90 protein-coding genes, 6 tRNA genes and 1 CRISPR repeat array (2 of these 97 only partly in view) are annotated in these 89,524 nt (G+C 55.4%); of the genes, 19 read left to right on the top strand and 77 right to left on the bottom strand.

Annotated features, from left to right (window positions below; translation table 11 throughout):
* Together BCS37_RS04740 and BCS37_RS04735 are read left to right on the top strand one after the other, a co-directional pair.
* On the top strand, positions 1 to 402 hold the 3' portion of the coding sequence (locus BCS37_RS04740) for a thiamine diphosphokinase (protein ID WP_069180392.1). Its footprint begins 336 nt before the window's first position; the window shows 402 of its 738 coding nt (coding positions 337–738); the start codon falls outside the window, past its left edge; the stop codon is at positions 400 to 402.
* A 12-nt stretch (positions 403 to 414) separates the two neighbouring features.
* Positions 415 to 1,197 carry a tRNA 2-thiocytidine biosynthesis TtcA family protein gene (locus BCS37_RS04735; RefSeq protein WP_069180391.1) on the top strand — a complete coding sequence of 261 codons (783 nt, stop codon included), beginning with the start codon at positions 415 to 417 and terminating at the stop codon, positions 1,195 to 1,197.
* A 71-nt stretch (positions 1,198 to 1,268) separates the two neighbouring features.
* On the opposite strand, the gene BCS37_RS04730 is transcribed toward BCS37_RS04735, so the two are convergent.
* The 7 genes from BCS37_RS04730 to BCS37_RS04700 all read right to left on the bottom strand — a co-directional run bounded on the left by BCS37_RS04730 (position 1,269) and on the right by BCS37_RS04700 (position 6,217).
* On the bottom strand, positions 1,269 to 2,774 hold the full coding sequence (locus BCS37_RS04730) for an IMP dehydrogenase (protein ID WP_069180390.1): 1,506 nt from the start codon (positions 2,772 to 2,774) through the stop codon (positions 1,269 to 1,271).
* A 190-nt stretch (positions 2,775 to 2,964) separates the two neighbouring features.
* Positions 2,965 to 3,051 (bottom strand) — tRNA-Leu (locus BCS37_RS04725).
* A gap of 51 nt (positions 3,052 to 3,102) precedes the next feature.
* Positions 3,103 to 3,501, bottom strand: coding sequence for a (deoxy)nucleoside triphosphate pyrophosphohydrolase (locus tag BCS37_RS04720; RefSeq protein WP_069180389.1), 399 nt, complete (start codon positions 3,499 to 3,501; stop codon positions 3,103 to 3,105).
* Between the two features lie 3 nt (positions 3,502 to 3,504).
* Positions 3,505 to 4,485 carry an NAD(P)H-dependent glycerol-3-phosphate dehydrogenase gene (locus BCS37_RS04715; RefSeq protein ID WP_069180388.1) on the bottom strand — a complete coding sequence of 327 codons (981 nt, stop codon included), beginning with the start codon at positions 4,483 to 4,485 and terminating at the stop codon, positions 3,505 to 3,507.
* Positions 4,482 to 5,216, bottom strand: coding sequence for a tRNA threonylcarbamoyladenosine dehydratase (locus BCS37_RS04710; RefSeq protein WP_069180387.1), 735 nt, complete (start codon positions 5,214 to 5,216; stop codon positions 4,482 to 4,484). The genes BCS37_RS04715 and BCS37_RS04710 overlap by 4 nt, the downstream gene beginning before the upstream one ends.
* Positions 5,217 to 5,306: 90 nt before the next feature.
* Positions 5,307 to 5,723, bottom strand: a complete 417-nt coding sequence (locus BCS37_RS04705) for a universal stress protein (protein WP_069180386.1) — start codon at positions 5,721 to 5,723, stop codon at positions 5,307 to 5,309.
* Positions 5,724 to 5,743: 20 nt separating this feature from the next.
* Positions 5,744 to 6,217, bottom strand: coding sequence for a universal stress protein (locus tag BCS37_RS04700; protein ID WP_069180385.1), 474 nt, complete (start codon positions 6,215 to 6,217; stop codon positions 5,744 to 5,746).
* 158 nt (positions 6,218 to 6,375) lie between these two features.
* Between BCS37_RS04700 and ilvA the strand changes: the two genes are divergently transcribed.
* The 5 genes from ilvA to BCS37_RS04675 all read left to right on the top strand — a co-directional run bounded on the left by ilvA (position 6,376) and on the right by BCS37_RS04675 (position 8,915).
* Positions 6,376 to 7,623: a threonine ammonia-lyase gene (ilvA, locus tag BCS37_RS04695; RefSeq protein ID WP_069180384.1), complete on the top strand. Its 1,248-nt coding sequence runs from the start codon at positions 6,376 to 6,378 to the stop codon at positions 7,621 to 7,623.
* Positions 7,624 to 7,647: 24 nt separating this feature from the next.
* Positions 7,648 to 7,959: an ArsR/SmtB family transcription factor gene (locus BCS37_RS04690; RefSeq protein ID WP_069180383.1), complete on the top strand. Its 312-nt coding sequence runs from the start codon at positions 7,648 to 7,650 to the stop codon at positions 7,957 to 7,959.
* A 24-nt stretch (positions 7,960 to 7,983) separates the two neighbouring features.
* Complete coding sequence (locus tag BCS37_RS04685) at positions 7,984 to 8,718, top strand: C40 family peptidase (RefSeq protein WP_069180382.1); 735 nt, start codon at positions 7,984 to 7,986, stop codon at positions 8,716 to 8,718.
* Between the two features lie 42 nt (positions 8,719 to 8,760).
* A tRNA-Pro gene (locus tag BCS37_RS04680) sits at positions 8,761 to 8,837 on the top strand.
* A gap of 2 nt (positions 8,838 to 8,839) precedes the next feature.
* Positions 8,840 to 8,915 (top strand) — tRNA-Arg (locus tag BCS37_RS04675).
* A 105-nt stretch (positions 8,916 to 9,020) separates the two neighbouring features.
* Here the strand turns inward: BCS37_RS04675 and BCS37_RS04670 are convergent.
* Together BCS37_RS04670 and rfbB are read right to left on the bottom strand one after the other, a co-directional pair.
* A tRNA-Ala gene (locus BCS37_RS04670) sits at positions 9,021 to 9,096 on the bottom strand.
* A 93-nt stretch (positions 9,097 to 9,189) separates the two neighbouring features.
* Complete coding sequence (gene rfbB, locus BCS37_RS04665; protein ID WP_069180381.1) at positions 9,190 to 10,197, bottom strand: dTDP-glucose 4,6-dehydratase; 1,008 nt, start codon at positions 10,195 to 10,197, stop codon at positions 9,190 to 9,192.
* 114 nt (positions 10,198 to 10,311) lie between these two features.
* On the opposite strand from rfbB, the gene BCS37_RS04660 reads away from it, so the two are divergent.
* From BCS37_RS04660 to BCS37_RS04635, 6 genes are all read left to right on the top strand, one after another.
* Entirely contained in the window at positions 10,312 to 11,829 is a 1,518-nt protein-coding gene (locus BCS37_RS04660; protein ID WP_069180380.1) for a Y-family DNA polymerase, read from the top strand.
* Positions 11,830 to 11,844: 15 nt separating this feature from the next.
* Positions 11,845 to 12,051, top strand: coding sequence for a hypothetical protein (locus tag BCS37_RS04655; protein WP_069180379.1), 207 nt, complete (start codon positions 11,845 to 11,847; stop codon positions 12,049 to 12,051).
* A 36-nt stretch (positions 12,052 to 12,087) separates the two neighbouring features.
* A tRNA-Pro gene (locus tag BCS37_RS04650) sits at positions 12,088 to 12,164 on the top strand.
* Positions 12,165 to 12,230: 66 nt separating this feature from the next.
* Positions 12,231 to 12,788 (top strand): DNA-3-methyladenine glycosylase I, encoded by a 558-nt coding sequence (locus tag BCS37_RS04645; protein WP_069180378.1) that lies wholly within the window; start codon positions 12,231 to 12,233, stop codon positions 12,786 to 12,788.
* Positions 12,785 to 13,492, top strand: coding sequence for an AzlC family ABC transporter permease (locus tag BCS37_RS04640; protein ID WP_069180377.1), 708 nt, complete (start codon positions 12,785 to 12,787; stop codon positions 13,490 to 13,492). The genes BCS37_RS04645 and BCS37_RS04640 overlap by 4 nt, the downstream gene beginning before the upstream one ends.
* Positions 13,489 to 13,821: a branched-chain amino acid transporter permease gene (locus BCS37_RS04635; RefSeq protein ID WP_069180376.1), complete on the top strand. Its 333-nt coding sequence runs from the start codon at positions 13,489 to 13,491 to the stop codon at positions 13,819 to 13,821. Before BCS37_RS04640 ends, BCS37_RS04635 begins: the two co-directional genes overlap by 4 nt.
* 32 nt (positions 13,822 to 13,853) lie before the next feature.
* On the opposite strand, the gene BCS37_RS04630 is transcribed toward BCS37_RS04635, so the two are convergent.
* From BCS37_RS04630 to BCS37_RS04545, 18 genes are all read right to left on the bottom strand, one after another.
* Positions 13,854 to 17,045, bottom strand: coding sequence for an efflux RND transporter permease subunit (locus tag BCS37_RS04630; RefSeq protein ID WP_069180375.1), 3,192 nt, complete (start codon positions 17,043 to 17,045; stop codon positions 13,854 to 13,856).
* 12 nt (positions 17,046 to 17,057) lie between these two features.
* Positions 17,058 to 18,248, bottom strand: a complete 1,191-nt coding sequence (locus tag BCS37_RS04625; protein WP_069180374.1) for an efflux RND transporter periplasmic adaptor subunit — start codon at positions 18,246 to 18,248, stop codon at positions 17,058 to 17,060.
* A gap of 336 nt (positions 18,249 to 18,584) precedes the next feature.
* Positions 18,585 to 20,557: direct repeats of the CRISPR family, unit length 33 nt; unit sequence GTTTCAATCCACGCGCCCCATGCGGGGCGCGAC.
* A gap of 173 nt (positions 20,558 to 20,730) precedes the next feature.
* Positions 20,731 to 21,021 carry a CRISPR-associated endonuclease Cas2 gene (gene cas2, locus BCS37_RS04620; RefSeq protein ID WP_006695535.1) on the bottom strand — a complete coding sequence of 97 codons (291 nt, stop codon included), beginning with the start codon at positions 21,019 to 21,021 and terminating at the stop codon, positions 20,731 to 20,733.
* A 9-nt stretch (positions 21,022 to 21,030) separates the two neighbouring features.
* Positions 21,031 to 22,059: a type I-C CRISPR-associated endonuclease Cas1c gene (gene cas1c, locus BCS37_RS04615; RefSeq protein WP_069180373.1), complete on the bottom strand. Its 1,029-nt coding sequence runs from the start codon at positions 22,057 to 22,059 to the stop codon at positions 21,031 to 21,033.
* A complete protein-coding gene (cas4, locus tag BCS37_RS04610; RefSeq protein WP_069180372.1) occupies positions 22,056 to 22,715 on the bottom strand; it encodes a CRISPR-associated protein Cas4 in 660 nt (219 codons plus the stop codon). The genes cas1c and cas4 overlap by 4 nt, the downstream gene beginning before the upstream one ends.
* 1 nt (position 22,716) lies before the next feature.
* Entirely contained in the window at positions 22,717 to 23,682 is a 966-nt protein-coding gene (gene cas7c / locus BCS37_RS04605) for a type I-C CRISPR-associated protein Cas7/Csd2 (RefSeq protein WP_069180371.1), read from the bottom strand.
* Positions 23,682 to 25,532, bottom strand: a complete 1,851-nt coding sequence (gene cas8c, locus BCS37_RS04600) for a type I-C CRISPR-associated protein Cas8c/Csd1 (RefSeq protein WP_069180370.1) — start codon at positions 25,530 to 25,532, stop codon at positions 23,682 to 23,684. Before cas8c ends, cas7c begins: the two co-directional genes overlap by 1 nt.
* The gene (gene cas5c, locus BCS37_RS04595) at positions 25,529 to 26,248 is read right to left on the bottom strand and encodes a type I-C CRISPR-associated protein Cas5c (protein ID WP_069180369.1); all 720 of its coding nucleotides are present in this window, start codon (positions 26,246 to 26,248) and stop codon (positions 25,529 to 25,531) included. The genes cas8c and cas5c overlap by 4 nt, the downstream gene beginning before the upstream one ends.
* Before the next feature lie 12 nt (positions 26,249 to 26,260).
* Entirely contained in the window at positions 26,261 to 28,699 is a 2,439-nt protein-coding gene (locus tag BCS37_RS04590) for a CRISPR-associated helicase/endonuclease Cas3 (RefSeq protein ID WP_069181547.1), read from the bottom strand.
* Positions 28,700 to 28,845: 146 nt separating this feature from the next.
* Positions 28,846 to 29,529, bottom strand: coding sequence for a fructose-6-phosphate aldolase (locus BCS37_RS04585; protein ID WP_069180368.1), 684 nt, complete (start codon positions 29,527 to 29,529; stop codon positions 28,846 to 28,848).
* A gap of 68 nt (positions 29,530 to 29,597) precedes the next feature.
* On the bottom strand, positions 29,598 to 30,383 hold the full coding sequence (gene trpA / locus BCS37_RS04580; RefSeq protein WP_069180367.1) for a tryptophan synthase subunit alpha: 786 nt from the start codon (positions 30,381 to 30,383) through the stop codon (positions 29,598 to 29,600).
* Positions 30,380 to 31,567, bottom strand: a complete 1,188-nt coding sequence (gene trpB, locus BCS37_RS04575; protein ID WP_069180366.1) for a tryptophan synthase subunit beta — start codon at positions 31,565 to 31,567, stop codon at positions 30,380 to 30,382. The genes trpA and trpB overlap by 4 nt, the downstream gene beginning before the upstream one ends.
* A 3-nt stretch (positions 31,568 to 31,570) precedes the next feature.
* Positions 31,571 to 32,356, bottom strand: a complete 786-nt coding sequence (trpC, locus tag BCS37_RS04570; RefSeq protein WP_069180365.1) for an indole-3-glycerol phosphate synthase TrpC — start codon at positions 32,354 to 32,356, stop codon at positions 31,571 to 31,573.
* Positions 32,357 to 32,433: 77 nt separating this feature from the next.
* Entirely contained in the window at positions 32,434 to 33,048 is a 615-nt protein-coding gene (locus tag BCS37_RS04565; protein WP_069180364.1) for a phosphoribosylanthranilate isomerase, read from the bottom strand.
* A gap of 307 nt (positions 33,049 to 33,355) precedes the next feature.
* Positions 33,356 to 35,407 (bottom strand): glycine--tRNA ligase subunit beta, encoded by a 2,052-nt coding sequence (gene glyS / locus BCS37_RS04560; protein ID WP_069180363.1) that lies wholly within the window; start codon positions 35,405 to 35,407, stop codon positions 33,356 to 33,358.
* Complete coding sequence (glyQ, locus tag BCS37_RS04555; RefSeq protein ID WP_069180362.1) at positions 35,404 to 36,285, bottom strand: glycine--tRNA ligase subunit alpha; 882 nt, start codon at positions 36,283 to 36,285, stop codon at positions 35,404 to 35,406. The genes glyS and glyQ overlap by 4 nt, the downstream gene beginning before the upstream one ends.
* 72 nt (positions 36,286 to 36,357) lie before the next feature.
* Positions 36,358 to 36,639: a hypothetical protein gene (locus tag BCS37_RS04550; RefSeq protein WP_069180361.1), complete on the bottom strand. Its 282-nt coding sequence runs from the start codon at positions 36,637 to 36,639 to the stop codon at positions 36,358 to 36,360.
* Between the two features lie 35 nt (positions 36,640 to 36,674).
* Positions 36,675 to 37,214 (bottom strand): 3'-5' exonuclease, encoded by a 540-nt coding sequence (locus BCS37_RS04545; protein WP_069180360.1) that lies wholly within the window; start codon positions 37,212 to 37,214, stop codon positions 36,675 to 36,677.
* A 248-nt stretch (positions 37,215 to 37,462) separates the two neighbouring features.
* On the opposite strand from BCS37_RS04545, the gene BCS37_RS04540 reads away from it, so the two are divergent.
* The gene (locus BCS37_RS04540; protein WP_069180359.1) at positions 37,463 to 38,623 is read left to right on the top strand and encodes an FprA family A-type flavoprotein; all 1,161 of its coding nucleotides are present in this window, start codon (positions 37,463 to 37,465) and stop codon (positions 38,621 to 38,623) included.
* 63 nt (positions 38,624 to 38,686) lie between these two features.
* Here the strand turns inward: BCS37_RS04540 and ahbB are convergent, their stop codons facing one another.
* From ahbB to BCS37_RS04470, 14 genes are all read right to left on the bottom strand, one after another.
* Positions 38,687 to 39,175, bottom strand: coding sequence for a siroheme decarboxylase subunit beta (gene ahbB, locus BCS37_RS04535; protein WP_069180358.1), 489 nt, complete (start codon positions 39,173 to 39,175; stop codon positions 38,687 to 38,689).
* A 23-nt stretch (positions 39,176 to 39,198) separates the two neighbouring features.
* Positions 39,199 to 39,657, bottom strand: coding sequence for a siroheme decarboxylase subunit alpha (gene ahbA / locus BCS37_RS04530; RefSeq protein ID WP_237142738.1), 459 nt, complete (start codon positions 39,655 to 39,657; stop codon positions 39,199 to 39,201).
* Between the two features lie 119 nt (positions 39,658 to 39,776).
* On the bottom strand, positions 39,777 to 40,400 hold the full coding sequence (gene yihA / locus BCS37_RS04525) for a ribosome biogenesis GTP-binding protein YihA/YsxC (protein ID WP_069180357.1): 624 nt from the start codon (positions 40,398 to 40,400) through the stop codon (positions 39,777 to 39,779).
* An 11-nt stretch (positions 40,401 to 40,411) separates the two neighbouring features.
* The gene (gene lon, locus BCS37_RS04520; protein WP_069180356.1) at positions 40,412 to 42,727 is read right to left on the bottom strand and encodes an endopeptidase La; all 2,316 of its coding nucleotides are present in this window, start codon (positions 42,725 to 42,727) and stop codon (positions 40,412 to 40,414) included.
* A 68-nt stretch (positions 42,728 to 42,795) separates the two neighbouring features.
* Positions 42,796 to 44,061, bottom strand: a complete 1,266-nt coding sequence (gene clpX / locus BCS37_RS04515; RefSeq protein ID WP_069180355.1) for an ATP-dependent Clp protease ATP-binding subunit ClpX — start codon at positions 44,059 to 44,061, stop codon at positions 42,796 to 42,798.
* Positions 44,062 to 44,075: 14 nt separating this feature from the next.
* Positions 44,076 to 44,687, bottom strand: a complete 612-nt coding sequence (gene clpP, locus BCS37_RS04510; protein WP_037347045.1) for an ATP-dependent Clp endopeptidase proteolytic subunit ClpP — start codon at positions 44,685 to 44,687, stop codon at positions 44,076 to 44,078.
* 24 nt (positions 44,688 to 44,711) lie between these two features.
* Positions 44,712 to 46,001, bottom strand: coding sequence for a trigger factor (tig, locus tag BCS37_RS04505; protein WP_069180354.1), 1,290 nt, complete (start codon positions 45,999 to 46,001; stop codon positions 44,712 to 44,714).
* A 135-nt stretch (positions 46,002 to 46,136) separates the two neighbouring features.
* Positions 46,137 to 46,700 (bottom strand): GerMN domain-containing protein, encoded by a 564-nt coding sequence (locus tag BCS37_RS04500; protein ID WP_442984024.1) that lies wholly within the window; start codon positions 46,698 to 46,700, stop codon positions 46,137 to 46,139.
* A gap of 20 nt (positions 46,701 to 46,720) precedes the next feature.
* Complete coding sequence (locus BCS37_RS04495; RefSeq protein ID WP_069180352.1) at positions 46,721 to 47,764, bottom strand: N-acetylmuramoyl-L-alanine amidase family protein; 1,044 nt, start codon at positions 47,762 to 47,764, stop codon at positions 46,721 to 46,723.
* 43 nt (positions 47,765 to 47,807) lie between these two features.
* On the bottom strand, positions 47,808 to 48,008 hold the full coding sequence (locus BCS37_RS04490) for a DUF3006 domain-containing protein (RefSeq protein WP_069180351.1): 201 nt from the start codon (positions 48,006 to 48,008) through the stop codon (positions 47,808 to 47,810).
* Complete coding sequence (locus BCS37_RS04485; RefSeq protein ID WP_069180350.1) at positions 48,005 to 48,919, bottom strand: ComEC/Rec2 family competence protein; 915 nt, start codon at positions 48,917 to 48,919, stop codon at positions 48,005 to 48,007. Before BCS37_RS04485 ends, BCS37_RS04490 begins: the two co-directional genes overlap by 4 nt.
* 19 nt (positions 48,920 to 48,938) lie before the next feature.
* Entirely contained in the window at positions 48,939 to 50,273 is a 1,335-nt protein-coding gene (locus BCS37_RS04480) for an NCS2 family permease (RefSeq protein ID WP_069180349.1), read from the bottom strand.
* 50 nt (positions 50,274 to 50,323) lie between these two features.
* Positions 50,324 to 50,414 (bottom strand) — tRNA-Ser (locus tag BCS37_RS04475).
* Positions 50,415 to 50,560: 146 nt separating this feature from the next.
* Positions 50,561 to 51,127, bottom strand: a complete 567-nt coding sequence (locus BCS37_RS04470; RefSeq protein WP_069180348.1) for a hypothetical protein — start codon at positions 51,125 to 51,127, stop codon at positions 50,561 to 50,563.
* A 234-nt stretch (positions 51,128 to 51,361) separates the two neighbouring features.
* Between BCS37_RS04470 and BCS37_RS04465 the strand changes: the two genes are divergently transcribed.
* Positions 51,362 to 52,264: a LysR family transcriptional regulator gene (locus BCS37_RS04465; RefSeq protein WP_069180347.1), complete on the top strand. Its 903-nt coding sequence runs from the start codon at positions 51,362 to 51,364 to the stop codon at positions 52,262 to 52,264.
* 55 nt (positions 52,265 to 52,319) lie between these two features.
* Here BCS37_RS04465 and BCS37_RS04460 read toward each other — a convergent pair whose 3' ends face one another.
* The 9 genes from BCS37_RS04460 to BCS37_RS04425 all read right to left on the bottom strand — a co-directional run bounded on the left by BCS37_RS04460 (position 52,320) and on the right by BCS37_RS04425 (position 61,295).
* Positions 52,320 to 52,733: a hypothetical protein gene (locus BCS37_RS04460; protein ID WP_237142737.1), complete on the bottom strand. Its 414-nt coding sequence runs from the start codon at positions 52,731 to 52,733 to the stop codon at positions 52,320 to 52,322.
* A 138-nt stretch (positions 52,734 to 52,871) separates the two neighbouring features.
* Positions 52,872 to 53,417 (bottom strand): flagellar hook assembly protein FlgD, encoded by a 546-nt coding sequence (locus BCS37_RS04455; RefSeq protein ID WP_069180345.1) that lies wholly within the window; start codon positions 53,415 to 53,417, stop codon positions 52,872 to 52,874.
* Between the two features lie 20 nt (positions 53,418 to 53,437).
* Positions 53,438 to 55,072: a flagellar hook-length control protein FliK gene (locus BCS37_RS04450; RefSeq protein ID WP_069180344.1), complete on the bottom strand. Its 1,635-nt coding sequence runs from the start codon at positions 55,070 to 55,072 to the stop codon at positions 53,438 to 53,440.
* Positions 55,073 to 55,125: 53 nt separating this feature from the next.
* The gene (radA, locus tag BCS37_RS04445; RefSeq protein WP_069180343.1) at positions 55,126 to 56,502 is read right to left on the bottom strand and encodes a DNA repair protein RadA; all 1,377 of its coding nucleotides are present in this window, start codon (positions 56,500 to 56,502) and stop codon (positions 55,126 to 55,128) included.
* A 32-nt stretch (positions 56,503 to 56,534) separates the two neighbouring features.
* A complete protein-coding gene (locus tag BCS37_RS12100) occupies positions 56,535 to 56,684 on the bottom strand; it encodes a hypothetical protein (protein ID WP_173862588.1) in 150 nt (49 codons plus the stop codon).
* Complete coding sequence (locus BCS37_RS04440; RefSeq protein WP_069180342.1) at positions 56,674 to 59,178, bottom strand: ATP-dependent Clp protease ATP-binding subunit; 2,505 nt, start codon at positions 59,176 to 59,178, stop codon at positions 56,674 to 56,676. The genes BCS37_RS12100 and BCS37_RS04440 overlap by 11 nt, the downstream gene beginning before the upstream one ends.
* A gap of 13 nt (positions 59,179 to 59,191) precedes the next feature.
* Positions 59,192 to 60,262: an ATP--guanido phosphotransferase gene (locus BCS37_RS04435; RefSeq protein WP_069180341.1), complete on the bottom strand. Its 1,071-nt coding sequence runs from the start codon at positions 60,260 to 60,262 to the stop codon at positions 59,192 to 59,194.
* The gene (locus tag BCS37_RS04430; protein WP_069180340.1) at positions 60,252 to 60,782 is read right to left on the bottom strand and encodes a UvrB/UvrC motif-containing protein; all 531 of its coding nucleotides are present in this window, start codon (positions 60,780 to 60,782) and stop codon (positions 60,252 to 60,254) included. The genes BCS37_RS04435 and BCS37_RS04430 overlap by 11 nt, the downstream gene beginning before the upstream one ends.
* A 60-nt stretch (positions 60,783 to 60,842) precedes the next feature.
* Positions 60,843 to 61,295, bottom strand: coding sequence for a CtsR family transcriptional regulator (locus BCS37_RS04425; RefSeq protein WP_069180339.1), 453 nt, complete (start codon positions 61,293 to 61,295; stop codon positions 60,843 to 60,845).
* A 268-nt stretch (positions 61,296 to 61,563) separates the two neighbouring features.
* Here BCS37_RS04425 and BCS37_RS04420 point away from each other — a divergent pair, with 268 nt between their 5' ends.
* Both BCS37_RS04420 and BCS37_RS04415 read left to right on the top strand, forming a co-directional pair.
* Positions 61,564 to 61,785 carry an Ada metal-binding domain-containing protein gene (locus BCS37_RS04420; RefSeq protein WP_069180338.1) on the top strand — a complete coding sequence of 74 codons (222 nt, stop codon included), beginning with the start codon at positions 61,564 to 61,566 and terminating at the stop codon, positions 61,783 to 61,785.
* On the top strand, positions 61,751 to 62,401 hold the full coding sequence (locus tag BCS37_RS04415; protein ID WP_237142736.1) for a hypothetical protein: 651 nt from the start codon (positions 61,751 to 61,753) through the stop codon (positions 62,399 to 62,401). The genes BCS37_RS04420 and BCS37_RS04415 overlap by 35 nt, the downstream gene beginning before the upstream one ends.
* Positions 62,402 to 62,456: 55 nt before the next feature.
* Here BCS37_RS04415 and BCS37_RS04410 read toward each other — a convergent pair whose 3' ends face one another.
* The 17 genes from BCS37_RS04410 to BCS37_RS04330 all read right to left on the bottom strand — a co-directional run bounded on the left by BCS37_RS04410 (position 62,457) and on the right by BCS37_RS04330 (position 78,493).
* Positions 62,457 to 63,437, bottom strand: coding sequence for a lysylphosphatidylglycerol synthase transmembrane domain-containing protein (locus tag BCS37_RS04410; RefSeq protein WP_069180337.1), 981 nt, complete (start codon positions 63,435 to 63,437; stop codon positions 62,457 to 62,459).
* Positions 63,438 to 63,460: 23 nt separating this feature from the next.
* Positions 63,461 to 64,252, bottom strand: coding sequence for a GTP cyclohydrolase FolE2 (gene folE2, locus BCS37_RS04405; RefSeq protein ID WP_069180336.1), 792 nt, complete (start codon positions 64,250 to 64,252; stop codon positions 63,461 to 63,463).
* Positions 64,252 to 64,938: a 7-cyano-7-deazaguanine synthase QueC gene (gene queC / locus BCS37_RS04400; RefSeq protein ID WP_069180335.1), complete on the bottom strand. Its 687-nt coding sequence runs from the start codon at positions 64,936 to 64,938 to the stop codon at positions 64,252 to 64,254. Before queC ends, folE2 begins: the two co-directional genes overlap by 1 nt.
* Positions 64,939 to 64,949: 11 nt before the next feature.
* Positions 64,950 to 65,660, bottom strand: a complete 711-nt coding sequence (gene rpe, locus BCS37_RS04395) for a ribulose-phosphate 3-epimerase (RefSeq protein WP_069180334.1) — start codon at positions 65,658 to 65,660, stop codon at positions 64,950 to 64,952.
* 9 nt (positions 65,661 to 65,669) lie between these two features.
* Complete coding sequence (gene rsgA / locus BCS37_RS04390) at positions 65,670 to 66,545, bottom strand: ribosome small subunit-dependent GTPase A (protein WP_173862587.1); 876 nt, start codon at positions 66,543 to 66,545, stop codon at positions 65,670 to 65,672.
* A 7-nt stretch (positions 66,546 to 66,552) separates the two neighbouring features.
* Positions 66,553 to 68,304: a Stk1 family PASTA domain-containing Ser/Thr kinase gene (pknB, locus tag BCS37_RS04385; protein ID WP_069180333.1), complete on the bottom strand. Its 1,752-nt coding sequence runs from the start codon at positions 68,302 to 68,304 to the stop codon at positions 66,553 to 66,555.
* 68 nt (positions 68,305 to 68,372) lie between these two features.
* Positions 68,373 to 69,782 carry a peptidoglycan D,D-transpeptidase FtsI family protein gene (locus BCS37_RS04380; RefSeq protein WP_069180332.1) on the bottom strand — a complete coding sequence of 470 codons (1,410 nt, stop codon included), beginning with the start codon at positions 69,780 to 69,782 and terminating at the stop codon, positions 68,373 to 68,375.
* Entirely contained in the window at positions 69,775 to 71,046 is a 1,272-nt protein-coding gene (locus BCS37_RS04375) for an FtsW/RodA/SpoVE family cell cycle protein (RefSeq protein ID WP_069180331.1), read from the bottom strand. The genes BCS37_RS04380 and BCS37_RS04375 overlap by 8 nt, the downstream gene beginning before the upstream one ends.
* The gene (locus BCS37_RS04370) at positions 71,043 to 71,756 is read right to left on the bottom strand and encodes a Stp1/IreP family PP2C-type Ser/Thr phosphatase (RefSeq protein WP_069180330.1); all 714 of its coding nucleotides are present in this window, start codon (positions 71,754 to 71,756) and stop codon (positions 71,043 to 71,045) included. The genes BCS37_RS04375 and BCS37_RS04370 overlap by 4 nt, the downstream gene beginning before the upstream one ends.
* A gap of 4 nt (positions 71,757 to 71,760) precedes the next feature.
* The gene (locus tag BCS37_RS04365; protein WP_069180329.1) at positions 71,761 to 72,204 is read right to left on the bottom strand and encodes an FHA domain-containing protein; all 444 of its coding nucleotides are present in this window, start codon (positions 72,202 to 72,204) and stop codon (positions 71,761 to 71,763) included.
* Complete coding sequence (locus BCS37_RS04360; protein WP_069180328.1) at positions 72,204 to 72,950, bottom strand: FhaA domain-containing protein; 747 nt, start codon at positions 72,948 to 72,950, stop codon at positions 72,204 to 72,206. Before BCS37_RS04360 ends, BCS37_RS04365 begins: the two co-directional genes overlap by 1 nt.
* A gap of 71 nt (positions 72,951 to 73,021) precedes the next feature.
* A complete protein-coding gene (rlmN, locus tag BCS37_RS04355) occupies positions 73,022 to 74,062 on the bottom strand; it encodes a 23S rRNA (adenine(2503)-C(2))-methyltransferase RlmN (protein WP_069180327.1) in 1,041 nt (346 codons plus the stop codon).
* Positions 74,059 to 75,405, bottom strand: coding sequence for a 16S rRNA (cytosine(967)-C(5))-methyltransferase RsmB (gene rsmB, locus BCS37_RS04350; protein WP_083205811.1), 1,347 nt, complete (start codon positions 75,403 to 75,405; stop codon positions 74,059 to 74,061). Before rsmB ends, rlmN begins: the two co-directional genes overlap by 4 nt.
* The gene (locus BCS37_RS04345) at positions 75,405 to 76,247 is read right to left on the bottom strand and encodes a DUF116 domain-containing protein (protein ID WP_069180325.1); all 843 of its coding nucleotides are present in this window, start codon (positions 76,245 to 76,247) and stop codon (positions 75,405 to 75,407) included. Before BCS37_RS04345 ends, rsmB begins: the two co-directional genes overlap by 1 nt.
* The gene (gene fmt, locus BCS37_RS04340) at positions 76,244 to 77,182 is read right to left on the bottom strand and encodes a methionyl-tRNA formyltransferase (protein ID WP_069180324.1); all 939 of its coding nucleotides are present in this window, start codon (positions 77,180 to 77,182) and stop codon (positions 76,244 to 76,246) included. The genes BCS37_RS04345 and fmt overlap by 4 nt, the downstream gene beginning before the upstream one ends.
* A 5-nt stretch (positions 77,183 to 77,187) precedes the next feature.
* Positions 77,188 to 77,658 (bottom strand): peptide deformylase, encoded by a 471-nt coding sequence (def, locus tag BCS37_RS04335; protein WP_006693529.1) that lies wholly within the window; start codon positions 77,656 to 77,658, stop codon positions 77,188 to 77,190.
* Positions 77,659 to 77,671: 13 nt separating this feature from the next.
* On the bottom strand, positions 77,672 to 78,493 hold the full coding sequence (locus BCS37_RS04330) for an amidohydrolase family protein (RefSeq protein WP_069180323.1): 822 nt from the start codon (positions 78,491 to 78,493) through the stop codon (positions 77,672 to 77,674).
* Positions 78,494 to 78,705: 212 nt separating this feature from the next.
* On the opposite strand from BCS37_RS04330, the gene BCS37_RS04325 reads away from it, so the two are divergent.
* Positions 78,706 to 79,179 (top strand): hypothetical protein, encoded by a 474-nt coding sequence (locus BCS37_RS04325; protein WP_069180322.1) that lies wholly within the window; start codon positions 78,706 to 78,708, stop codon positions 79,177 to 79,179.
* A gap of 131 nt (positions 79,180 to 79,310) precedes the next feature.
* Complete coding sequence (locus tag BCS37_RS04320) at positions 79,311 to 79,874, top strand: hypothetical protein (RefSeq protein ID WP_069180321.1); 564 nt, start codon at positions 79,311 to 79,313, stop codon at positions 79,872 to 79,874.
* Positions 79,875 to 79,919: 45 nt separating this feature from the next.
* On the opposite strand, the gene BCS37_RS04315 is transcribed toward BCS37_RS04320, so the two are convergent.
* From BCS37_RS04315 to BCS37_RS04270, 10 genes are all read right to left on the bottom strand, one after another.
* Positions 79,920 to 80,651, bottom strand: coding sequence for a 7-carboxy-7-deazaguanine synthase QueE (locus BCS37_RS04315; RefSeq protein ID WP_069180320.1), 732 nt, complete (start codon positions 80,649 to 80,651; stop codon positions 79,920 to 79,922).
* 1 nt (position 80,652) lies between these two features.
* Positions 80,653 to 81,033, bottom strand: a complete 381-nt coding sequence (gene queD, locus BCS37_RS04310) for a 6-carboxytetrahydropterin synthase QueD (protein ID WP_069180319.1) — start codon at positions 81,031 to 81,033, stop codon at positions 80,653 to 80,655.
* A 54-nt stretch (positions 81,034 to 81,087) separates the two neighbouring features.
* On the bottom strand, positions 81,088 to 82,362 hold the full coding sequence (locus tag BCS37_RS04305; RefSeq protein ID WP_069180318.1) for a glycosyltransferase family 2 protein: 1,275 nt from the start codon (positions 82,360 to 82,362) through the stop codon (positions 81,088 to 81,090).
* 6 nt (positions 82,363 to 82,368) lie between these two features.
* Positions 82,369 to 83,082 (bottom strand): CDP-diacylglycerol--serine O-phosphatidyltransferase, encoded by a 714-nt coding sequence (gene pssA, locus BCS37_RS04300; protein WP_069180317.1) that lies wholly within the window; start codon positions 83,080 to 83,082, stop codon positions 82,369 to 82,371.
* Positions 83,079 to 83,711: a phosphatidylserine decarboxylase gene (locus BCS37_RS04295; RefSeq protein WP_069180316.1), complete on the bottom strand. Its 633-nt coding sequence runs from the start codon at positions 83,709 to 83,711 to the stop codon at positions 83,079 to 83,081. Before BCS37_RS04295 ends, pssA begins: the two co-directional genes overlap by 4 nt.
* Before the next feature lie 80 nt (positions 83,712 to 83,791).
* Complete coding sequence (locus tag BCS37_RS04290; RefSeq protein ID WP_069181543.1) at positions 83,792 to 84,517, bottom strand: WecB/TagA/CpsF family glycosyltransferase; 726 nt, start codon at positions 84,515 to 84,517, stop codon at positions 83,792 to 83,794.
* 66 nt (positions 84,518 to 84,583) lie between these two features.
* Positions 84,584 to 86,392, bottom strand: a complete 1,809-nt coding sequence (gene aspS, locus BCS37_RS04285; protein WP_069180315.1) for an aspartate--tRNA ligase — start codon at positions 86,390 to 86,392, stop codon at positions 84,584 to 84,586.
* Between the two features lies 1 nt (position 86,393).
* Positions 86,394 to 87,659, bottom strand: a complete 1,266-nt coding sequence (gene hisS / locus BCS37_RS04280) for a histidine--tRNA ligase (protein ID WP_069180314.1) — start codon at positions 87,657 to 87,659, stop codon at positions 86,394 to 86,396.
* Positions 87,659 to 89,164, bottom strand: a complete 1,506-nt coding sequence (hemZ, locus tag BCS37_RS04275) for a coproporphyrinogen dehydrogenase HemZ (RefSeq protein ID WP_069180313.1) — start codon at positions 89,162 to 89,164, stop codon at positions 87,659 to 87,661. The genes hisS and hemZ overlap by 1 nt, the downstream gene beginning before the upstream one ends.
* Positions 89,161 to 89,524: the 3' portion of a Fur family transcriptional regulator gene (locus BCS37_RS04270; protein ID WP_083205767.1), read on the bottom strand. The gene runs 119 nt beyond the window's last position; 364 of the gene's 483 nt are visible here — the last part of the coding sequence; its start codon lies off the right edge, out of view — the gene reads right to left on this strand; it ends in the stop codon at positions 89,161 to 89,163. The genes hemZ and BCS37_RS04270 overlap by 4 nt, the downstream gene beginning before the upstream one ends.

Below are 89,524 nucleotides of genomic sequence, written 5' to 3'. Positions count from 1 at the left end.
CTCCATATTGCTGCGGAACGTTTTGCTCGGCCGCTCATCATCCTAACGGGAGCATTTGGCGGGCGGCTTGACCATCTCATGAGCACTGCCGCCGTCGCCGCGCACGCCGACATCTCCTGCGTACTTGCGGACGAGTGCGAAACACTTTTCTATCTCCATGCAGGTGAATCGCTCACCGTGACCTGCGACACGCCCCCGCGTGCCATCTCCCTCCTCCCCTTTACGGAGGAATGTACGGGCGTAACAACGCATGGTCTGTATTGGGAACTGCGGGATGCGTGCATCACAAATCGTGCATCACTTGCAATCAGCAACGTCCTCGCACGCGAAAACACAAAAAAAACGTTTGCCGTCTCCATCAAGAGCGGCGTTCTCGGTGTCTATCTCTGCCATAAAGAATAAAGGAAGTTTTCATTGAACATCAACATCCCACAGTCCTATTTCAGCAAGCTCATGCGAGCTGTCGTGGAGTTCGAACTGATTGAGCAGGGCGACCGCATTCTCATCGGCGTATCAGGCGGCAAGGACAGCATCTTTCTCACCTACGCCCTCGCCATCCTGCGTGAACGTCTCAAAAAGGACTTTACCATCGCAGCATTCACTGTCAACCCACAGTTTGACACGCCCCTCAATACCGATGCAATTGCATCATTCTGCAAAAGTCTCGATGTCCCCTACGGTGTTGTGGATGTCGATATCGCAGGCGCGATTGCGGAGCAGGACGACAAAAGCCCCTGCTTCACCTGCGCGTTTTTCCGGCGCGGCGCAGTCAATCGCTATGCCGTGGAGCACAAAATGAATAAGGTCGCCTACGCGCATCATCATGACGATGCTGTGGAGACCTTCCTCATGAGTTTATTCTACTCGGGGCAGCTGAACACGTTCCGTCCCAAAACCTATCTCGATAAGACGGACATCACCGTCATCCGCCCCCTCGTCTACTTCCGCGAGCAGGAAATCACCGACGCGATCCAATACCACGGCTTCACGCCGATCCCCTCCCCCTGCCCCCACAACGGCAACACCACGCGTCAGACTGTCAAGGAGCTGATCGAAACGCTCGGCAGGGATAATCCGAACCTCTACAACCACCTCGCTGCGGGGATGCGTGAGGGCGCACTTGGCGAGCTTTGGCCCGCAAGCAAGACTCGCAAAGAGATGGAGCGCACCTACCGCGCATTTATGGCGAAGGGGTAGCACTTCTCGCGCTCAGACAACATCAAAAGAGCCGAACGATGAAGTTGTTTCACTTCGCCGTTCGGCTTTTTTCAATCACGTCCAAGCTTGTCGCGCAGGATGACATCGTGTGCGCCGCCCTCGACGATGCTGGTCGAGGAGACGAGGGTGAGCTTCGCCTTGTCGCGGAACTCGGGCAGGTTGAGTGCGCCGCAGTTGCACATGGTGGAGCGAATCTTGGAGAGGGTCGTCTCGACATTTTCCTTCAGAGGACCCGCATAGGGAACATAGGAATCTACGCCCTCCTCGAAGGACAGTTTCTTATTGCCGCCGAGGTCATAACGCTGCCAGTTGCGCGCACGATTTGAACCCTCGCCCCAATACTCCTTGTAGTATGTGCCGTTCACCATGACGCGATCCGTCGGGCTCTCATCGAAACGCGAGAAGTAGCGTCCGAGCATAAGGAAATCCGCCCCCATCGCAAGTGCGAGCGTCATGTGGTAGTCGTAGACAATGCCGCCATCGGAGCAGATGGGGATGTAGATGCCCGTTTCCTTGAAGTATTTATCACGCTCAGCGCACACGTCGATGAGTGCAGTCGCCTGTCCGCGCCCAATGCCTTTCGTCTCACGCGTGATGCAGATCGAACCGCCGCCGATGCCGACTTTGATGAAGTCCGCCCCCGCATTCGCAAGGAAGCGGAACCCCTCGCCGTCGACAACATTGCCCGCACCAACCTTTACACTGTCGCCGAACTCCTCACGGATGTGCTGAATTGTCAGGCGCTGCCACTCGGAGAACCCCTCAGAAGAGTCAATGCAGAGGACATCCACGCCCGCCGCAATCAACGCCGGAACACGCTCGGCATAGTCGCGCGTGTTGATGCCGGCACCAACAATATAACTCTTATTGCTGTCGGTCAACTCGAGCTCATTCTCCTTGTTGTCGGTGTAATCCTTGCGGAATACCATGTAGCGTAAGCGCTGATTCTTGTCGATGAGCGGCAGCATATTCAGCTTGCGCTCCCAGATGAGATCGTTCGCCTGTGTGAGTGTTGTCGCATCCGCATCCGCCCAGACAAGTTTTTCAAACGGAGTCATGAACGTAGCGACCTCCGTATCAAGGGACATCCGCGATACACGATAGTCACGACTCGTCACGATGCCGACGAGTTTCCCATTTGCGGAACCATCCTCCGTAACCGCCATCGTAGAGTGCCCCGTCTTGGCAAGAAGGTCAAGCACACCGCCAAGAGTCGTGTTGGGACTGATGTTGGAATCGCTGCTGACAAACCCGGACTTGTAGTTTTTTACGCGGGAGACCATCGCAGCCTCCTCCTCGATGGACTGCGAACCATAGATGAAGGATACTCCGCCCTGCTTAGCGAGGGCAATCGCCATCGTATCATTGGATACTGCCTGCATAATCGCGGAGGTCAGCGGTATGTTCATCGTGAGCGCCGACTCCTCATCGCGATGAAATTTGACCAGCGGCGTACGCAATGAGACATTTGCAGGGAAGCACTCCGTCGAGGAGTAGCCCGGAACGAGCAGATACTCTCCAAATGTGTGTGATGGCTCGGTGTAATAATGCGCCAAGAGAATCCTTCCTTTCTCGTAGTTCAGTCCGAAATATTGTTGTTTAATATACGCGCTTCCATCCGCCGTGTCAAGGCATCGGAAAACAATATATGCCGCTGTTGTGAAATTTCCCGGTTTTGTCAAAAAATCCCTAAGAGTATCACGTTCACTCTTAGGGAAATCAATGCCCTTACGGGATCATATACGGTGGTGCCGAAGGCCGGGGTCGAACCGGCACGTTGTCGCCAACGGCAGATTTTGAGTCTGCTGCGTCTGCCAATTCCGCCACTTCGGCATGGGTCAATTCGTTTCGTATTATAGCACTCTGGCAGTAGACTTGTCAACGTCAGCACAGATCGCGCTCAAGCTTACGGATAAGTTCCATATCTGCCTCGAACCACGGCACGGAGTAGAGTTCTGCTCGCCCAAGCCAACGCCCCGCTGAGTGCACGCTTAGCTGCGGCTCTCCCGCAACGTGGCGGCATACATAGAGACGCATATTCATATGGTACTCCGGATAGTCGTGATCGACGATGCCAAGCAGTCGCTCCACGGCGATATCGACCCCAAGTTCCTCATGGATTTCACGCACAAGCGCCTCCTCGTCTGTCTCGCCCTGCTCAACCTTGCCGCCCGCAAATTCCCATGTTCCCGCGTAGGCGCCGTATCCGCGGCACGCGCCGAACACTTTGCCGTCACGAAGGATTGCGCCCGCAACGACATCAATATGTTTTCGTTCACTCATACCTTATTCCTTCTCGCTCTTCGCTCTGCGCATAAAAAGCTGTGTCAGCTGCGCATGCGGGTCTTTTCCCTGTGTGACAATTTCATAAACGGTTGCGGAGATTGGCAGGTCGACACCATGCTCCTCTGAGAGCGCCATCAATGCTTCTGCCGTATAGACGCCCTCAGCGATCTTGTGAAAGTCTCCCGCTGTGCCGCGTACAACTGCCTCACCATAACGTCGATTGTTGCTGTATGGAGAAAAGAGGGTTGCCTCGTAGTCACCTAGGTGCGAGAGCCCATAGATCGTCTCCCCATCTCCCCCCATTGCACGCACGAGGCGTACGAGTTCCCGTGTGCCGCGCGCCATAAGAGCCCCCTTTAGACTGCCGTAGCCGAGGCCATCGAGCATCCCTGCGGCAAGCCCAACGACGTTCTTTGCCGCCGCTCCGACCTCTGTTCCGAGCAGATCCTCTCCATAGTAAAAGCGGATGAGCGGGCTGCCGAGCTCCCCTACAAGATGATGCAGAGCCTCCCTGTCCTCGCCCGCAAGCACCATGCAGTTCGGAATCCCACGTACGAAGTCCTGTACATGCCCGGGACCGACCCAGACGACGGGTTTCACATCCGCCCCCAATTCCTTGTGCACAACGGTTGTAAGCCTCGTTCCAGTGCCAATCTCCAGCCCCTTCATACAGAGAATGATCTGCCGCTGTGCAAGTTCCTTCCCCAATCCCTGCGCACAGAGATCGCGGAGAAAGGAACGCAGTGCCTGTGCATGAATGGAGATAATGACAACCTCTGCTGTTCGAACTGCGACACCCAAATCATCGGTCAGATGAATCGCATCGGGCAGCGTCAAAAATTCATTTGTTCGTGACGTACGCAGTTCTGCCAGATGCACAGACCCCGCACGCCCCCAGAGAGTAACCGTATGACCCACGCGCGCAGCATACCACGCATGAAAGGAACCCCAGCGTCCGCACCCCAATACAGATATGTTCATGAAGATACCTCCACTCGTAGGTTCAAGAGATCACGAATCACAGCTCCTGCCATAATGAGTCCTGCGACAGATGGGACAAAGGACACACTTGCAGGCACCGCATTCCGCCCTGCAATGGGCATCTCGCTTACTGCCTCCGGTGTGCGTGGGCGCTCGCGCGAACAGACGACCCTCAAATGCGGAATGCCCAGCTCCTTTAGCTTCTTCCGCAGAATGCGCGCGATTGGGTCCCCCTTCGTACGATAGATATCCATGACCGCAAAGAGTGTCGGGTCGAGTTTATTCGCCGCGCCCATACTTGCAATCAGTGGAATCCCGTGCCGATGGCACTGTACGGCGAGATCAATTTTTGCCGTCACCGTATCTACAGCGTCCAATACATAGTCATAATGCTCTGGAAAGAACGTATTCGCATCCTCTGGCGAATAGAAGGCGCGAATCTCACGAACCTCGCAGGCGGGATTGATGGAGTGAATACGCCGCGCCATTGTCTCCGTCTTGAACGCACCGACCGTCTCTGTCAGCGCATGGATCTGACGATTGATATTCGTTGCATCGATCACGTCATGATCGACAAGCGTCAGTCTTCCAACGCCCGCGCGTGCCAGTGCCTCTGCTGCATACGAACCGACACCGCCAATGCCGAACACTGCTATGGAGCACCTGCCAAGATGTTCCACGCCCGCACTGCCCAACAGCATCTCCGTCCGCGCGAAACGCCGATCGCTCATTTTACTGCCTTTCCACATCCATGCACGTCAAAGAGCTGCTGCATATATTCGCAGCAGCTCCTTTCCAACAAAATTATACTGATATGCCCCTTATTTGACCACGAGCACAGGGCACTTCGACTGCTCTACAACATACTGACTGACGCTGCCGAGCAGTACCCCCTTCACGACGCCGAGACCGCGGCTGCCCATGACAATGAGGTCAATGTCGTTCGACTCCGCAAAGTCAAGGATGACCACCGCCGGCGAGCCCGTATCCGAGAATGACTCCTTCTCAACGCCTGCCGGAACCATTTCAAGCGCGCGGTCAAGGATGACATTCCCCGCCTTCGTCACGGAGTCGAGAATCGCATCCGAGAGCACGGCATTGATCGCGAGCTGATTGATGTTTGCAACATAGAGGAAATTCAGCTTCGCTCCACATGTTTCGGCAAGCATGACTGCCTTTTCAATCGCGCGGTCGGCCCCCTCAGAGCCATCCACCGGTACTAAAATATTCTTCATCATGGCAGTTCCTCCTCACTTCTCTAAAGAACGTGAACATTATTACTTGATTTGGCGCGCCCTGCGACCATAACGCTGGAATGCGCGTACTCCAAGACGGTCTGCGTGACACTCCCAAGAAAGATTCCACTCATGCGGGATAATTTGCGCCCGCCTATGACGACAAGATCTACATCCATCTCATCGATGAAGTGCAAAATCTCATCCGCTGGTACGCCTGCACGATGGTGACGCTCATATGCGACATCCGCAGGCAGAAGTTCCTCCGCTACGGAAAAAATCTCCTGTGCCTCCTCTGCCGCAGGACGTACAATGCTCTCTGGCAGCCACGGCACATCGCCCTCATCCGTACTCTCATCGAACGGTGACACATAGATGAAGTACACCGTCGCATGCATAATGCGAGCAAATTCTCCCGCCAGACGGACGGCGCACAGTGACTCCTGCGAGCCATCGACAGGGATAAGGACACGCGCATATTTAGCACCGTAAGCCATCGCACACCTCCCGTCCCGCCTCGTTTGTTGTATTTATTCGCTAAATTCTGTCAAACTCCTTCTTTATTCCGACGATTATTCCGGAAAATAAATTGACGCGCCCCATCGAAAATGATAGACTGACTCTACATATAAAGGAATTTGGGAGGCAATGAATTATGGGAGAAGAGCAGACGGGGCAAACGGATGAGGAAGTTGTCGCTGCAACCGGTATTTCAGACATCTATGCCGCAGCTAAACGCCTCGAGGGCATTGTACGAAAGACGCCGCTGGTCTACAGTGAGTTTTTCTCTGAGCTCTCTGGCAACGCGACCTATCTGAAACTCGAAAATCTCCAGACAACTGGTGCATTCAAACTGCGCGGCGCATACAATCGCATCTCCATGCTCACAGAGGAGGAGAAGGCGCGCGGCGTTATCACCGCCTCGGCAGGTAATCACGCGCAGGGCGTCGCCTACGCCTCACAGAAACTCGGTGTAAACGCCGTGATCTGCATGCCCGCAACAACGCCGATTCTCAAGGTCGAGGCGACGCGTGCACTCGGTGCAACGGTCATACTCCACGGCAACGGCTTTGACGATGCCTATGCACACAGCCTCGAACTGCAGGAAGAAAAGGGGTACGTCTACATTCATCCGTTCAATGACCGCGATGTCCTCGTCGGACAGGGCACCATCGCCCTCGAAGTCATCGACGCGCTCAAGGATGTGGATGCAATCCTCGTTCCCGTCGGCGGTGGCGGACTTGCCTCGGGCATTGCGCTCGCGGTGAAGCTCGTCAACCCGCAGGTGAAGGTCATCGGCGTCGAGCCGGAAAATGCTGCCTGCATGAAGGCGGCACTCTCTTGCGGGCGCACGATCACACTCCCCTCTGCCGATACCGTTGCCGACGGCTGTGCCGTTCGCACGGCGGGAAAACTCACGCTCGAATTCTGCCGCCGCTACCTGGATGAGATCATCACCGTCTCTGAGATGGAGATCATGAGCGCTCTGCTCTCACTGATCGAGAAGCACAAACTCATCGCCGAGGGAGCGGGCGTCCTCTCACTCGCCGCGCTGCAAAAACTGCACATGAAGGACAAAAAAATTGCCGTGCTTGTCAGCGGCGGCAACATCGATATCTCCACCATTTCGGCGCTCATCTCAAAGGCGCTCATCTCGCGCGGCAGGGTGTTCCGCTTCTCCGTGCAGCTCCCTGACAAACCAGGACAGCTGCTCACCGTTGCGCAGATCCTCACCGAGCAGGACGCAAATGTCATTCGCCTCGATCACGACCAGACAATGGTAACAGACAGCTTCCAGAAGGTGCAGCTCACCGTTACCGTTGAGGCACATGGGCAAGAGCACATCGACCGCATCGTCGCCGCACTTGCTTCGAACGGATTTGAAATCAACAAGATTTACTGACCAGCAGAAAGGATATTCCAGCGTATGACTGCCGCCCCACTGAAATGTATCGATCAGGATACGGCACAACACCTTGCCGACCTCTTTAAGACCCTCGGCGATCCCACCCGCATCAAGATTCTCTCCCTGCTCGCAGCAGCAGAGGAGCTGCGCGTCTATGACATTGCGGACGGTCTGGATATGGGCCAGTCCGCCATCTCCCATCAGCTGCGCGTCCTCCGCAGTGCCCGTCTCGTCAAGTTTCGCCGTGACGGCAAGGAGGTACTCTACTCGATTGATGACGATCATGTGCTGAAACTGCTCAGTCAGGGTCTCGAGCACGTACAGCACGCATAAAATGAACTGAAAGGATGTTGTTTTATGAAACGCCGCATCTTCCTTTGCACCAGCATCGCCCTGCTCCTCGCTGCGGGCACGGCCTTCGCCTCGCCCACCCTGCGCGAGGGTTCGCAGGGGAATGAGGTGCGTGTCCTCCAGCAGGCACTCCAAAACGCAGGTTATAAGATCAAGAGTGCGGACGGCATCTTTGGCAAGGATACAGAACGCGCTGTTGCCGAGTTCCAGCGCGACCACAAGATCAAGATCACGGGCATAGTCACAAACGCCACGTGGCGTGCACTCAAAAACCTTCCTGCCAAGAGCACGTGGGGTATTAACGTGCCGCCGCCTGCCAATAACGGGAAACAACCGCTTGCGCCGAACGGCAAGCCCATTCTGCCCGCGAGCAAGGTCTCCGATGTCATCAAGACGGCGAAGTCATACATAGGCACGCCCTATGTTTTTGGCGGAACAACGCCGAAGGGCTTTGACTGCTCCGGTTACCTCCAATACGTGTTCCAGAAACATGGAATCACGATCCCTCGCACAGCCGATGAGCAATATAAGCTTGGTCTCAGGACAAAGAGCACAAAAGAGCTTGTGCCCGGTGATCTCGTCTTTTTCGAAACATATGAAAAGGGTGCGTCCCACTGCGGTATCTACCTCGGCAAGGGCGAATTCATCCACGCCTCCACGAGCAAGGGCGTGCGTGTCGATGCGCTCGCAAACGACTACTGGAAGCCGCGTTTCCTCGGCGGTAAGCACATCGTGAAATAAAAATTGACTTTTCCCCAGCCGCTCATTATAATAGGGCGATATCGGGATGTAGCGCAGTTTGGTAGCGCATCTGGTTTGGGACCAGAGGGTCGCAGGTTCGAATCCTGTCATCCCGACCATTGCACCTGTAGCTCAGTTGGATAGAGCAACGGCCTTCTAAGCCGTGGGTCGAGGGTTCGAATCCCCCAGGCGCACCATCGGAAATTACCGTATCGCGGGAAGCGATACGGTTTTTTGTTGCTTTGCCGCATTTGGGGCAAAAAAAAGATGTGAGATCTGACTCTCACATCTGCGTTTCGATATGGTGGAGACAAGGGGGATCGAACCCCTGACCTCTTGCATGCCATGCAAGCGCTCTCCCAGCTGAGCTATGCCCCCGCGCGTTTCGCGCTGACAAAGGGTAGTATAGCGAAAAGCACATGCCTTGTCAAGACTGAATTTTCAGTGCACAGATCAGATAATATGGTGCTCTCACCCCTCTTCGTTGCGCTTCTCGTAAGCGCCGCTCAGGATGTCCGCCCACCATGATTCATGTGTCTGATACCACGCAATTGTACGTTGAATGCCGTCGTCAAATTTCGTTGAGGGCTTCCAGCCAAGTTCGCGCCCGATCTTCGTCGGATCGATTGCATAGCGGCGGTCGTGTCCTTTGCGGTCGGTGACGTAGGAAATCTGATCCTCCCCCTTGCCAAGTGCCGCAAGAATCGTACGGACAACTTCGATGTTCGAGCGTTCGTTGTGACCGCCGACGTTATAAACCTCCCCATTTGTACCATACCGTATAATCGCATCAATCGCGGCACAGTGATCGTCAACGTGCAGCCAGTCACGGACATTCAGCCCATCGCCGTAGACGGGCAGCTTCTCCCCCTGCATCGCACGGATCACCATAAGAGGAATGAGCTTCTCAGGGAACTGGAACGCACCGTAGTTGTTCGAGCAGCGCGAGATAGTGACAGGCACGTCGTAGGTGCGCGCATACGCCTGTACGATGAGATCGGCAGATGCCTTCGACGAGGAGTAAGGACTCGACGCATGGAGCGGCGTCTCCTCGGTAAAGAGAAGATCGGGGCGGTCGAGCGGCAGATCGCCGTAAACCTCGTCCGTCGATACCTGATGATAGCGCCGAGTTCCATACTTGCGACAAGCATCAAGCAGCACACTCGTCCCAATGACATTCGTCTGCAGAAAAATCTCCGGATTTTCGATGGAGCGATCCACATGGGACTCCGCCGCAAAGTTGACAACGATGTCCGGCTGTTCGCGTTCAAAGAGTGCATAAACCGCCGCACGGTCTGCGATATCACCGCGCACAAACGAGAACTGCGGATGCTTCCGCGCCGCGTCGAGCGTCGCCAGATTCCCCGCATAGGTCAACACATCATAACAAACGATGGTATCCTCTGGATGTTCGCGCAGTTCATAGTAGACAAAATTTGCACCGATAAAGCCCGCGCCGCCCGTGACAATAATCTTCATATATTCCGCTCCTTTTCTTTTTCTTTAAAAATGATTCGACATCGCTTCTATTTTTCCTTTTTCGTTTACAAATAACAAACATTCGTGCTATACTGTTGGGCGGGAGGGATGGAAATGAAGGCGCGGACATATATTGCGATTGATCTCAAAGCGTTCTATGCCTCGGTTGAATGTATGGAGCGCGGGCTGAATCCGCTGACCGCACACCTTGTTGTTGCAGATGAGAGCCGCACAAGCAAAACCATCTGTCTCGCAGTCTCCCCTGCACTCAAAGCACATGGCATCGGCGGGCGCCCGCGCCTCTTCGAAGTCATCCGCGCTGTGGAGCAGGCGAATGCACGGCGAACATACCGCGCCCCCCAACGCATACTCACAGGAGAGACGCGGGATGCGGCGGAGCTTGCGGCACATCCGGAACTCGCCATTGCCTATCATATTGCTCCCCCGCGCATGGCGCTCTACATGGACTACAGTATGCGCATCTACGAGATTTATCTGCGCCACGTTGCACCCGCGGACATCCATATCTACTCCATCGACGAGGTCTTCATTGACGCGACGAGTTATCTTGATACAGAGGACATCTCTGCGCATGACTTTGCCATGCGTCTCATCCGCGAAGTACTGCGGGAAACGGGGGTCACAGCGACGGCAGGGATTGGAACAAACCTCTACCTTGCAAAGGTCGCGATGGACATTGTGGCAAAGCGCATGCCGCCCGACGCAGACGGCGTACGCATTGCACAGCTGGACGAGATGAGCTATCGGCAGAGGCTCTGGACGCATCGCCCGCTCACGGACTTTTGGCGCATTGGCAAGGGCTACGCCAAGAGACTCGAGGAGCACGGACTCTATACAATGGGCGATATCGCACGCTGCTCGCTCGGCGGAGCAAATGCACGGCACAGTGAGGATCTCCTCTATCGCCTCTTCGGTGTGCAGGCGGAGCTGCTGATCGATCACGCGTGGGGCTTTGAGTCCGTGTGCATGGCCGACATCAAAGGCTACCGCCCGAAGTCGCGCAGCACGCATATGGGGCAGGTGCTGCAAAATCCCTACACCGCACAAAAAGCCCGCCTGGTTGTCTGGGAGATGGCAGACACACTCTCTATCGATCTCGCCGAGAAGCGGCTCACAAGCGACCGGCTGGAACTAACCGTCGGTTATGACGTCGAGTGCCTGAGCCGCCCCGAAATACGCGAACGCTATCACGGACGCATTCGCACGGATCGCTATGGGCGCCGTGTCCCGTGGCCGGCGCACGGCAGGGTTCTCATCGAACGCGGAGCGACAACACGGTGGATCATGAACGCATTGACGGGACTCTATGATGAGATCGTAAATCCCACGCTTCTCATCCGCCGGCTCACCGTCTCCGCACATCATCTGATGACACAGGAGCAGTGCGCCTCCGCTTCTGAGCAGATGAGCCTCTTCGGAGAGGCGGAAGCGGCACAGAGCATTCTATCCTCTGCCGAAAAAGCTGCGCAGACAAAGGAACAGGCCCTGCAGGAGGCAATCATCGCCATCAAGAAAATGTATGGAAAGAACGCCATCCTGCGCGGATCAAATTTCATCGACGGCGCAACGGCACGTCTGCGCAATACACAGATCGGCGGACACAAAGCATAACGAAGGGAGAAGATCATGCAGCGAAAAATTGAGGACTACGCGGATATCATTCATCTGCCGCGCCCCATCTCAAAGACACATCCTCCCATGTCCCTGCGTGACCGCGCAGGTCAGTTCGCCCCCTTCTCTGCGCTCACCGGACTCCATGCCGCCGCAGACCGCACAGAGGGTGAAAAAGCGGCACAACACGAAGAATACGGTCCACCCGAGCACACTGCTTGACAAAAGGCCCGCAGGTCGTTACAATACTCTCAATATCGGGATGTAGCTCAGCTTGGTAGAGCGCATCGTTCGGGACGATGAGGCCGCAGGTTCGAATCCTGTCATCCCGACCATTTTATTGACGATGAGCCGGAGCCCTTCGGGGATGCCGGCATTTTTATATTGGGGAGGCCTTTGGTATGGAAAATGAATGCAGGCGGTGCAGCTGGGTCAAGCTAAACGACCCCATCTATGTGAAATACCATGATGAGGAGTGGGGCGTTCCGCTCCACGATGACCGTGCACTCTACGAGCTCTTTATTCTCGAAACCTTTCAAGCGGGTCTCTCATGGGCAACGATCCTGCACAAGCGCGAAAACTTCCGCCGCGCCTACGAGGGATTTATTCCTGAGCGTGTCGCGGCATTTGATGACGCAAAGGTCGAGGAACTGATGCAGGATGCAGGGATTGTTCGCAACCGCCGCAAGATCGAAGCGAGCATTGTGAACAGCCGCATCTTCCTTGAGATTGTAAAAGAATACGGCTCGTTCGACTGCTATATCTGGGGCTTTACGGACGGAAAGCCCGTACGAGAGAGCTGTGAGCTGCGCACAACCTCGCCGCTCTCGGACAAGGTGTCAAAGGATCTCAAAAAACGCGGCATGGCGTTTGTTGGCTCAACCTGCATCTACTCAACACTCCAAGCCATCGGTGTCCTTGCCGCGCATACGGATGAATGCGATTGGAGCAAGGCATGAGGTGTACCGATCCACGCCTCGCCGCGCTGCGTGCGGCCTTCCCCTTCACCGTCCCCATTCTCGCAGGCTTTCTCTTTCTTGGGCTTACCTACGGCATCTATACAAATGTCTCGGGCTTCTCGTTCTGGTACCCGATGGCGATGAGTGCGATCATCTTCGGCGGCTCACTTGAGTTCATCGCGACGGCACTTCTGCTGAGTCCGTTTGCTCCTCTTCAGACCTTCCTGCTCGCGCTGATGGTGCAGGGGCGACACATCTTCTACGGCATCTCCATGTTCGAGAAATATCGCGGCATGGGCTGGAAAAAGCCCTACCTCATCTACGGTATGTGTGATGAGTCGTTCTCCATCAATTACACGACAAAGATTCCTCATGGGATTGATTCAGGCTGGTTCATGTTCTTTGTTACCCTGCTGAACCAGCTTTACTGGGTCGCAGGTGCAACCATCGGCGGACTGGTCGGCACAAGTCTCCCGATCAATACAACAGGTATTGAGTTCGCAATGACAGCACTTTTCGTCGTCATCTTTATCGAGCAATGGCTTAACGATCCGCAGCACTATACAGGAATCCTTGGACTTGCAGCTGCAGGCATTGCACTTGCCGTCTTTGGGCGTGACGCTTTTATGCTCCCGACCATGTTCATCATTCTCGCGGGATGCCTTGGACTGCGGCCCTTCATCAAAGGGAGAGAGACGGCATGACGTTCACTGAGCAATGTATCACCATCGGGCTCTGTGCACTTGCGAGTGTACTCACGCGCGCCCTCCCCTTTCTTCTCCTCTCGGAGAAGAAGCCGACACCGCCCATTGTCCGCTATCTCGGCAACGTACTCCCCGCCGCCGTCTTTGGGATGCTCGTCGTCTACTGCCTCAAAGATACGTCCTTTCTCAGCGGAAATCACGGACTGCCGGAGATCACAGGAGTCATCGTGACTGCCGCACTCCATCTGCGGTTTCGTCAGATGCTGCTCTCCATCGGGGGAGGAACAATGATTTACATGATTTTGATCCAATACATATTCATCCCATAAAAAAACTCCCCTCCTGGGGAGTTTTTTTACGATTACATGTAGTCATCCGCCGTGCGGGTCTTTGCCTTCTTGCCGAGCCCAAGCATACGCGAGATACGGTCAACGATGACATAGAACACAGGAATGAGGAAAATCCCAAGAATGGTAGCAAAGAGCATGCCGCCGACAACGGCGACGCCCATGCCGTTACGCGCCGCAGCACCTGCACCGGATGCCATGCAGAGAGGCAGACAGCCGATGATGAACGCGAACGATGTCATGAGGATCGGACGGAGACGCAGCCCCGCCGCCTGAATCGCCGCTTTCAAGGGATCCATGCCGCGATCGACGCGTATCTTTGCGAACTCGACAATCAGAATTGCATTCTTTGCCGCAAGACCGATGACCATGATGACACCGATCTGCATATAGACGCTGTTCTGATAGCCCGCTGCCGGAATGCCGATCATGCCGAAGATCGTCGCTAGGATGTACTCGGAGAAGAGTGCTCCGAAGATGCCCGTCGGCACGGTAAAGAGAACGGCGAACGGTACGCTCCAGCTCTCATAGAGTGCCGCAAGACAGAGGAAGACGAAGACAAGGCAGAGTGCAAGCACCTGCATGGTCGAATCCGCCGACTTCTGCTCCTCCCGGCTCTGCCCCGACCACTCGATGCTGAATCCGGAGCCTGTGTGCTTCTGGACAATCTCGGTGATGGCTTTCATCGCATCGCCCGAGCTATATCCTGTCCCCGCACTGCCTTGGATCTGGATGGAGCGCGCACCGTTGAAACGGCTGATCTGCGTCGGTCCCGTTGTGAGTTTCGGCTTGAGGAGGGTATCAAGCGGCACCATGCCGCCCTGCGAGTTCTTGACAAAGACAAACTTCGCTGCCTCTGCCTCGGTGCGATAGGTCACGTCGGACTGCAGCACAACCTTGTAGGTGCGCCCAAACTGGTTGAAGTCATTGACCTCATAGCCGCCGAAGTTGACCTGCAGTGCCGTAAATACATCCGAGAGCTGAACGCCGAGGTTCTTGACCTTTTCGCGGTCGATCTCATACTGATAGCTCGGTGCGTTGATCTTAAACGTCGTCCGCACGCCCTGCAGCTCGGGACGCGTGCGTGCCTCGGCAAGAATCGCATTCACGATGTCGTTGAGCTCCGTGTCGGAGTGCCCGCTCATGTCCTGCAGCTGGAGCGACCAGCCGCCGACATTGCCAAGACCCGGCAGTGCGGGCGGATTGATGGCGATAACGAGAGCCTCGGGAGCCTCCATCGCACCCACACGGAACATCGTGCCGACTGCGGCGGCAACGGACTCAGCCAGCCCGGCACGCTGCGACCAGTCCTTCATACCGACAAAGACGACCGCGCCGTTGGAGTTCGCACCACCCGCAAGAATGTCGAAGCCATTGATGGACATGACGGCGCTCTGTCCCTTGATCTCACGCTGTGCCGCCTGCTGGATCTTGTCCACGGTCTTCTGTGTCTGATTCGTAGACGTTCCCGGCGGCAGCTGAATCGCGATCATCAGATAGCCCTGATCTTCCTCGGGGACAAATGTGGTCGGCAGATTCCGATAGATGATCACCGTGAGACCGCAGACGATGAGCAGGAAGATAACGGCAACCCTCGCCTTGCGGATAAACTTGCTGACAATGCCGACATAGCCCTTGCGTGTTGCGTCGAACCAGTTGTTGAAGCGATCAAAGAATCGATCGAGAACACTCTTTGTCCCATTCTCCTTCTTCGGCTTCAGCATGAGCGCACAGAGCGCAGGTGTCAGCGTCAGCGCAACGAAGGCAGAAATGGCCATCGAGATTGCAATTGTGAGAGCGAACTGCTTATAGAGCACCCCCATCATGCCGCCAAGGAAGGCAACGGGGACAAAGACTGCCGCAAGCACGAAGGCAATTGCGACAACAGGCCCCTGCACCTCCGACATCGCCCGTTCCGTTGCATCAATCGGAGTGAGCCCGCTCTCCATGTGATGCTCGACATTCTCGATGACGACAATCGCATCATCGACAACAAGACCGATCGCAAGCACCATCGCAAAGAGCGTCAGTGTATTGATGGAGAAATCCAGCAGAACGAACGCGCCGAATGTTCCGATGAGGGACACCGGCACGGCAAGCAGAGGGATGAGCGTTGCACGCCAGCTCTGCAGAAAGAGGAAGATGACGAGCACGACGAGCAGCAGCGCTTCAACGAAGGTATGCACAACCTCCTTGATGGATGCGTTGATGTAGTCCGTACTGTCAAAGACCGACTTCATCTTGAGTCCGGGCGGGAATGTCTTCTCCGCCTCCTCGAGGATCTTGCGCACCTCAGCAAGGGTAATCATCGCGTTCGCGTCGGAGGTCAGCTGAATGCCGAAACCAACGGCGGGGTAGCCGTTAAATTTCGCAACAATATTATTTTGACGCTGACCCGTCTCAATGCGTGCGACATCCTTCAGGCGAACAAAAGTGCCATCTTTACCCGAGGCAATGATGACGTTGCCAAATTCCTCAGGCGTTATGAGACGCCCCTGCACCTTGCCTGTGTACTGCTTCTCCTGTCCGTTCTCTGTCGGCATACCACCGACCGTTCCCGCAGGTGCCTGCACGTTCTGCTCGTTGATTGCCTTTGTAATGTCCGAAACAGTAAGACCAAGCTCCGCAAGACGATCCGGATTCATCCAGACGCGCATCGCGTAGTCCGCACCGAATACCTGCACCTCGCCCACGCCGCTGACACGCTTGATCGCATCGAGGAAGTAGAGCGTTGCATAGTTCTTCATGAAGGCGCGGTCGTATGTGCCATCCTCGGAGTAGAGTGAGACGAAGTACGCCATCTGTCCCGAGGATTTGCGCGTTGTAACACCTGCCGACTGCACGGACGACGGCAGACTCGCATTTGCCCCCGCTGCATTGTTCTGCACCTTGACAGCATCCATATCGCCGTCCGTACCAACCTCAAATGTAACAGAGAGACTGTAACGCCCCGTATCATCAGAGGTGGAGCTCATGTAGTCCATCCCCTGTGTGCCGTTGATCTGCTCCTCGATGACCTGCGCCACCGTCTCATTGACAACGGCAGCACTTGCTCCTGTATAGTTCGCCGAAACAGCAACCGTCGGCGGTGAGATCTGCGGATACTGTGCAATTGGCAGCGAGAGCCCCGCAATCGTTCCGATAATGACGATCATCACCGCAATGACAATCGCGAAAATCGGCCGATGGATGAAAAATTTTGCCAAAGGATCTCCTCCTTACTGCGCGGGCGTGAGCTCACGCGTGTTGAAAGTGGAGGAATCCCCCTCGATGGAGAAACCCATCTCGTCCGCCGTCACCATCGTCACGGCGAGATCACCGCCCTCCTGAAGTGTGGTCAGCCCTTCGACCACAACGATGTCGGAGGTATCGAGACCGTCCTTGACGACGTAGTAGCTGCCGATCTTTTCACCGAGCGTGACCGTGCGTGCAACCGCCTTGTTGTCTTCTCCAACGAGCATGACAAATGACTTGCCGAGGAGCTGCTGAACGGCACGCTCTGGAACGAGTACGGCGTTCGGAATAATGTCGCCGATAAGGCTGACACGTGCGAACATCCCCGGCAGGAGCAGCCCATCCGGATTGTCAAAGAGCGCCTTGACCGTGAGCGTTCCTGTCTGCGCCGCAAGTGCGCGGTCAGAGGTCACGATGTGCCCGATGATCGGATACTTCGAACCGTTCGAGAGCGTCAGCTCCACAACAACCGCACCGATGCCGCCCGTCTTTGCCGCCTGCTCGACAAAGTTCAGATACTCGTTCTCCGAGAGGCTGAACTGGGCAAAGATCGGGTTTGACGATCCCATCGAAACGAGGGTCGTCGTTCCCGCCGAAACGAACGTGCCCATTGCCACATCATCCACAGAGAGCTGTCCAGACATGGGGGCATAGATGACCGTATCATCGAGGTTTTCCTGCGCCTGACGAACGAGTGCCGTATTGGCCGCAACCGCCGCCTCATAGGCATTTACCTGTGCCTGCTGCGTGGAGAGCGTCTGCTCGGAGACTGCGGCACTCGCATAAAGCTGCTGATAGCGTGCGAGATCCGTGCGTGCATTATTCAGCGTTGCCTCGGACTGCGCAAGGACTGCCTGTGCTTGAAGGAGCGCGCTCTCATATTGGCGGGCATCGATACGGTAGAGCGGCTGCCCAGCCGAGACGAACTGTCCGCCCACAATGTATTTTTCCACGATATTGCCAGAGACACGGGATCGGATCTGCACCTCATCCGTACCCATGATCTGTCCCGCGTAGACATGTGTCAGCGGCGTATCCTGACGCAGAACATTCATCGCTTTGACCGCCGTTGGGCGCGCGCCTCCCGCCTGCTTATCACCGCAGCCGGACAGAAGCGTTCCGAGTGCAAAAATCGCAGCAACCAAAATGCCAAGACCTTTTCGGTTCTCAAACAAATAAAAGACCTCCTCTTTCCCATTCCCCACAAATGCTTGCTAACACCTTTATGAAGAAGGGCAGGTATCCACGCGGGAGTCCCTGCCATATCATGTTCATATTATCGGAGCAGGCAAAAAATGTCAAGAAATGATGCGTACTCCAATACAAAGTTTAATTAGAGTTTAAGGTGTTACGAATTCGTCTCCCCTCTGCTTCATTCCTCTAAACACAGAGGCGGCTGCTTGCCCCACCGTTTCGTTTTTGCTGCGTCCGTACTCCTCTTCAACAGCAAAAGGCTCGCTGCATAATTTTGCAGCGAGTAACTTGTCCCTCAAAAGTAAGACTTAGGAAAACTAACTTTTCACGCGCCCCATGCGGGGCGCGACCAACGATGCGCCTCGGATTCCTGCCAGTCAAGGAGTTTCAATCCACGCACCCCGTGTGGGGCGCGACCTCTGTCACAACGTCCTGCGCGTTGTACGCCTTGTTTCAATCCACGCGCCCCGTGTGGGGCGCGACTGTCCGGGGTTGCGCGAGACCACCTTGTCAAAACGTTTCAATCCACGCGCCCCATGCGGGGCGCGACCGGTTGCGCCGTTGGCTTTGATGTACCCGTCTCTGTTTCAATCCACGCGCCCCATGCGGGGCGCGACGGTCAATCCCATGCGCGAGCATCTTTGCTCGGAAGTTTCAATCCACGCGCCCCATGCGGGGCGCGACCTGCCTTCTTGGCGCTTTCGGCTGCTTGTCGTGTGTTTCAATCCACGCGCCCCATGCGGGGCGCGACCCATGGCGATGTCCCCGTAGATGCTCCGCACCTTGTTTCAATCCACGCGCCCCATGCGGGGCGCGACAATCCGCCTAAAAGCCGTAACAACTGGGTCAATGTTTCAATCCACGCGCCCCATGCGGGGCGCGACCGTGCAGCATATTCGCAACTTGTCGATGCGCTCGTTTCAATCCACGCGCCCCATGCGGGGCGCGACGATTTTGGGTATTGGTGAGCCCCATTCCAACAGAGTTTCAATCCACGCGCCCCATGCGGGGCGCGACTGCGGTTCTTCTTGCCAATGCCCGCGCCGATGCAGTTTCAATCCACGCGCCCCATGCGGGGCGCGACTTCATCTTTTGCAAGCTCTGCATCAATCGCCGAAAGTTTCAATCCACGCGCCCCATGCGGGGCGCGACCGACATCTCACGCGCCAACGCACAGGCACTGCAGTTTCAATCCACGCGCCCCATGCGGGGCGCGACCACGCATTTTTCCGAGCAGGTCTGGCACAACCACGTTTCAATCCACGCGCCCCATGCGGGGCGCGACCCGCCCGCGATTTCTTGTAGGCGGCATAGGACGGGTTTCAATCCACGCGCCCCATGCGGGGCGCGACTACAGGCAATGACCCTCTCAAAGCGTATCGCAAAGTTTCAATCCACGCGCCCCATGCGGGGCGCGACCAACATCATCAAGTACACCGCTCGTTTGGGCAAGTTTCAATCCACGCGCCCCATGCGGGGCGCGACTGCTCTTTGACTACGGCGGCGGATGTGTCGTCGGGTTTCAATCCACGCGCCCCATGCGGGGCGCGACGCGTGCTTTGCGGAGCTTATCCTCATCCGTCATGTTTCAATCCACGCGCCCCATGCGGGGCGCGACCATAGCTTTAACTCCTCTCCCTGTGCGGTCTGGTGTTTCAATCCACGCGCCCCATGCGGGGCGCGACTTGGGTCTATGTCTCCATCCTCTGCGGCCCACTGGTTTCAATCCACGCGCCCCATGCGGGGCGCGACGCGCGATGCAGATCGATACAAGCACGGGGCAGCTGTTTCAATCCACGCGCCCCATGCGGGGCGCGACGATGATGGCAGGTCACGTCCCGCCGATATGAGGCGTTTCAATCCACGCGCCCCATGCGGGGCGCGACATGGATTTGATGATGACAAAGTCCTATGAGCCGCAGTTTCAATCCACGCGCCCCATGCGGGGCGCGACCGCCGTCTCCATCGTCTTTTCGTTGCACTGCTTGTTTCAATCCACGCGCCCCATGCGGGGCGCGACAGGCATCAATATCGTTGTTATCCTTGTACTGCGCGTTTCAATCCACGCGCCCCATGCGGGGCGCGACTATGACAAGACGACACCAATCCAAGAGCGTATCGTGTTTCAATCCACGCGCCCCATGCGGGGCGCGACAACGATGCCGCAATAGATTTGCCCCCAGCAGCGGGTTTCAATCCACGCGCCCCATGCGGGGCGCGACTTCAGACAACAAGTGACCGTGCTTTTCGCCCAAATGTTTCAATCCACGCGCCCCATGCGGGGCGCGACGGCAACTGGAGTCACGACTTCCCCCTTTTGCCACGTATTTATGGGTATTCCTCTCCACAAATACGATTTTCTCGGCACCTAAGACCCACGCCCCTCCTGCGGCATGATTCTCGCACCTATATTTTTACATTCTGTTTTCTGTTCACTTCACCTTCGCACTCAGTAATGAATGTTCAGATGATGATGGCCGCCTCCAAGTCATAGGACTCTTTAACACCATAATGCGTTACTTTCGGTCCTTTGTCCTTTCCGAGGTAGTAAAATCGCAGGCTGTCTTCCTGCAAGTCAATGATATCCAGCAGCGCAAGTTCCAATTGCTTGCATTGGGTTGGATCCACCTTACACTCAAAGACAGAGTTCTGCACGCGCTGACCATAGGCTCTGCATTTTCGTGCGACCTGGCGCAACCTCCTGCGCCCATCAGCGTCAACTGTACTGATATCATAGGTGATCAAAACATACATAGCAAGTACCTACTTCCACAAAAATGGCGGGTAGGCATCAAGATCCCCACGCAGATGGCGTGCAAGCAGCATTGCCTGCACATGAGGAACAAGCCCCCATTTGATTTTTTCCTCTAAAAAAGGATGTGTCATCACCCCTTCTTTGTGTGCATGCCATGCCTCCAGAATCTTTTTACGTCCATCATCGGTCAGATATACGGCGCCGCCCTCTTCTAGGCGAAAATCCTTGCCGCTGATCTTCTTGGTATTGACCATGGAAAATGCCGTACGGTCCGCCATCGGGCGCAGTTCCTCCATGAGGTCAAGTGCGAGTGACTGTCTGCCCGGGCGATCACGATGCAGAAAACCGACATAAGAGTCCAATCCCACCCCTTCAAGTGCCGCCCCTACATCATTCATGAGGAGGGCATAGAGGAAAGATAAGAGACAGTTCATATTGTCGAGCGGCGGTCTGCGGTTACGCTCAGTAAAAAAGAACTCTCCTTTTTGTTTGAGTATCATATCATCAAATACCGAGAAATAGCTAACAGCAGCCTTCCCCTCGACGCCGCGGAGTTCCTCCAGATCAGATGCACACGTTGCCTCATGACAGGATGTCTGGAGGAAGTCACTGACACTCTGAAATTTCTCCTTATCAATTCGCATGGCATAGTCTCTGTGCGTCCGCTCGATCATCCAGCGCGCATTATAGATCTTGCCAAGGATGAAGTTCTTCGCAAGCGCAAGACTGGCAGTCTCATCATCTGCACGACGATACTGCTCCCTGCGCAGGAGGACATTGCCGTTCATCTTGCCGATAACGCGCGCCTGAAATCTTCCCTCCGGGCTCATGAACGTCAATGCAATATTTTCCTCTGCGCATTTCCGCATGAGCGCAGGGCTTGCCCCCGTATAGCCAAAGGTTGTGATCTGCTCAAAGTTATGGAGTGGAAAACGAGCCAGTTCCTTTTCCTCCCGAACGACCACAACATTGCCGCCGTCCAACGCCAAGTACGCCTCATCCTGATTGACAAAAAGTGTGTTCAAAAGAGGCTTCATCCCTCTGCCAGCCTCCTCTCAAGATAATGTTTGGCAGACTCGAGCCGATTCAATTTCGGCACACAGATATTGTTGAGAGAGCAGTTCTTGCAGCCTTTTCGGTGCTTCACGCGCGGGGTATGTCCACTCAGGATATACTGCCGCATTTCCTGCACCAGAACCGGGATCCGCGCTTTCAGTTCGTCCGAAAATGTGACCTTAACCCGACGGCGAATCTCCCCATAATACAAATATCCGAAGGGGATATCTGTCACTAGCATATCCTCGAGGCAGAGTGCCTGAAGGGTCAGTTGGAGTACATCCTCCTCCCCCTCCTTGGGGCTTCCTCGCTTATACTCTATTGGGACGATGCGATAACTGCTCTGATAGGAGGGAATACTTACTCCCGTAGGGTCCGCGTGGAATTCGACAACATCGCAAGCTCCGGAAATTCCAATCCGAGGGGATGCTACGCGCATTCCACGCACAATGATCTTATTGCCGCGCTTTTCCTTGATGTTCTCATCGTGCGCCCTTTCGTGCAGGGCATTCCCCTCGACGGTCAGAACATTTTCCTGCCAATGCTGCTCGAGATGAATCAGCCCCCATTGACGAGGGCAGAAGGCATAATGCTGAATCTCCGAGAGCATGAGATACTCTTCCTCAGCATAACCCATATCAATCGACCCGACTTCCCTCGACGTATTTTTCAATGCGAACGCCACCGATTTCATAGAGCGGCGCATCGTCAAATACATAGTCATCCAACTGTTTCGGCGTATCCATGCCATCCTTTTTCTGCGCCGACACGGAGCGATGCACCTTCGCACTCGATACCGCCCCTATCTTATTCGCATGCTCGATCCAGTAGAAGCGACTCATCTCCATACTGCCCTCAGGGCGCGCGGAGGAGGCATCATTCTCAAAGATGGTGAGCAGCGCCTCTTTGACCTTTGCTGCATCCTCGTCACTGAATCCCGTCTTTTCGGCAAGTTGAACATTGATGCTCCCCTGAAATTTGTATACGCCGAAGTCCGCACGATACTTCATCCCCATCGTGTCCGAGCCTTTCTTATCGCCTGGCTCATTGTTGACACTCTTCGTGATCTGAACGCCCGTGATGGTGACAGGATCGAGGCTGACGGCATCATGAATCGTGACGGGGCCGCGCACACCGACGGATACGCCATCAGTATCTGTTGATTCAGATTTCTCTTCTTTGTTTTTTCTCTTATCCTGTTTTTTTAACGCAAAAACCTGACCAAAAGCTCGAACATCTATCCACGCGCTGCATGCTTCTCTTTCAAATTTCAGCCGCATTTCTCTTTTGTTTTCCACTCCTTGATCTTTTCCTTTGCCCTTATTCATTTGAGCCAATATCGATCCAACTTTTGGATGTTTTTCTACGCGAGAACGAATACTATCACAGCCATCGTCAGAGCGTTCATCTGCCTGGACAAGAATTCTCTCACCTGCATCCTGCAGGCGATTCCGTATTTTACGCTTAATGCATACTTCGGTCATTTCCCCATAACCATCGTAGTTGGTACGAGGCTGATTCCCATTCAACGGATCTCCATTCGGATTCGCGTGATCCACAACAATAAATCCAATAAAATCAATTTTCTTTTCCAAAACAGCCATCATTTATTCTCCTCTCTCATTGCATCCTTCTTATTCTCTTTTCTGAACACATACCGTTGACAGGATAATCCCAAAAGGAACTCAACCTCTAACGGTGCATTCGAGCAAAACTCCCCATCATCAAACATAGAGATAATTTCATCGATAAGCGCTATTTCTTTTCCTCCAAACTTTTCCCGTTTCGCTTGATAAGGGAGAAGCTTTTTTTGTATGGTTTCCCATGTCGAAGCCGGTCGCGAGGAAAAGATATTCATATAACGCATTGCGTTGGTGATACGAGACCCTTTTTCCTCTGCAGTGAATGTTTCGCGCTCCATCTGATCGGCAACAGCCAACAGCCTGCCAAACAGATATGACCGATTCGTCTTTCTCTCATTCAATGCCACAGTATATACCTCCTTTTTACGATTCAACCGATTGCAGATAATAGAGCAAGCAGGTTCTAAAATCAGATGCTCCCATTTTTTCAATGGATCACATATTGCCCTTCTTACCACTCGGCTATACGCCATTCGCTCCATATCTGCAGGCAATGGAACACCTTGGACAATGGAGAAGAATATTCTGTGAAGTTCCATCTTCATCTGCTTATCACTGACGTTATCACCACGATATGCATAAACCAGCTTTCGTGGGCTAGGAACTCCAAAGTAGGGTGGATACCAACCTGGATTTTTCTTGTCCGTTTTATCTTGATTTCGCTGATACCACTGACCAGCTGTATGCCATTTTTCGATTCGTTCGATAAAGTCCTCGCCCGCCATCTCGCCGTAATAGCAGATAGAAAGCCGCCCCTTATTAGTCACTGCGTCTAGGATTATGACATTAACCTGACTCGTCTTTGCACGCCGAAAATCATGCCGATAGCCATCCAACGCTTTATGCAGATTCTGAGCCCACATTTTCAGAGTATCCGGCTGCGCCGCCTCCATAGGTCTGCGCTTGTGTATCAATCCCTCCGTATCATCAAAGACGGAAGGAATCGACACGGAGTTTCTGCCCCATGCAAGGAACACACGCCCATCAACGTTTTTTCCTTGATTCTCAACAAGCCATCGCAAGGCATTCATCGATTTTTGAACGGTTTCTTCTCCAATTGAAAGACATTCCTTTCCTAAAACAAACCGTCCACGAAAAGTAAAATTGTCTTCATCATTGGAAGAAATAAGCCTTGTCCCATCTCCATGCGTTCGAATTCCTCTGGTATCAGGTTTCTCAATAGTTACCATCTTCTTTCCTGATCCATAACAAAGAGACTTGGATGAATTCTCATAGAATAGCCTGCTGTAAACATTTCTATAAGAATCTTGTACCTCTTTGTCACGCCAAGGAGCAATGTGCCCCTCTATGCTGAATCGAACAACCGATGATAACTTTGATTTTATTTTTTTCTCTGTCGCAATCTTCCTTTCAATTAAGTCATAAATTAAGTCATGCTGACTGATATATGCATAAACTGCTCGCACAATCAATGGAGAATCTTCTTGCTGCACCCACTTTGCGAGAAGCTCTTTATATGCCCCATAAGACTCCCTATCTTTACTAGATGGATTTTCAATAAATTTCTGGTAGTCTCTGGACACATACGACAGGTTATCAAACAACGGATGCGGCACTGGTCCCGATGTTCTTGGGTATGGCGTACAAGGCATCGACGTTGCGCGTTCTTCTTTAGGAAGTTCAAATGCATGAATAAAGTCTCCATTTTCTCCCAATACTACTTCGAGCCATGCATCATGTATGCTATACCCCATAGGAGATAAAGCAACCTTCATACCCTCAACATCATCCCTGCCGGCAAAGCGCTCGTTCTCATCATAGGTCTGCACCAGCTGTTCCACCCAGCTCATAATCTCCCCCCTTCCAATTCCTCCCATTCATCTGCAGCAAAGGTAACGCTGTTCTTATCGAAGAGCTTGCTCTTCACCTTGCGAATGTCGCGCACAAGACGGCATTCCTCCGGGCGCGGGAAACGAATCACACCGTCTTCCATTACCGGCTGCCAAAGGCGCACCTGTAGCATATTTCCACCCGTTTCATCGGCATAGTTAAATCCATGAAACATCGTGCCGAGCGGCATCTCGCCCGCAGAGTCATAGTACCCTGCCCCCTCTCCATAGGTCACAGGCTCGACATAGCCCTGACACTCGCGCGTGCCGAGGAAGATGTCGCGCCGTCCGCCGCGCTCCACCATCCTCTTTGCGATATTGTGATGCTTATGCTCATCCCTGTCCGCTGCCAGCTCCTTTCGATGCAGATTGAACTCGAAATGCGCACGCACCTGATAGCACACATCACTCAGATATGTATAGATGGAGAGTTCGTTGCGACCACCGCTATACTTCATCGGCTTCACACCACGCGACTGCGTTGTGATTCGATTCATGACACGCACCTCGTCAACCACCCAATATATTGTGGGTTTCCAGTAGATGCTTTCGATAATCCCCTTCAGCGCCTGATACGTCGGCACAGAATAGGAGGAACGCTCGCCACCAATCTTCGTGATCGGATCGGTAAAGAGCGCCATCCTCCCATATACCTGAAACTCAATCGAATTCCTCATAAATTCACCTCCTTAAATGGAGCAGTAAGTATTCCCCTGCTCCTCCGTCTGCACACCGAATGCCTCATTGTAGTATTCCTCGCGCAGTGCCATCACCCCGCTCTCCGTCCGCCAGACTGCACCAAGTCCTTCGAGTTCTTTTATCTCATACGAAAAGAGGTTAACCATATATTGCTGCGCTGATTTCATCTGCTTTCCGATTGATTTCCTGTCGAAAATCCTGTCATCAAACGCGACAATCATATCTTTCCCTCCCGCATAGGGAACAAGTACGGCTTCGGTATGTGAATCAATGACGATAAAGGCACGCCCCGCATCCCGAAATGCCTGCCTAAAATAAGAATCGATCCTATCCCCGCGTCCCATACGAGCCTGCACGCCTGCGCTATTAGCGCTTAATAAGTCAAATATTGTATTTTGAGTATTTAGAGGATAGCGCATTTCTTTCCCAGTACGCCCAGCATAAAACCTGCGAAAGTACTCCTGCATGACTGAGGGACTTAAAATTGTATTTGCCGCTCGATCATAAAGCATAACGCGGGCAATATTTTTCCCGTGACGAATGTCTTTCAAGTGATCAAGATTTTCATCGGCACATTCAAAAACCCGAACTATCCCCTTCTCCATTTCCCCGTGCCGATTACACCGCCCTGCAGCCTGCGCGATGGAGGAGAATCCTGCTAGAGCACGATAAACCACGGGAAAAGACACATCAACCCCCGCTTCAATCAGCTGTGTACTGATGCAAACAAGTCTTTTCTCCGGATGATTTTTACGCTCAGCAAGCGCCCTTCGAAGTTCTTTTAAGGTTGCTTTACGATGTGCCGAGCACATCTTCGTGCTAAGGTGCACAATTTGTATCTCTTTATCTGAAAGCTGTATCTTTTCCGAAACAGCCTGATAGATTTCCTTCGCTTTTTTCGTGAGATTCACAATACAGAGTACATCCCCGATTTCTTCCACGCTTTTGCAGATTTCTGAGGCAATCTCCTCCGCAGACCACCCGCCATAACGATAACAATTTTCAACATCTACCCTTTCGAATCCTTCAAATGTCTTTTCAATATCCGAGGTCATGGCTGCGTTGTCACTGAGATTGATTGAAACATCTAGCTTCTCCAAAGGTGGCTGGGTTGCCGTACACAGAACCGCTGTAATGCGGCAGAAATCTTTAAGAAAATTCATAGCTGCATTGAAAAGAAAAGTACATCGTACAGGAAGAGTCTGTATCTCGTCAAAGATTACAATGCTGTCCTGCAGAGAATTCATCCTGCGAATGGAACTGTTCCCGCCAGCAAAAAGTGTGTTGAGAAACTGCACCTGTGTTGTAAAGATGATGGGCACATCCCATCGTTCTGTCAGGATACGGCGCCAGTCCATACTCTCAGTGTCTTCTCCGTCCGCCTCGGTAATGACATTGGAATGATGCTCCAGAATTGCTTCATCCACGCGGAAAATATCGCGAATTTCTTTGACGTTCTGGTCGATGATCGAGGTGTAGGGTATGACGACAATGATTCGTTTCTTTTGATATCTCTGTGCATGCTGTAGGGCAAAACGCATGCTTGCCAGCGTTTTCCCTCCGCCCGTGGGAACACAAAGCCTGAAAATTCCCGGTTCCTCCTCCGCAGCTTTCAAACAATCATCGCTGATTTTTTTGCGCAGCTGTGCAATCTTCTTTGCTTTTGGTTCCTTCGGCAGAGAAAAACCCGCAAGTTTACACTCCAATTTATCAGAGAAATCCGCCCATATCTCAGCAGTTTCCCATTTATCTGTCAGTGGTCTATCCAGCTCAAATTCCGCGCTGTCCAAGCGATCTGCGTCAACCAGCATACTAAGCAGGAGTTTGTGTACCATGCCCCAGTAAAAACAATATGCTTCATTCATCTCGTCATCCGGGCAATGTACGGCACGCGCAATTTTCGCATCCAAATCGGCAATCTCATAAATCGACTGTTCAAATATTCCATTAAGTTCTTCCTCCGCAATCACTTCACTGAAAAAATATTTGAGATCGACCCGAGAGAGTATATCCGCCTTATCGTTACGGCGAAGAAAATCAGAAGATTCATCTTTTCCATCTTGTCCATAATAATTCAGTAAGCCAGTATGATGTGAAAAAATCACAAGCGATGCGATTTCTGCAACAAACCTATAATCTGCATTCTTTCTTCCATACTGTACCAACAGCAACTGTCCGCCCGCCGTCGAGTGATCCACATCACCTGCACGGCTGTAATTCCCAGGATTCTTGCGGCACCAGTCAAGATACTCTGCAAACTCCGCCGTACACTTACCGAGATCATGGAGTATGCCGATGAGGCGCGCCATCGATGACAGACCGATACCTGCTGCATATGTCGCCATAAGGTCGCCCACGCGCAGGAGATGGGCACGCATGGTCTGCTTCGCTGATCCGTCGCGTCGGATATGAGCAAGATACTGTTTCATCTCTATCACACTCCGCCTATATATTTCTATATATATTCTAAATCTCCTGTCTATTTATTTCACTTTTATCTAATATTTATAAAAAATACTCCCTTATATGTCGTGTAAGACATTCAAGGGAGTAAATCTAAAATGCGGTCTCTATATCATCCATCCAGCTCGGCCAACATCCTACCTCCATAGAGATCTGACCAATCATCCGCAAATGACTGAATGGCATCTGTTACAACCTTCTTAGCAAAGATCTCGCGCAGGACGCTTGGACTGACCGTGACGGAATGCGCGCCTGCAAGGATGGCGCGGTCGATCTGAGCGGGCTGTTTGAAGCTCGCGGCGAGAATCTCCGTCTCATAGCCGTAGTGATTGATGATGCCAGCAATGTTGCCGATGACATTCGCTGCGTCCACACCGAGTGCTTCCATACGGTTAAAATACGGCGCGATGCAGTCTGCGCCCGCCTCGAGCGCGATAAATGCCTGGTCCATTCCGTAGACCGCCGTTGCTGTTACGTTTGCCCCCTGGCGCTTGAGCGCTTTGATGACCTTCACACCCGCGAAGTCAACGGGGACTTTGATATAGACCTTCTCATCCACGTGTCGGAATATGGCTTCCGCATCGCGCATCATTCCGTCGTAGTCTCGTGCCGTCACCTGGATATGCAGCGGGCGCAGGCTGCCGATGATTGTGCGAATCTCACGCATATGTGCGAAGAACGGAACTGCACCTTCCTTCTTCACGATGGTGGGGTTGCTCGTCACACCTGCAATAGACAGATATTCGGAGAGCTCTCGAATCTCATCAAGGTTTGCTGTATCAAGTAAGTATTTCATGCTCCCATTCCTTTCAAAACAAGAACAAAAGCTCACCCGCCCGATGGCAGGTGAGCTTTTGGGTTGATTTACGCATCGAGTGCTTTGCGCATAGCGGCAATCAGCTGAATGCCGCCGTCAATGTCGCCGTCGATGATGCGCTTGACGACAGCACTGCCGACGATGACACCGTCCGCCTGCTTGCCCGCGCGCGCTGCAGCCTCGGGCGTACCGATGCCGAAGCCGATGGCGAGCGGTACATCCGTATAACGACGCGCGGCCTTGCAGACATCTCCGATGATGGAGTAGTCGATCTCTTTGACGCCCGTGACGCCATAGTTCGAGATGCAGTAAATAAAGCCGCGCGCATCTTTGCATGTCTCCTGCATGCGCTCTTCGGTCGTGCCGGGCGTAATGAACTCCGTGAGTGTGAATTCATGCGCAGCACAGATGCGGCGCATGTCCTCGGACTCCTCATGCGGCACGTCAGGGAAGATCACGCCGTCCATGCCCGCCGTCTTGAAATCCTCAACGAATTTCTCGAAGCCGTAGTGCTGCACCATGTTGATGTAGCCCATGCCGATGAGCGGAATCTCTGAGTGCTTCCGAATCTCCTTGACGACCGCGAGCGCTTTTTTCATGGTCATGCCGTTCTTCAGCGCAATGACACTTGCCTCCTGAATAACGGGACCGTCCGCCATTGGATCGGAGAACGGCAGTCCGAGTTCGATCACGTCTGCGCCTGCCTCCTCGGCACGGCGCACGATGTCCACGGTTGTCTCCGCGCTCGGGCATCCTGCAGTCACGTAGATATAAAGCCCCTTACGCCCCTCGGCACGGAGCTTTGCAAGTTTTTCATCCAACCGCTTGCTCATACGATCTCCTCCCCCAGCTCCTTTGCGACCATCTGCACATCCTTATCGCCGCGTCCCGAGAGACAGACGACGACATTCTCGCCCGCCTTCGTCTCGGGCATGAGTTTTTCGAGATAGGCAAGCGCGTGCGAGCTCTCGAGCGCGGGGATGATGCCCTCGATGCGCGAGAGACGCTGGAACGCCGCAAGGGCTTCCTGATCGGTTACAGAAACATAGGTAACAATCCCCTCATCCTTGAAGAAGGAGTGCTCGGGGCCGACACCAGGGTAGTCCAGTCCTGCCGAAATGCTGTATGCCTCGATCACCTGTCCGTCCTCGTTCTGGAGGAGGTAGCTGTATGCGCCATGAAGGATGCCGGGCGTGCCCGCTCCGCTGAGCGTCTTGGCGTTGTCTCCGTCCGCATCGCCGCGTCCGCCGCCCTCGACGCAGAACTTCTTCACATCCGCATCATTGCGAAAATCATAGAATGTCCCGATCGCATTGCTGCCGCCGCCGATGCACGCGACGAGGTAGTCGGGCTTTCCGTCAAACGCCTTTGCCGACTGCATGCGGATCTCCTCGCCAATGACCTTCTGGAAGTCGCGCACCATCTCCGGATACGGATGCGGGCCGACCGCAGAACCGATCACGTAGTAGGTATCCGTGATGTTCGTCGCCCAGTAGCGGATCGCCTCACTCGTCGCATCCTTGAGCGTCCCCGTACCGCTTGATACGGGGATGACTGTCGCCCCGAGCAAACGCATGCGGAACACGTTGAGCCGCTGACGCTCGACGTCAACCGTCCCCATGAACACATGACACTCCATGCCGAAGAGGGCCGCGACCGTCGCCGTCGCGACACCGTGCTGACCTGCGCCCGTCTCCGCAACAATGCGCTTCTTGCCCATGCGCTTTGCAAGCAGCGCCTGTCCGAGCGCGTTGTTGATTTTGTGGGCACCCGTATGCAGAAGGTCTTCGCGTTTCAAATAAATATTCGCTTTGCCGTAGTGCTTCGTCAGCCGCTCGGCAAAGTATAGATTCGTCGGACGTCCCGCATACTCTCTCAGGTAGCCGCGAAACTCCGTGAGAAACTCCTCATCCTCACGATATTTCAGATACGCCTCTTCCAGCTCGTTCAGTGCGGGCATCGCGATCTCGGGCACATACTGCCCGCCGTAGTCGCCGAATCTTCCCTTCTTGCTCATATATCATTGCTCCTTTATTCCAACTTCGGATAGTTCCCCTGCAAACGCGCCGATATCGGCAGCACGCACAAGCCCCTCGCCGACGAGCACGCCCTTGCAGCCCGCCTCATAGACGCGTACGGCGTCCTCGCGTGTAAAGATGCCGCTCTCACTGATGAGCGTGCGGTTCTTGTCCGCGTGTGGCAGGAGGTCGAGTGTCGTCTGGACGCTCGTCTCAAAGGTCACGAGATTACGGTTGTTGATGCCGATGAACTCCGCCGGCGTCTGTTGTGCGATCTCAAGATCGGCGCGGTCATGCACCTCGACGAGGGCATCCATCCCAAGGCTCCATGTGAGGTAGAGCAGCTCTTTCAGCTCCTCGGGCGTCAGGATGCGTACGATCAGCAGCACAGCGTCCGCACCGAGGGCACGCGCCTCGTAGACTTGATACGGGTCGATGATAAAATCCTTGCGCAGGAGCGGCGTATCCACACGCGCACGCACCGCTGCAAAGTCCTCGTTGCTCCCGAGAAAGTGTGGATCGGTGTGCACGGACAGCACCGCTGCGCCCGCCTCCGTGTAAATATCGGCAAGTTCCGTGACGCTGTGCGCAGTCGTCAGCCGCCCCTTTGCAGGCGACTGGAGTTTGCACTCCGCAATCAGTCCCCAGCCCCGCCATCGGAAGTGCTCCGCCATGCGAAACGTACCGCATGGAAGATCTGTTTTCAGGTCATTCAGCGGGACGCTTTTCTTCGCCTCTGCCACGATTGCGCGCTTCTTTTCTACGATTTCAGCTAATATATCGCGCACACTGCACCTCCTTCGGACTTCTGTAATTTCAGCGTCATGCGACGTATTCTCCATTCTAGTGGAGGACAGCGCATTTGTCAAATATCTGCCGCACGTACAGCATTCATAAAGGCTCTGATTTTCGTCTCGGACTTCTCTCCACTCTCTTCCAGTCCGCCCGATACATCCACGCCAAATGGGTGAAATACACTGGCAGCTTTGCCCACGTTCTCTGCCGTGATGCCGCCCGCAATCAGCACTGGTTTCGTCACACGCGCAATTTCTCGCGCCGCCTCCTGCCAGTGGAATGCCGTTCCCGTGCCGCCCGCCGCGCCCTGCACATAGCTGTCCACAAGGATCATCTCGGCAGGGTACGCGTTCGCCGCATCCGCATCGAAATCATTCCCGTAGCGATATGCCTTGATCACAGGATACTGCGATTCCTTCGCCATCTCCGCCGTCTCATGCCCATGCAGCTGCACATAGTCCAGACCTACGAGATCAGCAATCGCGTTCACATCTGACATCGGCGCATCCACAAAGACACCGACTTTCTTTACGTGACACAGCGCACACGCAATCTCCTGCGCCGTCTCGGGCGCAACATAGCGCCGACTATTTTTCGCAAAGATAAAGCCGATGTAGTCCGCGCCCGCCTCCTCTGCTGCACGCGCCGCCGCAGCCGTCCTCATCCCGCACATCTTCACACGCATCTAATCCCTCCGTTCACATTTGTTCATCTTAGAGGCGCACACGTTATTTGTCAAATAAAAAACCTGTACTCATCTGAATACAGGTTTCTTTCAAGAGAGAATAAGCTCCGCTGCCCCCTGTTAGGGAGGCTCTGATAGACTCAGCCTTCATCTCCTGGTGCATCTTTTTTCCTGCACTGTGCTCTAGGGAAGCAATATTTCATATCATTCCATAGAGGACAGTGCTGACCCAGAGGGAAAATAAAAAGGGGCGGCCGCACGAGATTCAGATGTGAATCCGTACCGCCGTCCACCTTTATGATGTTTCTCAGTTCAATACAATTTTGCTGTAGTCCGCCGTATGGAGGAGATAGTTGTCGACTGCCTTGAGGAGCGTCAGACGATTCGTCTTGATGCGCTCATCCTTGTCCATAACCATGACCGCATCAAAGAATGCATCGATTGCCGCCGCAAGCGCCTTCTCTGCCGCAAGTGTATCTGCGCCCTCAGCGCGTGCCGCAATAGCGTTCTCATAAGCGGAGTGCAGCGCTTCCTCCTCTGCTGCCTGAAAGAGTGCAGGATCGACAATCCCGGTCTCTGTCATGCGTGCGATATTGCCGACGCGGACGAAGGACTGCACGAGCGCGTCCGCACCGTCCGATGCAAGCAGACGCTCCACATAGGCTGCGCGCAGGGGCACGTCCGCGACGAAGTCCACATCTGCAAGCACTGCCTCCTGCACATCATAGCGTACACCGCGCTCTGTGAGCACATTCTTGAGGCGCAGGCGGATAAAATCTGCAACATAGACCTGCATTTTCTGACACAGGGACACATCAAGGTCGTAGAGATCGGATGCCTCCTCGACAAGATCGGAGAGCAGCAGCCCGCTCTCGTGCTCGATCAGCATGAGCACAAGCCCGAGTGCCTGACGGCGCAGGGCAAAGGGATCCTGCGATCCAGTCGGAATCCTGCCTTGACTGAACGTGCCGACGATGTTGTCAATCTTGTCCGCAACGCTGAGTGCGAAGCCGAGATCGCTCTTCGGCAGTTCGTCACCCGCGAAGCGCGGCATATACTGCTCGTCAATCGCGCACGCAACCTCCAGCTTCTCGCCGTCGAGGAGGGCATATTCGCGTCCCATGATCCCCTGCAGCTCCGTGAACTCCGTGACCATACCCGTCACGAGATCTGCCTTCGACAGCTCTGCTGCACGGCACGCATCCGGCTCCATCGCCTCATAGGCAGCCGCATCGGGTGCGAGTTCCTCGACGATTGCCGTAACGAGCCCCATCAGGCGCTCGGTCTTTTCATACATCGAGCCAAGCCCCTGCTGGAACACGACAGTTTTCAGCTTCTCGCGATGCTCTGAGAGCGACTTCTTGCGATCCTCATCAAAGAAGAACTGGGCATCGGCAAGACGTGCACGCAGAACGCGCTCATTGCCGTGCGCGACAACGTCCAGATGCTCCCTGCCGCCGTTCCGCACGGTAATAAAGACAGGAAGAAGGCTGCCGTCTGCTGCCTTGACGGGGAAGTAACGCTGATGGTCGCGCATGGGCGTAATGACCGCCTCGGCAGGCAACGCAAGGTATTTCTCCTCGAACGATCCGCTGAGCGCAGTTGGGTACTCGACGAGATAGAGAACTTCCTCCAATAGATCCGGGGTGATCTCCGCCGACCCGCCGCACGCCTTTGCCACTTCGTTGATCTGCTCCGTAATCATGGCACGCCGACGCTCCTGGTCAACAATGATGTACGCCCGTTCACATGCCGCCTCATAGTCTGCAGGCGATGTGATCACAAAATCCTGCGGGGCAAGCGTGCGGTGTCCGCGCGAGGTGTTCCCGCTCGTGACATTTGCAATTGTAAAGGGCACCACCTCCGTTCCGTAGAGCGCAACAATCCAACGGATCGGACGGATAAAACGAAAGTCGAGATCGCCCCAGCGCATACTGTTCGGCAGCGGAACCGCGCGAATCAGCTCCGGCAGGAGTTCTGTAAGAAGCTGCATCGTCTCCGCGCCCTTCTCATATACAGAGGCGTAGACATAGCCATCGCGCTGAGTGAGTGCGGACGGGTCAATGCCCTGCCCGCGTGCAAAGCCTGCGCCCGCCTTTGTCGGATTTCCTTCCGCATCAAAGGCAATGGCAACTGAGGGGCCACGCGTCTCCGTGCTGACATCCTCCTGCCGCTCGGCAAGCCCCGTCACAAGGAGTGCCGTGCGGCGCGGTGTGCCAAGCGTGCGCAGGCTCTCATAAGCAAGGCGACGCTCTGCGAACATATCCCCTGCCAGACGTTTCAAATCGTCAAGGAGATGGGGCATGACATGCGCGGGAACCTCCTCCGTCCCAATCTCGAGCAGCAGATCCTTACTCATGCCTTCCCCTCCTTCTTCAGCATCGGATAACCAAGAGCCTCACGCTGCGCGAGATACGCCTCCGCACACAAACGCGCGAGTTTACGGACACGCCCGATGAACGCCGTACGCTGCGAGACGCTGATCGCACCGCGAGCATCGAGCAGATTGAACGCATGCGAGCATTTCAGCACATAGTCATGTGCGGGATGCACATGGCCTGCGCCGATGACGCGCACCGCCTCTGCCTCGTATTTGTCAAAGAGGTCAAAGAGCAGCTCCTCATCCGAGAGGTCGAACGCATAGGTTGACTGCTCGAACTCGTTCTGATGGAATACATCACCATAGGTCACATCGTCCGTCCACGCGATGTCATAGACGTTCTCCACGCCCTGAATATACATCGCGAGACGCTCAAGACCGTAGGTGATCTCGACGGAGACAGGCTTTACATCATGGCTGCCGACCTGCTGGAAATACGTGAACTGCGTGATCTCCATACCGTCCAGCCAGACCTCCCAGCCGAGCCCCCACGCACCAAGCGTCGGCGACTCCCAGTTGTCCTCAACAAAGCGGATGTCATGTTCCTCGGCACGAATCCCGAGACGCGCAAGGCTCTCGAGATAGAGTTCCTGAATATTGTCCGGCGAGGGCTTCATGATGACCTGGAACTGGTGGTGCTGATAGAGACGGTTCGGATTATCCCCATAGCGCCCGTCGGCGGGACGGCGCGACGGCTCCACATAGGCGACATTCCACGGTTCCGGACCGAGAACACGCAGGAACGTCCACGGGCTCATCGTACCCGCGCCCTTCTCCACGTCATATGGCTGGGCGAGAATACATCCCTGACCCGACCAGAACTCCTGCAATGCGAGGATGACCTCCTGGAATTTCATGCAAACAACTCCTTCATCAAAAAAACCGCGTCCCTCTATAAGAATACGCGGTTTTTTCCAAAAGACAAGCCCCTACTTAAAATTATCCTGCAAACTCTGCAAGATCCTTGACTGGCGCGAGTTCACATCCTTGTTCCACTTATCGCCATAAGTTGCCGAATCATCGCTGGGCAAGAGCGCACATAGAATGATTAGAATAATGAAGAAAATAAGCGCTACACCGATGATCTTACGCTGATAGGAGGCGCGCTTTTTCCGCACACGTTCAAGCCCACGCTCCATCTCCCGTTTCTTGCGTTCCCGTATCGACTGCGCAGGGCTCGGCGTTGTGCTTCCATATGGATTCTTGGGCATAACAGCGTCCCCTCCTCTCTATTCTAAAGGCTATGCTAAAACAAACTCTGCTCCTCGTATACCGGCTCTTTCATCTTTTGGTAGCAGTAGAGTGTCGCCAGTGTATCCGCAAGTGCCCCGTGTGCCTCGGTCGTACCCCAGTCGTAGCGATAGTAGTCCGCACACTCGGTCAGCTTCCACCAACGGTAGCCGCCGCGCCGTGCATCGGGAACCTTGCGAAACGCTGAGAATGCAAGCATAACATCATGGCGATTCGGATTCGTAATGCGTATGCCCGACTGCGCCAAAAGGCGAATATCGAACTCAATGTTGTATCCGACAAGAAGCGTCTCCGGATCGTTGAACATACGTTCAAGATCGGCCTGCTGTTCGCGGATCGGCGCACAGTTCGCCACCATTGCGGGAGAGATCCGATTGATCTTCTCTGCATCCGGCCATGCAGTCTTGTGCACGGGCGCATACATCCCATCCACGAGAGGTTGGCCCGCACCGTTTACCACGGCAAGCGTCAATACCTCGTCGTCACTGCGAAAACCCGTTGTCTCGGTGTCAAAGACCAGGATCTTTTCTAGCATGAAAGTCCTTCCTTTTCTAGTCATTTTCTCCTATTTCACGTGGCTTTCGTTATAAATATTATACCGTATGCAAAATCATCTGTCAAGAAATCGCCGCTATTCTGCCGATTTGGTGCGGAAAATATACGCTGAAATTCCTGTTGCAAAAGATTCCGAATTACGTTAGAATACTTCTATAAATATAGTTCCTATTTATAGAAAGAAACTATAAGTTGCATAAATAATCTTATTGCCGAAAGGAGCATTTCATGAACGCAATCAAAATCCGAGACGACATCTACTGGGTCGGAGCAATCGACTGGTCCATGCGCAGCTTTCACGGCTACGATACCCAGCGCGGCTCATCCTACAATGCATATCTCATCATCGACGAAAAGATTACACTGATCGATGCGGTCAAGCACGGATTCGAGGAAGAACTGCTCGCACGGATCTCCTCTGTCATCGATCCATCGCGCATCGACTACATCATCTCGAACCACGTCGAACCAGATCACTCATTCGGCGTTCCGCTCATCTCCTCCCTCGCACCAAATGCGAAGGTCATCACGAGTGCCCCGAACGGGCTGAAGGGGCTGCGTGCATACTACGGAGAGCTCCCCTACGAGACGGTTAAGGCGGGCGACACGCTTTCCCTCGGCAAGCGCACTCTCTCATTCGTTCCGACCCCGATGCTTCACTGGCCGGACAGCATGGTAACGTACTGCCCCGAGGAGAAGATTCTCTTCTCGAACGATGCTTTCGGTCAGCACCTCGCCTCCGGCAAGCGCTATGACGACGAAAATGATCTCTCCGTCGTCATTGAGGAGGCAAAGAAGTACTACGCAAACATCCTCTTCCTCTACGGAAAGCAGGCGCAGACGGCGCTCAAGGCGCTCCACGGGCTTGCCATCGAGATGATCGCTACGGGACACGGCATCATTTGGCGCTCACACATCCCCGAGATCATCGACCTCTACAACAAATGGTCGCTCGGTGAGACCGAAGATCGTGCGGTCATCGTCTTTGACAGCATGTGGCACTCCACAGAGAAGATGGCTCACACGATCGCAGAGGCATTCATCGACAAGGGTTTCTCCGTCGGCTACTACGACATCCAGAAGAACACGCACGCAGACATCATGACTGACGTGCTTACGAGCCGTTATCTTGCCGTCGGTTCACCAACGCTCAACAACCAGATGCTCCCGACCATTGCCGGCTTCCTCTGCTATATGAAAGGCCTTGCTCCGACAGGGCGCAAGGCGTTCGCGTTCGGCTCCTACGGCTGGGGCGGTCAGAGCATTCAGCAGATTGAGGACGAACTGAAGGCGGGCGGCTGTGAGATCGTCATGGACAAGGTGCGCATGCTCTACGTCCCCTCCGCCGAACAGCTTGCAGGTCTGCGCGACCAAATCCTCGCACTGTAAGACAGCATAGGAAATCCCGAAGGATCTCGTTGATCCTTCGGGATTTTTCATGTGCAACAGTACTTATTCCTCAGTAAAGTACTTCATCGACGTCTTTTTCCACTCTCGCTTGGTGTAGAGCATACGGCGGTCGTCGATTCCAGTGGCTGCGGCGAGTTCGGCGGCGATGTTCTCACACTCTTCGCGGCTGTAGCCATGAATCATAGTATAGAGGTTGTACTTCCAATCTGCCTCTCGGTTGCGGTCGTAGCAGTGTGAGACGCGAGGGTGCTCTGCCATACGCTGCGCGACCTCGTCCACGCGCGCGTCCGGTACATTCCAGACGCAGAGCGAGTTCGCTGTAAAGCCAACCTCACGATGGCGCAGGACGGCCCCCATTTTGCGGATCTTCTTCTCCTCGCGCATGGAGGAAATGTGCGCGAGGAGTTCCTCCTCCGTAATGCCGATCTCTGCGGCAAGTTCCTTGTATGGTTCCGCTACGAGCGGAAAATCCCCCTGCAGTAATCGGACAATCTTTTGATCAAGTTCTCCAATCTCGATTTCTTCTGTCATTGTGTTTCTATACCTTCCCACGGCTATGCGAGTTTAAACTGCACGTTGATTTTGTAGCGCCTGTTCGCTTTGAGGCACATCAATCTCTCAACGCCCGGCAGTGCCGAAACCTCGGCAAGGATTTTCTCCTCTGCCGTACGTGAGGGGGTCAGCAGTGTGAACCAGAGATTGTAGTCCCCCTCGCGCTCGTAGTTGTGGGTCGCCCCCGCATAGCGATTGACCGCCTGTGCCACATCCGGAAGCTTCTGCTCTGCGACGCGCAGTGCAATCAGCGTACCATGGTAACCGAGCTGCTCCGAGTTAAAGAATGTCCCGATGCGCCGGAGATATCCCTCGCGCTTCAAATCGCCCAGCCGACTGAGCACATGCTCCTCCGTCGTATCCAGCATCTCGCCCAAGTGCGCAAACGGCCGCGAACACAAGGGCAGGTTTCCCTGCAGTATGTTCAGCAGCCGTTTGTCAAAATCCGTAAGTGAATTCACGATACCATCCCCCATAATACACAGCACAGCAGCCCATTTCTCTGCCGATTGTGCTTCTGCCTTGCTCAGGGGCGGATATTCCGGCACAGAAAGTGAACCGTGTTCATTTCTTTCTGTGTCTATTCTACCAAATATTCCTTCATCACGTCAAGTAATTCTGAACGCCCTTCATTTTTCGGTGAAGCATAGGGCAGGATTGTGAGCTCAGGTACGCCAAGGGTCGTCTGTATCGCCGCGATCTGCATGCGGCGTGCATTCTTTCCGATCTTATCCGCCTTCGTGGCAATGACGAGCACGGGGATGTCATGCTCTACAAGCCAGTCAAACATTCTGCGGTCGGATTCCATCGGCGTGTGGCGAATATCGAGCAGAAGACAGACGAAGCGGAGTTCCTCTGCGTGCAGAAAATATTCTTCGATAAATTTCGCCCAAACCTTTCTGCTCTCGCGTGAGGTCTTAGCATAGCCGTAGCCCGGCAAATCGACAAGGTGAACGGAGTGACGCTCCTCTCCTCCGTCAATCTTCAAAAGGAGTTCATAAAAGTTGATGGTCTGTGTCTTGCCCGGCTTCGAAGATACGCGTGCAAGCTGCCTTATGCGTGTGAGAGAGTTGATGAGCGAGGATTTGCCGACGTTCGAGCGCCCAATAAAGGCAACGGCAGGACGCAGCTCCTCGGGATACTGGTCGCGCCGCACAGCGGAAGCGAGATAAGTCGCCTTTGTGATAACAACCGCTTCAGACACGTCCGCACCTCCTAATTATACAGCGCGATCCGCAGCACCTCGTCCATGTGGGCGACGGGCACAAATTCAAGCGAGGAGCGCACGGCATCGGGGATGTCCTCGATATCGCGCTCATTCTCCTGCGGCAGAACAATGGTCTTGACTCCCTCACGGTAGGCAGCGAGGGTCTTTTCCTTGAGTCCGCCGATCGGCAGGACGTTCCCACGCAGCGTGATCTCCCCCGTCATGGCAACATCGGAGCGCACCTTGCGCCCCGTGAGCGCAGAGATCATCGCCGTCGCCATCGTGATCCCCGCCGAGGGACCATCCTTCGGGATTGCTCCCTCAGGCAGGTGGATGTGAATGTCGTCCTTCTCATAAAAGTCCTCTGCGAGATGGAGCACGCTGGCACGGCTGCGCACGTAGGAAAGTGCAGCCTGCGCCGACTCCTGCATAACTTCGCCGAGCTGCCCCGTGAGAATGAGCTTTCCCTTGCCGCGCAGGATATTGACCTCGGTGCGCAGCACATCGCCGCCAACCTCTGTCCACGCAAGCCCCGTGACTACGCCTACAAGCGGCTTCTTTTCCTGCTTTGCCGCGTGATATTTTGGACGCTCGAGAAAGTCTGCGAGATTTGCCTTCGTCACGCCGATCGGCGGCTTCTCATCGGCGACAATACGCCGCGCCGCCTTGCGGCAAAGCTGTCCGATGACGCGTTCGAGTTCACGCACACCCGCCTCGCGCGTATAGGAGCGAATAATCTCGGGCCAGACCCCTGCACTGATGCGAATGTCCTTTGCCCGCAAACCGTTCTGCGTGCGCTGACGCGGAAGGAGATGTCGCCGTGCGATCTCGATCTTCTCGAGTTCAGTATAGCTCGACAGGTTCAGGATCTCCATACGATCACGCAGCGGCGCCGGGATCTTCGCGGGATTGTTCGCCGTCACAATCCAGAACACACGCGAGAGATCAAACGGAAGTTCGATAAAATGATCGCTGAACATGCAGTTCTGCGCGGGATCAAGAACCTCGAGGAGTGCCGCAGACGGGTCGCCGTGGAAATCCATTGCGATCTTATCGACCTCATCGAGCAGGAATACTGGATTTTTCGTACCTGCACGGCGAATCCCTTCGAGAATGCGCCCCGGCATTGCACCAACATAGGTGCGCCTGTGTCCGCGAATCTCCGCCTCGTCGCGGATCCCGCCGAGTGAGATGCGGATGAACTTGCGCCCCATCGCACGTGCAATCGACGCACCAAGCGAGGTCTTGCCGACACCGGGCGCACCGGCAAGGCAGAGAATTGGAGCGTTCTGCTCGGGCGCAAGCCGCCGTACGGCGAGGTAGTCAAGGATGCGCTCCTTGACCTTTGTTAGACCGTAGTGGTCATGCTCTAACACCTCCTGTGCCGCCGTCATATCGACGTGCTCCTCTGTCATTTCGTTCCACGGAAGTTCAATGAGCGTGTCGAGATAGTTGCGGATAACACCGACTTCAGCGCTCATCGCGTGGCTCATGTCGAGTCGATGAATCTCGCGCTCGATGGTCTCACGCACAGCATCGGGGAACGCGCTCTTCGTCAATGCCTCTCGGTAACGATCCACCTCTGCGGCTTTATCCGCATCATCGCCAAGTTCCTTGCGGATTGCCTTTATCTGCTCGCGCAGGTAAAAGTCACGCTGTACCTTGTCCATCTGCTTGCGGACACGGCGATTGATCTCGCTCTCAATGCCCATAATGTCGAGTTCGTGCACGAGCGCCTGATAGAGGCGCTCCAGTCGTGCACGAACATCGATGGCGGCCAGAATCTCCTGCCGCACCTCGTGCTTCAGGCTCAAATGGCTCGCAATGATGTCTGCCAGGCGCCCCATATCCTCCATAATGGAGATGGAGACGAGAGCCTCAGGCGGAATCTTATGCGAGAGCTTTACCCACTCCTCGAACTTGCTCGTGACCCCGTGGACAAGTGCCTCCATATCCTTGGACTGCGGCTCATCCTCCATCTCGTCAGCCGTACGCACATCCGCCTCAGCATAGGTCTTCCCCTCGCGGACAGCGAGGATCTCTGCACGTTTTTGTCCGTCGACAAGAATGCGCAGGACGCCCTCGGGCATACGCAAAAATTGGCGGATCTCAGCAACGGTACCGACCTCGTAGAGATCGTCCGCTGTCGGGTCGTCAAGTTCTGGATCCTGCTGTGCCACGACGAGAATCCGGCTGTCTCCTGCAATCGCACTCTCGATGGCGGCGACCGAACGGTCGCGCCCAACATCGAGGTTGACCATCATGTGTGGATAGACCACCAGGCCGCGCAGAGGAAGCAGTGGAAGCGTTTCTTTCTCGGACATTGTATTCCCTTCCGTCAATATATAAAAAAGGAGCGCCGCCGTGCAGAGCTCCTTTCCTGTGGATATTCTTAGTTGGCTGCTGCCATCTTCTGCGCACCGGCCCCGTCGATCGTCAGGATGGGATCGCTGTGGTTTGCGATGACATCCTTCGTGACCTGACATGCCGTCACACCCTGAATCGAAGGCACTTCATACATAACATTGCGCATGATGCCCTCGATAATGGAGCGCAGTCCGCGCGCACCAGTCTTGTGCGTTAGTGCTTCCTTCGCAATGAGGTGAAGCGCCTCATCCTCAAAGCTGAGACGTACACCGTCAAGCTCCAAGAGCTTTTGGAACTGCTTGACGAGTGCATTCTTCGGCTCGGTCAGAATGCGCACAAGCGCCGCCTCATCGAGTGAGTTGAGTGTTACAACAACGGGCAGACGACCAATGAACTCGGGGATCAGACCGTTCTTCATCAGATCCTCGGGGATCACCTTGCTGAGCGACTCACCAACGGAGACGCGCTTCTTCGAGCGCACCTGTGCCCCGAAGCCCATCTGCTTTCTGCCGAGACGTGACTCGATGATTTCCTCGATCCCATCGAATGCACCGCCGCAGATGAAGAGAATGTTCGTCGTATCGATCTGCAGCAGTTCCTGCTGCGGATGCTTGCGTCCGCCCTGCGGTGGTACGGATGCCGTCGTCCCCTCGAGAATCTTGAGCAACGCCTGCTGAACGCCCTCACCCGACACATCACGCGTGATGGAGGGGTTTTCCGATTTGCGCGCAATCTTGTCGATCTCGTCGATGTAGATAATGCCGCGCTGTGCCTTTTCAATATCGTAGTCTGCCGCCTGAATCAGCTTCAGCAGAATATTCTCAACGTCCTCGCCGACATAGCCCGCCTCTGTAAGCGAAGTCGCGTCCGCAATTGCGAACGGGACGTCCAGAATACGCGCAAGTGTCTGTGCGAGCAGTGTCTTGCCGCTGCCCGTAGGACCGAGCATGAGGATGTTGGACTTCTTCAGCTCCACGTCCTCGTTCTTCCCCTGCCCCACGTTGATGCGCTTGTAGTGGTTGTAGACAGCGACGGAGAGCGACTTCTTCGCCTCGTCCTGACCGATAACATATTGATCGAGAATGCGGCGAATTTCCTTCGGTTTCGGAACATCTTTGAGCCCGACCTCAGCATCTTCGCTGAACTCCTCTGCTATGATCTCATTACAGAGCTCGATACATTCATCGCAGATATAGACACCGGGCCCCGCTACGAGCTTTCGCACCTGCTCCTGCGTCTTGCCGCAGAACGAGCATTTGAGCTGCCCCTTGTCTTCCTCTCCAAATTTCATCGCGTCACACCCCCTCAGCCTTTGTTCTCTGCGGGTGCAGCCTTTGGACGGGTGACAACCTCGTCGATGAGACCGTATGCCTTGGCTTCCTCTGCCGACATGAAGTTGTCACGCTCCGTATCGACGTTGATCTTCTCGGGATCCTGCCCCGTGTGACGTGCGAGGATATTGTTGCCGACCTCACGCAGGCGGAGGATCTCCTTTGCCTGAATCTGAATGTCAGTTGACTGCCCCTGCGCGCCGCCGAGCGGCTGGTGGATCATGATGCGTGCGTGCGGCAGTGCATAGCGTTTCCCTGCTGCGCCCGCCGTCAGCAGGATAGAACCCATGCTCGCCGCCTGCCCGATGCAGATCGTCGACACGTCGGGTTTAATGTACTGCATCGTGTCATAGATAGCAAGCCCTGCCGTCACAACACCGCCCGGGCTGTTGATGTAGAGGTGGATGTCCTTGTCAGGATCCTCGGACTCCAAAAAGAGCAGCTGCGCCACAACAACGTTTGCCACGCTGTCGTCAATCGGGCCGCCCAGAAAGATGATGCGTTCCTTGAGCAGACGGGAGTATATGTCATAGGCACGCTCCCCGCGGCTCGAGTTCTCCACCACCATTGGTACATAGTAACTCATGCGTTCCTCCCCACAGGGGATCCCTTATGCCGTGATATTGTCCACGATGAACTGCGCCGTCTTCTTGCGCAGTACCGTCGCAGCAAGGTCACTGACACGCCCCTGCTCCTTGATGATCTTCTGAACCTGCTTGGGCGTTGCGCCGTAGGACAGCGCCATCGCATAGACCTCCTGATCAAGATCCCTTCCCTCGACCTTGATTCCCTCAGCCTTTGCAACCTCCTCAAGCATGAGATCTGTACGGACATTCTTCTCTGCCGTCTCGCGATACTCGTCGCGAATGCGCGCCATATCAAGACCCGCGTACTGGAGATACTGTTCGAGGCTCATTCCCTGCTGCTCGAGACGCATCGCCATTTCCTGAATCATTGCCGTAATGCGGTTGTCGACCATCACCGGCGGAATCTCCATTGTGCAGTTATCCGTTGCCATGTCGATCGCCTTCGTGCGGCGATCCGTCTCCGCCTGACGCTCCGCACCTGCCTGGAGGTTCTTGCGGATGTCCTCGCGCAGCTCTGCGAGCGTCTCGAACTTGCTCGCATTCTTTGCGAACGCGTCGTTCAGCTCGGGCAGTTCGCGCGACTTGATGCTGCGCACCGTGCACTTGAACACGGCAGGCTTGCCCTTCAGGTTCTCCGCGTGGTACTCCTCGGGGAATGTGACGTTCACATCACGCTCCTCACCGACCTTCACGCCGATGAGCTGATCCTCGAAGCCGGGGATGAAGCTGCCCGAACCAATCTGGAGCGGGTAGTCCTCGCCCTTGCCGCCCTCGAACGCCTCACCATCCACGAAGCCCTCGAAATCGAGTGTTACGAAGTCATCCTTCTTGACTGCGGCATCTGCCGGTGCATCCACAAGGGTTCCCTGATGCTGACGCATCCCCTCAATCTGACGGTCGATGTCCTCCTCAGACACGGTGCCCTCCGGCTTCTCCACCTTCAGCCCCTTGTAGTCGCCGAGTGTGACCTCGGGACGCTGCGTAAACTTCGCCGTAAAGACGACATCCTTGCCCTCTTCGAGCGTCACGATGTCGATCTCGGGGCGCGTCACAGGCTCCATGTCCTGCTCTGTCAGAGCATCCTCGAACGCCTGCTGTGCAACACTCTCAAATGCCTCCTGCAGGATCGCATCCTTGCCGACGAAATTCTCGACAATCTTGCGGGGCGCCTTGCCCTTGCGGAAACCGGGAATGTTCACGCGTCCGGAAATGCGCTTTGCCGCGCCGTCCGTTGCCTTTTCAAGCTTCGCCTGCTCAACTTCAATCGTCAGAGTGACCTCGCGGTTTTCACCATGCTCTGCCGTAACCTTCATTGTATGAAACAACCTCCTGTTTTTTCCTATGGAAGCGCGCCAAACGCAGCTTCCCGATATGCGGACATGCAAAGAGCACAGCGCCCGCGATTCTATCTGTATCGTATCACAAAACCGGCGAAATGACAAGCCGCGTTATTTCAGCAGCTCCGTCATACGCGTCAGCGGCTCAGAGAGATCCATATGCCCTGAGAGCGTCTCTACTGCGGCACCATCGATCAGGATGGTTACCTTCTGCACCTCAGGGAAGTCCGTCAGCGTATTCACAATCGACCCGATGAGCATCTCCTCCCCCGTCGAGCCGCCGCTGAAATTCATCTGCAACTCCTTCGAGAAATCCACCGTGGCAACGCCGTCCTTCACCGTGACGCTGCGCAGCTTTGCCTTCTTCGGAATGACGTTCGTCTGCCCCTGCTCCTTCGTCCCCATAAGGAGGGACTTCAGCACCGCTGTATACTTATCGTCCTTGTCCGTTTTCACCGTACGGCGAACAGCGATCAGCCCCGTCCCGTCACTGCGCGGATAGTAGACATTGATCTGTATTTCCTTGGGCTCTGCCGCAGGCGGCGCCGTCTTGTCCTGCGTCTGCTCCGTCTGCGCCGGACTTCCTGTCTGTGCCCCCTTCTGCTCATTCGTACAGCCTGCTGCGATGCCAAGAATGGACACTATGATAAGCACAGAGAATATGTATGATATCATTTTCCGTCGCGTGAACATCTCTAGTTTTCTCCTCCCTGTTCAAAGTAACGCTCAATGGCATGGACAAGTGCCTGTGCAAGCCGCTCCTGATAGTCGGCATCCGCAAGCAGCTCCTCCTCGTCCGGATTCGAGAGGAATCCGAGCTCCACAAGAGCGGCGGGGATCTCCGTATGCCGCAGAACATAAAATTTCGCGTATTTCACGCCGCGGTTGTAGAGTCCTCCCGCTGCGGCAAGCTCCTCGTTGAGGAGCGATGCAAACTGCTCATCCGCATCCGTCTTTGGATAGTAGTAGGTCTCCATGCCGTGCGCATCGGGATTTGTAAACGAGTTGCAGTGCACAGAGAGGAAGAGTTCCGCCTCTGGATGTGCGAGGCTCACATCCACACGCGCCTGCAGTTCCCGCGCAGCAGAACTGCCCGCATGAGAGACATCCACATCCTCTGTACGTGTCATAACAGGATGCGCACCCGCCGCGTGCAGAAGGTCCTTCACGCGCATGGAAACGGCAAAGGCGACATCCTTCTCTCGCACACCAGAGTACCCGACCGCGCCTGAGTCGCTGCCTCCATGCCCCGGATCAATGACAATCGTGTGTCCGCGTGCGGCACTTGGCTTCGCCTTCGGAGCGATGAGGTCGATGATGAGATACTCCTTCACCTTCCCATGTGCCTCTCCCGGCATGGTATGGACGCGGAAGCTGTCCTCATGGAGGAGTGTGTCTGCGGCAGTGACCATGAGAACCGCACCGCGCCCCTCCTTATGGACGGCAACATTAGCTGCAAGCTCCCCACTCGGCACATATGCGAGAGGGAATTTCTTGTCGAGCTTCACATCCTCGAACGCGAGACGCAGCTCGTGCTGCCCCTCCATCGCGGTCGTATAGGAAAGCCCCGCACGATTCATCCCAATCTGAATCCGTACGGCAGCCCGCCCGTCGATTACCATTTCATGGCTCTCAATGCTCATGAAGCGATAGGACTTGGCCTCGCCCGTACTGCTCACAAAAAGCGTACAAAAACAGACAAAAAGCGCTGCCACTGTGAGCAGCGTCCTGATCCACATACGTTCATTCCACCGTGTCAATGCCAATAACACCTCCGATTCATTATTTGTTCAGGAGCTCCAGTGCCTCTGCCTCGGCAGCTTCCGTGGCCGCTGCGTCGCGCTCCATTGAGATCGTCAGATAGTCTCCCTCAGCAATGTCTGCAGGGAGAAAATTGCGCGGAAAGTTTACCTTTTCCATCGCATCACCGAGCAGAAGCACGGCGTATTTTCCTTCAAAGCGGTCAAGATACGCCGAAATCATTGTTTCTCTCCCCGTTCAACCGAAATGTTATATGTTTTTCCATCGCTTGTCACTGTGATCGTCCCATTCTCTGCTGTCACATAAACGGAGAGCTTCATAGCGTGATACTTCTTCATCGTCTCCTTATGCGGATGTCCATAGTCGTTGTTCACTCCGCAGGAGATGAGCGCCGCCTCGGGCTGTACCGCACGCAGGAAGTCCGCCGAGGAGGAAGTCTTGCTGCCGTGATGTCCTGCCTTTAGGATCGTACTCTTCACACGGGTGGTGCCTGCGGCAAGAATTGCCTGCTCTTCCTTCTTCTCCGCGTCCCCTGTGAGCATCATGGAGAAATCTCCAAAGACCAGCCGCCCGACCACCGATTCATTGTTCGGGTCGTGCTTGTACCCCTTAACCGAGCCTTCCTTCACAAGTTCCGCCGATGGGGCAAGCACCTCGAATACGGCACCGCCGCCGAGATCCACACGATCCCCCGCGACGAGGCCCTTGCGCTCGATCTTCTTCTCCTTGAGCTTTTTCACATAGCCGAGGAAGAGCTTCGAGGTCGAGGGCATGCCGTTGTCATAGACAATACCGACCGTGTACTCATCGAGCAGGACATCCATTCCGCCGATATGATCCGCGTGCGGATGCGTGAGGATGATGGTATCGATCCTCCTCACGTCTGCCTTTTTCAGCTCGGCACGCAGTTTATCGCGTTCATCCACATCGCTCGTATCCACGAGAACATTCTTCTCCCCCGTCTGGATAAGAATCGCGTCCCCCTGTCCAATATTCAGCACCTTGACCGTAATTGTCCCCTGTGCTGCGTGCTTGTCTGACGAATCAGGAGTGGGCGCAGCGATGCAGCCCGCAACGAACTGCGCACAGATGAGTACAATGCCCGCAAGGACAGATGCAAGCCACCGTTTCATTGGCAAGCCCCCCAGCCTATTACGAACGCAGTGCGAGATTGATGAGAAATGCGATGGACACGAGATACATAATCCAACTGATCTGCTTATACTGTCCCGCAAAGAGCTTCATCACCGTATAGCTGATGAAACCAAACGCAAAGCCGTTCGCGATGCTCGACGTGAGCGGCATCATGATGATCGTTAGGAATACAGGCAGTGCATTCGTAAAGTCCGAGAAGTCGATCTTTCCGACCTCGGACATCAGCAGTGCACCAACGAGAATGAGCGCGGGTGCTGTTGCAAACGCAGGTACAAGTCCGATGAGCGGCGTAAAAAGCAGCGCCGCAAGGAAGAGTACACCTGCCGCAATCGCCGTAAGACCGGTACGGCCGCCGGCGGCGATGCCCGCCGCACTCTCAATGTAGGACGTAACTGTGGACGTACCGAATACCGCAGACACCATCGTACCGACCGCGTCTGTCGTCAGTGCCTTGTCGATGTTCTCGATGCGCCCATCGGATTTGACCATCTTTGCCTTCGTCGTGAGACCGATCAGCGTGCCCATATTATCGAAGAGCTCCACCACCGTAAACGTAAATATAATCGAGACAAGACCATAGTTCCACGCGCCCGCAAGATCAAGTTTACCAAATGTATCACCCATATGGGGAAGTGAGGTGCTGACAATATCTCCGAATCCCTGCGGTGCAGGTGTCATGCCAAACGCCATCGCGAGAATCGTCGTGACAAAGATGCCGATGAGGATGGCGCCATGCACATTGCGTGCCATGAGTGCCGCCGTGAAGAGAAGCCCGAAGAGCGAGAGCAGTGTCGTCGGTGAAGTCACGTGCCCGAGCGCGACATAGGTCGCGGCGTTCTCCACGATAAGTCCCGTCCCCTTGAGCCCGATAAATGCGATAAAAAGTCCGATACCGGTGCTGATCGCGAGTTTCAGATCACGCGGCACGGCATTGATGATTGCCTGCCGAATCCCGCCGACCGTCAGGATGAGGAAGAGTACGCCCGAAAAGAACACCGCACCGAGCGCAACCGTCCAGTGCAGTCCGAGCACACCGCAGACGTAGTAGGCAAAGAATGCATTGAGCCCCATGCCGGGTGCGAGTGCAACGGGATAGTTCGCAAATGCGCCCATTGCCAACGAGGCGAGCGCCGCAATCCAGATCGTCGATGCGATCGCCGCATCCTTAGGAATGCCTGCGTCCGCGAGAATGTTCGGATTGACGAAAAGGATGTACGCCATCGCAATAAAGGTCGTTACGCCTGCGAGCAGCTCCGTGCGTATGGTTGTCCCCTTCTCACGCACCTTGAAGTAACGCTCGATGAAAGACGGCGGCGTCCCCTGTATCTCCATGTAAGCATCTCCTTAAAACAAAAAAAGCCCGATCAGGCTTAGAATAAAAATGGCGGAGTGGGAGAGATTCGAACTCTCGCAGCGGTTACCCACTCTAACGATTTAGCAAACCGTCCTCTTCAGCCTCTTGAGTACCACTCCATATTCATTTCACGCGCTCTTTGCGACATGAGATATATTAACAGAACATATAGAAGTTGTCAAGAAAAAAATGAAGGGGCTGCCCTTCCGTGCGCCCCTTCATCATATTGCGCAGACGTAATCGTTCCCACGTCAAGCCCCTTGCTTCACTTATCCTCTTTCTTCTCTCCTTTGAGCCATTCATCGAGAAGATTCTCACACAGATGAACATGGCGCTTGATGATCTCAAAGCTTTGCTCATCAACAACACCGGCACTGTCATGTTCCACCTGTTTCTCCCATTTGTAGACCGCTTCCAGTACACCGTGATAGCCGAGCTTTTGAATTTTTTCGGTCATCTCATCATAGCTGAGGTAATCTTTTTTACCGCGCAAAGCCAAGGAAAGATCCGACATGAACGACTGCATCTCCAAATGAGACAAGCCTTTCACAGCTTCATACCAAGCGCGCTGCTGCTCGACCGGAGCGTCATGCGGCGGAAAATATGCAACGTGATCGGCATCATAACGCAGACCGCTGAAATACCACCGATACTCCTCATCGGAAATACCGAGAGGATTCCCCGGCTTCGGCTCTTTCTCCGCTGCCTTCTCCGTCTGGTCGGACTGAACCGATGAAAGCACCGACGCAAAGTCACCTGCATCATGCTTCTTTGCACGTTGCGACTGATTCATCCGTCCAAGAAGATCTGCTGACGTTTGCTCGATTCTCATGATCCTCTCCCCTTCATTTTCATATAACAAGTTGTAGTTCCACTCTATTAAATATATCGTTTTTCACAAAAAAATAACCTTACAATTTTATGCGGCCTAAGCACTTTCTGCATAAGTACATCTTATACCAATCGGTAATAGAAAATATGAAAAAGCTATATAGAAAATTACCTTTTCTTCATTGAATATTATTCTTTCTACAGATATAATATAATACCAGAAAGGAATGACTGAATGGAACTTGCACAATTAAAATACTTTCAAGTTATGGCAAACATTCGCCACTTTACGCGCGCAGCACGGATGCTGGACGTGACACAGCCCGCACTCAGCCGCTCGATGGCAAAGCTCGAAAAAGATCTTGAGATCCCCCTCTTTAAGCGTCATGAGGGCGAGATCGAGCTGACGTCGGAGGGAGAACGGCTTCTTCGCCGCGTAGACCGCATTCTGCGCGAGGTAGACAGTGCCCGTGAAGAGGCGAGCAGTGCGCGCGCGGAGGTTTCCACCGAATTTAAGCTCTCGTTCATCCACTCGCTTGGCAGTTACGTTCTGCCTCATATCCTGCAGGACTTTCGCGCGAGCTTCCCCGATATCCGCGTACAGTTGAATCAGCAGGACTCATCCACACTGGCGCAGCAGGTTGCGGCAGGGGAAACAGATCTCGGTCTCTGCTCCACGATTCCAACGACGGAGTACAGCGCATGGGTCTACCTCTGGTCGGAGGAGCTCTTCGTCACCGTGCCGCTCGGGCATCCGTTTGCCGACCGCAAGCGGATCAATCTGCGCGAACTTGAAGATGAACCACTGATCGCGATGAAGAGCAGCTACAGTCTGCGCATCCTCGTCGATCAATTCTTCGATCTTGCGGGCATTCATCCCGAGATTACGTTCGAGGGGGATGATGTATCGACAATCTCAGGACTCGTCGCGGCGGGACTTGGCGTGAGCCTCCTGCCAAAACTCGCGGGGGTCGAGCATCCGGAGCTGCGCTACATCCCCGTCTCGTTCCCGATCTGCAAGCGTGCGGTCGGCGTTGCGTGGAACACGCAGCGGCAGCTCCCCCCTGCGGCGATCTGTTTTCAGCAATTCCTGATCCGCCGCTTCGACAATACGGAAAAACCTTTGCCCACAAATTAAAACGACCCGTGAAGACTCACCCATTGAATCTTCACGGGTTATTTTCATGTCCGGACTATGCAGCAATATCTACATTCTTACCGAGATTCTGCACCGGATGGCTGGTCGCATACGCCTGCTTGACCTGCTCCATAAGCTCATGCGTCACCTGCCCGCCGATCTGCTGTGCTTCGCGGTTCGTGCGCTGGAATTGGCTCGTGCCGAGACGCCTTGGATCCATGTTCTCCACGGACTTCTGCGCCGCACGCGAGGTGCTCTGCGCTCCCTCCTGAGCGACACGGTTCTGCGTCTGATGAAACTGCCCCTTGCCGAGCTTCGTGCCGGTGCCGAAATTCGAGCCGCCGATGACGGACGCGACCTCCTGCATTTTCTCATGGGTCACCTGTCCGCCGATGCGCTGTGCCTCACGGTTCGCGCGCTGAAAGAGACTTGAACCGAAGCCGCCGCTTCTGAGTGCCGGTATTGCCATAATGGTTCCCTCCATTTCATCTCCATCCCATTTTCCCTTGGGATGTTATGACCACATTATAATAGATGAAGAATTTTTATGCAAGTATAAAATACCGCCGAAGCAGTTCTTCGGCGGTATCTCATGTGATTCGTTTGTTTAGGATCCTGCCTTGAGACGACCAACGCGCACAATCTCGGATACCTGAACCTGATGTGTCTTGCCGTTCACATCGGCAATGACACTCGGCTGACCGTCGGTGATGCTGACGCCGATGATCTTGCCTTCGTAGCTCTGTGTCTTAACCTTTCCGTCACTGTCCTTCACGGGCTTTCCGTCTTCGCCCTTGACCACGGTGTTCCACTGAACAGGCTGTCCGATCATACCGCTCAACTGTCCAATGAGAACGGAGGAGTTGATGTTGTCGACGATCTTCGAGACATTTTCGAGACCCTTGGAGACGTTCGTCATCTGCTCGAGTGCGGAAAACTGCGCGAGCTGCGAGAGATATTCGCTGTTGTCCTGCGGATCGAGAGGATCCTGATACTTCATCTGTGTGACGAGCAGTTGGAGAAACGCGTCCTTGCCGAGCGCGTCATTCTTCTTATCCTTCGCTTTCGCCTGGTTCTGCGCTGCCTCGTAGTCAGACAGCTTCTGGACAACGCCGCCGACGTTGATTGTATTCAGGGGATTTGAACTTGCCACGATATTTCCTCCTCAAACCGCTAGACGCGATAGTCCACGCCATCACTTCCGACACTGCCGCCGGTCTCCTCTGCCGCGAGCGGCGCAAGACCATCGATCTCATCGAGATAGTCATCAGCATCGCCGCGCGCGTAGACCTGCTGTGTTCCGCTCTGTCGGCTGCTGCTCTGCTGCCATGCTTCCTGCCCCTGTCCCTGCGGCATTTGCCCATCCGTGAGACCTGCGTAAACACCGACACGATCAACCTTGAGTCCCTGATTGTTCAGTTCCTGACGGAGCTGAACGAGGGAGTTTTCAATCACGTTGCGTACCTGGGCGTTGTCGCTGTGGAACGATGCCTGTACAGCACCGTTCGAGCCAACCGAGACTCGCAGCGTAAGCTCTCCAAGATGTTCGGGACGCAGACGAATGACCATCTGCGTGTCGTTCAACGAGCGCAGAAGCCGTGCCTGCTCCACGATCTGACGAGGGATCTCATAGTCCGGCTGCGGACGCTGCGTCTCCTGTGTCGATGCGGGAATGCTGACCTCCTGTGCGGGAGGTGTCGTTCCTGTCTGCGCTGCAATGGGCTGCGGTGTCCCTTGCATCGAGGGCTCTGCGGCACGTGTCGGAAGCTCGAGCGGAGCGGTCGTTGTTGTACGTACGGGCTGCTGTGACTCACCCGGCAGCTGCTCCTGCTGCGCCTCCTGCCCTGCGGCATCGCCCTGCGAAGCATCATGGCGCATGGTACGCTGTGCGAGCACCGTGAGCGGGTTGGCTGCAGAATCCTCTGTCGTCAGATTCTCGCCGATGAGCTCTGCCGCCGACCGTCCTACGTTCTGTGTCCCTTCGCGCTGAGCTCCAAGGAGTGCCGTCTGTGCCTCTGGATTCAGCGCTGCGGCTACATTACTGCGCTGCGCGGCATTCGCTGTTGAAAACTCGCTTATATCGACCACAGGCACCTGTGCCTCCGTCGGTAGGGACGCTGTATTCAGCGTCGCACGCAGCTGCATGGGAAGTACTGAATCAAGGGCTGTCATGCGCAGAACAGCACCTTCACTTCCCCCCTGTGCCGCCGGGTCGGCAGTCTCCTGCGCGAGCGGCTGCCCTTCGAGTGCGAGGAGGAAATTACGGCTCTTCGCCGTCTCTTCGGGCATCTGCTGCAGGAGATTCTGCACGGCATTCTGCAGCTTTGTATCACCGAGCGCGTCCGCCGTCAGATCGTAGCGTTCAAGGATCTCCGTGAGTGCGGCATCAAGCCCCTCGTTCACATTGGTATCCACGATCGCCGCATCCGCGTTCACGAGTGCCGCAAGCGCTGCCACAACGGCGGCTGCATCATCCGCTGATACGTTCTCCGTGCCCTTCGCAGCCTGTGTTTCATCGGCAGTTTTCGGTGTCTCTGCCGTCACATCCTGTGTGTTCTGCGACGTCGCTGTGCTGCCCGCCTGCGGTACCTTCGTCTGTGCCGCAGCAGTGGGAGTCTCACGCGTCTCTGTCTTTGCCGCCCCTGCCGTCATTCCCTTTTGCAGCGCGCCAAATGTATCGCTGAACGAATTCTTCCCTGAGGTTACTTGCGCACGATTCCCCACGGACGCGGCGCGTCCCTTTGACGCCCCTGCTCCCGCAGAGATCCCATCAGCCGGAGATACAGCCATGAGATTACTTGCATTCATCTACACATCACCTCTTCTACTTATTTATCGGAATGAATTCATCATTTCTTAAGTCAAATATTTTTGGGCATGGCACATTTGAGTGCGTCTCCGATGGTCTCCGCGCCGAAGAGCTCCATGTCTTCGAATTTCCCTTTGAGCTGCCGATAGTTCTTCATTGGCAGGAGGGCTGCTTTGAATCCGAGCCGCCGCGCCTCGGCGACGCGCAGCTCTGCCTGCGAGACGGCGCGTACCTCACCCGAAAGCCCGACCTCACCGCAGACGACCATATGCGGGCGCGGCAGACGATTGGCGAAGCTGGATGCCATGGCAACGCAGAGTGCAAGATCGGCGGCAGGTTCGTCGAGACGTATGCCGCCCGCAACCTTCACATAGACATCGGCGGCTCCAATGGGGAGCTTCACGCGCTTTTCGAGTACGGCGAGAAGGAGCTGAATCCGCTTCACATCCACGGAGTCCGCTGTCCGACGCGGCGGCTGATACGGAGTCGGCGCAACAAGTGCCTGTACCTCGACGAGCAGCGGACGTGTTCCCTCCACCGTCGGTACAATGATGGAACCGCTCTCCATTGCACGCTCTGAGAGAAACAGCTTTGACGCATCCGGCACATCGACGAGTCCGACATCGCGCATCTCAAAGAGGCCGAGTTCGTTTGTGCTGCCGAAACGGTTCTTTACGGCGCGCAGTACGCGATACTCGGCGTTGCGTTCGCCCTCAAAGTAGAGCACGGTGTCGACGATGTGCTCGAGGACGCGCGGACCCGCGAGGCTCCCCTCCTTCGTCACATGACCGATGACAAAGACAGCAATTCCCGCATTTTTCGCCACACGCATCAGTTCCATGGCGCACTCTCGTACCTGTGAGACGCTGCCGGGCGCACTCTCGATATCGGGACGATACATGGTCTGGATGGAGTCGATGATGAAGAGTGCGGGATGCTCGTGCTCCACATGGGCACAGATTGCATCGAGATTTGTCTCGCTGACAACGAGCAGATCGTCCGCAATGGCCTGCAGACGGTCTGCACGCATGCGAATCTGCCGTGCACTCTCCTCGCCGGTCACATAGAGGACACGCTGTCCCGCACGTGCAATATCTGCCGAGACACGCAGCGTAAGGCTCGACTTGCCGACGCCTGGATCACCGACGATGAGCACCATCGATCCGGGGATTACGCCCCCGCCGAGCACACGGTCGAGTTCTCCCGACCCGGTCGAAAAACGCGGCAGATCCGCGACGGCAATTTCCCCGATGGGCTGTGGGCGCTCCGCGCTGCCCGTACCAACGCCTCGGCACTCCTCAACGGCGGGCACCACGACTTCCTCCACCATCGAATTCCACGCACCGCAGCCGGGGCATTTCCCCATCCACTTCGAGGTGTCATAGCCACAGTTCTGACAAACGTATGCTGTTTTTTTCTTCTTTGCCATATACACTCCTACAAAAGAAAAGGGACTGTGTATTACAGTCCCTTCCGATGCTGCTTCATCAGCGCGCGCACAGCAGAACGCGCGAGCCAGTACAGTGACCAGCCCAGATTGAGCAGGAAATCTCCTGCGCGCGCCCCACATGACCGCGGTGCCAAAACGTTGCGGCGTTCCTCAAGCTTCATGATAGGAGGCCTGCTTCTCGCCCCTTACGCGCTTGTTGCGGCTCGTGTCCTTCTTGACGAAGTCCAGCCCGTCGCCCGCCTTGCGGACGGAGATGACATCTCCCGCCGTAAAGTCACGCGCGAGGATATGTTCTGCAAGCGCATCTTCAATGTTCTTCTGGATGGCGCGGCGAAGAGGCCGTGCCCCGAATTTGACATCCGTCCCCTTCGAGATGAGAACGCGCTTCGCGGACGGGCTGACCTCAATATTGATCTTCTGCTCGGCAAGGCGTGCCTTCACATCGCGCAGGAGGATATCCACGATCTTCGTCAGCTCGGGCTCACCGAGTGCGTTGAATACGATCATATCATCTACACGGTTCAGAAATTCGGGGCGGAAGATCTTCTTGACCTCCTCCATGACGCGCTTCTTCGCGCGCTCCTCATCCGTATCCTTTGCCTGCTGACCAATCGAGAAGCCGATCGTCCCCGTGGTCGAGCGCAGATGGTTCGCACCCGCATTCGAGGTCATGATGATGATTGTATTGCGAAAATCCGTGACGAGCCCCTGCCCGTCCGTGAGCCGTCCATCCTCAAGCACCTGCAGAAGCATATGAAACACATCGGGATGTGCCTTCTCCACCTCGTCAAAGAGAACGATGGAGAACGGCTTCTTGCGCACAGCGTCCGTGAGCTGACCGCCCTCCTCGTAGCCGACGTAGCCCGGAGGTGCACCAACGAGGCGTGCGGTCGTGTGCTTTTCCATGTACTCGGACATATCGAAGCGGATGATCGCCTCCTCTGAGCCAAAGACGGACTCAGCGAGTGCCCGTGCCAGCTCCGTCTTGCCGACTCCCGTGGAGCCGAGGAAGAGAAAAGAGCCAATGGGGCGGCGCGGATCCTTCACCCCTGCACGTGCACGGCGCACAGCCTTCGATACGGCGCGCACCGCCTCATCCTGACCGATGACACGGCGTCCAATTTGTTTTTCAAGGGCGAGCAGACGCTCGGACTCCTTTGCCGCAATGCGCTGCACGGGGATCCCCGTCCACTGTGCAACAACATCCGCGATATCGTTCTCCGTCACCAGAATCTCTGCACGCTGATCCTCACCACGGCGCGATGCCTCCAGCTGTGCGCGCAGTTCCTGCTCGCGGTCACGCAGCTGCGCCGCCTTTTCGTAGTCCTGCCCGCTGATTGCCGCATCCTTTTCCTTGACAATCTCTGCAATCTCCGTGCGCAGCCCCGCAAGCTGATCCGTATCACCGACAGTCTTCATGCGCACGCGCGACGCTGCCTCATCCATGAGGTCAATCGCCTTGTCCGGCAGATAGCGATCCGTAATATAGCGCTTGGCGAGGTGCACAGCTGCCCGAACAGCGGCGTCCTCGACGCGTGCATGGTGAAACTCCTCGTATTTGCCGCGCAGTCCGAAGAGAATCAGTTCTGCATCCTCCTCGCTCGGCTCCTCCACCATGACGGTCTGGAAGCGGCGTGCGAGTGCACTGTCCTTTGCGAAGTGCTTCTTGTACTCACTGAGCGTCGTCGCACCGACAATCTGCATCTCGCCGCGGGCAAGGGCAGGCTTCAGGATGTTTGCCGCATCCAATGAGCCCTCTGCGCCGCCGGCGCGGATGAGTGTATGAATCTCGTCGATGAAGAGGATGATATTCTTTGCCTTAATGACATCATCCACCACATTTTTAAGACGTTCCTCGAACTCGCCGCGGTACTTCGTTCCGGCGACAAGCGCTGTCATCGATAAGGTGATGACACGCTTGTCCTCAAGCAGGAACGGCACCTCGCCGTCCGCAATGCGCTGGGCAAGCCCCTCTGCGACGGCGGTCTTGCCGACCCCTGCCTCACCGAGGAGAATGGGGTTATTCTTCGTGCGGCGCGCGAGGATCTGAATCACGCGGTCGATCTCCGCCGCACGCCCGATCACGGGGTCCAGCCCCCCAGCACGTGCGACGTCGATGAGATCGCGCCCGTATTTTTTGATCGAAGCAGGCAGTCCCTTGCGCTCGCCCTTGTTCGGTTTTCTGCGCGCGGACTTATCCTTGGACTCCTCCGCATCGCTCATGCGCTCTACGACCTCACTCTGGAGTGCCTCAACATCGACATCCAGCTCCTCAATTGTGTGCACTGCGGTACCGTCCGCCTCCGTAAGCAGGCTAAGCAGGATATGCTCTGTGGTCACAAAGGAACGCTCCTCACGTGCGGTATCAATCGCTCCCTGCATGACGCGCTGTGCACGCCGTGTGTAGAAGGGGACATCCTCCGCCGGATGCAGGACATCCTGAAAACCGTCCGAACGCCGAATGACCTGCTCCGCACTGTCGTAGTCCACGCCGAATTTATCCAACGTCTCTGCCGCGATTGTGTCACGCATATGCAGGATACCCAGCAGAAGCTGGCCGGTTCCAATGTACCCCTTGCCGCGCCGCTGCGCGATATACTGTGAAAACTCTACGGCTTTAATGGCCGCCTGTGTAAAAAATTGACGGTAGTTCAAGCTGTCCCCCTCCTCATCCCTGTATGCTGTATTTTTGTAAGATCGCGCGCACACGCGAAGCACGTATGGCGCTGATTTCCCCCGCAGATAGATTTTCGTTTCCCGCTGCGTATTTGAGATAGTTGTCGCGTCCCGCGACGATGATCTCTGCACAGCACTCCGGTGCCACCTCTTTGATGATCCCCCGGTCAATACCGTAACGCACACGCGAGATGAGCGCGAAAAGTTCCTGCTCCGTCAGAGAGCGCGCGTAGGACAGAATGCCAAAGGCACGCCATACGCCGTCCTCCACACCGTCCTTCCCAAAGTAGGAAAGCGCCTTGCGGGCACGTCTCTCATGGGCGGCAATCTCCCCCACCGTCGCCTGCAGGTTCTCAATCATCTCCGCCTCGGAGTACCCAAGGGTGAATTGGTTGGAAACCTTGTAGAGATGTGCCCCCTCGCCGATGCCCTCAAGCGGATGTACGGCGAGGCCAAGCTGGGGCGACGTATTGACAATATTTTCGATGTTGTGCGTGTAGACAAGCCCCGGCAGATGAAGGATGACAGAGGCGCGCAGCCCCGTCCCGAGATTCGTCGGATATGCCGTCAGATACCCCATCGTCTCGTCAAAGGCGAGATCGAGCCGCTCCTCGATGTAGTCATCCACGTGTGATGCCCGTTCGAACGCCTGTCCGAGCGAGAGCCCCGGCGCCATGACCTGAATGCGCAGGTGATCGTCCTCGTTGACCAGAATGCTGACACAGGCATCCTCACTGATGTATGCCATGCGGTGTGCCTGTGTCTCGGCAAATTTTTCACTGATGAGACGCTTCTCAATCAGCACACTGCGCTGGAGTGCAGTCAGCTGATCAAGTGTGAGACGGTCAAATTCCTGACCGAACTCGGCACCGATCTCTGCAAAGGCAGCATCCAGTGTCTGCCGAATCTCCGCCAACTGACCGTGATCGGCGCGCCCCGGAAACGGCAGTCCCACGAGGTTGCGCGCAAGGCGTACGCGGCTCGAGATGACGACATCGCTGTCCGCGCCGCTTCCGCCGAACCACGAGAGCCGGCTGCTCTGCAGGAGTTCGTCAACTGCCATAGGACTGCTCCTCCATGCGCCGTTCCAGGCCGCGAATCCGATCGCGGTACTCCGCCGCCTTCTCGTACTCCTCACGCGCAACTGCCTCTTTCAGGCGTGCCCGCAGCTGCTCAGCTTCTTGACGGAGCATGATCGAGCTCCCCGAGCGGCGCGGGATCTTGCCGCGATGAACACTCGATCCGTGGATTCGCCGCAGGAGGGGCGTGAGTTCATGATGAAATGTCTCATAGCAGACCGAGCAGCCAATCTGCCCCGTCTGCGGAAAGTCCTGGAATTTCATGCCGCAGTTCGGACACGTGATATGCGGTGCGTCCTCCTCAGCGGTGCTCTCCTGCTGATTGCTGCCGAAGATTCCCTTCAGGAAGTCCTCCGCCGAAACATTCTCCTGCTGCGCGCGGAGAATTGACGCCCCATAGCGTGCCGCGCAGCTCATACATATATTCTTCTCGCTCCGACCGCCCGGACCGATCTGCACAATGTGCACAATCGCATCATTGCGGCCGCACTCCTCACAAATCATTGCATTCCCTTCCGTCGCTCACCAAAGAATTTAGTTCTCCTGTTCATATATATCGAATAACTATCTAAAGTTCTCTAGCGTCAATATCATTGTTTTCAGCATCTGAACACGCTCCTTTGGCGCAAGCGTCTTCGAGTGAAAAAGGCCTGTTACCATCTGCATTAGGAGTGCCGCCTCACGCGTCTCCACCATGCCGTGCTGCGCGAGGTAACGCACCATCGACTGCACCGTCTCCATATCGGTGTCCTCGTCGATCTTTGACAGCATATCCTGATAGACGAGATCGCGCAGCGGCACCTGCACGATGCGGATGAACCCGCCGAGTCCGCGCCGCGATTCCACTACGAAGCCGCGATCCTGCGTGAACCGTGTGGAGAGCACATAACTGATCTGCGACGGTGCACATGAAATCTCATCCGCGATATCCGTCCGCCGCAGTTCCACCTGACCGTCCTGCCGTGCAGCAAGCTGACGGAGGATGTAGGACTCGATCATATCGGCAATGTTGCTCATCGTATCACCTTCTCTGGTACTTCCTTAATTGTGCTTTTCTCTATTATATTTGTTTTTTTGACTTTTAGCAAGTACCAATTATATCAAGGAGCGATATATTTTGCGATATCTTTATATGATCATACTGCCGACCGAGAAGCTTCAAAGAGAAACGGTACTTTTCTCTTGCGATATAATAAGTTTTAAGTCATAATTATTTATCGGGACAAAATTCTGCCCCAGTTCGATGGAGTTCATTTTATCAACCATTCCTAAAAGGAGAATCCATATGCTCAAAAAGATTGCCCTCGCCTCCCTCACCGCCGTCGTACTGACCGCCGCAGTCCCTGCCCTTGCGACGGACTATCTTGCCAACACAAAGTCCGGCAAGTTCCACTACGCGACCTGCCGCACAATCAAGCATCCCGACGCACCGCACTTCGTACACTACAACTCACGCGAGGCGGCCATTGCCGATGGTTACGCCCCCTGCGGAGTATGCCGCCCGTAAAATGCCGCAAACAGCACGTTACATTATGGAAAGACAGGCAGCTGCTGTGATTATCGACAAAATGTTTTCCTATCAGTCATTTTTACTGCACCCCAAGAAAAAAGTTACCGCCTTAGAAAATATTCCTCCTGGAACTTTCATCAATATAAACGATGAAGAAGGTATCCGTAAAATTGCAAAATACATCGGTTATGATGAAATCGAGGGAGCAATTATACTGAATTACTACGACCAGTCCATATTGACGCTGAGGAACTGGGATTATGTGGATATTCTCTGGAACAATCTGGTAAAATCCGTGGATGAAGTTCTCCATGCAGGAAAAGCAACCTGCAGATTCTGGGGATGTCCATGTGAAATATCCATCAAAGAATGTGGTCATAATTTCGTCATCGTTCGCACCAATTGGAGTGACAAACGATATACATTGCCGGAAAAAGAGTTTTTCATGACAATCCTCTATGGTGCCACAGACTTTTTCAATCGTCTGAGCTCCCCGCCATGGGAACATAGAACCTACGCCGAAAGGATTGCCTGTCATTACGACATAATGGGGCGCATGAACGAGAAGTTCGGCTTAGAGGAATATCCGTGGGATTCCCTGAATCGTACTTGATGCAACATTTGCTCAAAGAAAAAGCGCCGTTATGAACGGCGCAGTGAACAAAGCATCAGTATCGCCGCAAAAATTCGCGGCCAAAGACGGTAACGGTGTAGTAAAAGCCGATGAGGAACGGGAGGTATTCGGCGATAAGCCGCCAGCAGACAGCGACGATACCGACAGTGCCGGCGGGAACGGTCGCAGCAAAGAGGAGGACGAACCCACCCTCGGCGATGCCGGAGCCGCCCGGTGTCGGACTGAAGTAGAGAAGCATGTTGAGAAAGATCATGCGCCCCATAACGGTGTACCAGTCCGCATCCGTGACGCCGAGCCCAAGCAGGAGACACGGTACAACGGCGTAGATGCAGAGAAGATTCAGCCCCGACTCGAGGAAGACAACGAGCATCTGACGCGGCGCACCGAGCAAAAGAGAGATCGCACTCTTTGTGTCGCGATAGAGACCGAAAAGCTGATGCCGTTTCTTATCATGCAGACGGCGTGCGATCCAGACGACAACGTAGTCAAGGAAGCCGCGCCGCGCTCCCACAACGGTGAATACAATGCCAAGAAAGGCCGCGAGTGTCACCGCCATCAAAATATCGTTCGACACACCGGGGACGATGCCCTCGTCATGCAGAAAGATGAACGGCATACAGAGCGCGAGGAAGAAGATCGAGAGCAGCGTGCGCACGATGACGAGCACCGCCGCCTTTCCTGTGGGCACACCCGCATGGCGCAGAAACATGACTTGTGCAACCGCACCACCCGTCGCTCCCGGCGTGAGAAGTGCGAGAAAATAATTGCCGAAGATCACCTGTACTGCTTGGTACAAGGTGATTTTTTCATTGGAGATCTTAACGAGGTGCATGAGGCGGCTGCCATCGAAGAACATCCCAAACCCGACGGCAAGGAGCGCCAATAGAAGCGACCACGGGTGAAAGCGCGTCAGATTCTGGAGTGTATTGATGTCCACCGTTGTATAGATAACTGCGGCAGAAATGCCAAAAACGAGGACAAAAAGAAGGAGAAAGCGCCGCGCAAATTTACTCATGCTCTACGCTCTCCCCCTCTCTTCTACTCAGATAGATACTCTTCATGCGCCGCAAAGGCGTTATGACTGTGAATGGACTCCTCATTCTCACATTCCAGCGCAAAATATGCAAGCCCCGGCAGTGCGCGCAGAGCGAGAACACTGTCGCGCAGGATGTCCTCGACAAACTTCGGATTCTCGTATGCCGCCTCTGTGACATGTTTCTCATCCGCACGCTTTAAGATCGGATAGATCGGCGCAGACCCCTGCCGCTCGAGTAATGCGGCCAATTCCTCGATATAGATGCACGGCACGCCCTCCTTGTAGCGCAGACGCACGCGTGCCGCAGAGCGTTGGTTGTGTGCCCCGTATGCAGAGATCTCCTTGCTGCATGGGCAAAGCGAGGTAAATGGCATTGTAAGTCCAAGCTCGAACTGCATCGGCTCATTGCGCCGCTTGCGCCCCGTAAAGGAGGCATCCACATCGAGCAGCGACATACGTCCGCTGATGGGTGCGCGTTTCTCAATAAAATAGGTAAACGCAAGCGAAACCTCCGCCGCCTCGGCATGGAGACGATCCAGAGCCTCCGTGAGCATCGCGTCCATCTCCTCCTCTGCGAGTGGTTTCTCGCTCCACGGCAGGAGGATTTCGAGGAAGCGGCTCATGTGCGTGCCCTTAAACTCCATCGGCAGGGAGACGGTGAATACGATGCGTGCAAGCACCTGCTGATAGCCCCCTCTCTGTTTCTTGATGAGGAAGGGCAGTCGCACCTCCTTGACGCCGACGCGCTGAATCGCGATGCCACGACCGTCCTCACGGTTCTGTACGTCCAGCATCATCGCACTCCTGCCGCGTATGGAATCGGATCGCGCTGCCCCGCCTCGGCAAAACCACGCAGACGCAGGACGCAGCTGTCGCAGGTACCGCACGCCTCTTTCCTGCCACGATAGCAGCTCGTCGTGAGATCATAGGGCGCCCCCAGTTCCGTGCCAAGACGAATGATATCGCCCTTCGAGAGATGCTGCAGCGGCGTCTCAACAACAATGCGCCGTCCTCGCTCGGACGCGGCAGCCGTCGCCGCGTCCGCCGCCGCCTGAAATGCGGCAATGAATTCCGGACGGCAGTCGGGATATCCTGAGTAGTCAATGGAATTCACACCGATGTAAAGATGCTGCGCACCCACACGTTCTGCATAGCCGAGCGCATAGCTGAGAAAGATGAGGTTGCGCGCGGGCACGTAGGTCGCGGGGATCTCCGTCCGTTCCGCTTCTCCCGCCGGCACTGCGATATTTTCATCAGTCAGTGCCGAGCCGCCGACTGCGTTCATATTCGTCTCGATGACAAGGTGCTCCGCCGCATGATAATGTGCTGCAATCCGCTTTGCACAATCGAGCTCGCGGTTGTGCCTCTGATGATAATTAAAACTGATGGGATAGAGCTCATAGCCGGCGGCGCAAGCAACCGCCATACAGGTACAGCTGTCAAGGCCGCCCGAGAGCAGGATTACCGCCTTTTCCGTCATTTCGTCCCCTCTTATCCGCGCAGCGAAGCAACAGCGGCCGCAATATCCTTCGCGCCGTAGATGTAAGAACCTGCAACGAGTATATTTGCCCCTGCCGAACGCACGGACTCCGCCGTCTCTGCATTGATGCCGCCGTCGACCTCAATGTCAACATCCAGTTCATTGTCTATCACTGTGTGATACAGTGCATGAATCTTTCCAAGCGTGTTCTCGATGAACTTCTGACCGCCAAATCCGGGGTTGACCGTCATGAGGAGAACCATATCAACATCGTCGATCAGTTCTTCCAGACTGTAGATGGAGGTACCTGGATTGAGCGCAATCCCCGCCTTACAGCCCGCTGCCTTGATCTGCTGGATAACGCGATGGGCGTGGTGCGTCGCCTCGACGTGGAACGTGATGATATCCGCACCCGCCTTTGCAAACGACTCAATATGGGTCTCTGGATGTTCGACCATAAGGTGTACATCAAAGACCGCCTTGGAGACCTTGCGCAGACTCTCGACTACGCAGGGGCCGAGCGTGATGTTTGGCACGAACGTCCCATCCATCACGTCAATGTGGACGTACTCCGCGCCCGCCTCCTCCGCACGGCGCACATCCGCGCCGAGATTGGCGAAATCTGCCGAAAGGATGGACGGGGCAATGATCGTGGGACGCTCGATGTGGACGTGCTCCTCCTGCATTTCCTCTTCATATCCGTGTTCATGTTCGTGTGCCATTGGGTTCTCCTATTTTCTTTTCAATTGTAGTTCGGTGAGCAATGCGAGATAGGCATCGTGCCGTGCACGCGAAAGTGCTCCTGCCGCCGCTGCCGCCTTGACGGCACAGTCCGGCTCATGACTGTGGCTGCACGGCGTGAAGCGGCAGCCCGTATGTGCGGAAAATTCCGGAAAACAATGCGCCAGTGCCTCAGGTGCAACCTCCGTCAACTCCTGCTGAGTAAATCCCGGCGTGTCGACCACATATCCTCCTGCAAAGGGGAGCAGTTCCGCGCGCCGCGTTGTATGACGCCCGCGCCCGATCTTCTCGCTGACTGCTCCCGTGGCAAGCGCAAGCGCGGGATCGAGGGCATTGAGCAGCGAGGACTTCCCTGCACCCGACGGCCCCGCAAGCACCGTGATCTCCCCCGCGAGGTACTGCCGCAGTTCATCCAGTCCCGTGCCCTGCTCTGCCGAAACACGCAGAACAGGATAGCCCGCTGCCTCATATTCCGAAAGAAATTCCTCCGGTATTCCCGAGCAGAGATCCATCTTGTTCACGCAGAGAACAATCTTCCGAACTCCGGAGAGCTCCGCAAGCACAAGGAAGCGGCTCACGACAAGCGGATGCGGATCGGGCGATGCCGCCGCGACCGTGATGACGATCTGTGTCAGATTCGCCACACGCGGACGCTGCAGGAGGTTCGTACGTTCTTCGATCTGCTCGATCACCCCCTCCTCTGGCGATATGCGTTCAAATACAACGAGATCCCCTGGGACGAGCCCCATATCACTGCGCCCCTTTTTGAGTTTGCCGCGCAGCTTGCAGAGGATGATGACATCCTCTGCCGCAACGTGGAGCACATTGTTATAGACCTTCAGGATACGTCCGCGCTCTGCCACCATACACTCCCTACTCTGTCTTCTCGGTCTGGATACGGCGTCCGGCAGGATCCTTTTCAGGCTTCTTCGCATCGCCGCCCTTCGTCTCCTCCTTGTTGGCAGAAGCCTTGCTTCCGCTCGATACGACAAGGCTGACGGCACTGCCGGAGTCCACCTCCGCCCCCGCTGCGGGCGACTGACTGACAACGGTTCCGGCGGCCTGTGTGCTTGCCTCCTCGGATATACCGCCAACCTTCAGGTCGCTGCCCTCGAGCATTGTGCGTGCACGGTCGGATGGTACGCCCTTCACATTCGGAACAGCGACCTTTTTGATCTTTTGCCCCTTGCTGACAGTGATGTCCACCGTCTGCCCTTTGCTGATGCGCGTGCCGCTGCGCGGATCCTGCGAGATGACCGTGCCGCTGTCCTCATCGGAGAAGGTCTCATACGCGGAACCAAGGCGCAGCCCCATCTTCTGAAGCCTGTCGATTGCGTCCGACTGTTTCAGTCCGCGCAAATTTGGCATCTCAAGCTCTTCACCGCCCTTGCTGACGTAGATCGTGATCGCACGCTCCTCCTTGACCTTTGTCCCTGCTTCAGGCGTCTGTGATACCACTACGCCCACAGGTACGGAGGCATCATAGGTTTCCGCGACCGTGACACGCAAATTCTGATCTTCCAGAATCTGACGTGCGAGTGTCAGCTGCTTTCCTGTCACGTCAGGCACGGTGATCTCAACGGAACTCCAGAACTTGCCGAAACTGAGAAAGAATCCCGTAAAGAACCCCATGAGGAGGATGAGAACAAAACCCAGCTTAAATACCTTGGTACGGAAAAAGGATTTTTCCTCCTCATTCGCTGCTCCCTCTTCCGCCTCGGCGATCGCACCGATCTCCTGTGCTTCCACGGGTGTGAGTACACGCGTAGCGTCGGGGTCAAACGACGGCACCACAGCCGTATCGCCGCGCATCATCTGTTCCGTGCGCGCAATGTCCTGAGCGAGTAATTGGCTGTCTGGACGCAGCGCCGGCTCCTTTGCCATCATGCGTGTCACGAGAGCCTCCACAACGGGTGGTATGCTTGGCACGAGAGCACGCACGGGCTGCGGTTCCTCTTCGAGATGCTTGCGCGCAATGCTGACCGCCGTATTGCCGTCGAACGGAATCCGCCCCGTCAACATTTCGTAGAGCACGACACCAAGCGAGTAGACATCCGACTTTGGCGTAATGATCGTCCCGCGTGCCTGCTCGGGCGAGAAGTAGTGAACCGAGCCCATGATGTTGTCATTGTAGGTCATCGTGGACTCCGTGACGGCACGTGCAATGCCAAAGTCCGCGACCTTCACGTTGCCGTCAGGCATGACGAGGATGTTGTGCGGCTTGATGTCGCAGTGCACAAGGTTGTTCGCGTGTGCCTGTGCAAGTGCCCCTGCAATCTGGCGAGCCATCTGCAGTGCCTGCGGTGCGGGCACGGGGCCTTCCTCCTTGATGCGCTCCTTCAGAGTACGTCCCGGAACGTACTCCATGACAATGTAATGACGCCCCTCGGCGACGCCGACATCATAGACATTGACGATGTTTGGATGCGTAATGCGCGCGGCCGCCTTTGCCTCGCGCTGAAACCGCGCGATGAACTCCGTGTCGTTCTCATACTGTTGATGAAGAATCTTGACAGCGACGGTGCGCTCCAAGAGCTGATCCTTTGCCCGATAGACATCCGCCATGCCGCCGCTGCCGACCAGTGCCTCCAGTGCGTAACGTCCATCCAAGACACGCTCAACCATGATCGTTCCTCCTAACGCCTCTGCCACTGCCGAAGCCTCTATCTCAGAAAGGGTATCCCGCAATGACTTCATCGCAGCCCTTCAAAATGTTTCTGTATCACCGTACGCGCGATTCCGGCTGCCGATCTTCCGCCAAAGCCGCCCTCCTCCACGAGAACTGCCATGACGATCTTTCGTCCGCCGCGCTCCGCCGAACCGATGAACCATGCATGATCGGTTCCGCTCGCATTCTCTGCCGTACCGGTCTTGCCCGTGACACGCACGCCAGAGACATCTGCCGCCGTGCCCGTACCCGCCGCAACAACATCCGCCATATAGCCGTCAATGACTGCCGCACGTTCTGCCGTAGTCGCCGTCCGCCAGACGGCGGGGCTTGCCTCATAGAGGGGCATCCCCTGCGTTGTCAGAACCTGCTCGACGAGATACGGCTGCATGATACGTCCGCCATTGGCGAATGCATCCGCAACGAGTGCCATCTGCAGCGGTGTCACGAGCAGAGCTCCCTGTCCAATTCCGAGCTGGGCGATTTCACCGTCGCTGAGGTCTTTCAGCGCGGGAACATGTGCCCGTGTCATCGGCAGCTCAGGGGAGGTGAGTTCTGTCCCAATGCCGAAGCGCTCGCACGCAGACGAGAGTCCGCTCGCACCGAGTCGGAGAGCCAGCGTCGCAAAGGTAACGTTGCAGGATTCGCGCAGGGCATCTGCGAGATGCAGTTTCCCGTGCACCTCGCCGTGACTTTCATGCAGCACGTAGTCCTTGCCGATGGCAAGCTCCCCTGTACAGGTGAATACTTCATCAACATTCGTCACCCCTGCCTCGAGTGCGGCATCCGCGATCAGCGTCTTGAACGTCGAACCCGGCGGGTAGAGCCCCTGTGCCGCACGATTCACGAGGGGGCTGTCCGCGCGCGACGAGAGCTCATTCCACTGCTGCTCTGCAGAGGCGGGATCAAACGAGGGGGCACTCACCATCGCAAGAACTGCACCCGTTGCTGCGTCCAGTACGACGACAGCACCGCGCCGTGAGCCCAGCGCATTCCACGCTGCCTCCGACAGCTCCGCATCCACGGTCAGCCTTACATCATAGCCTGCATCCGCACGCAGGAGTGTGCGCAGAGGGCCCATATGCGCCACATCAGTGGTGACACCACTGAGTTCCTGTCCCGTCACCTGCTCCACTCCGGTCGCACCGTAGCGCTCCGTCTGATAGCCCGTCACAGGCGCAAGGATGCGTCCATAAGGATAGGAGCGTCGTCCTGTCGTGTCGCTCTCCGCAAGTACACGCCCATTATGATCGATGATGCGCCCGCGCCGAATGTCCTGTTCCATGAGCGCACTGCGCGTGTTGAGCGGGTGTGCCGCAAGTGCATCGCCATCCCACACACTCAGCTTTGCTAGATAGAGAATTTGAACACCGATGAGTGCAAGAAGAAAAGCCGCCGCGACCACGATATGCTTTCGGATTTTTCGATCAGCCATCCGCTGCCTTAGCCTCCCCCGACAGTGCTGTCAAGATACCGACAAGAACGAAACTCGCCGCCATCGAACTGCCGCCGTAGCTGACAAACGGCAGCGTTATGCCCGTGAGCGGCAGAAGTTTTGTCACGCCCGCCGTGATGATGAATGCCTGCAGAAGAAGGCTCGCTGCACAGCCCGCTGCGAGCAATGCCTCCTCTACACGGGGCAGTCCCATCGCAATACGGCTGCCCCGCCAAAAGATCAGCGCGTAAACCATAAGTAGGAGAACAGCACCGATCAACCCGAACTCCTCGGCAATCGCGGAAAAGATGAAGTCCGTGTGCACCTCGGGAATGAGGAGCGGATGCCCCTCGGTAAAGCCCGTCCCCCAGACCCCGCCTGAGCCAATGGCAAAGAGCGACTGCACAACCTGATAGGACATTCCGTTCGGGTCTGCCCACGGGTGCAGCCAGATATCAAAACGTACGCGAACATGTCCAAACAGCGCGTAGCTGAGCCCCGCTGCGACAAGGATGAAAAGCCCTGCGAGAAATACATAGGATTTGCGCCCCGTCCCCATATAGGTCATGAGTACCGCCATTCCGAAAAAGAGCAGAGCAGAGCCGAGATCATGCGCGATGACGAACATGAGCACAGCGAGTCCCCAGAGTGCGATGAGCGGCGCAATGAAGCGCACAGGCGGCAGACGGAGGAAGAGAAAACGGCGCGCGGGGAGTGTCAGTACGGCGAGATGGTCGGCAAGATATGCCGCAAGGAAGAAGATGAGCAGAATTTTGCCAAACTCCGAGGGCTGCATGGAAAACGATCCAAGCGCAATCCAGTTCTTATTCCCGCCAATACTCACACCGAAGATCAGGGGAAGCAGCAAAATGACCGTTGTCAGAAGCCCGAGTACGTACGGATAGGAAAGCATACGCCGCAGACGCGCCCAGAAGAGTACAACAAGCGCCCAGAACACAATGCCGACACACGCCCAGCGCAGCTGCACCGCGAAGAGTTCGGGTTTCAGCCGCGCGATCTCCGCGAGGCCGATACCGAGCAAAACATAGGCAAGTGCGAGCGGAACGCAGTCCAGCTTGCGCCGCGCCGCAAGCACATAGCTTGCCGCCCCTGTACAAATAAGGAGGGCGAGCCACGGCAGATACGCAAGCTGTACACGCCAGTCCAACACCCAGCCCGGTGTGCCTGCCCCCTGTTTCAAAAGCAGGACACTGAGTGCACAGAGGAGAATCCCAATGGGCGCAAACTTCAATCCGCCGGTCATGGTATTTCGTACGCGAGGGCGATCGCCGTGATATTGTCACTGCCGCCCCCTGCGAGCGCCCGCTCCACCATGCGCTCCGCAACATCCGCAAAATTGCCTCCGAGCAAGGAGGAAAGCTCATCGTCATCCACCATATTCGTCAGTCCATCCGTTGCGAGGAGAAGACGATCGCCCGCCGCAAGCGGAAAAGAGTCACCATCCACATGGAGATGTTCCTCGATGCCGACGGCACGCAGGAGCAAATTCTTGCGTGGATGGTGCTGTGCCTCCACCTCGCTGAGCTGCCCGCGCGCAACGAGTTCCTCCACATAGGAGTGATCGCGTGAAACCTGACGGAAGATGCCATGCCGCAGCAGATAAAGACGACTGTCACCGACGTGCGCATAATACGCCATCCCCGCATGCTCATCTACGTGAAGTATGGTTGCCGTCGAACCCATTCCCTCATACGAAGAGTTCCCGGCGGCAGCATCCAACACCTGCTGATTGGCACGCAGGACGGCAGTCTTCAGCGCCGCCGTATCGATCTCCTGCCCTTCGTTCGCCATATCGTGCACGGCAGCGACCACCATGCGGCTTGCCACCTCGCCCGCCGCATGCCCGCCGAGCCCATCGGCAACAACATAGACGGCGGGAGAGAATACGCCGTAGCTGTCCTCGTTCGATGTTCGCACGCGCCCGATATCCGATGCACTCGAAACCTCTATCATGTATTTACCTCTCAAAACGCAGAATGGCGGCACCGATCCGCAGGACATCACCTGTGCGCAGATACGCCCGCCCCGTCAAAACCCCATCGTTCAGATAGGTGTGATTTCGGCTGCCCAGATCTTCCACGATATATGCATCTTCTCTCTGATAGATGCAGACATGATGATGAGATACAAAGTTATCCGCGAGCACAATATCGTTGTCCGTACTGCGGCCAATCGTAAGCTCATGCCCCACGGGAAAGCGCTGTCCGATCAGCCCCTCCCCCGCAATCACGACGAGAGAAGCCGCACCGGCAAGTGGCTGCGGCAGACGAGCTGCCTCCTTGAAATCCGTGTGCAGCGTGGAAAACATCGTGCGCCCGAGCCGAACGACGACGTAGGCAAGCCAGAGAAGCGCGCCATATTCGAGCAGCACGCGCAGCGCCTTGAGCGCAAGCGCCGGCATCAGAGCACCCCATAGCGCAGCACCGTCGTCCCGAGCTGAATCTCATCGCCGTCACACAACCGCCGCGCCCCCACACGCGCAGCGTTCACAAAGCTGCCGTTGCGGCTCTCAGCATCATAGAGCACATGGCGGTGCTGCTCATACGCGATCCACGCATGAACACGTGAGATATTCGTATCCGTCAGAATGAACTCGTTGCGCGGCATGCGCCCCATATAGATCTTTCGTTCACCGAGATGCATGATAATGCCCTCATCCGCGCCGCTGAGCACGGTGAGTGCTGCGATCTCATGCACGGGCGGGAGATTCAGGCAGCGCGCATCTGCGAACGAAGACCGCTCAAGCACAATGGTCTGCGCCATTGTATCACAGGTTACGCGCGGATCCTGCATGGACGCGCTTTCCTGCTGCACGCGCGCTGTGAGATGATAGGAACCTGCACGCAGGCTCTCATCCAGTGCGAAACAAATGCCGAGTTTCCCTTCCATTGTCAGATCCGCACGGATGATATATTTCTTGAGTGCCACGCCCAGCTCGTCCGCCACGCGATGCGAGCAGAGCCGCTGATAGTCCTCCGTGCCAAGCGCAATGACATAGGAGTTCGCGAGATTTCCGCTCTCCCCCTGCCGCCGCGCCTCCTTCTCAAGCCCCTTAATGAGCTCAACGGGCTCCAAGTGACTGCTGAATTTGCGATTGAAAAAACCCTCGATATGATCTCCCAGAAAAGATTCCACGCGTTCGATCATCGTGTAATACTCTCCTTTGGTAACGAAATAGACTTAACAATTCCTATATCATACCATAAAAGCATGAAAATTTACAGTCCCGCTTCCATGAGACGGTTGCGAAGTTGTCCGCACGCCGCCTGGATATCCGTTCCCATCTCGCGCCGCAAGGTCGCCGTAATGTGCCGCTCCTCGAGAATTTGTTGAAAGCGTCGAATGGCAGTCTTATCGGGACGAAAGAGGCTGCGCTCCGCGACGGGATTGATCGGAATGAGGTTCACGCTCGCAAGCTGACCGCGCAGAAGCTTTGCGAGCTGCTCCGCCTCGCGCACACCGTCATTCAGGTCACGAATCAGAATATACTCGTAGGTAACACGACGCTTCGTTCGCTCCGCATACATACGCGCTGCACGCAGTACATCCGCAAGGGGATACATACGGTTGACGGGCATGATCTCAGAGCGCAGTGCATCCGTCGGCGCGTGCAGGGAAATCGAGAGCGAGATGGGGATGCCCTCCTCCGTCAACCGCTCAATGCCGGGCACAATGCCGGAGGTCGAGAGCGTCACACTGCGATAGCTCAACCCGATTGTATACTCCTCGTGCAGAAGGCGCAGCGCCGCGATCACGTTGTTGTAGTTTTCAAGAGGCTCGCCCGAGCCCATGACGACAATCGTATCGACCCGTGCTCCCTCCTGCCGCAGGAAGTCAGCAATGCCAATTACCTGCGCCGCGATCTCCCCCGCCGTCAAATTGCGCTGCAGCCCGTGCAGCGTGGAGGCGCAGAACGCACAGCCCATGCGGCAGCCCGCTTGTGTCGAGACACAGACACTGTTGCCGTACGAATGGCGCATCAACACAGTCTCTGCTGTCTGCCCGTCAGTGAACTCGCAGAGCAGCTTGATCGTCGCACCGTCAGATGAGTGCAGACGCGAGACGACCTTCGGACGCTCGATGGAAAAGTATTCTGCAAGCTGGGCACGCAGCGGTTTTGACAGGTTGTCCATTGCATGAAAAGAGACCGCACCGCGCTGATACATCCATCGGATGATCTGGTCTGCGCGGAAGCGGGGAATATTATACTCTTTGAGCGCCTCGGCAAGCTGCTCCTTCGTCCAGCCAAAGATATTCATAGGCGCCTCATGCGGGCAATAAAGAAGCCGTCAGGTCCGTCCGTCTCGGGCATGATCTGAACCATACGCTCTGCACTCTTTTGCATGGGCAGAAACGCCCCTGTCTCCTCGAGTACGAAATCTGTATTCGTCTCTAAGAAGGCATTGACAACGACGGCGTTCTCACATTCCTCCATCGTACATGTGCTGTAGACGAGAATACCGCCCCGCTTCACCGCCTGTGCTGCGCTCGCGAGAATGGCGCGTTGGAGGGGCGGCAGTGTCTTTGCATCCCGTACACTTTTCTTCCAGCGCGCGTCGGGCTTACGGCGCAGAACACCGAGCCCCGAGCAGGGTGCATCGACGAGCACGCGATCTGCATGTCCTGCATACGCTGCACCAATTTCTCGTGCGTCGCGTATCTGTGCCTCGATAATGGAAATGCCGAGCCGTTTCGCGTTGCGCTCGATGCGGTGAATCTTCTCCTCGTAGATATCGAACGCGAGGATGCGCCCATGGTTCTCCATGCGCTGTGCAATGTGAGTTGTCTTGCCGCCCGGCGCAGCACAGGCATCAATTACCGTCATGCCGGGCTCCGGTGCAAGCACATGGGCGACGAGCATGGAGCTCTCATCCTGCACCTGTGCCAGTCCCTCGCGCAGGGGGGCGAGCTCATCGAGTGCGCCATGCGCGGCGAGCACAATGCCATCCGGCACCCATGCGGAAGCACGCACCTGCGCTCCCGCCGCAGCAAACTGCTCCATCAGCGTACTGCTGTTCGTACGCAGGGTATTCACGCGTACGGAGAGCGGCGCACTCGTATTGTTGCAGCGACAGAGTTCCTCCGTCCGCTCATATCCATAGGTACGAATCCATCGTTCCACCATCCACTGCGGATGCCATGTGCGCAGCGCAAGGGAACGTGCGTCTCGTCCATCGGGGAATGCCGCACGCTCCGGCTCTCTGAGTGCAGCGCGGAGAACGCCGTTGACGAACGAATCCGCCCCCCTGCGTCCATGTTTTTTTGCCAGCTCCACCGCCGTATTGCACGCAGCAGAGGGCGGCACACGATCCATGCAGAAGATCTGGTAGAATCCCAGACGCAGGAGCTCGCGAATGGCGGGCTGCGCCTTTCGGATATTGGTGACGTAGCACCCGATCATATAGTCGAGCGATGCGCCCGCCTTCGTGACACCGTAGACGAGTTCCGTCAGAAAACGGCGGTCGCGCTCCGGCAGCTGTACCTCGCGCAGTGTTTCCGCAAGTGCGACATTGGCGTATGCGTCCTCAACGTGTACCCGTTGGAGCACTTGCATCGCAAGTTCACGCACGCGGTCGATTTTTTCCTCACGATACCTCTGCATCATGCGCCCTTCCTCGTGTCGTCCGATGCCGGCTCAATGATCTCTTCCAGCTGGCGGCGCACCTCATTCATGTCCACGCTTGTATTGTAGCACGGGCCATTCGGGCGGATATTGAGCACCCCCACCGCCGGCAGCGGAAAAACATCCTGTATACCGCTCATCAGGTCGCGCTCGCACGCAATTGCAAGCACCGCTTTCGGGCGCATATTGTAGATGATCTGGCGGGCAAGCGTGCCGCCCGTCGCCACAAAGAAGTGAAATCCCATCTCCTCCGCGAGTGCCACGAGATCGCCGATGTTGCAGCCGCCGCATCGCTTGCAGTTGTTCGGGTCGCGCGTCACCTTGTGCGGACAGCTCGCAAGCTGCAGACAGTGCGGCGTGACGACGAGCAGACGGTTCGCAGGCACGCGGATGTGCATGCGGTGAAAGAGCAGATTGCTCACAGCAATAAATGATCCTTCGAGCTTCCGCCGCTTCACGCCGAAAATTGCCCCGAGACGCACGGCTGCGGGAAAGAGCAGATTAATGAGCTCATAAGTCTGCCGTTTCATCCACGGCAAGTACGGAAGCCCCGCAATCGCCAGCACCATATTGAAGATCCCAAAGAAGGACAGCAAAACGGCGAGCGTCAACGCCCCCCCGATGACCCACGGCAGAGCCGGCTGAATCCGCTCAAGCCCCGGTACGCCGATGTACCAGATCCCAAAGAGGAGCATCGCCGCAAGCACCGTCACAAGGAGCAGCATACCGATGAAAAGCCGCTTTTTCGGACGCGACGGGAGCGCGATGGTCTTTTTCTCCCCCGCCGTCTTGCCGTTCACCGTCAATGTCTGCGCACTCATGATGAAAACCTTCCGCCAACGGGAAGTGTATAACCGTTCAAAAAGGCACGCGCTTCCATCATCTTCTTGCCGGGTGCTTGAATCTCTGTGATCTCCACATCTTCATCCCCCGTGGCAACGATAAGCCCCGCCTTGCGGTCGGCGGCGACAATCGTCCCTGCGGGCGCACTTGCAGCACCTCCCGAACGGTGCATTGCACCGATCTTGTAGACTGCGCCGTCAAGGCTCGTCTGCGCATAGGGTACGGGGTTCAATCCGCGCACAAAGGCATCGAGCTCCTGCGCCTTTTTCGACCAGTCCATCGCGACTGTTTCGCGCGTAATGCGTGCGGCATAGCAGGATGTACCCGTCTGCGGTGTGCGCACGAGCGTCCCTGCTGCAAGCCGCTCAAGCGTCTCAACAAGAAGACTTGCCCCCGTTTCCATCAGTGCGTCGTGCAGTGTGCCATACGTCGTGTCCGCATGAATCGGCACTTCTCTCCACAGGAGCATATCACCCGTATCAAGCCCCGCATCCATCTGCATCGTCGTGATGCCCGTCACCTGCTCGCCCGCCATGATGGCGTGCTGAATCGGTGCAGCTCCGCGATACTTCGGCAGGAGAGATGCGTGCACGTTGATGCAGCCGTACACAGGCACGTCCAGCACCTCCTGCGAAAGGATCTGACCGAACGCCACGACGACCGCCACATCGGGCTTCAAATCCCGAAATGCTGTGACAAACGCCGCATCGCGTGCGCGCACGGGCTGAAGCACGGGGATATCATGCGCCACTGCCCATGCCTTCACGGGCGACGGACTGAGCTTCTTCCCCCGTCCACGCGGGCGGTCGGGCTGCGTGACGACAGCAGCGACTTCCGCGAGATTGGATCGTGCCGCAATCGCCGCGAGCGTCGGCACGGCGAAATCCGGCGTCCCCATAAAGACGACACGCATCCTCGTCACTCCTTTTCCTCCGCCTTGCGCAGACTCACGGCGATGTCGATAAAGAGCCTGCCGTCGAGGTGGTCACACTCGTGCTGAATACAGCGTGCGAGCAGCCCCTCTGCCGTCAGAGTCCGCCGCCGGCTGCGCCGATCCGTATACTCCACCGTCACCCGCTCCGCACGCTCCACATCGCCGTAGACCTGCGGCACGGAGAGACAGCCCTCCGAGTCCACCACAGAGCCCTCGCGCATCGTGATAACGGGATTCACAAGTTCAAGCAGCCCGTGCTCGTCCTGCACGTCGATCACCACGATGCGCAGGGATTTCCCCACCTGCGGCGCGGCAAGCCCCACGCCATCGGCGGAATACATCGTCTCCGCCATATCGTCAAGCAGCTGCCGATGCCGCTTTGTAAGCCGCTCAATCGGTTCTGCCACCTGTTTCAGGACGGGATCGCCCGCCTTTTTGATTTCCAATATTGCCATAGATTTTCCTCGTTTATAAGTGCAGATGATAAATCCGCACAGCATTGTCATAGAACACCGCATTCCAATGCTCCTCGGGAATGAGCAGCTTCGTGAACGCAATGTAGTCATCGAAATTCGCAAGCGGCCAGTCCGTCCCGAACATGAGACGGTCATAGGCATTGAGATAAGCGAGCCATCCGTGCAGCTGCTCGATGTAGAACTTCTTGCGCGTACAGAATAGCTCAAAATCCTGAATTTTACCCGCAAGCATCCCCGAGAGATCAGCACTCACATTCGGATTTTTCTCCATCACGGCGACTGCGTCCGTGAAATACGGTTCGCCAAAATGACACATGACAAAATGCACATCACGGAACTTCGTCGCAGCCTCATCCATCACATTCGGGTGGGCATACTTGAGCAGTGCCTTTTCCGTCGCCGTCAGTCCCGTGTGCACGGCAACGGGCTTCTTGTACTGTGCGGCAAGCTCGTAGACGGGTGCAAGCATATCGTCATAGATATAGAAATAATGATAGCCAGGATAGAGCTTGATGCCGACACACCGCTCATTTTTTAGGTGTTGTTCGAGTACGGGCAGAAGCTTTTCGATGCGTCCCTCCGCAATCTCCGTCACACCGTCGCCCCCGATGCCAACGCAATAATGGAAGATATCGGGATAGTTCGGATTCGTCTCCTCCACAGGCAGATTGCCCATCACGATGCCGTGGACAATGTTCGACGCACGAAAGTCGCGGCGCAGAGCCTCTTCCGTATTCTCGTGCCCCGCCGCCCACGCCACGGTATCAAAATACTCCCCTCTGCCAAAGTGCAGATGAGCATCAATGATCTTCATGTATGTATATTCACTTTCTAAAAATAACTAAGGAATCACTATCCGTTTAGTTTAACATATCCGTCAATAGTTTTTCTGTAACAAGAGAAACTTATCATGAGAAGGATATGTTTACAATGAAGTCGAAGTATCCTCTAAAGCATTTGCACCGCTTATCTACTAAATAGCTAAAATAATACTCAAGAATCCCGAACATCAAAAGGAGCTCATAAATGAATGATTTTGAATTCATATCCAACATACTGAAAAACATAACTTGTTCAGAGGTTGGAAAAGGAGGGTTGACCGTTTGGATTGGTTTTGGAGATAAAATTAAAGCAAAGGGCAAAGAAAAGCATTTGTACTATCTTGTCGTTCAATGTGCATGGAGATTCCTGCAAAACAATAAAATCATTTTGGCTTCCGGTGATATGTATAGACGCTTCGATGAGACAAAGCCATTTGACATGGGAAATGATGATAACAGTGTGTACGATGAAAAAGTGAAAGCACTGAATATGAATTTATCTCGCGGCGTGAGGGTAACAAAGGTCAACTTTTCCGATACAGGAGATATTACTCTATTGCTCGAAAATGGCATTGTATTTCAGACATTCATTGAGGAATCTGTCAAAGATGAGTTTTGGCGCTTTATTTCCTTTAAAACAGAGAACTCCAAGCATATTGTCTTTTATGATATAGAGTAACTTCTCCCTGTACAAAGATACTACAAATACTAGAAAGTTCGCTCTGTGTCGATAAGTCATCCACATAGACCTTGCTATGCGTCGTCTCTTCGACAGGAAAATCTGCACCAAATGATACAGGAGGAGCGTATATGTTCAAAATAAATTATGCGATAATGGATACGGAAGATGAGATAAAGACTTTTACACCATCTGATTGCTGTATCACTGGGCCGTTTGAAATCGTTGTAAATGAAAAAGGACATGGGGATTATAGCGAAGACGAGCAAATAAGAAAATGCCCCGTGTTTTTTGAGATCCTTCCATTTTGGTTTGAATACCTGACAACAATTGTGAAGGAAATCAAAAAACACGGGTATGCTTTATTAAACGAAATCGAGTCATATAATACTTGGATCGAGTTCATCTATAAAGAAAATGATATTGAACTCAGTATAATAAGAGTTGAACAATGGAACGAGTGTGGACTTCTTTCTTTTGAACGTATTCTTCCGCCTGAAATCGAATACGGTGAATGGAAGAAAGAGAGAATTACCTTTGATGAATTTTCTAATGAGGTGATAAATGCTGCTGACCGTTTTTTGCGTACAATTTACTCTATAAATCCAACGCTGCGAGAAGATTATACCCTTGGGATGATAGAAAAGAATCTTATAGCGCTCAAAAAACGAAAGATGACTCTGACAAAAAAGTGATCCCTACTTGATAGGAGTATTTTTACGCTCACTGCTTGTCATACACTAGAGCAAATCCATCATCCGATGGGTCTGCGGGATGACGCGGACATCGGACAGATGACGCAGGGTGATGCGTTGGAGTTCGAGGAGGCGTGCGGAAGACGGCGCAGTACAGCCGCCGCAGGGCGTGACGGGTTGGAGGATGAGGAGCGTCGCGGGTGCGATGTCGGCGACGAGGTGCGCCGCACGCTCCACATCCTCTGCGCGCGTCTCTGCCGCGACAACGACCTTAACATAGACATCCACTGCGCGTGCAGCTTTGAGAAAGCGTGCGTGCGCATCCCAAACGGGCGCGGACAGAACATCGGGAAGTTTCAGATCCATGCTGATGTGCGAAATGCAGTCGATACAGTCCGTGAGTGCCTTATCGAGCGTTCCATTTGTTTCAAGGAAAATGGGCAGGTCGATATGTGCAGCAAGCTCCTTGATAAAGGCAACATGAAGCAGCGGCTCCCCGCCCGTGATGCTGAGAGAGTGATGCGGGACATCCCCCGTAAGACGCATGACAATCTCCGCCACCTGCTCCACTGAAAGAGGATTTTCGTACGGGACGAGCTCATGCGTACCCGCCCGCTCCTCCACCATACAGTGCGCATGACATCCGACCTTATTTTCCGTGTCGCAGTAGGTACAATCAAGATTACATCCCTCAAGGCGCACAAATACCTGACGGCAGCCGACGTATTTCCCCTCCCCCTGTATGGAGGAAAAGATTTCGATGATGTTCTCTCTCATATCAGTTCTTCGTATATGTGACAGAGGACTTTGGCGACTCCCAAACGGTCAGCGCGGTCAGCTCCGCAGGGGATGCCTGCACCTCGGTGTGCGCTTCAAGTTTTTCGTAGATAATGCGCGCCAGATTCTCCGCCGTAGGATTTACCCCATCCTTGAACGGCGGAAAGTCATTCAGATAGTAGTGGTCGAAGTCCTCCAATATTTCGGCAAGTGCTTTCTTTGCAACCTTAAAGTCAATCAACATACCGAGTTCATCGAGCTGCGTTCCCTGAAACGTTGCCTCAACCACCCAGTTATGCCCATGCAGGCGGTCGCATTTGCCAGGATAATTCACGACGCGGTGCGCCGCCTCAAATGCGCCCTCGACACGTAATGTATACATATTTTCTCCTTTTATTGAAAAGAGGCTGCTGCACTCATGCAGCAGCCTTTTGTGTTATTTCACGTCGCTCATGACCTCATCCATGCTCATGGCGCGCGTATGCTTCGTATGGCTCCACTCGTGCTCGTTGCGGTGGATGAATCCGAGGAAGATGATCGGAATCCACGAGTAGATAAACACCGGGTAGAGCAGCAGATAGAACCATGCCTTCAGCTTTGCACGCACCTTGATGAGGATAATCATGGGCAGGACGTACTGCCCGATCATGATGGCGGTCATGAGCTGTGACGGCAGGAACTTATAGATGCTCGTGTAGAACGGCGGGAATGCGAGCTGCACATAGCTGATGATAATGAAAAACGTCGACATCATCAGGAAATGCGGCTGCAGCAGATAGATGCAGCCGTCCCAGATACGAATGTCGCGCTGCCGCCAGCCCTCGCGGAGCATCGTCGGGATAAAGCGATGCGCAACGTCGAACTGCCCCTGTGCCCAGCGGCGGCGCTGATTCCATGCCTGCTTGAACGTCAGCGGCTTTTCATCGTAGACGATGGCATCGTGTGCCCACGTCGTCTTGATGCCCTCCGCGAGCAGCTTCATCGTGAACTCCATGTCCTCCGTGAGGCATGTCGCACGCCAACCGTGCCGTTTCAGTACGTCTGTCGTAATGCACATTCCCGTGCCGCCAAGGCACGCCGAGAGCCCGATGTTCGTCTTGGCGAGATGCGAGATGTGGTCAATAACCCAGAATGCAATTGCAAACGTCCCCGCAACCCATGTATCGTAAGGGTTCTTCGCATCGAGAAACCCCTGAATGACCTTGTCTCCCTTGAGCAGGCGATTGTTCATCTCCTTGAGAAAGTTCGGATGAACGAGGTTGTCCGCATCGAAGATCGCAATCGCGTCATATTCCTTGTCCATCTCAAAGAGACGCTCAAACATCCACTCAAGTGCAAAGCCCTTGCTTTTCTTCGTCGGATGCGTGCGCTCGCAGACAATCGCGCCCGCATCCCCCGCGATCTGCGCCGTCTCGTCCGTGCAGTTGTCCGCAATGACATAGATGTCATAGAGTTCCTCGGGATAGTCGAGGCGTTTCAGATTTTCGATCAGCTGACCGATGACCGCCGCTTCATTGTGTGCGGCGACCACAACGGCAAAAGTCTTTTCGGGGGTCAGGATCTTCTGCTCCCTCCGCCGCCAAAGACAGCAGAAGCCGATAAAGAAAAAATAGAGGGTAAAGAGCAGAAGAATAATCTGCATCGGCACCATGATGATGTCGAAGATATGTGCCGGAAGATAGGGCGAAACAAATTGAACGAACTCAGTCATGTGGGTTCAGCCTTCCTTTGCACGCGCCATAACGGCAATCGCATGATTGACAATCCCAAAGAGCGCATAGGTCGCAAAGATCCCTGCAAATACGGCGGGCAGGATCGCTGCGCTTCCGAAATAGAGGATTGCAGCAAATACGACAAGCGCAAAAATTTTGGATGCCATATGGATTTTCTCGCCGCCCCCCTTGAAATCGGGATAGTGCACATGACTGACCATCAGATATGCGGTCGCGGCAACGGCGATTGGGTAGACCAGTCCGAACGAGGTCGGATCGACCTTGAGCTCGAGAAAGAGCCACGTCGACATGGCGACGAGATTGCCGCCCGCCGGAATCGCAAGCCCCATAAAGTAGCCGTGCACAACGCTCGCATTCACGTTGAAGCGCGTGAGCCGCCACATGCCGCAGACGGCAAAGAAGATCGTCACGGCAATTCCGAAAAAGCCGTAGCTATGCAGGGCAAGCGTCCATGCAAGGATCGCAGGTGCAACCCCGAAGGAACCGAGGTCGCAGAGCGAGTCCATCTCTTTGCCGAACTCGCTGGATACACCAAACGCGCGCGCAATGCGCCCGTCCAGTCCGTCCGCAACAAGCGCACAGAAGATGAAGAGTGCGCCCCAGTCGAGATGCCCCTCCACCGTCGCAAGAATGGAACACATACCAAAGACAAGATTCATCGCCGTACAGAGATTCGGCAGAAACCGTCTGTAATTCATTCGCCTTCGAGCCTCCCAAGAACAGTTTTTCCGCCCTGCACTTTTTCGCCCTTTTTCACGAGAATCGCTGCACGCTCGGGCATGACGATCTCAAGACACGAGCCGAAACGGATCATGCCGTAGATGTCGCCCTGCCTAAGCTTGTCATCGAGCGTCACCCACGAAACGATGCGGCGCGCAAGGATGCCCGCAATCTGCTTCACCGTGATGCGCAGATCGCCGCGGTCAATGCCGATCAGATGGTGCTCGTTTTCAAAGCCGACCTCGTCCTTATACGCAGGCTGAAAGCGTCCGCAGTAGTATTTTTGGAGCTTGATCTCCCCATTGATGGGACTGCGGTTGACATGGACATTGAACACCGACATAAAGATGACGATTTTGTTGCACCGCTCACCCACGAAGTCGTCCATCCCGACAGATGAGATCTCCGTGACCGTTCCATCTGCAGGAGAGAGAATGTGATTCACGTCCTGCACGACCTCACGCGCAGGACTGCGGAAGAAATATGCAAAGTAGCACGCGAGTATGAGAAATGGAATTGCCGTATACGGATGTGCAAAGAATCCGAGAATAGCCGCCAGTATAAGCGCCGCGCCGATAAACTTATAGCCCTCGCTTACAATGACCATGCGCATCCGCCTCCTTATCAAATGATTGCACTTCCATCAATTATAATGGAAAGCCTATTCTTTGTCCACAGATACGGCTTTTATTTTCGCGAGGCGTGGACCTTCCACACGAATTTCGGCAGCGCAAGCAATCGGCCTGCGCGCTTCGGCTGAAGCATCCCGCGAAAGAGCCATTCGAGCTTTGCCTTCTGCATCCAGCGCGGTGCGCGCTTCATCACCCCCGCCATTACGTCGAGCGTCCCGCCGACACCGATGGCAACGGGCACGCCGAGCTCCGTCAGATGTGCGGCAATCCACTTCTCCTGCTTCGGCACGCCAAGTGCAACCAGCAGGAGGTCAGGCTTCGCCGCCTTGATCTCCTCAATGATCGCCGCATTGTCCTCCGGCTTGAAGTAGCCATCGCGTACGCCGACAATCTCAATGCCGGGGTACAGCTTCTCTGCCTTTGCCTTTGCCTTCTCCGCAACACCGGGCGCAGAGCCGAAGAAGTAGATGCGCCGCCCCTCTGAGGGAGCCGCACGCAGCAGTTCCTGCGCGAGGTCATAGCCCGCCACGCGCTCCGGCATCCGATGCCCGAGGTGTCGCGCCGCCCAGACTGTCCCCGCCCCGTCCGCCACGACGAGTGCCGCAGCATTGAGGATGTCGCACAGTTCGGGGTCATGCGTCGCACGCATAATCATCTCCGCATTCGCCGTGGCAATCATCACGCCCGCACGCTCGTCCATATAGGAACGCACGGCGGCAACCGCCTCCGTCATCGTGACCGCATCGACATGCACGCCCAGTATATTAACCCGTTCACTCAAGGAGTATTCCCTCCAAATATCGTGAAAAGAGAGCGCCATCAACGGACGCCCTCCTCTTTTCAATTCTTACTGTGCAGGATTCTCCGCCTTTTTCTTCGGCACAGCCGTACGGATATAGAGCTCACGCAGCTGCTTCTCGTCGACCGGCGACGGTGCCTCGCACATGACATCCGACGCGCTCTGCGTCTTCGGGAACGGAATGACATCGCGGATGCTGCGGCGCTTCGCCATAATCATAACAAGGCGATCCAGACCGAACGCAAGTCCGCCATGCGGCGGTGTGCCGTACTCGAACGCATTCATCATAAAGCCGAAACGCTCACGTGCCTCCTCCGGTGCAAAGCCGAGTGTCTCAAAGACCTGCTCCTGCAGATCACTGCGATAGATACGCAGGCTGCCGCCGCCAATCTCGACCCCGTTCAGCACCATGTCATAAGCATTCGCCTTGACACGCCCGGGATCGGTCGTGAGCAGCGGGATGTCCTCATCGCGCGGTGCCGTGAACGGATGGTGCATTGCCTTGTAGCGCTTCTCCTCCGCACTGTACTCGAACATCGGGAAGTCCACGACCCAGAAGAAGGACAGTTCGTCGGGATTCATCAGGTTGCGGCGGCGGCCCATCTCAAGGCGCAGTTCGCCGAGTGCCTGTGCCACGACGGCGGGCTGGTCGGCGACAACGAGCAGGAGGTCGCCCGTCTTTGCGCCGACAGCGTTCTTGATCGTCTCGAACGTCTCATCCGAATAGAACTTCTTGAAGGGCGACTTTACGCCCTCCTCTGTGTACTGAATCCACGCAAGTCCCTTCGCACCGTAGTTCTGCACATACAGCACAAGATCGTCGAGCTCGCGGCGCGGAATGTTTGCATAGCCCTCGACATTGATGACCTTGACGCGTCCGCCCGCCTCCATGACGGCGTTAAATACCTTGAACTCCGAGCCGCCGACGTAGTCCGTGATGTCCTGCAGTTCCATTCCGAAGCGCAGATCGGGCTTGTCCGAGCCGAAACGCTCCATCGCCTCGTCCCAGCCCATACGGCGGAACGGCGTTTCGACCTTGATGCCCATGCTCTTGTCAAAGAGCTCCTTCACCATCTCCTCCATCAGCGTGAGGATGGAGTCCTGATCCATAAAGGACATCTCAATATCGAGCTGCGTGAATTCGGGCTGACGATCGGCACGCAGATCCTCGTCGCGGAAACAACGTACAATCTGGAAATACTTCTCAAAGCCCGAGACCATGAGGAGCTGCTTGAATATCTGCGGCGACTGCGGCAGTGCGTAGAACTCGCCCGCATTGAGGCGGCTCGGCACGAGGAAGTCGCGTGCCCCCTCGGGCGTACTCTTGCAGAGCATCGGGGTCTCGATCTCAAGGAAGCCGTTCCGATCGAAGAAATCGCGCATGATCTTCGTCACGCGGTGGCGCAGCATAATATTCGCCTGCATCTCGGGACGGCGCAGGTCGAGATAGCGATAGCGCAGACGGATCATCTCATCCACGTCGATGCCGTCCTGAATGTAGAACGGCGGCGTCTTCGCCTTGTTCAGAATCCGCAGCTCATTGACGACGACCTCAACCTCACCCGTCTCCATGTTCGGGTTCACCGTCTCCGCGCTGCGGGCACGCACCGTGCCGCGCACACAGATGACGAACTCCGAGCGCAGCGTCTCCGCCTCGTGGAACGTCCCCGCTGCCATCGCCGCCTCGTCAAAGACGATCTGCACAAATCCCGAGCGGTCGCGCATATCGACAAAGATTAGTCCGCCGTGGTCGCGGCGGCGCGACACCCAGCCGCACAGCGTTACCTCTCCGCCGACCTGCTCCTTACGAAGCGTGCCGCAGTCATGTGTCCGTTTAAGTCCCTGCATCGTTTCCATCTCAGCCCTTCACCTCAGAAATCAATCGTTTTACCATATCGTCAAGAGAATATGTCTCCTGCGTGCTCTCCATCATATCCCGCACAACCGCCTCATGCCTCGCGATCTCCTCCTCTCCGAGGATCACGGCATAGCGTGCGCCGGATTTGTTCGCCTGCTTCATCTGCGCCTTCATGCTGCGCCCCGCATAGTCCATTAGAGAGCGCACACCGCCGCCGCGCAGTTCATGCAGCAGCGGAAACGCAGCCGCTGCCGCCGCCTCCCCGAGTGCGATGAGAAAGACATCCGCCGCAGGGGGACGCTCGGGCAGAAGATTCTGCTGTTCTAGCGCGAGCAGAACGCGCTCAAGCCCTGCCGCAAACCCGACCGCAGGGGTCGGATTCCCGCCGAGCTCCTCGACAAGTCCGTCATAGCGTCCACCGCCCGCAACGGCACTCTGTGCGCCGAGCGGCGGATAGGCGATCTCGAACGCCGTCCGCGTGTAGTAGTCGAGCCCACGCACGAGACGCGAATCGAGTTCATAGGATACGCCGGCCGCCCGCAGATGATTCTGCACTGCCTCAAAATGCGAGGAACATTCCTCACAGAGGCAGTCCGTAATCGCAGGTGCACCTGCCATAAACGGCTTCTCCGCGTCCGCCTTGCAGTCGAGAATCCGCAGGGGACTCCGCGTGTAGCGCTCCTGACAGTCGCCGCACAAATCCTTCAGATGCTCCTTGAAATACGCCTGCAAACACTCACGATAGACGGGACGGCAGGTCGGACAGCCCACAGAGTTCAGCTTAAGTGTCAGACCCTTGAGCCCGAGTGCCGTGAGGAAGTCATACGCGAGCAGAATCGCCTCAGCGTCCACGGCTGGGCTTTCCCCGCCGATTGCCTCCACGCCAAACTGGTGGAACTCACGCATGCGCCCTGCCTGCGGGCGGTCGTAGCGAAACATCGAGCCGATGTAGAAGAGCTTTTGCAGCCCCCCATCCGCATAGAGTTTGTTCTGCAGGTACGCGCGCACGGCTGATGCCGTATTCTCAGGGCGCAGCGTCAGGCTGCGGTCGCCGCGGTCGGTAAAGGTATACATCTCCTTGTCCACGACATCCGTACCGTCGCCGATGCCGCGCTGGAACAGCTCCGTATGCTCGAAGACCGGCGTGCGGATCTCATGATAGCCATAGCGGGCACAAAGATCGTGGATGACATTCTCCACATATGTCCACGCCCTCACTGCATCGGGCAGTATATCCTTCGTCCCCCGTGGCGCATTCGTCAGCATCAGGGCGTTTCCTCCTCGTATTCCGCACGCAGGAGCGCACGGCGTTTCTCAATATAGATATCAATATCGCGCAGATAAGTCACAAGATCCTTCGCGTTGAACACCGAGCGCATACGCCCGCTGCGAATCCCCAGTACCTTCGTCGTAGCGGCACCGCCGATGCCGATGATCGTCTGGCGCTCCTCCATAATCTGGATGTTGTAGATGCTCTCCGCGCCTGCGCGTGCATAGCCGACATTCTCGAGATCGCCGCTCATATAACCCTGCCGATAGAGATAGTACGGACGGTAGCCCCTCTCCTCCACCGCATGCACAGCGGCCTCACTCATGCGCAGCGTCTCCGTATCGGAGGGGAGTTCAACATGCTCCGTCTCCATTTTCAGCCGGAGATTCGAGCCGCGCTTCAAGGCAAGTGCATGGAGCGTGATATCGTCGGGCGCAAGTGCCGTCACCGCCGCCATCGTCCGCTCCACATCCGCTGCCGTTTCTCCCGGCAGCCCGAGAATCACATCCATATTGATGTGCACGTTCATTGCCGCGCGAAGCTCATGCACCATACGCACGACGTCCGCGGGGCTGTGGTGGCGGCCGATGCGTTCCAGCGTTGCCGCCTGCATTGACTGTGGATTGACACTGACGCGCGTCACGGCATGCCCTCGCATCGCAGCAATCTTCTCCGCACTCATGCTGTCGGGACGTCCTGCTTCCACTGTGAACTCGGCAATGTTTGACCCATAAAAGGCATTATATACCATTTTGAGCATTTCGGCAAAAAAATCATTCGGCAAACTGGTCGGCGTTCCTCCGCCGATGTAAATGCTCTGCACCGTAAGCCCTAAAGCACGCACATCCTCTTCCGCCGCATCGAGGTCACGCGCGAGCACATCCATAAAGGCGCGCAGCTTCTTCTCCGAGGGAAGCAAATTCGACGGAAAGGAGCAGTAGAGACAGCGCGAGAGACAGAACGGAATGCCGACGTAGATACTCACGGTCCGCGCATTTCCCTGCGCGAGAAACGGCAGCTGACGCACGGCAACATCCGTGATAAGCCGTGCCTTGCCCGCGCTGCAGTCATAGTCCTCCTGCAGACGTCGAACGATTGCCCCGGGGCTCATGCCGCTGCGCAGCCAGCGATGCACGATCTTCGTCGGGCGTACTCCGTGAAGAATGCCCCACGGCGCAGGCGACAGAACAAATCGCGTACGAAAGAATTCGTAGACATTCCGCTTCACGATACGGTGCACGGCAGCACGCGGAACTTCGTCCGCCTTGCCGTCCGCAGAAAATGCGTATTTCTCGCACGCCCCGTCATTGGCAAAGAGAAAGACCTCGGTCATGACAGAAGGCGGCTCACAGCCCGACTGACGGTTCACCACCGACAGCTGGGCGTAATCCGCCTCCCCTGTCCGCCCGACGATCTCCACCTTGAAGAGCATCAATACCTCGCGGACGATTTTGACAATGACCTCGGCTCTGCTGTTGATGGTAAGCGACCGGATCTTCACGCCTTTTTCTGCTTCTCCTGACATTTATTGCAGATACCGAAGAATTTCGCCTGATGATTCTCGACCTTAAAGCCCGTCTTCTTAAAGATATCCTCTTCCAAATGATCGAGCATATCCTCCTCAAACTCCGAGATCTCCTTGCACTCCGTACAAATGAGATGGTGATGGAAGTGCTGATTCGGGTCAATCGGATTCAGCTCATAGGAATACGATCCCTTGTTGCGCTTATCGAACTCCTTGCCGAATTCGATCTTCTGCAGGATGCCGAGCGACACGAGAATTTCGAGACTGCGATAGACCGTTGCGAGCCCGATCTCCGACTCCGTGCCGCGCAGGATATCATAAATCTTCTCCGCACTC

The sequence above is a fragment of the Selenomonas sp. oral taxon 920 genome (assembly GCF_001717585.1).
GTDB lineage: Bacteria > Bacillota > Negativicutes > Selenomonadales > Selenomonadaceae > Centipeda.
This window is presented reverse-complemented; position numbering and strand designations above follow the sequence as displayed.

What these genes read in the sequence shown, in the direction of transcription:
- BCS37_RS04720 (WP_069180389.1), bottom strand. Translation starts at nt 3,501, where the DNA reads ATGAGTGAACGAAAACATATTGATGTCGTTGCGGGCGCAATCCTTCGT.
- BCS37_RS04715 (WP_069180388.1), bottom strand. Translation starts at nt 4,485, where the DNA reads ATGAACATATCTGTATTGGGGTGCGGACGCTGGGGTTCCTTTCATGCG.
- BCS37_RS04710 (WP_069180387.1), bottom strand. Translation starts at nt 5,216, where the DNA reads ATGAGCGATCGGCGTTTCGCGCGGACGGAGATGCTGTTGGGCAGTGCG.
- BCS37_RS04705 (WP_069180386.1), bottom strand. Translation starts at nt 5,723, where the DNA reads ATGATGAAGAATATTTTAGTACCGGTGGATGGCTCTGAGGGGGCCGAC.
- BCS37_RS04700 (WP_069180385.1), bottom strand. Translation starts at nt 6,217, where the DNA reads ATGGCTTACGGTGCTAAATATGCGCGTGTCCTTATCCCTGTCGATGGC.
- ilvA (WP_069180384.1), top strand. Translation starts at nt 6,376, where the DNA reads ATGGGAGAAGAGCAGACGGGGCAAACGGATGAGGAAGTTGTCGCTGCA.
- BCS37_RS04690 (WP_069180383.1), top strand. Translation starts at nt 7,648, where the DNA reads ATGACTGCCGCCCCACTGAAATGTATCGATCAGGATACGGCACAACAC.
- BCS37_RS04685 (WP_069180382.1), top strand. Translation starts at nt 7,984, where the DNA reads ATGAAACGCCGCATCTTCCTTTGCACCAGCATCGCCCTGCTCCTCGCT.
- rfbB (WP_069180381.1), bottom strand. Translation starts at nt 10,197, where the DNA reads ATGAAGATTATTGTCACGGGCGGCGCGGGCTTTATCGGTGCAAATTTT.
- BCS37_RS04660 (WP_069180380.1), top strand. Translation starts at nt 10,312, where the DNA reads ATGAAGGCGCGGACATATATTGCGATTGATCTCAAAGCGTTCTATGCC.
- BCS37_RS04655 (WP_069180379.1), top strand. Translation starts at nt 11,845, where the DNA reads ATGCAGCGAAAAATTGAGGACTACGCGGATATCATTCATCTGCCGCGC.
- BCS37_RS04645 (WP_069180378.1), top strand. Translation starts at nt 12,231, where the DNA reads ATGGAAAATGAATGCAGGCGGTGCAGCTGGGTCAAGCTAAACGACCCC.
- BCS37_RS04640 (WP_069180377.1), top strand. Translation starts at nt 12,785, where the DNA reads ATGAGGTGTACCGATCCACGCCTCGCCGCGCTGCGTGCGGCCTTCCCC.
- BCS37_RS04635 (WP_069180376.1), top strand. Translation starts at nt 13,489, where the DNA reads ATGACGTTCACTGAGCAATGTATCACCATCGGGCTCTGTGCACTTGCG.
- cas2 (WP_006695535.1), bottom strand. Translation starts at nt 21,021, where the DNA reads ATGTATGTTTTGATCACCTATGATATCAGTACAGTTGACGCTGATGGG.
- cas1c (WP_069180373.1), bottom strand. Translation starts at nt 22,059, where the DNA reads ATGAAGCCTCTTTTGAACACACTTTTTGTCAATCAGGATGAGGCGTAC.
- cas4 (WP_069180372.1), bottom strand. Translation starts at nt 22,715, where the DNA reads ATGGGTTATGCTGAGGAAGAGTATCTCATGCTCTCGGAGATTCAGCAT.
- cas7c (WP_069180371.1), bottom strand. Translation starts at nt 23,682, where the DNA reads ATGGCTGTTTTGGAAAAGAAAATTGATTTTATTGGATTTATTGTTGTG.
- cas8c (WP_069180370.1), bottom strand. Translation starts at nt 25,532, where the DNA reads ATGAGCTGGGTGGAACAGCTGGTGCAGACCTATGATGAGAACGAGCGC.
- cas5c (WP_069180369.1), bottom strand. Translation starts at nt 26,248, where the DNA reads ATGAGGAATTCGATTGAGTTTCAGGTATATGGGAGGATGGCGCTCTTT.
- BCS37_RS04590 (WP_069181547.1), bottom strand. Translation starts at nt 28,699, where the DNA reads ATGAAACAGTATCTTGCTCATATCCGACGCGACGGATCAGCGAAGCAG.
- BCS37_RS04585 (WP_069180368.1), bottom strand. Translation starts at nt 29,529, where the DNA reads ATGAAATACTTACTTGATACAGCAAACCTTGATGAGATTCGAGAGCTC.
- trpA (WP_069180367.1), bottom strand. Translation starts at nt 30,383, where the DNA reads ATGAGCAAGCGGTTGGATGAAAAACTTGCAAAGCTCCGTGCCGAGGGG.
- trpB (WP_069180366.1), bottom strand. Translation starts at nt 31,567, where the DNA reads ATGAGCAAGAAGGGAAGATTCGGCGACTACGGCGGGCAGTATGTGCCC.
- BCS37_RS04565 (WP_069180364.1), bottom strand. Translation starts at nt 33,048, where the DNA reads ATGCGTGTGAAGATGTGCGGGATGAGGACGGCTGCGGCGGCGCGTGCA.
- glyS (WP_069180363.1), bottom strand. Translation starts at nt 35,407, where the DNA reads ATGAGTAAGGATCTGCTGCTCGAGATTGGGACGGAGGAGGTTCCCGCG.
- glyQ (WP_069180362.1), bottom strand. Translation starts at nt 36,285, where the DNA reads ATGAAATTCCAGGAGGTCATCCTCGCATTGCAGGAGTTCTGGTCGGGT.
- BCS37_RS04550 (WP_069180361.1), bottom strand. Translation starts at nt 36,639, where the DNA reads ATGCCCAAGAATCCATATGGAAGCACAACGCCGAGCCCTGCGCAGTCG.
- BCS37_RS04545 (WP_069180360.1), bottom strand. Translation starts at nt 37,214, where the DNA reads ATGCTAGAAAAGATCCTGGTCTTTGACACCGAGACAACGGGTTTTCGC.
- BCS37_RS04540 (WP_069180359.1), top strand. Translation starts at nt 37,463, where the DNA reads ATGAACGCAATCAAAATCCGAGACGACATCTACTGGGTCGGAGCAATC.
- ahbB (WP_069180358.1), bottom strand. Translation starts at nt 39,175, where the DNA reads ATGACAGAAGAAATCGAGATTGGAGAACTTGATCAAAAGATTGTCCGA.
- lon (WP_069180356.1), bottom strand. Translation starts at nt 42,727, where the DNA reads ATGTCCGAGAAAGAAACGCTTCCACTGCTTCCTCTGCGCGGCCTGGTG.
- clpX (WP_069180355.1), bottom strand. Translation starts at nt 44,061, where the DNA reads ATGAAATTTGGAGAGGAAGACAAGGGGCAGCTCAAATGCTCGTTCTGC.
- clpP (WP_037347045.1), bottom strand. Translation starts at nt 44,687, where the DNA reads ATGAGTTACTATGTACCAATGGTGGTGGAGAACTCGAGCCGCGGGGAG.
- tig (WP_069180354.1), bottom strand. Translation starts at nt 46,001, where the DNA reads ATGAAGGTTACGGCAGAGCATGGTGAAAACCGCGAGGTCACTCTGACG.
- BCS37_RS04500 (WP_442984024.1), bottom strand. Translation starts at nt 46,700, where the DNA reads ATGATATCATACATATTCTCTGTGCTTATCATAGTGTCCATTCTTGGC.
- BCS37_RS04495 (WP_069180352.1), bottom strand. Translation starts at nt 47,764, where the DNA reads ATGTGGATCAGGACGCTGCTCACAGTGGCAGCGCTTTTTGTCTGTTTT.
- BCS37_RS04490 (WP_069180351.1), bottom strand. Translation starts at nt 48,008, where the DNA reads ATGATTTCGGCGTATCTTGACCGCTTTGAAGGAAAATACGCCGTGCTT.
- BCS37_RS04485 (WP_069180350.1), bottom strand. Translation starts at nt 48,919, where the DNA reads ATGAAACGGTGGCTTGCATCTGTCCTTGCGGGCATTGTACTCATCTGT.
- BCS37_RS04480 (WP_069180349.1), bottom strand. Translation starts at nt 50,273, where the DNA reads ATGGAGATACAGGGGACGCCGCCGTCTTTCATCGAGCGTTACTTCAAG.
- BCS37_RS04470 (WP_069180348.1), bottom strand. Translation starts at nt 51,127, where the DNA reads ATGAGAATCGAGCAAACGTCAGCAGATCTTCTTGGACGGATGAATCAG.
- BCS37_RS04465 (WP_069180347.1), top strand. Translation starts at nt 51,362, where the DNA reads ATGGAACTTGCACAATTAAAATACTTTCAAGTTATGGCAAACATTCGC.
- BCS37_RS04460 (WP_237142737.1), bottom strand. Translation starts at nt 52,733, where the DNA reads ATGGCAATACCGGCACTCAGAAGCGGCGGCTTCGGTTCAAGTCTCTTT.
- BCS37_RS04450 (WP_069180344.1), bottom strand. Translation starts at nt 55,072, where the DNA reads ATGAATGCAAGTAATCTCATGGCTGTATCTCCGGCTGATGGGATCTCT.
- radA (WP_069180343.1), bottom strand. Translation starts at nt 56,502, where the DNA reads ATGGCAAAGAAGAAAAAAACAGCATACGTTTGTCAGAACTGTGGCTAT.
- BCS37_RS12100 (WP_173862588.1), bottom strand. Translation starts at nt 56,684, where the DNA reads ATGAAGCTTGAGGAACGCCGCAACGTTTTGGCACCGCGGTCATGTGGG.
- BCS37_RS04435 (WP_069180341.1), bottom strand. Translation starts at nt 60,262, where the DNA reads ATGGCAGTTGACGAACTCCTGCAGAGCAGCCGGCTCTCGTGGTTCGGC.
- BCS37_RS04430 (WP_069180340.1), bottom strand. Translation starts at nt 60,782, where the DNA reads ATGATTTGTGAGGAGTGCGGCCGCAATGATGCGATTGTGCACATTGTG.
- BCS37_RS04425 (WP_069180339.1), bottom strand. Translation starts at nt 61,295, where the DNA reads ATGAGCAACATTGCCGATATGATCGAGTCCTACATCCTCCGTCAGCTT.
- BCS37_RS04420 (WP_069180338.1), top strand. Translation starts at nt 61,564, where the DNA reads ATGCTCAAAAAGATTGCCCTCGCCTCCCTCACCGCCGTCGTACTGACC.
- BCS37_RS04415 (WP_237142736.1), top strand. Translation starts at nt 61,751, where the DNA reads ATGGTTACGCCCCCTGCGGAGTATGCCGCCCGTAAAATGCCGCAAACA.
- BCS37_RS04410 (WP_069180337.1), bottom strand. Translation starts at nt 63,437, where the DNA reads ATGAGTAAATTTGCGCGGCGCTTTCTCCTTCTTTTTGTCCTCGTTTTT.
- folE2 (WP_069180336.1), bottom strand. Translation starts at nt 64,252, where the DNA reads ATGCTGGACGTACAGAACCGTGAGGACGGTCGTGGCATCGCGATTCAG.
- queC (WP_069180335.1), bottom strand. Translation starts at nt 64,938, where the DNA reads ATGACGGAAAAGGCGGTAATCCTGCTCTCGGGCGGCCTTGACAGCTGT.
- rpe (WP_069180334.1), bottom strand. Translation starts at nt 65,660, where the DNA reads ATGGCACACGAACATGAACACGGATATGAAGAGGAAATGCAGGAGGAG.
- rsgA (WP_173862587.1), bottom strand. Translation starts at nt 66,545, where the DNA reads ATGGTGGCAGAGCGCGGACGTATCCTGAAGGTCTATAACAATGTGCTC.
- pknB (WP_069180333.1), bottom strand. Translation starts at nt 68,304, where the DNA reads ATGGTTGAGCGTGTCTTGGATGGACGTTACGCACTGGAGGCACTGGTC.
- BCS37_RS04380 (WP_069180332.1), bottom strand. Translation starts at nt 69,782, where the DNA reads ATGGCTGATCGAAAAATCCGAAAGCATATCGTGGTCGCGGCGGCTTTT.
- BCS37_RS04375 (WP_069180331.1), bottom strand. Translation starts at nt 71,046, where the DNA reads ATGACCGGCGGATTGAAGTTTGCGCCCATTGGGATTCTCCTCTGTGCA.
- BCS37_RS04370 (WP_069180330.1), bottom strand. Translation starts at nt 71,756, where the DNA reads ATGATAGAGGTTTCGAGTGCATCGGATATCGGGCGCGTGCGAACATCG.
- BCS37_RS04365 (WP_069180329.1), bottom strand. Translation starts at nt 72,204, where the DNA reads ATGCCGGCGCTTGCGCTCAAGGCGCTGCGCGTGCTGCTCGAATATGGC.
- BCS37_RS04360 (WP_069180328.1), bottom strand. Translation starts at nt 72,950, where the DNA reads ATGATCGAACGCGTGGAATCTTTTCTGGGAGATCATATCGAGGGTTTT.
- rlmN (WP_069180327.1), bottom strand. Translation starts at nt 74,062, where the DNA reads ATGAATATCTTTGGCTGGACGAAGGAGCAGCTTGCCGAGGCGCTCAAA.
- rsmB (WP_083205811.1), bottom strand. Translation starts at nt 75,405, where the DNA reads ATGCAGAGGTATCGTGAGGAAAAAATCGACCGCGTGCGTGAACTTGCG.
- BCS37_RS04345 (WP_069180325.1), bottom strand. Translation starts at nt 76,247, where the DNA reads ATGAGTGCGCAGACATTGACGGTGAACGGCAAGACGGCGGGGGAGAAA.
- fmt (WP_069180324.1), bottom strand. Translation starts at nt 77,182, where the DNA reads ATGCGTGTCGTCTTTATGGGGACGCCGGATTTCGCCGTGCCGACGCTC.
- def (WP_006693529.1), bottom strand. Translation starts at nt 77,658, where the DNA reads ATGGCAATATTGGAAATCAAAAAGGCGGGCGATCCCGTCCTGAAACAG.
- BCS37_RS04330 (WP_069180323.1), bottom strand. Translation starts at nt 78,493, where the DNA reads ATGAAGATCATTGATGCTCATCTGCACTTTGGCAGAGGGGAGTATTTT.
- BCS37_RS04325 (WP_069180322.1), top strand. Translation starts at nt 78,706, where the DNA reads ATGAATGATTTTGAATTCATATCCAACATACTGAAAAACATAACTTGT.
- BCS37_RS04320 (WP_069180321.1), top strand. Translation starts at nt 79,311, where the DNA reads ATGTTCAAAATAAATTATGCGATAATGGATACGGAAGATGAGATAAAG.
- BCS37_RS04315 (WP_069180320.1), bottom strand. Translation starts at nt 80,651, where the DNA reads ATGAGAGAGAACATCATCGAAATCTTTTCCTCCATACAGGGGGAGGGG.
- queD (WP_069180319.1), bottom strand. Translation starts at nt 81,033, where the DNA reads ATGTATACATTACGTGTCGAGGGCGCATTTGAGGCGGCGCACCGCGTC.
- BCS37_RS04305 (WP_069180318.1), bottom strand. Translation starts at nt 82,362, where the DNA reads ATGACTGAGTTCGTTCAATTTGTTTCGCCCTATCTTCCGGCACATATC.
- pssA (WP_069180317.1), bottom strand. Translation starts at nt 83,082, where the DNA reads ATGAATTACAGACGGTTTCTGCCGAATCTCTGTACGGCGATGAATCTT.
- BCS37_RS04295 (WP_069180316.1), bottom strand. Translation starts at nt 83,711, where the DNA reads ATGGTCATTGTAAGCGAGGGCTATAAGTTTATCGGCGCGGCGCTTATA.
- aspS (WP_069180315.1), bottom strand. Translation starts at nt 86,392, where the DNA reads ATGGAAACGATGCAGGGACTTAAACGGACACATGACTGCGGCACGCTT.
- hisS (WP_069180314.1), bottom strand. Translation starts at nt 87,659, where the DNA reads ATGCTGACGAATGCGCCACGGGGGACGAAGGATATACTGCCCGATGCA.